A 114441-nucleotide genomic window follows, 5' to 3' on the forward strand; every position below is an offset into this window, starting at 1 on the left:
GCAACTGCGAGAGCTGATTGATCTCGGCCAGCAACAGACGCTGCTGGCCGCCATCCAGATCGATCCACTCGCTGACATCGGCGACCCGCGGCACCAGCACCAGCCACGGGAAGCGGCTGTCGTCCATCAGCCGCACCTGCGACAGCGGTCCGTCGGCGACGAACACGCTGTCTGCGGCCAGCCGCGCATCGAGCTGGAAGCCGCTCGCCCCGGACGTGCCGGCTGCAGTCCCGCTCATCCCAGATGCGCTTCGAAAAAGCCCAGGGTGCGCTCCAGTGCACGTTCGGCGCTGTCGGCGTCGTAATGCGTGGGGTCGATGCTGCGATTGAAGGCGTGGCCGGTCGGATACACGAAGGTTTCCATCTGCGGCAGCTTCTCGCGATGGGCCTGGATCGCCTCGGGCGGAATGCTGGTGTCCTGCTCGCCGAAGTGGAACATCACCGGCGCCTTCGGGGTTTCGTCCAGCAACTGGGTGTTGCGGCCGCCGTAGTAGCTCACCGAGGGCAGGCCCAGGCGGATCGCCGACAGCAGCGCCACCGAGCCGCCCCAGCAATAGCCCACGGTGCCGACCTTGCCGGCGCGGCCGAGCAGGGTGGCGGCGGATTTGACCACCTCCACCGCGCGCTCCAGGCCGACCGCATTGGCCAGTGCCAGGCCGCGCTGCAGGCTTTCCTGGTCGTAGGGCAGCTGCACGTCCTTCTCTTCCAGGTCGAAGAAGGCCGGCGCCAGCACTTCGTAGCCGCGTGCGGCGTAATCGTCGGCCACCGCGCGGATATGTTCGTTGACACCGAAGATCTCCTGGATCACCACCAGGCCGCCGCGCGGGCTGGAGGTCGGGGTGGCGTGCCAGGCGGCGACCTGGCCGTCGGGGGTGTCGAGCGTGGTCCAGTGACCCATGGGAACTCCTGCTGCGGTAGGGGGAAGGCGCGCATTATCGACCGGATCGGCGGCGCTGCAGGTGAGGGTCTCGCTAAGATGACCTTGCCTGCCTGCAGCGCGGTTCAGAGCGCTGCCCGCGCGCCGCTATAATTGCTCCACTCAGGCCCCAGGCCGCTCCGTTCCCAGGCTCCTGCTTCCATGTCCCAGCTGAACCCCAAAGTCGGCTTCGTCAGCCTTGGCTGCCCGAAGGCGCTCGTCGACTCCGAACGCATCCTCACCCAGTTGCGCGTGGAGGGCTACGACATCGTGCCCAGTTACGACGCTGCCGACGTGGTGGTGGTCAATACCTGCGGCTTCATCGACTCGGCGGTGACCGAGTCGCTGGATGCGATCGGCGAGGCGATGAACGCCAACGGCAAGGTGATCGTCACCGGCTGCCTGGGCAAGCGCCCGGAACAGATCCGCGAGGCCTACCCGCAGGTGCTGGCGGTGTCCGGCCCGCAGGACTACCAGAGCGTGATGGAGGCGGTGCACACCGCATTGCCACCGCGCCACGACCCGTTCGTGGATCTGGTGCCCGACTACGGCATCAAGCTGACCCCGCGCCATTACGCGTACCTGAAGATCTCCGAAGGCTGCAACCACCGTTGCAGCTTCTGCATCATTCCCTCGATGCGCGGCGATCTGGCCTCGCGTCCGGTCGATGAGGTGCTGCGCGAAGCCGAACGCCTGGTGCGTGGCGGGGTCAAGGAATTGCTGGTGGTCTCGCAGGACACCTCGGCCTACGGCGTGGACCTGAAATATGCCGAGCGCCCGTGGCGCGATCGCATGTACCAGACCCGCATGAAGGCGCTGTGCGAAGGCCTGTCGGAGCTGGGCGTGTGGACGCGGCTGCACTACGTGTATCCGTACCCGCACGTGGACGATGTGATTCCGCTGATGGCCGAAGGCAAGCTGCTGCCGTACCTGGACATCCCGTTCCAGCACGCCAGCCCGCGCATCCTCAAGCTGATGAAGCGGCCCGGCGCGGTGGAAAAAACCCTCGAGCGCGTGCAGCGCTGGAAGGCGATGTGCCCGGAGATCACGGTGCGCTCCACCTTCATCGTCGGCTTCCCCGGCGAGACCGATGCCGAATTCGAATCCATGCTCGACTTCCTGGATCAGGCCCAGCTCGATCGCGTCGGCGCGTTTGCCTATTCGCCGGTGGAAGGTGCCAGCGCCAACGCGTTGCCGGATCCGGTGCCGGAAGAGCTCAAGCAGGAGCGTCTGGCGCGCTTCATGGCCAGGCAGGCGGAGATCTCCGCCGCGCGGCTGGAGGCCAAGATCGGCAGCGTGCAGCAATGCTTGGTCGACCTGATCGAGGACGATATCGCGGTGGCGCGCTCACGCGCGGACGCACCGGAAATCGACGGCCTGGTGCATATCCAGAATGGCGGCGAGCGCGGCTTGAAGGTCGGCGACCTGGTCGATGTGGAAATCACCGACAGTGACGAGCACGATCTGTTCGGCGATGCATTGCCGGCCAATGTCGCAATCCAGCAGGGACGTCCGTTGAATCTGCAGATGGTGTAACTGGACGCTGGTCCTGGCACATCTATCCGTAGAAGCGCGCTTGCGCGCGATGAGGCCTTATCGATAACGCCCCATCGCGCACAAGTGCGCTCCTACACGCAGGTCAGCAGAGTGTGGTCACTCGCCTACTGGGTAGCGTAATCCACCGACACCACCACGAAGGTGTGCTTGCCCGACGGCAACTGTGCTTCGAACTCGTCGTCCACGCGTTTTTTCAGCAGCGCGCGCGCCAAGGGCGAGTCGATGCTGATCCAGCCACGTCCGGCGTCGGTTTCGTCCGGGCCGACGATGCGGTAGTGCAGCAGCTCGCCGCTGTCGGCGTCCTCCAGTTCGACCTGTGCCCCGAAGAACACCGCGCGCGGATCGGTCGGTGCGGTATCCACCACACGTAGCGCTTCCAGCCGTTTGCTCAGATAACGCACGCGGCGGTCGATCTCGCCCAGCTGCTTCTTGCGATAGGTGTACTCCGCGTTCTCCGAGCGGTCGCCCTCTGCCGCTGCGGCGGCCAGCGCACGCACCACCTCCGGCCGACGCACGCGCCACAGTTCTTCGAGCTCGGCCTTGAGCCGGGCGTGGCCGTCGGGCGTGATCAGTGCGGTGCTTTTTTCGGCGGGCGGGCGCCAGCGGCTCATGGGCGGTGTATCGGACAGCGGGGCCGCGATGCTAGCGCGCATGGCCGGCTTGCGCATCTGCCGTCGCACGGCGAAGCTTTGCGCTCTCTCGGACACGGACGTTGTCATGTTGCTGATGCCGCTGCACAAACCCTGGTCGCGCCAGAACATTCCCTGGGTGACGCTGCTGCTGGTGTTGGCCAATGTGGTGGTGTACCTGGGCTATCAACGCAAGGACGATGCGCTGGTCGAAAACGCGGTGCGCTACTACGTCGAGTCGGGTCTCGGTGCAGTGGAGGCGCAAGCCCACGAGCGCTATCTGCAGCAGACCGACGACACCAAGTTGCGCGCTGCGCGCCAGGCCAGGCTGGACAGCGTGCCGGCGCGGCAACGCCTTGCCTATCTGGCGCAGCTGACGATGCACGACCTGGTCTTTACAGAGGCATTGCGCAGCGGTGCATTGTTCAAGGACGAGCAGCGTCTGCGCGAATGGCGCACATTGCGCGCGCCCTACGATGCGCGCCTGTCCAAGGTGTTCACGTTGCGGCATCTGCAGCGTAGCTCCGAGTGGTCACCTGCGAGGATGCTGACGGCCACCTTCCTGCATGGCAGCTTCGATCATTTGCTGGGCAACATGCTGTTTCTGCTGGCGCTGGGCACCTTGCTGGAAGGTGCGATCGGCAGCGGCTGGTTCCTGCTGCTGTATCTGCTCGGCGGGTTCGGTGCCAGCGCGGCCAGCCTGTGGTGGCGCTGGGGCGCGCCGGGCGGCGGCCTGGGCGCCTCCGGTGCGATCGCTGCCTTGATGGGCGCGTTCTGCGTGGTCTGGGGCAGGCGCAAGGTGCGCTTCTTCTACTGGTTCTTTGTGGTATTCGATTACGTCCGCGGGCCGGCGATCCTGCTGCTGCCGCTGTGGTTGGGCTGGGAGCTGTACAGCCTGCTATGGAGCGACGACGGCAGCGTCGCCTTCGAAGCTCACGCCGGTGGGCTGGTCAGTGGCGCCGTGCTCGGTGTCGTACTGGTGCTGTTGCGGCGCACGCGCCCGGCCTTCATGCAGGAGAGCGAGGCAGTGCTGGTGGACGATCGTTGGGAGCGCGCGCAGCGGCATCTGGGACGCATGGAGAACGTGGAAGCCGAGCGCCTGTTGGCGGAGCTGGCCAGCGAACAGCCGCATAACCTGGACGTGGCGCTGGCGCGCTACCGCACCGCGCGCAATGCCGGACGCAACCAGGACAGCGTGCAGCATGCGCAGACGCTGTTGCAGCTGCACACGCACCACGCCGAGCAGACGCGCATCCAGCTGACAGTCGCCGCCGAACTGAGCAAGGCCGGAATTGAGTACGCGCCATCGGCACGCATGGCGCTGATCGGCGCATGTCTGCGCACGGGATTGTTGGCCGATGCCGAACGTCTGTTGAAGGAAGGCGAGTCGGCGATGCCGCGCGCCGAGCTGGCGCACCACTGGTTCGTACTGGCCCTGCGGCACGGCGAGCTGCAGGACGGCGCGCAGCGTACGCGCTTGCTGCGTCAGCTGCTGGAGCAGTTTCCCGAGCAGGCACAGGCCAGCAAGGCACGCTTTTTGCTCAAGAACGGGTGAGTGGTTTCTGCTTGATCCGTGTTGCCAACGCAAGCGGTGAGGGCGCCGTACTCGACTCACCGGAGCTTTTGATCTGGCATTTGACTGCACTTGAAAGACATTGCTACGCGAGGTCCGGGTTGCTGTTGTTTCTTCTGCCTCGAGCAGAATTGTCTAGCGCGGATGGATCAATTGCAGAGCAGTCGATCTTCGACCTTGCTGCAGGGTCCTTACCCGCCCACCATCGCGGGACACGCCGCAAGTACGTCCTTGTAGGCTCTTACGCGGCATCCATGCCGCGTAAGGTCCCGCGACGGTGAGCGGGCAAGGACCAGTCGAGATGGTCGGTATGTAGGGTTGCGAGCAGTACGCGTCGCGCGACGGACCGATGGTGGAGCATCTGGTCTGCGCCTTAGAAAGTTTTGTTGGCTGCTCAAGCTGGTTGAATCGCCACCGCTTTCAGCGCGGCTTCCAGCTTCGCGCGCAGTGCATCGTCGTCGCATTGAGCCAGTGCGTCTTGCAGCACTGCGCGCGCCTGCTCATCGCGGCCGAACCGTTCGCCCAACAGCAAGCCGGCATCCAGCGACCAGGCCGGCATCATCCGATCGCGCGGCCATGCGGCGATTGCCGCAAGCAAGCCGTCGGTCGCCAGCTGGAATTGCCCGGCCATCTTTGCGCGCTCGGCCAGCAAGGTGGCGTGCTCTGGCGTCAGCGGGGTAAACGTGGAGTCGCCGTCCAGCGCTTCGCGCTGCAATGCGAGAGCGCGACGCTCCTGTTTTTCCTGCAGCAGGCGGTTGATGTACTGGCGGGTGTGCTCGCGCAGTTCGTCGTTGCGATGGTGTTGACGCAGCAGGCGCTGATACAGCTCGTGCACCGCCAGGCTTACCGCACGCGAACGTACCGCCCCGCGCAGGGCCTGGAACGCCTCGTCGGAATGTCCGTCGCGCAGGTACTGGTCGGCTTCGTCGAGCAGGCGTTGATCGGGGTCTTCGCGCTCGAACGCGGCGTCGCCGCTGGGCACGTAGCCGAGGTCTTCGTGGTACTGGTAGACCAGATACCCCATCAGGTGGAAGCTGGCGAACAGGCTCCAGATCGAGGCGATCACCATCGTCGCCTCGCGCACGATCGGCGGCAGATACTTCACCGCAATGAAGATCGCCGCAGTGGCGCTGCCCTGGATCACGTACAGCAAACCGTATGCAGCCAGGTACGGCCAGCCGATGCGCACTGCCATGTCGATCGACACGGCCGGATTGAGGGCGCGGCGTAGGCTGCCATCGATGGCCAGCGCAATCATCATGCCCGGCAGCAGCAGCTGGACTGCCAGATAGGCGATGGTCAGGCCAGGCTTGCCCGCCAGCACGCCAGCGGCACCAATGACGATGCCCAACGCAAGCGCCAGCAGGATCAGCCGCAGCACCGCGCTGTCGAAGCTGTTGTAGCCCAGCCGGGGCGCGTCGGCTTGCCCGTCGGCGGTATGGCGCAGGATGTCGAAGGCATAGGTGTAGGTCGCCATGCCCAGCACGCCGGCGACCACCAGTTTCAGAATGCCGGGCAGCACCAGCAGCGCGCTGCACAGCGTCAGCGCGATCAATGCGTACAGCGCCGAGCCGCGCAGCGGATAGGTGGCAATGGCGGGAATGCGGGTCCAGAACGGTGCCGGCGCGGCCTGCGCGGCAACCTTGCGTGCGCGAAAACGGTCTTCCATGACGCTCCCCAGGCGTGTGATGTGACCGGATTGTGCGGTGGTGCGTGCCGTCACGCAATTAGGGGAGGGACGCCGACTACTTTGAATCGCCAGCGACCGGGGACATGTCGCGGGCATGGTCCGGATACTGCTGGCCAGGCCGTGCATCAGTGCCGGCATTGCATCGAAGCTCGCTGTGTCCGATAGCATCGGACGCGCATCGACAGACCGCCGATGCGTTGCGTGCGTGATCTGTCCGACGCACCGGAGGAGGCGATAGGTAAAATAATGGCCCGCCGCAATCTTGCGGCCCATACGAGCGACCGGGCGCGCCGCGCCCCTGGCATTGCCGTCGCTCGCATCACAGGGAGTGTCGCTTGAATCCTTCTGTCACCGGCAACCCGCAGGTCCGCATTCGCAGCATCGATGTGCTCTCGGACAATTGGTATGTGCTGCGCAAGGTCACGTTCGATTTTCAGCGCAAGGACGGCCGCTGGCAGACCCTGTCACGCGAGGCCTACGATCGTGGCAATGGCGCCACCATCCTGCTGTATAGCCGCGCCAAGCAGACGGTGATGCTCACCCGCCAGTTCCGCCTGCCCACGCTGCTCAACGGCAATCCCGACGGCATGCTGATCGAAGCCTGCGCCGGCCTGCTCGACCAGGACGATGCGCTGACCTGCATTCGCAAGGAAACCGAAGAAGAAACCGGCTACCGCATCGACAACGTGCGCAAGGTGTTCGAGGCCTTCATGAGCCCTGGCTCGGTCACCGAACGCCTGTACTTCTTCGTCGGCGAATACTTCGACGGCGACAAGGTCAGCGAGGGCGGCGGACTCGAAGAAGACGGCGAAGAGATCGAGGTGCTCGAGCTGTCACTGGATGCAGCGCTAGCGATGATCGGCTCGGGCGAAATCGCCGATGCCAAGACCATCATGCTGTTGCAGTACGCCAAGTTGCATGGTGTGTTGGAGTCCGTCCACGCCAACACGCGGTAGCCCTTCAGGGGCGACGGTGTCATCGAGACGTGTCAGCGGCGGTCAAGCTGATCAACGCTTCCCACCAAAAATGCTGCCGAAGATGCCGCGCACGATCTGCTGGCCGATCTTGCTGCCGATGGTGCGCGAGGTCTGCTTTGCCATCGTTTCCAGCATGCCCTGACGGCGGCCGGTGCCGAACACGGCATCCTTGACGGCTTTTCCGAAACCGCTGTCCTGCGTTTCCTCGTCCTCGCGGGTGCGTGCCGGCGGTGCGGCGTTGTGTTTGGCGACCTGTTCGACGCGGCGCGCCAGCAGCTCGGCAGCCGATTCGCGGTTGATCGCGGTGTCGTAGCGGGTGCCGACCGGGCTGGCCGCGCGCACCTGCGCGCGTTCGGTCTCGCTGATGGCGCCCATGCGGCAGCGCGGCGGGGCGATGAGCGTTTGCTGCACCGGTGCCGGCACCCCCTTGCCTTGCAGCGGCGACACCAGCGCCTCGCCGGTGCCCAGGCTGGAGATCGCCGTGGCCACATCGAGCTTGGGATTGGCCACGAAGGTCTGCGCCGCAGTCTTGACCGCCTTCTGGTCGCGCGGGGTGAACGCACGCAGGGCATGCTGCACGCGGTTGCCGAGCTGGCCGAGGATGTTGTCCGGAATGTCGTCGGGAAACTGCGAGCAGAAATACACGCCCACGCCCTTGGAACGGATCAGCCGGACCACCTGCTCGATCCGCTGCACCAGCGCAGCCGGCGCATCGTCGAACAGCAGATGCGCTTCGTCGAACACGAACACCAGCTTGGGGTGTTCCAGGTCGCCCACCTCGGGCAGACGCTCGAACAGTTCCGACAGCAGCCACAGCAGGAAGGTGGAATACAGCTTCGGCTTGAGCACCAGTTGATTGGCCGCCAGGATGCCGATCACACCGCGGCCGTCCGCAGATACGCGCATCAGGTCGGCCAGCTCCAGCGCCGGCTCGCCGAAGAAGTGCTCGCCACCGTCCTGCGCCAGCCGCAGCAGGGCGCGCTGGATCGCGGCCACCGACTGGCTAGAGACCAGCCCGTAACTGGTGGACAGTTCCTTGCGTTCTTCCACCACCAATCCAAGCAGTGCGCGCAGGTCGTCCAGGTCCAGCAACAGCAGGCCGCGGTCGTCGGCCAGCTTGAAGACGATGTCGAGCACGCCGGACTGGGTGTCGTTGAGTTCCAGAATGCGCGCCAGCAGGGCAGGGCCCATCTCGCTGACGGTGGTGCGCACCGGGTGGCCGAGCTGGCCGTACAGATCCCAGAACACCACCGGGCTGGCGGCCGGCGCGTAGTCGGCGATGCCGATCTCCGTGGCGCGCTGCAGCACGCCGGCGGCGCCGTCGCCTGCCACTGCCAGGCCGGCGACATCGCCTTTCACGTCGGCCAGGAACACCGGTACACCCATGCGCGAGAAGCCTTCGGCCAGGGTCATCAAGGTCACGGTCTTGCCGGTACCGGTGGCGCCTGCCACCAGTCCGTGGCGATTGCCGAAGCGCCCTTCCAGCACGACCGGGATGTCGTCGGTGACGCCTTTGCCGAGCAGGAACGAGGCCATAGCGCAGATCCGGTGGGAAACGCCGGATTCTAGCGGGCAATCCGGCCGCGCAGACCGGGCGGGGCTTGACCCTGGATTTCGACCCCTGTCCGGCTGACGGCGGCCGACAGGCGGTGCAATGACGCAGCCGGTGTGCCAGCCGCTTGCCGACCTTCCCCAAGGCATTCCAGTCCCGTTGCGCAGCCGCCAAGCTAACGGCCCACTGACCCTGCCGGCCCCGCCGCCTTGCCCCGGTGTCGCCCCGGCGGCTACCCTGCCTGCCTTTCCGCTGCACTGCCTACGATGCCGCTCGCTCATTTTGGTTTGCGCCCATGGCCGGTTCTGGTCGTGGTGGCGCTGATGTCTGTCGTCCCCGCTGCCCACGCCATTTCCAAACGCGACACGGAGAAGGCCGCCGTGCTCGATGCCCGCATGGCCGCCGCCGAAAAGCGTTACCGCGATGCGCTGGTGCTGGTGAACAACTCCGACCCCAAGGGCACCGCCGAAGGCGATGCCGCGCTGGAGGACATGGAAGACGTCATCGACGCCTGCATCAAGCAGCGCGGCTGCCTGGTCGCCAATCAGCTGGCCACCTACAAGCGCCTGCTCAAGGCGCGCGCCGATGCCGAAGCGCCGGCTGCCGAAGATCCGCAGGACGACGACACCCTGCTGCAGGCCGACCCGGACCACCTCGGCCCGGCGGCGAACGGCGTGCCCGAGGCGGCGCGTGCCGCCACGCTGCTCAACGACCAGCGCCACGATTTCGACAAGATGGTGCAGTACAACCCTGCCGTGCAGGCCGGCATCCGCCGCTGGCTGACCGACATGCGCCCGGCGCTGCTGACAAGCTACGAGAACTACAGCAACCTGCGCGGGGTGATGTGGCCGGAATGGCAGAAGCGCGGCCTGCCCGAGGCACTGCTGTTCGGCATCATGGCCAAGGAATCCAACGGCAAGGTGCACGCCAGCTCGCGTGCCGGCGCGGCCGGGTTGATGCAGTTCATGCCGGCCACCGGGCGCCGTTTCGGGCTGGGCCCGGATGGCACCGGCTTCGACACGCGCTTCGATGCACGCAGCGCCGCCGAAGCCAGCGCTGCCTACCTCAACGAGCGCATGGCCGGGCTCAACCGCAACATCGAACTGGCGCTGGCCGCCTACAACGGCGGCGAAGGCCGTGCCGCGCGTGTGTTCTCGCAGAGCGGCGGGCGCGGGTTCTGGGAGCAGGATGTCTACAACCAGTTCCCGGCCGAAACCAAGGACTATGTGCCGATGGTGATAGCTGCGGCGTGGATCTTCCTGCACCCGCGCCAGTACGGTGTGGACTTCGCCAAGCTCGACGCGCAGCCGGCCACGCTGAAGCTGGCCAAGTCGACCACCATCTACGAACTCACCATCTGCCTGGGCAGCATGGGCACGCGCGACGGTTACATGCGTGCGTTGCGCAACCTCAACCCGCGCTATGAATCCGATGGCTGGATCCCGGCCGGCACCGTCATCAACGCCACCAACCGCATCGCCAGCCTGTACACGCGCTACTGCGTGAACGGCCCGCGCGCGGACCTGGCACGCACGCTGATCACCGCCGATCTCAACAGCGCGATCGTGCGCAGCAGCAACGCCCCCGAGTACGTGCCCAGTGTGGCGGTGGGCGATGTCAGCCCGATGGCCGGCGTGCCGACCACCGTGGCCACCGGCCAGCCGGCGATCGCCAAGCCCAAGGCCAAGCAGGCGCGCAGCTACACCATCGCCCGGGGCGACACGCTCGGCCGCGTCGCGCAGAAGTACCAGTGCGAGATCAAGGAGCTGGCCAAGGCCAATGGCCTGAAGGCACCGTCGTATGCGCTCAAGCCAGGGCAGAGCATCAAGCTGGCCGGCTGCGATCGCTGAGCAGCGCTTGCCGTACCGCGTGCGTTAGAGCATCGGCCAGCTGCTTCGGCAAGCTGCGCCGAGCCGCGCTCCGTTAGAAGCGGTAGGCCGCCCCGTAGGAGCGGACCTGGCCGCGACGAAGCAGTCCGGGTAGTCCCAGCACAGGCAAGGCGGCTCCAAATCGGGGGCTGGGCGTGCCAAAGGCGCAAGCCCCCAGCCTCACTGCGCATGCCACGTCGCGGTCGGGCCCGCTCCTACGCCCGCATCGTCTTGTTAGGAGCCGGAGTGGGCACCGGTCTTGTAGCGAGCGAGCCTGGCGGCAATGACACCGTCGCGGCGGCGTTTTCGTTGCAGACCCATGCTCCTGCATCGGAGTAGGCCATCGAACTGATCAGCGGAGATCGTCGGCCAGCGCAGGCAGGCGCACCGCATCGGGCCAACGCGCCGGGCTGCGCCGTGGTAGGAGCGGACCTGGCCGCGACGAACCAGTCCGGGTAGTTCCAACGTAGGCGAGACGCTCTGCATCGAAAGCTGGGAGGGCGACATGCGCCTGCGCATTGAACGTCGTCGAGGAGGCCTGTCGCGGTCAGGCCCGCTCCTACGAGGGCGTCGCTGTTGCATCACCGAAGCGAACATCGCAGGCGCGCGGCGGTGATCAGCCCGCCTGGCGACGGGCGAGCGCTTGCCCCAGGCGCACCGATGTCTCCGCGGCAAGTCCGCCATCGAGCTTTGCGACACCGGGCGGCAGCAGCACGATCACGGTCGAGCCGTAATTGAAGCGCGCCATCTCCGCAAACCGCTCCAGCACGATGCCCTTGCCGCGATAGTCCTTGCGCGTGATGCGGTCGCCGTAGCGCGGGATCTCCACGCCGCTCCACACCGTTTCCACGCCCGACACCAGTAACGCGCCCACCATCACCGAGACCATCGGGCCGAAGTCGGTGTCGAAGTGGCAGACCAGGCGCTCGTTGCGTGCGAACAGCCGCGGCACATTGCGCACCGCATCCGGGCCGACGCTGAACAGGCGGCCGGGTACGTGCACGGTCTCGCGCAGGGTGCCGGTCCACGGCATATGCACGCGGTGGTAGTCCTTGGGCGAGAGGTAGACGGTGGCGAACAGGCCGTCGTTGAACGGCAACGCCGCTTCGGCGTCGCCGAGCAATTCGGCGGCAGTGAACGACTGCCCCTTGGCCTGGAAAATGCGGCCGTTCTCGATCGGGCCGAGCTGGCTGATGCGCCCGTCGGCGGGCATCAGCAGCGCCGCAGGATCGGCGTCGGGCACGCGTGCGCCCGGCTTCAAGGCGCGGGTGAAGAATGCATTGAAGGTGGGATAGGCGCGCGGGTCCGGTTCCAGTGCCTCGCCCAGGTCCACGCCGAACTTGCGCGTGACCGTGTCGATCAACCACTGTTTGGTGGACGGCGTATCGGAATAGGCCAGCGCACGCGCCAGCGAGGACAGCAACCGGTGCGGCAGCACGTAGGTCAGGGAAGTGACGAGACTCACGGAGCGGTTACCTTGGTCAGTTGCTGGAGGTCGGCGGCGATCGCCTTGGGGTCGAGCGGGGGACGGATCAGGCCGGCCAGGCGGCCCTGCGGGTCGAGCACGGCGATGCCGGCCGAGTGATCCATGCTGTAGTCGTTGGGATTGTCCGCAAAGCCCTTGCCCGGCACTTTCTGGAACACGAAGCCCAGCGCGGTGGCGAAGCGCTGCAGTGCCGGCACCTCGGCGGTGGCGGCCAGGGTGTCCTTGTGGAAGGCATGCGCATATTCGCCCAGGCGCGCCGGCGGGTCGCGCTGCGGGTCCACCGACACGAACAGCACGCGCGGGCGCAGGCCATCGGGGATGCTTTCCCACTGCTGCTGCGCCACCGCCAGATCGGTCAGCGTGGTCGGGCAGACGTCCGGGCAGAAGGTGAAGCCCAGGAACACCAGCGTCCAATGTCCCTGCAGCTCACCGGGTACCAGCTGGGTGCCGTCGGACTGGCGCAGGCTGAATTGCGGCAGCGTGCGTGGCTGCGGATAAAAGGTGATGGTGCGGGTGGGCGGCCAGGGCGAGCTGGGCGCGGCGCCAAGAAACTTCTGGCCCAGCAACAGCCCCAGGCCGGCGGCCAGCGCCACCAGCAGCACGATGCCGGTATTGCGATTGAACATGGCGGTTTCCAGTGCAACGGACGCTCATGATACCGATCCGACCTCTATAATCGTGGGCCGATTCCTCTTTAGTTGTTGCCATGACTGCCGCCGCGGCCGACGAACTGCACACCATCATCGACCTGATCCGCTACGGCACCAGCCGTTTCAATGCAGCCGGTCTGACCTTCGGCCATAGCTACGACAATGCGCTGGACGAGGCCACTCAGCTGGTCCTGCACAGCCTGCATCTGCCGCACGATCTGGGCCCGGCCTATGGTCAGGCGCGCCTGCTGCGCTCGGAAAAGGAGCAGGTGCTGGGCCTGTTCGAGCGCCGCATCAACGAGCGCGTGCCGGCGGCGTACCTGACCGGCGAGGCCTGGTTCGCCGGGCTGAGCTTCAAGAGCGATGCGCGTGCGCTGGTGCCGCGGTCGCCGATCGCCGAGCTGATCGAGGCCGGCTTCGAACCCTGGCTGGGCGGCCGCGAAGTGACCCGCGCGCTGGACCTGTGCACCGGTTCGGGCTGCATCGCGATCGCCATGGGCCACTACAACCCGCAGTGGGACGTGGACGGCGTGGACATCAGCGACGACGCGCTGGCACTGGCCGCCGAAAACAAGGCGCGCCTGCATGCCGACAATGTCACCCTGCTCAAGTCGGACCTGTTCGCCGGGCTGGGTGGCCGCCAGTACGACCTGATCGTCACCAATCCGCCGTATGTCACCAACGACGAAACCGACGCGCTGCCGCAGGAGTATTCCTACGAGCCGGAGCTGGGTCTGCGTGCGGGCGACGACGGCCTGGATCTGGTGCTGAAGATCCTGCGCGATGCGCCGCAGCACCTCAGCGAAGATGGTCTGCTGATCTGCGAAGTGGGCGAGTCCGAGCAGCACCTGGTCAAGCTGCTGCCGGAAGTGGATCTGGCCTGGGTCGAGTTCAAGGTGGGGCAGATGGGCATCTTCGCGGTCGAATGCCGCGAGTTGATCGCGCACGGCGCCCGCATCGCCGAGCTGGCCAGTGCGCGCTGAGTCGTCCATCGCGCGGCCGCAGCTAAGCGATCTGCTGTTGCTGGTGCCGGTGTCCATCTTCGGCGTCGGCATTCCGCTCGGTTTGATCGACGTGGTGTACCGCCTGTTCGACCCGATGTACGGCGGTCCCTTGCCTCAGCGCTTGTTGAGGGCGGGGGCGGAGATCGGCTTCGGCCTGATGGCGTTTTTCGGCCTGGTGTCGGCGTGGATCGTGGTGGTCAGTTCGGATGCGGCCTTGCGTGCGCATCGGCGCCGCACGCTCATTGTGGCACTCGGCCTGCTGGTCGGAACTGGCGTTGCGCTGCACCTGCTCGCCGATTGGCTGCTGAGTGGGCGCATTAAGCTGGATGTCTTTGCGCTGGTGTTCAGCGGCCTGTTGGCGGTGGCACCGATGCTGGTGGCGGCACGTCACCTGCCGCGCATCCTGCGCGCCACGCCACCTGCTGCAATGTTGAGAGGATGCCGTCATGGGCAGTAACAGTTTCGGCCGCCTGTTGACGGTCACCACCTTCGGCGAGTCGCACGGGCCGGCGATCGGCTGCGTGGTCGACGGTTGCCCGCCGGGCCTGGAGATCGCGCCGGAAGAATTCACCCACGATCTGCAGCGGCGTGCATCCGGTAAGAGCCGGCATACCTCGGCGCGCCGCGAAGCCGACGAGATCGAGATCCTGTCCGGCGTCTACGAAGGCCGGACCACCGGCACGCCGATCGGCCTGCTGATCCGCAACACCGATCAGCGTAGCAAGGACTACAGCAACATCGCCCAGCAGTTCCGCCCCGGGCACGCCGACTACACCTATTGGCAGAAGTACGGCATCCGCGATCCGCGCGGCGGTGGGCGCTCGTCCGCGCGTGAGACCACCATGCGCGTGGCCGCCGGGGTGATCGCCAAGAAGTGGCTCAAGCAGCGCTACGGCGTGCTGGTGCGCGGCTTTCTATCGCAGCTGGGCGAGATCCGCCCGACCGGTTTCGACTGGAATGCGGTCGAGGACAACCCGTTTTTCTGGCCGCATGCCGAGCAGGTGCCGGAGCTGGAGACCTACATGGACGCGCTGCGCAAGTCCGGCGACTCGGTCGGTGCGCGCGTGGACGTGGTGGCCGGTGGCGTGCCGGCGGGCTGGGGCGAGCCGATCTACGGCAAGCTCGATGCCGAACTGGCCGCCGCCTTGATGAGCATCAATGCGGTCAAGGGCGTGGAAATCGGCGACGGCTTCGCCAGCGCCGCGCAGAAGGGCACCGAACACCGCGACCTGATCACCCCGGAAGGCTTTCTCAGCAATCATGCCGGCGGCATCCTGGGCGGCATTTCCACCGGCCAGGCGATCACCGCCTCGATGGTGCTCAAGCCGACCTCCAGCCTGCGCCTGCCCGGCGCGACCGTGGACGCGGACGGCGCGGTGGTCGATGTGATCACCACCGGCCGCCACGACCCCTGCGTCGGTATCCGCGCCACCCCGATCGCCGAGGCGATGATGGCGCTGGTGCTGATGGACCAGGCCTTGCGTCATCGCGCCCAGTGCGGCGATGTCGGCGAGGTGGCGCCACGCATTCCCGGTCAGGCCGATGTCTGAGTCGCCCCGCGCCAAGGTGTGGGTCAGCCAGCCGCTGTTCGACGATGTCGTCGCGCAGCTGGGCGAGCATTTCGAGCTGACCACCACCGCGCGCGTCACCGCGTATTCGCCGGCCGAGCTGGCTGCGCGGCTGGCATCGCTGGACGGTGCGCTGATCACCCTCAACGAGCGTATCGGCGCGGCGGAAATCGCCTCTGCACCGCAACTGCGCGCGATCGCCAACGTCGGCGTGGGCTACAACAACCTGGATCTGGATGCGCTCAGCGCAGCCGGCATCCTGGCCAGCAACACCCCGGATGTGTTGACCGAGACCACCGCCGATCTCGGCTTTGCCTTGCTGATGGCCACCGCGCGCCGCATCACCGAAGCCGAGCGCTGGCTGCGCGACGGGCAGTGGGGGCAGTGGTCGTTCAAGACCATGCTCGGTGCCGATCTCCACGGCAGCACGCTGGGCATCCTGGGCATGGGCCGGATCGGGCAGGGCATCGCCCGCCGCGGCGCGCATGGCTTCGGCATGCGCGTGCTGTACCACAACCGCAGCCAGCTGCCGGCCACCACCGAACAGGCGCTCGGCGCGCAGTACGTGGACCTCGACACGTTGCTGGCGCAGTCCGATCACCTGGTGCTGGTGCTGCCGTACACCAGGGACTCGCACCACATCATCGATGCCGCGGCGCTGGGCAAGATGCGTCCCACCGCCACGCTGGTGAATATCGCGCGCGGCGGCCTGGTCGATGAAATCGCGCTGGCCGATGCGCTTGCCAACGGGCGCCTGGCCGGTGCCGGCCTGGATGTCTACGAAGGCGAGCCGTCCGTCCGTCCCGAACTGCTGGCCCTGCGCAACATCGTGCTCACCCCGCATATTGGCAGCGCCAGCCTGGCCACGCGCCGCGCGATGGTGCAGCTGGCGGTGGACAACCTGATTGCCGCGCTGGGCAAAGGCGCCAATGCCGGCCATCCGCCGAGCGCGCTGAATGCCGATGCGGTGGCTGCTGCCAAACAGGGCGGCGCGCGCGCTGGCGAAGCGACCAGCACCGGCAAAACCATCACGACCAAACGATAGGGAACCTCCGCGGCCAGCTTTGGAGGTTCCCCGAACCCACTGCGCAAGCGTATTCCCCACTTTCCTTATTCGATAAAGACAATCTCATGAGCAACGAAAACCGTCGTTTCAACGTCGCGGTCGTGGGCGCCACCGGCGCTGTCGGCGAGACCATGCTGAGCATCCTGGCTGAGCGCAACTTCCCGGTCGCCACCCTGTACGCGCTGGCCTCGGCGCGCTCGGCCGGCGGGCAGGTGGAGTTCAATGGCGGCAAGGTCGATGTGCTGGACCTGGCCGACTTCGATCCCACCGGCGTGGACATTGCGCTGTTCTCCGCAGGCGGCAGCGTGTCCAAGGACTACGGCCCCAAGTTCGCCGCCGCCGGCGCGGTGGTGATCGATAATTCCTCCGCGTTCCGCTACGACGACGACGTGCCGCTGGTGGTGTCGGAGGTCAATCCCGAAGCGCTGAAGCAGCGCCCGCGCGGCATCGTCGCCAACCCCAATTGCTCGACCATGCAGATGCTGGTCGCGCTCGGCCCGATCCACCGCAAGTACGGCATCGAGCGCATCAATGTGGCGACCTACCAGTCGGTCTCCGGCGGCGGGCGTTCGGCGATGGAAGAGCTGGGCAAGCAGACCAGCGAGCTGCTGAGCTTCCAGCAGATCGACCCGCAGCGTTTCCCGGTGCAGATCGCCTTCAACCTGATTCCGCACATCGACGACTTCCAGGACAACGGCTACACCAAGGAAGAGATGAAGCTGGTCTGGGAGACGCGCAAGATCCTGGGCGACGACTCCATCCAGGTGAATCCCACCGCGGTGCGCGTGCCGGTGTTCTACGGTCACTCCGAAGCGGTAGCGATCGAAACCCGCGACAAGATCAGCGTCGAAGACGCGCGCGCGCTGCTGGCCGCATCGCCCGGCGTGGAAGTGGTGGACGAGCGCAAGCCTGGCGGCTACCCGACGCCGGTCACGCATGCCTCCGGCAAGGACGCGGTGTTCGTCGGCCGTATCCGTGAGGACCTGTCGCATCCGCGCGGCCTGAATCTGTGGATCGTCTCGGACAACATCCGTAAGGGCGCCGCGCTCAACGCCGTGCAGCTGGCCGAGCTGGTCGCACAGGAAGGCTGACGCGGTAGTTCCGTAGGAGCGCGCTGCGCGCGATGAAGCTCTCCCAGTGAAGCCTCATCGCGCGCAAGTGCGCTCCTACCAATGCGTTGCCGATGAGCTGCAGCATGCATGTCGCATCGCGGCATCGCGGCGGCATCTGCGCTCTGCGTCGGGTCGCCGACTTTTTCGCTCATGCAGCGGCTATATTGATGCCCATGAAACATAGGGGCGGGGGCGCGATGCGTCCGATACAAGGGATAGGTGCGCTGCTGCTGATGGCCTGCAGCGGCGCTGCCATGGCGTTGGGCTTGGGCGATATCCGGGTGCTGTCCAGGCCCGGGCAGCCGTTGGTGGCCGAGATTCCGGTCATCTCCAACGAGCCGGGCGAACTCGACAACGCACGTGTGGCGCTGGCATCGGCCACCACGTTTGCACGGGTCGGCCTGGAGCGCCCGCAGGGCCTGGTCAGCAACCTGCAGTTCCAGTTCGCGCAGGACGCGCGCGGGCGTGCGGTGATCCGTGTGACCAGCAGCCAGGCAGTGGAGCAGCCGGCGATCAACTTCCTGATCGAGGTGGAGTGGGGCCAGGGCCGGCTGGTGCGCGAGTATTCCGCACTGGTCGATGCGCCCAACACCGCCGCGGCGATCGCCGAGCCAGGCATCGAGGCGCCGCGCGCCGGGGCCAGCAACGCCATCGCACGCGCACCGGCCGCCGCGCCCGCAGCCGCCGCCGAGCGCGCCGGACAGGCCGCCGACGCGGCGGCGCCTGGCGCACGTTCCAGCACGCGCGCTGCCGCGCCGGTGCCGGCCGGCGATGCATTGCCGGCGGTGCGCTCGGGCCAGACCTTGTCGGAGATCGCTGCCGCGGTGGCCCGTTCCAGCGGGCATTCGCTCGACCAGACCATGCTGGCGCTGCTGCGTACCAACCCGGACGCCTTCATCGGCGGCAACATCAACCGATTGAAGCAGGGCGCAGTGCTGCGTACCCCGCAGGAGGATGCGCTGGCGCAGGTCGGCGCCGCCGAGGCGGCGGTGATGGTGCGCGAGCAGGCCGCGCAGTGGCGTCAGGCGCGCTCGGCGATGCCGCAGCCGGCCGAGGCCGGCGCTGCGGCCGCAACGCCCGCGCCTGCCGCAGCGGCGGCGTCGGCGGGTGCCGGCGCGCGGCTCGAGATCGCCCCTGCAGTGGCGAGTCAAACCAACACCGCCGGCGCCACGTCCGGCACCAGTGCCGAAGGCGAGGGCGACATGGCGGCCAACCAACAGTTGCAACAGGCCAGGGAAGACATCGCCACCCGCGATGCGGAATTGCAGGATCTGCGCACACGCGTCGCCGATCTGGAAAAGCTCAAGCAGCAACAGCAGGCCTTGATCGCCATGAAGGACACCGACCTGGCGGCCGCGCAGAAGCGGCTGTCGGAGACGCCGGCTGCGGCACAGCAGGGCAGCGGGTTCCCGCTGTGGCTGATCGGTGGCCTGGTGTTGATCGTCGCGGCGGTCGTCGCCTGGCTGGCGGCGCGCCGGCGCAAACCCTCGCCGCTGCCGCCTTTGCCGCGGCGTCAGTTCGATTTCGTGCCGGTCGGTGCCGCGGCAGACGCCGCCGAACCGCAGGACGATGCGCAGGCCACCGTGCCCAGCGAGCACGATGTGCTGCACGACCCCGAATTCGAACAAGCCGATCTACGCGAAGAAGAACGCGCCCAGCAGACGCAGCAACCGCTGTCCGATGTGCTGCGCCGCGAGCCGCTGCTGTCCGAGCCTGCCGCCGCGCCGCCGGTGGTCGCCAGCGATGACTGGCGCTCGCTGCGCGCAACGCCGCCAGCGCCTCCGGTAGAGCAGCCGGCGTTCGTCGCGCCCGAGGACGCGGTGCCGGAGCCGCCGAGGTCCGCGCACGCGCAGCCGGAAGACGGCCAGCCGCCATACGTAGACGTTGCGCATGCCAGCAGCGATCTGCCGCCGGGCGTGCCGTCCGCGTCGGTCGCCACGCAGGACCGCCTGGATATCGATCCGGCCCCCATCGCGCCGGCCGCTGCGCCCAGCGCGGTGAACAGCAGGGAGTTCGTCTCGGCAGGGCGCGATCGTCTGGAGCTGGCCGTGGCCTACATGGACCTTGGCGACACGGACACCGCACGCGGCCTGTTGCTGGAAGTCGCGGCAACCGGCGACGAGACCAGCCGCGCCGAGGCTGCCGAGCTACTGGAACGCCTGGCATGAGCCCGGCGCTGGACAGCATGGCCGCCGCACGCGAGCGCCGCATCGATTACGTGGAATTCGCCTCGCTCGATCTGGAGGCCAGCCGCGCCTTTTTCGAAGCCGTGTTCGGCTGGCAGTTTCAGGCCTATGGCCCGGATTATCTGGCCTTCAACGACGGTCGTCTGGACGGCGGTTTCTATCGCGCCACCGCGGTAGCGCCGGCAGACGCTGGCCCATTGGTCGTGCTGTATGCCGACGCGCTGGAGCCCATGGCCGAGCGCGTTCGCGCGGCCGGTGGCGAGATCGTCAAGCCGGTATTCGGCTTTCCCGGCGGCAGCCGCTTTCATTTTCGCGAGCCGGGCGGTAACACGCTGGCAGTGTGGTCCGAGCGCGCGTTCGGCTAGTCCGCGCGCTCCATCGATTCGATAACAGGCAGGTTCCGATGCGTTACGCGCTGGGCGTGGAGTACGACGGCAGCGAGTTTCAGGGCTGGCAGCAGTTGGGGGAACATGGCGGGCCGAGCGTACAGGCCAGCCTGCAGGCGGCGCTGTCCTCGGTGGCCGATGCCCCGGTGCAGGTGGTGTGCGCGGGCCGCACCGATGCCGGCGTGCACGGCGAATGCCAGGTGGTGCATTTCGACAGCGATGCGCGCCGCGAGCCGCGTGGCTGGATGCTGGGCACCACCGCGCGCCTGCCGCCCTCGATCGCGGTGCGCTGGTGCGTGCCGGCCGCCGCCGACTTCCATGCGCGGTTTTCCGCACGCGCACGCCGCTACCGGTATCGCCTGCTGAATCGGCAGATACGCCCGGCGCTGTATCGCCAGACCTTGAGCTGGGAACGGCGCCCGCTGGATGCCGATGCCATGCACGCAGCCGCGCAGGCCTTGTTGGGCGAGAACGACTTCAGCGCATTTCGCAGTGTGCAGTGCCAGGCCCTGCATGCACGCCGCAACCTGCAGGCCATCAGCGTGCAACGCATCGGCGAGGTGGTGGAGGTGCAGGTCCAGGCCAATGCATTCCTTCATCACATGGTGCGGAATATTGTTGGCTCGCTGATCCTGATCGGAACCGGGGAACAACCGGGCGACTGGATCGCGACGTTGCTGGCCGGCCGCGACCGCACGGTGGCCGGGCCGACAGCGCCGCCACAAGGCCTGGTCTTCGTCGGGCCGCTGTATCCCGCAGAGTGGCATCTGCCCGCTGAGGTAACCCAATGAATCGATCGCTGTACCGCACCCGTATCAAGTTCTGTGGCATGACTCGCGCCGGTGATATCCGACTGGCCGGCGAGCTGGGTGTGGACGCGGTAGGTTTCATCTTTGCGCATGGCAGCCCGCGCCGCGTGGCGCCGGCCGAGGCGCGCGCAATGCGCCAGGCCACTGCGCCGATGGTCGATGTGGTGGCGCTGTTCCGCAATAATTCCAAGGAAGAAGTACGCGAAGTGGTGCGCACCGTACGTCCGACCTTGCTGCAGTTCCATGGCGAGGAAGATGACGCGTTCTGCCGCAGCTTCAACCTGCCGTATCTGAAGGCGGTGCCGATGGGCAGCGGCGGGATGAATGGCGAGGACGCCAACGCGCGAACCTTGCAGCTCGCCTTTCCCAATACCGCCGGTTTCCTGTTCGACAGCCATGCGCCCGGTGCAGGCGGCGGCACCGGCAAGACCTTCGATTGGTCGCGCCTGCCGACCGGCCTGCATCGCCCATTTCTGCTGGCCGGTGGCATCACCGCCGACAATGTGTTCGACGCGATCGTGGCAACGCTGCCGTGGGGCGTGGATGTGTCCAGCGGCGTGGAGTTGGCGCCCGGGATCAAGGACGGCCACATGATGCGCAAGTTCGTCGAAGAAGTGCGCCGGGCCGATTGTCACGAGATGGGGTGAGTTGGGGATTCGGGAATCGGGATTGGGGAATCGGAGTAGGCAGTCTGCTTCGTTGTTTTGATTGCCCTAGATCTTTCGCTTCTCTGATGATCGATTGTTCGGTCGCTGTTTCGCCGATCACTGAGCGTTCCAATCAGACGCTTGCGGCATCCGTGGTGCGCTGCTGATCTTCTGAAAGCGCGCTACGCAACCAGCCGGCGAGCTGTTCGATGCGCGGGTCCGGGTTGCGCCTTGCGGCGCACAGCACCCAGCGGCCGCGGGTTGGCGTGAAGCCCCACGGCGCCAGCAGGCGTCCGGCGGCCAGGTCCGCGGCAACCAGCGGTTGCGGTGCGATCGCTACGCCCAGGCCGGCGGCGGCGGCTTCCAGCAGGTAGACCAGATGTTCGAATTCAGTGCCGAAGCGCAGCGCTTCGGCTGCCACGCCGTGGCTCTGCGCCCATTCCGGCCAGGCCTGCGGGCGCGAGCGGGTATGCAGCAAGGCGTGATCGAGCAGGGCGGCAGGCGCTCTGCCAGCGAGCTGTGTTGCAGATGCCAACTGCGGACTCAGCACCGGACCGATCCACTCCACCCCCAGCTCGTGCACCTGCCAGTCGCCCGGCCAGGGCGGGGTGTCCAGCAGCAGGGCCGCATCCAGGCCGTCCAGGTCCGGGCCGGGCGCCTGCTCGTTGGCCGACAGGTGCAGGCGCACCTGCGGCAGATCCCGCTGCAGCCGGCCCAGCCGCGGGATGACCCAGCGCGCCAGCAGACTGCCCGAGCAGCCCAGCACCAGCGGCGCCTCGCTGCTCGGGCGCCGCAACGCCGCCCAGGTGTCGCCGATCAGCGCAAAGCCCTCGCCGGTCGCATCACGCAGCCGGGCGCCGGCAGGCGTCAGCACCAGGCCACGACCCTGGCGGGTGAACAGCGCCGCGCCCAGCGCCTGTTCCAGCGAGCGCACGTGCCGGCTGATGGCGCCATGGGTCACGTGCAACTCCTGCGCGGCCCGGCTGACGCTCTGCAGACGCGCGGCGGATTCGAACGCGCGTAGCGCTGCCAACGGTGGAAGCAGGGTGCTCATATGTGAGTCCAGGTCACAGGTTGCGGCAATCTTATCGATTTATCGCGCACCGTGGCTGCGCTACAGTAATGCCTCTTGTATGACCGCATCGCTGCAGAGGATTCCCATGTCGGCCCAGCCCATCAGTGACTTTCACGCCTATCCGGACGCTGCCGGCCACTTCGGCAAGTTCGGCGGCCGGTTCGTCGCCGAGACCTTGATCGGCCCGTTGCAGGAACTGGCTGCCGCCTACGACCAGGCGCGCCAGGATCCGGCCTTCATCGCCGAGTACGACAAGGATCTCAAGCATTACGTCGGCCGGCCCAGCCCGATCTACCACGCCGAGCGCCTGAGCCGCGAGGTGGGCGGGGCGCAGATCCTGCTCAAGCGCGAGGACCTGAACCACACCGGCGCGCACAAGATCAACAACACTATCGGCCAGGCCCTGCTGGCCAGCCGCATGGGCAAGACCCGCATCATCGCCGAGACCGGCGCCGGCCAGCATGGCGTGGCCAGCGCCACGGTCGCCGCGCGGCTGGGCCTGGAGTGCGTGGTCTACATGGGTGCCACCGACATCGAGCGGCAGAAGATCAACGTCTACCGCATGAAACTGCTCGGTGCCACGGTGATCCCGGTGACCTCCGGCTCGGCCACGCTCAAGGACGCGCTCAACGAGGCGATGCGCGACTGGGTCACCAACGTGCAGGACACTTTCTACATCATCGGCACCGTGGCCGGCCCGGATCCGTATCCGCGCATGGTGCGTGACTTCAATGCAATTGTCGGCCGCGAAGCGCGCGTGCAGATGCTGGAAGACTTCGGCCGCCTGCCGGATGCGATCAGCGCCTGCGTCGGCGGCGGCAGCAATGCGATCGGCCTGTTCCATGCCTTCCTCAACGACCCGGGCGTCAAGATCTACGGTGCCGAAGCGGCCGGCGACGGCATCGCCAGCGGCCGTCATGCGGCGTCGATCGCGGCCGGGCGCCCCGGCGTGCTGCATGGCAACCGCACCTATGTGATCTGCGACGACGACGGTCAGATCACCGAAACCCATTCGATCTCCGCCGGGCTGGATTACCCGGGCGTGGGCCCGGAGCATTCGTTCCTGTCCGACAGCGGCCGCGCGGTCTACCAGGGCATCACTGACGACGAAGCGATGGCCGCCTTCCATCTGTTGGCGCATACCGAAGGCATCCTGGCCGCGCTCGAATCCAGCCACGCGGTGGCGCAGTCGATCAAGCTCGCGCGCGAGATGCCCAAGGACGCGTTGATCCTGTGCAACCTGTCCGGCCGCGGCGACAAGGACGTGCACACCATCGCGGCGCGCGAAGGCGTGCAGGTCTGATGCCACTGCGGCGCGTCACCGTGACCGCGCTGGCCGACCAACCGGGCGAGCAGGAACTGCTGTTCGCCTGGCTCGATCGCTGGGCGCCGCAGATCCGCAGCTGCTCGGAAAACAGCGGCTGCGGCTGCTGCCTGGACAGTTTCGACCTCGAGGTCGAGGCCCAGGCATTGGCCGAACTGCCGCCTGCCATGTACCAGGACATCCATTGAAGCGGTCGCACCGCCTCTAAACTTTTGCAAGGTCTTTCAATGCGTCGTATCGACGAAACCTTCCAGCGCCTGCGCGCCGATGGCCGCAAGGCGCTCATCCCCTTCATCACCGCCGGCGACCCGTCGCTGGAAGCCACCGTACCGGTCATGCACGCGCTGGTACGTGCCGGTGCCGACGTCATCGAGCTGGGCGTGCCGTTCTCCGACCCGATGGCCGACGGCCCCACCATCCAGCGCAGCTCCGAGCGCGCGCTGGGCCGTGGTGCCGGCCTTGCCTACGTGCTGGAGGCGGTGCACGAATTCCGCCGCGAAGACGCCGCCACGCCGGTGGTGTTGATGGGCTACCTCAACCCGATCGAGATCCACGGCACCCGGCGCTTCGCCGAAGCCGCCGTCGCTGCCGGTGTGGATGGCCTGCTCCTGGTCGATCTGCCGCCCGAAGAAGCGGCCGAGACCCGCACCATCTTCACCGAGGTCGGCCTGGCCCTGATCGCGCTGGCCTCGCCGACCACCAGCGAGCAGCGCCTGGACATGCTGTGCAGCAGCGCCCAGGGCTATCTGTACTACGTCAGCTTCGCCGGCGTCACCGGCGCCTCGAATCTGCTCGACACCCATGCCGCCAGCGACCGCCTGCGCCAGCTGCGCCGGCGTGCCGGCGCTCCGGTGGTGGCCGGCTTCGGCATCAAGGACGCCGCCAGCGCCGCCGCGATGGCCGTCGACGCCGAAGGTGTGGTGGTCGGCAGCGCCCTGGTCGCCGCGCTGGCCGAGGCCACCGACGTCCGCAGCGCCCGCGAACGCGCCGAAGCCTTCCTGGCCCCACTGCGCCAGGCGCTCGACCAGGCCTGAAGCCAACGCCGCTCTCTGCTCCGGGGGAGACGGCGCGGCCTGCGCTCCATCTGGCGCGCCTGCCTTCAAGCGCCGGCGCGGCAGGCGCTGGCCGGGCCATGCCGGCCCCGCATTTAGCCTCCGCGCTACCTCGGCTTTCTCCCGGCGCGTTAGACTGTCGCCCCTCTGCGGCCCACATGGCCGCCCTGCATGGATTGTCATACACGCATGAGCTGGCTCAGCAAATTGATGCCCTCCGGCATCCGCACCGAGAACACCCCGGCCAAGAAGCGCAGCGTCCCCGAGGGCCTGTGGGAGAAGTGCAGCAACTGCGGCAGCGCGCTGTACGGCCCCGAGCTCGAGGAAAACCTCGAGGTGTGTCCCAAGTGCGACCACCATATGGCGATCCGCGCGCGCGCGCGCCTGAACTCGCTGTTCGATCCCGACACCGCGACCACCGAGATCGCCGCCCAGCTGGGCCCGGTCGACGTGCTCAAGTTCAAGGACCAGAAGCGCTACGGCGAGCGCATCAAGGCCAGCCAGAAGAGCAGCGGCGAGTACGACGCACTGATCGCCATGCGCGGCACGCTCAAGGGCAATCCGCTGGTCGCCGCGGCCTTCGACTTCGCCTTCATGGGCGGCTCGATGGGCTCGGTGGTCGGCGAGCGCTTCGCACGCGCGGCCGAAGTGGCGCTGGAAGTCGGCTGCCCGTTCGTGTGCTTTTCCGCCAGCGGCGGGGCGCGCATGCAGGAGGGCCTGTTCTCGCTGATGCAGATGGCCAAGACCTCCGCCGCGCTCGGTCGCCTGCGCGAAGCCGGCCTGCCGTACATCTCGGTGCTGACCCATCCCACCACCGGTGGCGTGTCGGCCTCGTTCGCGATGCTGGGCGATATCAATATCGCCGAGCCGCATGCCCTGATCGGCTTCGCCGGCCCGCGCGTGATCGAGCAGACCGTGCGCGAGACCCTCCCGGAAGGCTTCCAGCGTTCGGAGTTCCTGCTCGACCACGGTGCCATCGACCAGATCTGCGACCGCCGCGACATGCGCGACCGCATCGCCGATCTGACCGCGATGATGATGCGCCAGCCGCATCCGCAGGACGCGGCCGCATGAGGCCAGTGGTTGCGCGCATGCGCGACACCGTCGCACGCGCCGCTGCGTGTGCGTCCACCCGTAGGCAGGAACACCGTAACGCATGAGCAGTCGCAAGTATTTTGGAACCGACGGCATCCGCGGTCGGGTCGGGCAGGGCGTGATCTCGGCCGATTTCGTGCTGCGACTGGGCAATGCGCTCGGTCGGGTGCTCACCCAGGGCCGCAGCAAGCGCCCGCTGGTGCTGATCGGCAAGGACACCCGGATCTCCGGCTACATGTTCGAAGCCGCGTTGGAAGCCGGCCTGGTCGCCGCCGGCGCCGACGTGCAGCTGATCGGCCCGATGCCGACCCCGGCCATCGCCTTCCTGACCAACACTCTGCGCGCCGATGCCGGCGTGGTGATCAGTGCCTCGCACAACCCGCATTACGACAACGGCATCAAGTTCTTTTCCGCCGAAGGCGAGAAGCTCGACGACGCCACCGAAGCGGCGATCGAGGCCGCGCTGGACGAGTCGTTCCACACCGTGGAATCGGAGCGCCTGGGCAAGGCGATCCGCACCCGCGATGCGATCGGCCGTTACATCGAATTCTGCAAGGCCAGCGTGGCGCGCGGGTTCACCCTGCACGGCCTGAAGATGGTGCTGGACTGCGCGCATGGCGCGACCTATCACATCGCGCCGATGCTGTTCCGCGAGCTGGGTGCGGACGTGGTCGTCATCGGTGCCGCACCGGACGGTCTAAATATCAACGCCGGTGTCGGCTCCACCCATATCGACAACCTCGCTGCCAAGGTGCGCGAGAGCGGTGCGCAGCTCGGCATCGCCTTCGATGGCGATGGCGACCGCGTGCTGATGGCCGACGACCAGGGCAACCCGGTCGATGGCGACGATCTGCTCTACGTGCTCTCGCGCTCCTGGCAGGCCAGCGGCCGGCTCACCGGCACCGTGGTCGGCACCTTGATGACCAACTACGGTCTGGAACAGGCGCTGGCCGCATTGCACATCCCGTTCCAGCGCGCCAAGGTCGGCGACCGCTACGTGCACCAGGCCCTGGTCGAGGGCGGCGGCACGCTGGGCGGCGAAACCTCCGGCCATCTGCTGTGCCTGGATCGCGCCACCACCGGCGATGGCATCGTCAGTGCGCTACAGGTGCTCGAGGCACTGGGGCGCGACGGGCAGAGCCTGCGCGAGGCCCTGGGCAGCCTGAGCAAGGTGCCGCAGAAGACCGTCAATGTGCGGCTGGGAGGCGGGGCGGCCAAGGCGATCGTGGAGGCCGCCGGCGTGCAGCAGGCGCTGCAGCAGGCGCAGGCCGCCGTGCAGGGCCGTGGGCGCGCGTTCCTGCGTCCGTCCGGCACCGAGCCGGTGGTGCGCGTGACCGTGGAAGCCGACGACGCCGGCCTGATGCAGGACACGCTCGACCGTCTTTCCGGAGCCGTGCGTGACGCGGCGTGAGTCGCTGATCATTGGTGTGTGCGTGGTCTTTGCCAAGGCCGCGACGTTCTACCTGTTGTATCGCCTGCTGTCCTGAGCGGCAGGCCTTCCTTTCGACTTCCGACTTCAACTGCAGATATCCGTATGAGCGCCCGCATCCCGACCCTGGACATCACCCGTTTCGACAGCGACCGCGACGCCTTCGTCGCCGAGCTCGGCGCGGCCTATCGGCAGTGGGGCTTTGCCGGCATCCGCAACCACGGCATCGCGCAGGCCGACATCGACGCGGCGTATGACGTGTTCAAGGCGTTCTTCGCCCTGCCCGAAGAGGTCAAGCGTCGCTATCACGTGGAAGGCAGCGGCGGTGCGCGCGGTTACACCGCGTTCGGCGTGGAGACCGCCAAGGATTCCAAGCATTTCGATCTGAAGGAGTTCTGGCATATCGGTCGCGAGATCGCGGACGATTCGCCGTACCGCGCGGTGATGGCGCCGAACCTGTGGCCCGAAGAAGTCCCCGGCTTCCGTGAGCGCGGCTATCGCCTGTACCAGCAGCTGGACCACCTGGGCTCGCGCGTGCTGTCGGCATTGGCGCTGCATATCGGCCTGCCGCAGGACTATTTTGTCGACAAGACCAACAACGGCAACTCGATCCTGCGGCCGATCCACTATCCGCCGATCACCAGCGACGACATCCCCAATGTGCGCGCCGGTGCGCACGGCGACATCAATTTCATCACCCTGCTGGTCGGCGCCAGCGCGGCCGGGCTGGAAGTGCGCTCCAACGATGGCGAGTGGGTGCCGTTTACTGCCGACGCCGACACCATCGTGGTCAACATCGGCGACATGCTGCAGCGCCTGACCAACCACGTGTATCCGTCCACCATCCATCGCGTGGTCAATCCGCCGGGCGAACAGGCGCGCAAGCCGCGCTATTCGGTGCCGTTCTTCCTGCACCCCAATCCGGATTTCCTGATCGACGTGCTGCCTTCGTGCATCACCGTCGACAATCCGAGCCGTTATCCCGAGCCGATTACCGCGCACGGTTTTCTGGAAGAGCGTCTGCGCGAGATCAAGCTGAAGTAATCCGTTCGCAGCCGCGACAGCGCAGCCAACGGCTGCGCTCGCAGCATCGGCAATGACCTCCGCCACAGTTTGATTCATAAAATTCTGCTGGCGGCCGGTTAAAGCTTGCATTCACCTCAGCCGATAACCCAGTCTGATCGCTAGCGCGACGTCGGATTCGCCTGGCGTGCGCTGCCGATTGCACTAGGCTTGGGGGGCGCATGCGGACGCAGTGGTTCAAACGGATCGGCCCGGTTTTGGGGTTGCTGGCGTATTGCGCCGCAAGCTGTGTATGGGCGACGCCTCTCAGCGTGACCGTTGTCGATGCCAACGGCATGTTGGTCGATGCGGTGGTGAGTCTGGAGCCGGCACGTCCGGTGGCCGCCAGCGGGACGCCCAGAACCGTCGAGATGGACCAGGTCAACTCGCAGTTCGTGCCTGCGGTGCTGGCGGTGCGCACCGGCACCCTGGTGCGGTTTCCCAACAACGACCAGATTCGCCATCAGGTCTATTCGTTCTCTGCCGCAAAGCGGTTCGAGTTGCCACTGTTCCAGGGCAGCACTGCCGCGCCGGTGCGCTTTGACCAGGCTGGGCTGGTGACGGTGGGCTGCAATATCCACGACTGGATGCTGGGCTATATCGTGGTGGTGGACACGCCGTATTTCGGCAAGACCGGCAGCGACGGTCGCGTGCAGCTGGATGCGCCGGCAGGCAACTACACCTTGCGGGTCTGGCATCCGCGCATCAAGGGCGCCGCGCTCGCCGAGCCGGTGGCGCTTGCGCGCGAGGCCGTGCAACGGCGCGTGACCTTGCAGACCAGCGGCCCCGCACCAGCGGTGGCACCTCCGGATGCGCGCGTGCGCGCGCTGCAGGACAAGTTCCGCCGCGCCGACCCGCAGAAGCCCAAGCCATGAAGGCCATGCGCCTGCATACCCGCATCGCGGCGTTTCTGGTGCTGGTCGTGCTCGCCACGCAGGCGTTGACCTTCATCGCGGTGCAGGTCGCCACCGAGCGCAGCGTCAAGGCGCAGCTCGGCGAAGAGCTGCAGATCGGCGAGCGCGTCTGGCAACGCATCAATCTGCGCCGCGACGAACAACTGCTGCAGTCGGCCTCGGTGCTGGCCGACGACTTCGGTTTCCGCGCGGCCGTGGCCAGCGGCGATGTGCCGACCATGCAATCGGCATTGCGCAACCACGCCGCGCGCATGTCGGCGCAGACCGCGCTGCTGCTGGCGCCGGATGGCGAATTTTTGACCGGGCTTGCCGATCTGCCGCAAGCCGAACAGCTGCGCGCGGTGCAGACCCTGCTGCGGCAGGCGCAGCGCGATGGGCGTGCGGTTGGCGTGGTCGCGCTGGACCAACGCATCGTGCGGCTGGCGGTGGTGCAGGTACTGGCACCGAGCCGGGTGGGCTGGATCGCGATCGGCAACGAATCCGGCGACGGTCTCGCGCAGGATTTCCGTTCCACCACCGGGCTGGATGCGACCTTCTTCACCGATGGTCCGCCGGTGCGGGTGCTGGCGTCCACGCTGGAGCCGGCCGCGCGCGCCGAGTTCGCGCAGCAGTTGCCGACCGCCGAACGCGCGCAGGGCGCGGCGGTCGCGTTGACGCTGGCCGAGTCGCGTTACCTGGTCAAGCTGCAGTCGATCCAGGGCGACAGCCATGTGCGGGTCGCGCTGCAGGCCTCGCTGGATCGCGCGGTGGCGCCGTACCGCGTGCTCAAGTTGCGCATCCTGCTGCTGGCGGGCCTGGCCACGGCTGCGGCGCTGGGTGTGGCGATCTTCCTGGCGCGCAGCGTCAGCAGGCCGGTCGCGCAGCTGGTACAGGCAGCGCGGCGCATCCAGCGCGGCGACTACCACACCGCGGTCGAGGTGCCATCCGGGCGCGAACTGGCCGAGTTGGCCGACAGCTTCGGTCGCATGCAGCAGCAGATCGCCAGTCGCGAGCAGCACATCCTGCATCAGGCGCGCCACGATGCCTTAACCGGTCTGCCCAATCGCATCTGGTTGCTGGAGCGGCTGAAGGATGTGGTGGAGCAGACCGTGGCCTCCGGCGGCACGGCCGCGGTGCTGATCCTGGATCTTGAGCGCTTCAAGGAACTCAACGACAGCCTGGGCCACGATTTTGCCGACCAGGTCCTGGTCGAAGCAGGCCGCCGCCTTGCCGACGTGGTCCAGGAACCCAATCTCGTCGGGCGGCTGGGCAGCGACGAATTCATGGTGGTGGTGGCGCAGACCGATGTCACCACTGTGCAGCAGGATGCACAGCGCTTGCTGCTGCAGTTGCGCCGCCCGCTGGCGCTGCCACAGGCGCGCATCCAGCTGGAAGCCAGTATCGGCATCGCCCTGATTCCCGAACACGGCGCCGATCCGGACACCTTGTTGCGGCGCGCGGACATCGCCCGGCGCCAGGGCGGCAACGTCACCACCGTCGGCGCCAGCGTGTATCGCCTGGGCCAGGACGAGCAGCATCTGCGCCGGCTGCGCCTGACCGGTGATCTGCGCCAGGCCATCGGCGGCAACGAGCTGACCCTGCGCTTCCAGCCCAAGATCTGCCTGCGCAACGATCGCGTCGAACAGGTGGAGGTGCTGGTGCGCTGGCAGCATCCGGTGCTCGGGGCGATCGGCCCGGACGAATTCATTCCGCTGGCCGAGCACTCCGGCGTGATCCATCCCTTGACCCGCTTCGTGCTGGACGAGGCGCTGCGCTGCCAGGCGCAATGGCGCAGGCAGGGGCTGGAACTGGGCATGGCGATCAATCTCTCCGCACTGGATCTGTCCGACCCCGGCCTGCCCGATTACGTGCGTGGCCGTCTGGAACATCACGCGGTGCCGGCGCAGTCGGTGACGCTGGAACTGACCGAAAGCGCGCTGATGCGCGATGTCGAATCGGCGCTGCACATGTTGCATCAGCTGCGCAGCGTCGGCGTGCGCCTGTCCATCGACGACTTCGGCACCGGCTATTCCTCGTTGGCGCAACTCAAGCGCATGCCGGTGAACGAATTGAAGATCGACAAGAGCTTCGTCATGCAACTGGCCGAGGGCACCGACGATGCGTTCATCGTGCGCAGCACGATCGATCTCGGGCACAACCTGGGCTTGAGCGTGATCGCCGAAGGCGTGGAGAACGCCACCGCGCTGGGGCTGCTGCGCGGTTATGGCTGCGACATGGTGCAGGGCTATCTGTATTCGCCGCCACTGGAAGAAGTGCCGCTGGTCGCCTGGTGCATGCGGCAACTCGATCTGGCGCCGGCGGCGCAGGCAGGAGTGCATCGATGAGCAAATGGCGGGGCGCGCTGCTGTCTGCAGCGCTGGCCGGGCTGGCCAGCGCACCCGCGTCGGCGATCGCCGGCGACGGGCGCCTGCTCGCCACCGGTGGCGTGTCGATGATCGAAGGCAGCAGCGGTGGCGGCATCGTGCCGTGGGCCACGTTGTCGGGCTACGGCACCCGCGACGAACTCGGCAGCGTGCTGTTTGCCACGCATGTGGACAGCGGCGATTACCGGCTCGACGTGCAGGGTGCCGCGCTGACGGTCGGCAACCGGCTGGAACTTTCGCTGGCGCGGCAACGGCTGGATCTGGGCACCCTGCAGGATCGGCTGGGCCTGCCATGGAATGCGCTTGGCCAGGACGTGTTCGGCGCCAAGCTGCGGGTCTACGGCGATCTGGTCTACGGACATGCGCCGCAGGTCAGCGTGGGCGTGCAGTACAAACGCCTGCGCAATGGCACGCTGCCGCTGGCGATCGGCGCGCGCGACGATCACGGCACCGATGTGTATGTCAGTGCCAGCCGGTTGTTCCTGCAGGCCGCGGGCGGCTATCAACTGCTGCTCAACGGCACCTTGCGCGCGACCCGCGCCAATCAGACCGGCTTGCTCGGTTTCGGCGGCGATCGCCGCAACGCCTATCGGCTGGTTGGCGAAGCCGGCGCCGCCGTCGTGCTGTCGCCGGCGTGGGTGGTCGGCGTGGAATATCGCGACAAGCCCGATAATCTCGGCTTCGCCCGCGAGCAGGCCTGGGCGGATGCATTCGTGGCCTGGTTTCCCAGCAAGCATGTGTCCCTGACCGCGGCCTGGGCCGAGCTTGGCGACATCGCCACGCTCACCGACCAAGGCGGTCCCTATCTTTCCCTGCAGGTGGCGTTCTGATGAATCGACGGCTGCGCTGGCCCTTGCTGTGCATGCTGGCGCTGATGAGTGCCTGCGCCACCACGCAACCGCGCCCCACGCTCTATGACGAACTCGGCGGGCAGGCCGGGATCGAAGCGCTGGTGGAAACCATGCTGTCGCGCATCGCCGACGACCAACGCATCGTCGACAAGTTCGCGCGCGTCAACATCGTGATGCTCAACGAGCGCCTGGTGCAGAAGTTCTGTCATGTCGCCGACGGCCCGTGCCCGGATACCGCCAAGTCGATGCAGCAGGCGCACGCGCACCTGGCCATTCGCGAAGGCGACTTCAATGCGCTGGTGGAGGATCTGAACTGGGCGATGGATCAGCGCAAGATTCCGCGCCGCACGCAGAACCGTCTGCTGGCGCGGCTGGCGGCCATGCATGGCGAAATCGTCAATCACTGAGGGTGTCGCATCGCTGCCGCGCGCAGTGATGGACGCGCGTGGTCGCTGCTCGTAACACCATGTTTCCAGCCACGGACTTGGGGCTCTGGGCGGGGCCGTTCATGGCATCCAGAGTCCGCTCGCGACGTATTGTCAGTCGCCCTGCGCCGCAGACAGGAGCGAGGCCGCTGCCGGTATCGGTCTTGGCTATACGGACAAGCTGGCTACTGCAAGCGGCGCGCGGTCACGGGTATGTGGCTGCGCAGGCAAGACGCTGCAGGCAGCCGATGCGCCGCCGCCTCTCACTGCAACGGACGCACCCGCTGCGATCCGCGCGCCATCAGGCGCAGTGCGAGCGCATGCGGCATCACGCGCAAGGCCGCATTGACCAGGCGATAGCGCCAGCCCGGCACGGCCAGCACCTGGCCGCGTTCCAGCGCGGCAATGCCGTACTCGGCCACGTCGTCGGCCTGCAGCCACGCCCAGCGGGGCAGGGTGGACATCGCCGCGCGGGTGCCGGTGACATCGTGAAACTCCGACCAGGCAAAGCCGGGACACAGCGCGCAGACCTTGACCGCGCAGTCGGCGTTCTCCAGTGCCAGTGATTCGCTGAAGCGCAGCAGGAAGCTCTTGCTGGCTGCGTACAGCGTCTGCCCGTCGGCACTCGGCGACAGTGCGGCGAACGAGGCCACATTGAGGATGCGGCCCTGGCCGCTGGCGCGAATCATCGGCAAGAGCCGCCAGGTCAGTTCGCACACCGCGCCCACCATCACCTGCAGAAAGCGTGCATGCGTGGCCCAGTCGTTGTGCAGATAGCGGCCCGGCACGCCGTAGCCGGCGTTGTTGACCAGGGTGCCCACCGTCCAGCCATTGCGCTGGATCTGCGCAACCAATGCTTCGACCGCGGCGGGATCGCCCAGATCGGCCGGCACCACTTCCACCCGTACCAACGGCCGCAACTCCTCGGCCAGCGCCTGCAGCCGGTCGACCCGGCGCGCGGTCAGGATCAGCGGCACGCCACGCCTTGCGTAGGCACGCGCAATCTCGCGGCCGATGCCGCTGGAGGCGCCGGTGACCAGCGCGAAGACAGGCAAAACGGACATGGCAGGTTCCTGGTGGAGGAGGGGGAGGACAGGCAACGGACAGAAGTGTGCCGGCTGCCGACAGGGCATGGGCTATTCTGTCGCCTGTCTTCCACTCAGGAACCTGCGCCTGATGCGTCGAAAGATCGTTGCCGGAAATTGGAAGCTGCATGGCAGCCGCGCCTTCGCCACCGAACTGGTGGCCCAGATCGCCGCACACATGCCCCTGGAGGGTGTCGATGTCGTCATCCTGCCGCCACTGCCTTACCTGGGCGACCTGATCGAGGATTTCGAGGAACACCATCTGTGTTTCGGTGCCCAGGACGTCAGCAGTAACGAGAAGGGCGCCTACACCGGGGAAGTCTCGGCCACGATGCTGGTCGATGTCGGCGCCGAGTACGGGCTGGTCGGCCACTCCGAGCGGCGCCAGTATCATCGAGAGAGCAGTGAGCTGGTGGCGCATAAGTTCGCCGCCGCCATGCATGCCGGGCTGATTCCGGTGCTGTGCGTGGGCGAGTCGCTGGAGCAGCGCGAGGCCGACCAGACCGAGGCGGTGCTGCGCGCCCAACTCGCGCCGGTGCTGGCGCTGGTGGGCAGCGCGGGCTTTGCCCGCGCCGTGCTCGCCTACGAGCCGATCTGGGCCATTGGTACCGGCCGCACCGCCAGCCCGGAGCAGGCGCAGGCGGTGCACGCGTTCCTGCGTGGCGAAGTCGCGAAGGCGGATGCTAGAATCGCCGATTCTCTGCCCATCCTGTACGGGGGCAGTGTCAAGCCCGATAACGCCAGCGAGCTGTTTGCCCAGCCCGACGTCGATGGCGGGCTGGTCGGAGGCGCCTCGCTGGTCGCCGAGGATTTCCTGGCCATCGCGCGTGCGGCGGCCGCTTGTTAACCCATTAAGTTTTGTCCGGGGACGGATTTCGAAATGCTGATGTTGATCCTCAATGTGGTCTACGTGCTGGTCGCGCTGGCGATGATTGCGCTGATCCTGATGCAGCGTGGTGCGGGTGCGGCAGCCGGTTCCGGCTTCGGCGCCGGCGCGTCGGGCACCGTGTTCGGCTCGCAGGGCGCGTCGAACTTCCTGTCCAAGTCGACCAAGTGGCTGGCGGTGGTGTTCTTCAGCATCAGCCTGTTCATGGCGTGGTACGCCACCCACGGCGCACGTCCGACCGACCAGAACCTGGGCGTGATGTCGCAGTCGGCCACCCCGGCGCCCGCCGCCGCGGGCGAGCTGACTCAGCCGTTACCGCAGGTGCCGGCCGCCGGCGCAGTCCCGACCGCGCCTTCGCAGCCAGTGCCCGCCGCAACTCCGGCTGCAACGCCGGCGCAATCCGCACCGGTGCAGCAGGCGCCCGCGGCACGCGAAGAAAACGCTTCAGAACCAGCACAAAAACGCTGAAGCCGGTTACAATACGCTGCGCACTGGGATGCCCAGCGGCGCAACGTATGCCCAGGTGGCGGAATTGGTAGACGCACTACCTTGAGGTGGTAGCGACTTAGGTCGTAGGGGTTCGAGTCCCCTCTTGGGCACCATTGTTTGGCTGCAGTTCCTGCGCATCGCTGGTCGCGCGCGGGGTCTGCCTATACCCCATGCCGGCACGCGGCGCGTGCGGGCAGAGGCAAGAGAGAATCGCTGTGCTGGCCGAATATTTGCCGAGTCTGCTGTTTCTGATCGTCGCCACCGGTGTCGGCATCGTGCTGATGCTGGTCGGTCGATTCCTCGGTCCGCGTAGTCCGGACCCGCGCAAGCTCTCGCCTTACGAGTGTGGCTTCGAAGCCTTCGAAGACGCGCGCATGAAGTTCGACGTGCGCTACTACCTGATCGCGATCCAGTTCATCGTGTTCGATCTGGAAATCATCTTCATCGTGCCGTGGACGCAGGTGTTCATGGAGATCGGCGCACGTTCGCTGGTCACCATGGGCCTGTTCGTCGGCATGTTGTTCCTCGGCTTTATCTACGTGTGGAAGAAGGGAGCGCTGGAATGGGAGTGATTCAGACCCTGGATCGTCTGATGACCAACCCGATGCCGGAAGGCCGGGTGGAAGACATCCTGCGCCCGGAAGGCGAAAACCCGCTGCTCGAGAAGGGCTACGTGACCACCAGCGTCGATGCGCTGCTGAACTGGGCGCGCACCGGCTCGATGTGGCCGATGACCTTCGGCCTGGCCTGCTGCGCGGTCGAGATGATGCATGCCGGCGCCGCGCGTCTGGATCTGGACCGCTACGGCGTGGTGTTCCGCCCGTCGCCGCGCCAGTCCGACGTGATGATCGTGGCCGGCACACTGGTCAACAAGATGGCCCCGGCGCTGCGCAAGGTCTATGACCAGATGCCGGACCCGAAGTGGGTCATCTCGATGGGTAGCTGCGCCAATGGCGGCGGCTACTATCATTATTCGTATTCGGTGGTGCGCGGTTGCGATCGCATCGTGCCGGTGGACATCTACGTCCCCGGTTGCCCGCCGACCGCCGAGGCGCTGGTATACGGCATCCTGCAGCTGCAGAAGAAGATCTGGCGTACCCAGACCATCGCGCGCTGACACCCGTCTTCTTCTACTGAGAGCAGCCAAGCCCCCATGGCAGAGCAAGCATCTTCCTTCACTGACCGACTTGCGGCACGTTTCGCCGGTGCGCAGATCGCCGTGGCATTGCCGCGCGGCGAAGTGACGCTGGAAGTCGCTGCGGCCGATTGGCACGCCACCTGTCTGGCCCTGCGCGACGAGCTCGGTTTCGAGCAGCTCAGCGACCTGTGCGGCGTCGATTACCTGGGCTACGGCAGCGACGAGTGGGATACCGCCGACGTGTCGTCGCAGGGCTTCAGCCGCGGCGTCGAGGGCAAGGCCGTCGGTCGTTTCGCCTGGGGCGAATTTCCCAGCCAGGAAAGCTCCGACGGCGCCCATCCGCAGCACATGCCCAAGCAGCGTTTTGCGGTGGTCGCGCAGCTGATCTCCTACCAGCACAACCAGCGTCTGCGCGTGCGTTGCTACGCACCGGACGAGCAGGTACCGATGGTGGCCTCGTTGACCGATATCTGGCCCGGCGTGAACTGGTTCGAACGCGAAGCCTTCGACCTGTTCGGCATCGTCTTCGATGGCCATCCGGACCTGCGCCGCATCCTGACCGACTACGGATTTGTCGGCCATCCGTTCCGCAAGGATTTCCCGCTGATCGGCAACGTCGAAGTGCGTTACGACGATGAGCGCAAGCGTGTCGTGTACGAGCCGGTGACCTCGGTCGAGCCGCGCGTTGGTGTGCCGCGCGTGATCCGCGACGACGCCCGTTATGAGACTGCCGCTGGTGAAGTGGGCAAGTCGGAGACCGCCAAGTGAGTGAGTTCCGCCAGGCAACCGATGCCTTCGCGAGCAATCCTGTCGAAAGCAAGCAGGAAATCCGCAATTACACGATGAACTTCGGCCCGCAGCATCCTGCGGCGCACGGCGTGCTGCGCCTGATCCTGGAAATGGACGGCGAGACCGTGGTGCGTGCCGATCCGCATATCGGCCTGCTGCACCGTGGCACCGAGAAGCTGGCCGAATCCAAGCCGTTCAACCAGTCGGTTCCATACATGGACCGCCTGGATTACGTGTCGATGATGTGCAACGAGCACGCCTACGTGCGCGCGATCGAGTCCCTGATGGGCATCGAAGTGCCCGAGCGTGCGCACTACATCCGCACCATGTTCGACGAGATCACCCGCATCAAGAACCACCTGATGTGGGTTGGTTCCAACGCGCTCGACCTGGGCGCGATGGCGGTGATGCTGTACGCGTTCCGCGAGCGCGAAGAATTGATGGACGTCTACGAGGCGGTCAGTGGTGCGCGCATGCACGCTGCCTACTACCGTCCCGGCGGCGTGTATCGCGATCTGCCCGATCGCATGCCCAAGTACAAGGAATCCCGCTGGCACAAGGGCGGGGCACTGAAGAAGCTCAATGCAGCGCGCGAAGGCTCGATGCTGGACTTCCTCGAGGATTTCACCAATACGTTCCCGTCGCGTGTGGACGAGTACGAGACGCTGCTGACCGATAACCGTATCTGGAAGCAGCGTACTGTCGACGTCGGCATCATCAGCCCGGATCTGGCGCGTGCCTGGGGCATGACCGGCCCGATGCTGCGTGGCTCGGGCATCGAATGGGACCTGCGTAAGAAGCAGCCGTACGCCAAGTACGACGCGGTGCAGTTTGACGTGCCGGTCGGCACCAATGGCGATTGCTACGACCGCTATCTGGTGCGCGTGGCCGAGATGCGCGAGTCCAACCGCATCATCAAGCAATGCGTGAAGTGGCTGAAGGCCAACCCCGGCCCGGTCATGGTCACCAATTTCAAGGTCGCTCCGCCAAGCCGCGAAGGCATGAAGGACGACATGGAAGCGCTGATCCATCACTTCAAGCTGTTCAGTGAAGGCTACTGCGTACCGGCTGGCGAAACCTATTGCGCGGTCGAAGCGCCCAAGGGCGAATTCGGCTGCTATCTGATGTCCGATGGCGCCAACAAGCCGTTCCGCGTGCATCTGCGCGCGCCGGGCTTTGCGCATCTGTCGTCGATGGACGCAGTGGTGCGTGGCTATCTGCTGGCCGACGTCGTGGCGATGATCGGTACTTACGATTTGGTTTTCGGTGAGGTTGACCGATGAAGGCGACGGGTAATTTCGAAGCGGCGCGCGACGTCGATCCGCAGGTGGTGCTGAGCGACAAGACGCGCGCGCACATCGATCACTGGTTGAGCAAGTTTCCGCCCGATCGCAAGCGTTCGGCCGTGCTGCAAGGCCTGCACGCTGCGCAGGAGCAGAACCAGGGCTGGCTGACCGACGAGCTGATTGTCGGCGTGGCCAAGTATCTGGACCTGCCGCCGGTGTGGGCCTACGAGGTCGCCAGCTTCTACTCGATGTTCGAGACCGAGAAGGTCGGCCGCCACAACGTGGCGTTCTGCACCAACATCAGCTGCTGGCTCAACGGCGCCGAAGATCTGCTGGCGCACGCGGAAAAGAAACTGGGTTGCAAGCTGGGGCAGTCGACGGCTGATGGCCGCGTCTACCTCAAGCGCGAAGAAGAGTGCCTGGCGGCCTGCTCTGCAGCGCCGATGATGGTCATCAACGGCCATTACCACGAGCACCTGACGAAAGAGAAGGTCGACGCGCTGCTGGACGGGCTGGAGTAAGACATGGCACATCATCACGCACCCTCAGGCCCGGTCGGTCCGGCGCCGTTGCCGCATCAGGTCGTCTACACGACGCTGCATTACGACACCCCGTGGTCGTATGAGAGCTATCTGAAAACCGGTGGCTACGCCGCGCTGCGCAAGATCCTCGAAGAGAAGATCGCGCCGGCCGACGTCATCGAGATGGTCAAGGCGTCCAACCTGCGCGGCCGTGGCGGCGCAGGCTTCCCGACTGGCCTGAAGTGGTCGTTCATGCCCAAGGGCACGATGCAGAAGTACATCCTGTGCAACTCGGACGAATCCGAGCCGGGCACCTGCAAGGACCGCGACATCCTGCGTTACAACCCGCACTCGGTGGTGGAGGGCATGGCGATCGCCTGCTACGCCACTGGCTCGACGGTGGGTTACAACTATCTGCGTGGCGAGTTCCACCACGAGCCGTTCGAGAACTTCGAGCTGGCGCTGGCCGATGCCTATGCCAACGGCTGGCTGGGCAAGAACATCCTCGGCAGCGGCGTGGATATCGATATCTACGGTGCGCTGGGTGCCGGTGCCTACATCTGCGGCGAAGAAACCGCGCTGATGGAATCGCTGGAAGGCAAAAAGGGCCAGCCGCGCTACAAGCCGCCGTTCCCGGCCAACTTCGGCCTGTACGGCAAGCCGACCACCATCAACAACACCGAGACCTATGCGTCGGTGCCGGCGATCATTCGCAACGGCCCGGAATGGTTCCTGGGGCTGAGCAAGACCAAGAACGGCGGCCCCAAGATCTTCTCGGTGTCCGGCTGCGTGCAGAAGGGCGGCAATTTCGAAGTGCCGCTCGGCACCACCTTCGACGAACTGCTGGAAATGGCCGGTGGCCTGCGTCCGGGCCGCAAGCTCAAGGGCGTGGTGCCTGGCGGCGTGTCGATGCCGGTGCTGAAGGCCGACCAGGTTGCCGGGCTGCAGATGGACTACGACACCTTGCGTGCGCTCGGCACCGGCCTGGGGTCGGGTGCGATCGTGGTGCTGGATGACAGCGTGTGCTGCGTGCGCTTCGCCTGCCGCATCTCGCAGTTCTTCCACAAGGAATCCTGCGGCCAGTGCACCCCGTGCCGCGAGGGCACCGGCTGGATGCACCGCGTGCTGGAGCGCATCGTTGCCGGCAAGGCGACGATGGAAGACCTGCATCAGCTGCGCACCGTTGCCGGCCAGATCGAAGGACACACCATCTGTGCCTTCGGCGAGGCGGCGGCGTGGCCGATCCAAGGCTTCCTGCGCCAGTTCTGGGACGAGTTCGAGTACTACATCGTCAACGGTCGTTCGATCGTCGACACGCACGTCGGAGTGGCCGCATGAGCGCCCAACCAGTGAACCCCAACGTGCCACCGGACCATGTCACCGTCGAGATCGACGGGCAGTCCCTGGTGGTGCCGAAGGGTTCGATGATCATCCAGGCGGCCGACAAGGCCGGCATCCCGATCCCGCGCTTCTGCTACCACGAGAAGCTGCCGATCGCGGCCAACTGCCGCATGTGCCTGGTGGACGTCGAGAAATCCCCGAAGCCGTCGCCCGCCTGCGCCACGCCGGTGATGGACGGCATGAAGGTCACCACGCGTAGCGAAAAGGCGCTGAAGTACCAGCGCAGCGTGATGGAATTCCTGCTGATCAACCATCCGCTGGACTGCCCGATCTGCGATCAGGGCGGCGAGTGCGAACTGCAGGACGTGTCGCTCGGTTATGGCCGTTCGGTCAGCCGCTTCAACGAACGCAAGCGCGTGGTGCCGGACGAGGACATCGGTCCGCTGGTCGCCACCGAAATGACCCGCTGCATCCAGTGCACCCGCTGCGTGCGTTTCACCGCAGACATCGCCGGCACCTACGAGCTGGGTGGCATGTATCGCGGCGAGAACCTGCAGATCGGCACCTACGACGGCAAGCCGCTGACCACCGAAATCTCCGGCAACGTCATCGACGTCTGCCCGGTGGGCGCGCTGACCAACAAGGTGTTCCAGTTCCGTGCGCGTCCGTGGGAGCTGATGGCGCGCGAGTCGCTTGGCTACCACGATGCGATGGGCTCGAACCTGTTCCTGCACGTGCGTCGCGGCGAAGTGCTGCGCACCGTGCCGCGCGAGAACGAGGCGGTCAACGAGTGCTGGCTGTCCGACCGTGATCGTTATTCGCATCAGGGCCTGTATGCGGAAGACCGTGCGGTCAAGCCGCTGAAGAAGGTCAACGGGCAGTGGACCGAGGTGAGCTGGGCCGAAGGTCTGGCCGCCGCGACGCAGATCCTGCGTGACAACGCCGGCGATCAGCTCGGTGTGCTGGTGCATCCGTCCACCTCCAACGAAGAGGGCGCCTTGCTCGCACGTCTGGCCGAAGGCCTGAACAGCGGCAATCTGGATCACCGCCTGCTCAACCGCGATTTCTCCGATGCTGCGGTGGCCGAAGCGTTCGCCACGCCGCTGGCAGAGATCGAGCGCGCCGATGTGGTGGTGCTGTTCGGCACCAACGTACGTCACGAGCTGCCGTTGCTGCATGCCCGCCTGCGCAAGGCCAGCATCCAGAACGGGACGCAGATCCATTCGGTCAACCCGGTCGATTTCGACTTTGCCTTCACCCAGGCAAGCCGCACGGTCGTTGCGCCGTCGCAGCTGGCCGGTGCTCTGGACGATGCGGCGTTGCGCGATGCGGTCAAGGGCGCCACGCGCGCCGTGATCGTGGTCGGTGCACTGGCTGAAAACCACCCGCAGGCTGCTGCATTGCGTGCCGCTGCACGCGACTTTGCCGCTGCAACCGGCGCCTCGCTGTGCCGCATCCCGCAGGGTGCGAACGCGGTCGGTCTGGTGTCGCAGGGTGTGCTGCCGACCGCACGCGATGTCGCCGGCATGCTGGCGCAGCCGCGCCAGGCCTACGTGCTGTATGGCATCGAGCCGGGTCTGGATTTCGCCGATGCCGCCGCCGCACGCAGCGCCCTGGCGGGTGCCAAGGTGGTCGCGTTCAGTCAGTTCGCCTGCGCCTCGACGCGCGACGTGGCCGATGTGATCCTGCCGATCGGTGCGCTGCCGGAAATCGACGCATCGCTGACCAATCTGGATGGCCGCGTGCAGACCGCACGTGCCGCCGGTCGCCTGCCGGTCGAAGCCCGCGAGGGCTGGCGCGTACTGCGTGCACTTGGTGGCGAGCTGGGTCTGGGCGGTTTCGAATTCATCGATTTGGTCGGCCTGCGTGCCGGCATGCAGAACCGTTCCGTCAGCCCTGTCGCCTCGGCGCAGCCGGCTGCGGCCAGCGACGGGCTGGAAGTTGCCGCCACCGCTGCGATCTATCGCACCGATGCGGTGGTGCGTCGCGCCGCCGCGCTGCAGTCGCATCCGCTCAATATCGCGCCGTGTGTGGCGATGCATCCGGAGCAGGCCGCGCAGTTGCAGGTCGGCGCTGGTCAGATGGTCAAGGTCGGTACCGACGCCGGTAAGGCGACGTTGCCGGTAGTGCTGGACAAGCGCGTCGCACCGGGCACGGTGTGGATCGAATCCGGCCATGGCGCAACCGCGCCGCTCGGTGCCGGTCGTGTAACGGTGGTGGCTGCATGAACGAATTGCTGTTGAACCTGGTCGATCCCCTGCACCAATGGTTTGTCGGTCTGGGCGATGGCGGCGTGGTGCTGTGGACCGTGCTGAAGATCCTGCTGATCACCGTGCCGGTGATCGTGTCGGTGGCCTTCTACGTGGTCTGGGAGCGCAAGCTGATCGGCTGGATGCACGTGCGTCACGGGCCGATGTACGTGGGCATGGGCATCTTCCAGGCCTTCGCCGACGTGTTCAAACTCCTGTTCAAGGAGATCGTGCAACCGAGCAGCTCGCACAAGGCGATGTTCATCATCGCGCCGCTGCTGACGCTGGCGCCTGCCTTCGCGGCCTGGTCGGTGGTGCCGTTCGACGCGCAGCTGGTGCTGTCCAACGCCAACGTCGGTTTGCTGTATCTGCTGGCGATGACCTCGCTGGGCGTGTACGGCATCATCCTGGCCGGCTGGGCGTCCAACTCCAAGTACGCGTTCCTGGGTGCGATGCGCTCGGCCGCGCAGGTGGTCAGCTACGAAATCGCGATGGGCTTTGCGCTGGTCGGCGTGATGATCGCCTCCGGCAGCGTCAACTTGAGCCAGATCGTGTTCGCGCAGGCGGGCAGCTCGGGCTTCTTCGACTGGTTCCTGATTCCGCTGTTCCCGTTGTTCATCGTGTACTGGGTGTCCGGCGTCGCCGAAACCAACCGCGCGCCGTTCGACGTGGTGGAAGGCGAATCGGAAATCGTCGCCGGCCACATGGTGGAGTACTCGGGCGGTGCGTTCGCGCTGTTCTTCCTTGCCGAATACGCCAACATGATCCTGGTCAGCTTCCTGATCTCGATCTTCTTCCTCGGCGGCTGGTTGAGCCCGATCCAGGGTTGGGTCAATGCGGATATCTCGCCGTGGATCGACTGGTTGTGGAAGGGCGGTTGGCCGTGGCTGCTGATGAAGGTGTTCTTCTTCGCCAGCGCTTACATCTGGTTCCGTGCCAGCTTCCCGCGCTACCGCTATGACCAGATCATGCGTCTGGGCTGGAAGGTGTTCATTCCGCTCACGATCGTGTGGATCGCAGTGACGGCGTTGATGGTGTTTTACGGCGTGATCCAGAAGGGCGTGTAACTGATGAACAAGATCACCCATTACTTCAAGAGCCTGCTTCTGCTCGAACTGCTAGGCGGCCTGTGGCTGACGTTGAAATACACGTTCAAGCCAAAGTACACCGTGCTGTACCCGATGGAGAAGTTCCCGCAGTCGCCGCGTTTCCGTGGCCTGCACGCATTGCGTCGCTATCCCAACGGTGAAGAGCGCTGCATCGCCTGCAAGCTGTGCGAAGCGGTGTGCCCTGCGCTGGCGATCACCATCGACTCGGCCAAGCGCGAGGACGGCTCGCGCCGTACCACGCGCTACGACATCGATCTGTTCAAGTGCATCTTCTGCGGCTTCTGCGAAGAAAGCTGCCCGGTGGACTCGATCGTCGAGACGCACATCCTCGAGTACCACTTCGAGAGGCGTGGCGAGAACATTGTCAACAAGCCGCAGCTGCTGGCGATCGGAGACCGGTTTGAAACCGAGATCGCCGAGCGTCGCGCTGCCGATGCCGCCTTCCGTTGAGGTCATGATGGACTGGGTCACTATTGCTTTTTACGCCTTCTCCGCCGTCGCGGTCGTGTCCGCCGGTGCGGTGATCAGCGTGCGCAACCCGGTGTACGCCGTGTTGTGCCTGATCCTCACCTTCTTCTCGATGGCATGCATCTGGTTGCTGGTCGGCGCCGAGTTCCTCGGCGTGACGCTGGTGCTGGTCTACGTCGGCGCGGTGATGGTGCTGTTCCTGTTCGTGGTGATGATGCTGGACATCGACACCAGCCGCCTGCGCGAAGGGTGGGTCAAGTACATGCCGGTCGGTGTCATCGTGGCGGTTGCCATGCTGGCGCAGATGGTCACCCTGATCGGGGTCAAGGCGCGCAGTGCCGCACCGTTCCCGGCCGATAACGCCGCTGCGCAGGCCGCCGACGTGTCGAACCTGACCTGGCTAGCCAAGACCCTTTACACCCAGTTCCTGCTGCCGTTCGAGTTCGCCGCGGTGATCCTGACCGTGGCCGTGGTGGCCGCGGTGATGCTGACCCTGCGCAAGCGCACCGGCATCAAGCACCAGAATGCGGGCGAGCAGTCGCGAGTGAAGGCGGGCGATCGTCTGCGCATGGTCAAAATGGCGGTTGAAAAGCCGGTACAGGTCGCGCCGAAGCTGGATGCGACCGACGGACAGGAGGCGAAGTCTTGATTACCTTGGGCCACCTGCTGGGACTGGGCGCGGTGCTGTTCTGCATCTCCCTGGCCGGCATCTTCCTCAACCGCAAGAACGTCATCGTGCTGCTGATGTCGATCGAACTGATGCTGCTGTCGGTCAACGTCAACTTCATTGCGTTCTCGCGCGAGCTTGGCGACCCCGCCGGTCAGCTGTTCGTGTTCTTCATCCTGACCGTTGCCGCCGCGGAGGCTGCGATCGGCCTTGCGATCCTGGTGACTCTGTTCCGCACGCGCCGCACGATCAATGTGGCCGAAGTCGATACGTTGAAGGGCTGACCTGTAGATGGAAATCACTCTCTCCAAGAGTCTGTTGATCGCGGTGGTGCTTGCACCGCTGGTCGGCAGCATCATCGCCGGCCTGTTCGGTCGCCAGGTAGGGCGCAAGGGCGCGCAATACGTCACCATCCTGGGCGTGGCGGTCAGCTGCGTGCTGTCGTGCCTGACGCTGTATCAACTGGTGGAGCAGGGCGCCAGCCCGTTCAACCAGAACCTGTACACCTTCTTCGATGTCGGTAACTACTCGGCGCATGTCGGCTTCATGGTCGATCGCCTGACCGCGATGATGATGGTGGTAGTGACCTTCGTGTCGCTGCTGGTGCACATCTACACCATCGGCTACATGGAAGAAGACCCGGGCTACCAGCGCTTCTTCAGCTACATCTCGTTGTTCACCTTCTCCATGCTCACGCTGGTGATGAGCAACAACTTCCTGCAGCTGTTCTTCGGCTGGGAAGCAGTGGGTCTGGTGTCCTACCTGTTGATCGGTTTCTGGTTCAAGCGCCCGACCGCCGTGTTCGCCAACATGAAGGCGTTCCTGGTCAATCGCGTCGGCGACTTCGGCTTCATTCTCGGTATCGCCGGTGTGCTGCTGTGGTTCGGCTCGCTGGATTACTCCACCGTGTTCGCCAACGCGACCACCATGGCCGGTGCCAAGGTGCAGCTGTTCGCGGGGCATGAGTGGAGCGTGATGACGCTGATCTGCATCTGCCTGTTCATCGGCGCGATGGGCAAGTCGGCGCAGGTGCCGTTGCACGTGTGGCTGCCGGACTCGATGGAAGGCCCGACCCCGATTTCGGCACTGATCCATGCCGCGACGATGGTGACCGCCGGCATCTTCATGGTCGCGCGCATGTCGCCGCTGTTCGAGCTGTCGGAAACCGCGTTGAACTTCATCCTGTTCATCGGTGCGACCACGGCCTTCTTCACCGGCCTGATCGGCATCGTGCAGAACGACATCAAGCGCGTGGTTGCGTACTCCACACTGTCGCAGCTGGGCTACATGACCGTGGCGCTGGGCGTGTCGGCGTATTCGGCCGCCGTGTTCCACCTGATGACGCATGCCTTCTTCAAGGCGCTGCTGTTCCTGGCGGCCGGTTCGGTCATCATCGGCATGCACCACGAGCAGGACATGCGCAAGATGGGTGGCCTGCGCAAGTACATGAAGGTGACCTACTGGACCAGCGTGATCGGTACCTTGGCACTGGTCGGTACGCCGTTCTTCTCCGGCTTCTACTCCAAGGACACCATCATCGAGGCAGCCGCACACCATGCCCATGAGTCGCATAGCTGGATCGCGACCTATGGCTACTGGGCAGTGCTCGGCGGCGTGCTGGTGACCAGCTTCTACAGCTTCCGCCTTCTGTTCCTGACCTTCCACGGCAAGGAGCGCTTCCGCGATGCCCATGCGCACGATGCGCATGCACATCACGACAGCGCGCACACCGATGCCGAGGCGCAGGTCCACGCGCACGACAGTCATGCGCACGACGCACATGCACACGATACGCACGGCCACGACGACCACGGTCATGGCCACCATGGTGCCCACGAGCCGCATGAATCCAAGTGGGTGGTGACGCTGCCGTTGATCCTGCTGGCGATCCCGTCGGTGGCGATCGGTTTCTTCACCATCGGTCCGATGCTGTTCGGCACCGACTGGCAGGGCCACCACGCCGCGCATGCGCTCAAGGGGCAGGCAGTGTCGTTCTTCACCGGCATCGTCGATTTCTACGATCCGGCGCGTGACACCGTCGGCGTACTGGCCGAAGAGTTCCATGGCCCGGTCGCCTTCGCGCTGCATGGCATGATGGCGGCGCCGTTCTTCCTGACGGTCGCCGGCCTGCTGCTGGCTGCGCTGTTCTATCTGTGGAAGCCGGAACTGGCTACCAAGTCGCGCAAGGCGTTCGCGCCGGTGGTGTGGCTGCTGGAAAACAAGTACGGCTTCGACAAGCTCTGGATCAATGGCTTCGCCGGTGGCGGCGTGGTCCTTGGCAAGGCGTCACGTGCCATCGATACCCATGTGGTCGACGGTGTCGTCGTCAATGGTTCTGCCCGACTGATCGACCTGGCTGCAAATCTGCTGCGTCGCACGCAATCCGGTTTCCTCTATCACTACGCCTTCGCAATGATCATCGGTTTGATCGCCTTGTTGGCGGTACTGATGCATTTCTGGCGTTGACCTGTACGGAATAAGAAAACGTGTCGAACTGGCCTTTACTGTCTATCTTGATCTGGCTGCCGATTATCGGTGGCGCCTTGATCCTTGCGTTGCGCAACGCCGAGACTGCCCGCTGGGCATCGTTGGCGGTGGCGGTGGCGACCTTTGTGCTGAGTCTGCCGCTGCTGGGCTACGACACCGCCAATGACGCCATGCAGTTCATCGAACTGCATGCCTGGATCCCGGCCTACAACATCGGCTACAACCTGGGCGTGGACGGCATCGCGGTCGCGTTGATCGTGCTCACCACGCTGGTGACGGTGCTGGCCCTGATTGGCGCCTGGCGCTCGATCGACAAGCGCGTCAATCAGTACGTCGCCGCCTTCCTGATCCTGGAAGGCGTCACGGTCGGCATCTTTGCCGCGACCGACGCGATGCTGTTCTATGTCTTCTTCGAAGCCATGCTGATCCCGATGTTCCTGATCATCGGCGTCTGGGGCGGTCCGCGGCGCATCTACGCGGCGATGAAGTTCTTCCTGTACACCTTCCTCGGCTCGGTGCTGATGCTGGTGGGCCTGGTCTACCTGTACCTGAAGGGCGGCAGCTTCCAGCTGGCCGATCTCTACGCGCTGCAGCTGACCGCCAAGGAGCAGACCTGGATCTTCTTCGCCTTCCTGATCGCGTTCGCGGTCAAGGTGCCGATGTTCCCGGTGCACACCTGGCTGCCGGATGCGCACGTCGAAGCGCCGACCGCCGGCTCGGTGATTCTGGCCGCGATCGCGTTGAAGATCGGCGGCTACGGCTTCCTGCGCTTCAACCTGCCGATCGTGCCGGATGCAAGCCACGAGTTCGCCTGGCTGGTGATCACGCTGTCGCTGATCGCGGTGATCTACGTCGGTCTGGTGGCCCTGGTGCAGGACGACATGAAGAAGCTGGTGGCGTATTCGTCCATCGCGCACATGGGCTTCGTCACCCTTGGCACCTTCATCGCCTTCACCCTGGTCCGTGAGTACGGCAGCACCGATGCCGCCCGCCTGGGCCTGCAGGGTGCGATGGTGCAGATGATTTCGCACGGCTTCGTGTCCGGTGCGATGTTCTCCTGCATCGGCGTGCTGTACGACCGCATGCATACCCGCCGCATCGCCGATTACGGCGGCGTGGTCAACGTGATGCCGTGGTTCGCGACGTTCTCCATGCTGTTCTTCATGGCCAATGCCGGCCTGCCGGGTACCAGTGGCTTCGTCGGCGAGTTCATGGTGATCCTGGCCAGCTTCCAGAAGCATCCGCTGGTTGCCTTCGCTGCCGCCACCACGCTGGTGATCACCGCCGCGTATACGCTGTGGCTCTACAAGCGCGTGTTCTTCGGCGAAGTGGCCAATGCCCATGTGGCCGAGCTGAAGGACATCAATGGCCGTGAGGCGTTCGTGCTGGGGGTGTTCGCCGTTGGCGTGCTGGCCCTGGGCCTGTATCCGAAGCCGCTGACCGATCTGATGGAACCATCGATCGCCAGGCTGGCTACCCAGATTGCCGCGTCCAAGCTGTAACAGCTTGCCGTACGTTTTGATTTCCAGGATTTGATGATGACCACGCCAACGCTCGCGCCGTTGACCACCGCTGACCTGGCTCCGCTTGTTCCGGAGCTGGTGCTGATCGGCGGCGCCTTTGCACTGCTGATGCTCGACCTGTTCGTGAGCCAGCGGAACAAGGTCTGGACCCACCTGTTCTCCGTCGCCGTGCTCGCGGTGGTGTTCGCGCTATTGGCGACCGGTACGGGCGGGCAGGGCGAGATCTTCCACGGCATGTTCGTGCGCGACACCGCGGCCGACGTGATGAAGACGGTGATCGTGCTGGTCAGTGGCCTGAGCCTGGTCTACGGCTGGACCTACCTGCGCGAACGTAATCTCTATCAGGGCGAGATCCCGGTGCTGGTGTTGTTCGCCACCGCCGGCATGATGCTGCTGACCTCGGCCGGCAGCCTGTTGATGGTGTACCTGGGCCTGGAACTGCTCGCGCTGTGCTCATACGCATTGGTCGCCTCCAATCGCGACAACGGCCTGGCCACCGAAGCGGCGATGAAGTACTTCGTGCTCGGTTCGCTGGCCTCGGGCCTGCTGCTGTACGGCATGTCGCTGGTCTACGGCGCCACCGGGACGCTGAGCTTGAGCGGCATCCACGACGCGATCGAAGGCTCCAATGAGCGCACGTTGCTGCTGACCGGCACCATCTTCATGATCGCCGGCGTGGCCTTCAAGCTCGGTGCTGCCCCGTTCCACATGTGGTTGCCTGACGTGTACCAGGGTGCGCCGGCGCCGATCGCCTTGTTCATCAGCTCTGCACCCAAGCTCGCTGCCTTCGGTATGGCGTATCGCCTGCTCGAGGTCGGCATGGGTCCGCTGTCGCCGCAGTGGCATCTGTTGATCGGCGGCCTGTCTGCAGTGTCGCTGGTGATCGGCAACCTGATGGCGATTGCGCAGAGCAACCTCAAGCGCATGCTGGCGTACTCGACCGTCTCGCACATCGGCTTTCTGTTGATGGGCGTGGCCGGCGGTGGCGAGGAAGGCTATGCCGCGGCGATGTTCTACGCGGTGAGCTACACCATCATGTCGACCGCCGCGTTCGGCGCGATCATCGCGTTGTCGCGCAATGGCTTCGAAGCCGAGAACATCGACGACTTCAAGGGACTCAACGCACGCAATCCGTGGATGGCCGGCCTGGTGCTGTGCATCATGGCCTCGCTTGCGGGTATCCCGCCGTTCCTGGGCTTCTGGACCAAGCTGGCGGTGCTCAGCGCCGCGGTAAATGGCGACATGCTGTGGCTGGCCCTGGTCGGTGTGCTCTGCGCGGTGATCGGCGCCTTCTACTATCTGCGTGTCATCAAGGTCATGTACTTCGATGAGCCGGTGGGCGAGCCGCTGCCGGCCAACAACGACCGTGTGCTGGGTACCGTGCTCGGTGTCAACGCGCTTGCGTTGCTTGCGCTTGGCCTGGCCTGGAGCCCGATCATGGTGTGGTGCCAGCGTGCATTTGCAGGCCTTGCCTGAGTTACAGTCGTGGCATGACCTCGCGGCACATGTGCACACGCACTGTTGATGGGCCGACTGAAATAAAGTCGTGATTGCTGTTTCGTTTTTGTTGCAATGCGGTTATCATTTGCCGCGACGTTGAAGACCCCCCGGGGTTTTCAATCGATGAAAAACTAGGGCTTGCAATTGCCGCTCAAGTTCTTCATAATTCCGCTTCTGCTGCGGGGTGGAGCAGTCTGGCAGCTCGTCGGGCTCATAACCCGAAGGTCGCAGGTTCAAATCCTGCCCCCGCTACCAAGTTTTGAAGTACTGCTTTAATGCAATGCCTTAGGGCAGTCCTTCAACTTCTTGGATCGCAAAGACGCATGTTCCCGTCTTTGCGCCGACCCTGAGAGGTCGGGCTTTTTTCACGCAAGGGGCCCATCGGGCCCCTTGTTTTTTCCGGAACCGGAAAGTTTGCTGCCGGTTGCCGGGGTTCTACTGGCAATCATCTGATCAGGGCAGTCTGTGAGCGAAAAAGCGACCGAAATCGCGAATCTGCTGAGTCCAACGGTTGAGTCCTTGGGCTTGGAACTGCTGGGTGTGGAATATCTTCCCGCTCCAGGTGGCGCCACATTGCGCCTGTACATCGATGTGCCGCTGGCCGAACAGCCCGAGCGTGTCATCAACGTCGACGACTGCGAGCGTGTGAGCCGCGAAGTCTCGGCCCAGCTCGACGTCGAAGACCCCATCACCGGCAACTACACGCTCGAGGTGTCCTCGCCGGGTGTGGACCGTCCGTTGTTCACGCTGGAGCAGTTCGGCCGTCACGTTGGCGAGTCCGCCAAGATCGTGCTGAAGCTGGCGCAGGATGGCCGGCGCCGCTTCCAGGGCCAGATCGTGCGGATCGACTCCGAGACGGATGCGGTGGTGTTCGCCGTCGACGGCAAGGATGTGCAGATCGGCTTCGACAACATCGACAAGGCGCGCATCCTGCCGGATTGGGTCGCCCTGGGCCTGGCCCCGCAAAAACCGAACAAGCCCGGCCCGAAAAAACCCGGGCACGACAAGAAGAAACCATCCAACGAGTCGGCGGCTGGCAAGCCGCGCGCGGAGTGACGAAATGAGCAAGGAACTTTTGCTGGTAGTGGATGCGGTGGCCAACGAAAAGGGCGTGCCGCGCGAAGTGATCTTCGATGCGATCGAGGCCGCGCTGGCTTCCGCAGCGAAGAAGCGCTATCCCGACCAGGACGTGCTGACGCGCGTGACCATCGACCACAAGGACGGTAACTACGAAACCTATCGTCGTTGGGAAGTGGTTGCCGACGATGTCGTGATGGAATCCCCGGATCGCCAGGTGCGTCTGATGGATGCCGTCGACGAAGCCGACGGCGTCGAGGTGGGAGACTACATCGAAGAACAGATCGAAAACCCGGACTTCGGCCGTATCGCCGCGCAGGCTGCCAAGCAGGTGATCGTGCAGCGTGTGCGCGAGGCCGAGCGTCAGCAGGTGGTCGATGCCTGGAAGGATCGCGTCGGCGAGTTGATCACCGGTGTGGTCAAGCGCGCCGAGCGCGGCAACATCTTTGTCGATCTGGGCGGCAATGCCGAAGCCTTCATTCCCAAGGACAAGGGCATTCCGCGTGACGTGCTGCGCCCCGGCGACCGCGTGCGCGGCTATCTGGCCGAAGTGCGTTCCGAGCCGCGTGGCCCGCAGCTGTTCATCAGCCGCGCCGCGCCGGAGTTCATGATCGAGCTGTTCAAGCTCGAAGTGCCGGAAGTGGGCCAGGGCCTGGTCGAGATCAAGGCCTGCGCACGCGATCCGGGCGACCGCGCCAAGATCGCGGTGATCGCGCACGACACCCGCACCGATCCGATCGGCGCGTGCATCGGTATGCGTGGTTCGCGCGTGCAGGCGGTATCCAACGAGCTCAATGGCGAGCGCGTGGACATCGTGCTGTGGAACGAGAACCCGGCCAACTTCGTCATCAATGCGATGGCGCCGGCCGAAGTGCAGTCGATCATCGTCGATGAAGACAAGCACTCGATGGATCTGGCCGTGGCGGAAGATCGCCTGGCCCAGGCGATCGGCAAGGGCGGCCAGAACGTGCGTCTGGCCAGCCGCCTGACCGGTTGGCAGCTTAATGTGATGACCGCCGACCAGGTGGCCGCCAAGTCCGAAGCCGAGCAGACCTCCGCGCGCCAGTTGTTCATGGATCGCCTGGAAGTGGACGAAGAAATCGCAGCGATCCTGGTGACTGAAGGCTTCAATACGGTCGAAGAAATCGCCTACGTGCCGGTCGGCGAGTTGCTGGCGGTGGAAGGCTTCGACGAAGACATCGTCGAAGAGTTGCGCGCCCGCGCCCGCGATGCGTTGCTCAACGCTGCGCTGGCAGAAGAAGAAGGCCTGGAAGGAACTCAGCCCACCGAGGACCTGCTGGCGCTGGAGGGGATGGACGAGGAAACGGCCTTTGCTCTGGCCGAGCACGGCGTGCGCACCAGCGAGGACTTGTCCGACCTGGCAGCGGACGAGATCGTCGACTTCGGCATCGAGGGTCTGACCCAGGAGCGCGCCGCGGCGCTGATCCTGGCGGCCCGCGCCGAGGAGATCGCCCGTTTGGAGCGCGGCGAATGAGCCGGCAATGAACCGCGCCCTGACCCCATCAGGGCTTAGAATCAGCGTTTCCCTTGCTCTGGGCGAGGGGGCGCCAACCAGATCATAGGATCCGAATGTCGCAGCAAACCACCATCCGCAAGCTTGCCGAACTGGTCAATACGCCGGTCGATAAACTGCTGGTTCAACTGGCCGAGGCCGGAATGAAGTTCAGCGGTCCCGACCAGGTCGTGACCAGCACCGAGAAGATGAAACTGCTTGGCTTCCTGCGTCGCACGCATGGCAAGGCCGAGACGCCTGCCGAAGCGGCGAGCGAAGCAGCCAAGAAGATCACCCTCAACCGGCGCAAGCTGCAGGAAGTCACGGTCAGCGCCGGCCGCACCAAGACCACGGTCAACGTGGAAGTGCGGCAGAAGCGCACCTATGTGAAGTCCGAAAACGAAGGCGGCGGCCGTCCTGCGCCGATGACGCCGGACGAAGAGCGCGCCGACATCCTGGCCAAGCTCGCCGCTTCGCGTCAGCGCAATCTCGACGAGCAGCAGGCACTGGCCGAAAGCGACCGCCTGCGTGACGAAGCGATCCAGCGCAAGCGCGAAGAGGAACAGGCTGCGCGCGACCGCGCCGAAGCCGAGCGCAAGGCTGCCGAGGAAGCCGCTGCGGCTGCCAGTGCGCCGGCGCCGGTGGCTGCTGCGCCCGCGCCGTCTGCAGCGCCTGCCGCACGCGCGCCGTCGTCGCCGTCTGCGCCGCGTCCGGCCCGTCCGGCTGGCGCATCGCCGGCATCGCGCCCGGCCACGCCGGCGCGTCCGGACGACCGTTCCAATGCGGCCAAGCACAAGACGCGCGGTTCGCACGTCATGGTGGCCGGTGTCGAGGACGACGATGCGACCAAGCGTTTTGCCGGGCAGTTGCACCTGTCCGCGGCAGATCGCGCGCGCCGTTCCAACGTGCGCGGCAAGCCGACCGGTCGTCCGGGCTCGTCGTCCTCGCGTCGTGGCAACGACAATGGCCGTGGTGGCAACCAAGGCAACAGCGGTCCGCACGGATTCGAACGTCCGACCGCACCGGTGGTGCGCGAAGTGGCGATCGGCGAGACCATCACCGTGGCCGATCTGGCGCAGAAGCTCGCGCTCAAGGGCGGCGACGTGGTCAAGGCGCTGTTCAAGATGGGCGTCATGGCGACCATCACCCAGAGCATCGACCATGACACCGCCGCGCTGGTGACCGAAGAACTCGGCCACAAGGCCGTGCGTGCCGACAATGCCGACTTCGAGGATGCGCTGCTGGCACATGCCGAGGATGCGCAGGGCGATGCCACGCCGCGTCCGCCGGTGGTGACCATCATGGGTCACGTCGATCACGGCAAGACCTCGCTGCTGGATTACATCCGTCGCACCAAGATCGCCTCCGGCGAAGCCGGCGGCATCACCCAGCACATCGGTGCGTACCACGTTGAAACCGCCCGTGGCGTCATCAGCTTCCTGGATACGCCCGGCCATGCCGCGTTTACCTCGATGCGTGCCCGTGGCGCCAAGATCACCGACATCGTGGTGCTGGTGGTTGCAGCCGATGACGGCGTGATGCCGCAGACCAAGGAAGCGGTGGCGCATGCCAAGGCGGCAGGCGTCCCGTTGATCGTGGCGGTGAACAAGATCGACAAGGCCGGCGCCGATCCGCTGCGGGTCAAGAACGAATTGCTGGCCGAAAACGTGGTGGCCGAAGAGTTCGGCGGCGATACCCAGTTCATCGAAGTGTCGGCCAAGGTCGGTACCGGTGTGGACACGCTGCTGGACGCGATTTCGCTGCAGGCCGAAGTACTCGAGCTCAAGGCAGTGGCCGAGGGCCGCGCCAGCGGCACCGTGATCGAATCCTCGCTGGACAAGGGCCGCGGCCCGGTGGCCACGGTGCTGGTGCAGCAGGGCGCGCTGAAGCGTGGCGATTACCTGGTGTGCGGCATCCAGTACGGCCGCGTGCGTGCGCTATTCGACGAGACCGGCCACCAGCCGGCCTCGGCCGGCCCGTCGATCCCGGTGCAGGTGCTCGGCCTGTCCGGCGTGCCGGAAGCCGGCGACGACTTCGTGGTCGTCGACGACGAGCGTCTGGCCAAGGACGTGGCGCAGCAGCGCGAAACCAAGCGTCGCGAGTCGCGTCTGGTGGCCTCGGCCAGCAACCGCATGGAAGACATCCTGGCCCAGATGGGCAAGGGTGAAGGCCAGCAGGTGCTGAACCTGGTGATCAAGGCCGACGTGCAGGGCTCGGTGGAAGCGCTCAAGCAATCGCTGGTGGCGTTGTCCAACGACGACATCCGCATCAACGTGATCCACTCCGGCGTGGGCGGCATCACCGAATCCGATGCGAATTCGGCAGCGGCCTCCAAGGCCACGGTGATCGGTTTCAACGTGCGTGCCGATGCCTCGGCCCGCAAGATCGTCGAGTCCAACGGCATCGATCTGCGTTACTTCTCGATCATCTATGACGTGATCGACCAGGTGAAGCAGGTGGCCTCCGGTCTGCTCGGCGTGGAAATCCGCGAAGAGATCATCGGTATCGCGCAGGTCCGCGACGTGTTCCGCAGCTCCAAGTTCGGCGCGGTTGCAGGCTGCATGATCATCGAAGGTGTGGTGAAGCGCAGCAAGCCGATCCGCGTGCTCCGCGACAGCGTCGTGGTGTTCGAGGGCGAGCTGGAATCGCTGCGTCGCTTCAAGGAAAACGTCGAGGAAGTGCGTAACGGTACCGAGTGCGGTATCGGCGTGAAGGCTTACAACGACGTCAAGGCCGGCGATCAGATCGAGTGCTTCGAGCGTATCGAAGTCGCCCGTACGCTGTAACGGCTGCCGGGGCCTGCGGGCCCGGACTCCGCCAGGCGGAGTTGCAAGGCAAGTTCTGCAAGGCGAGGGCGGCATGGCCGCCCGCGTCCGTTTTTGGCTTCGGTGCCAATTGGCCCTCCGAATCAACCAGGTCCATGACCATGCCAACCAAATCATTCCATCGCACCGACCGCGTTTCGGCGCAGGTGCGTCGCGACCTCGGCACGATCGTGCACGCGGCCGTGCGCGACCACGGCCTGCCGTCGGTCAGCGTTTCCGACGTCGAAATCAGCCGCGACCTGGCGCATGCCAAGGTGTTCGTCACCGCGCTGCAGCAGGAACGCTCGGCCGAAGCGGTCAAGGGGCTCAAGGAAATCGCCGGTCAGTTGCGTACGCAGCTGGCGCGCGCGATGAAGCTGCGCCACGTGCCCGAGCTGCATTTCCATTACGACGATTCGGTCGACCGCGGCGAGCGTATCGACAACCTGCTGCGTGACCTGGACGATGTCGGCCCCGAGGCCGCATCCAGCGACGAGGACGCCGAGCAGCGCTGAGCGCTGCCGGCCCGCCGCCTGTCGATCAGCGGCCCCGATTTCAACGGGCACGCACAGTGCCCGCTTCGAGCACCGATCTGTTGAAACCCCGTATCGTCTATCGCCCGTTGCACGGCATCCTGTTGCTCGACAAGCCGGCTGGAGTCAGCTCCAACACGGCCTTGCAGTCCGCGCGCCGTTTGTTGCGTGCCGAAAAGGGCGGCCACACCGGCAGCCTGGATCCGCTGGCCACCGGCTTGCTGCCGCTGTGTCTGGGCGAGGCCACCAAGATTGCCGGCCTGCTGCTCGGTTCGGCCAAGGCCTACGACGCCGAGATCGTGCTGGGTGTCACCACCGATACCGACGATGCCGATGGTCAGGTGTTGCGCGAGCGTGCGGTGCCGGCACTGGGCGAAGACGCGCTGCGTGCAGCGCTGACGCCCTTTATCGGGCGCATCCGCCAACAGGCGCCGATCTATTCTGCGCTCAAGCAGGGTGGCGAGCCGCTGTACGCCAAGGCTCGCCGTGGCGAGGTGATCGAGGCGCCGGTGCGCGAGGTCGATGTGCATGCGATCGATGTGCTCGGTTACGCCGCGCCGCGGCTGCAGCTGCGTGTGACCTGCGGCTCGGGCACCTATATCCGCAGCCTGGCGCGCGATCTGGGCGAGGTGCTTGGCTGCGGTGCGCATATCGCCTCGCTGCGCCGGCTCTGGGTGGAGCCGTTTCGCGCGCCGCAGATGATCACGCTGGAAGCGCTGTCGGCAGCCCTGGAAGCGGGCACCGACGCGCAGGAGCTATTACTGCCGATCGAGGCCGGACTGGCCGATTTTGCGCGGATCGTGCTCGATGCGTCGCATGCGGCGCGTTTTCGCATGGGCCAGCGTCTGCGCGATCCTGCTTTCCCGACCGGCCAGGTGGCGGTGTTCGGACCCGACGGGATCCCCTCAGGGCTAGGCCTGGTGGACGCGGAGGGGCGTTTGTCGCCGCAGCGATTGTTCAATGGACTGAACGAAGCAGGGGCTTGTTAAGGTTTAGTCAACTTGTTCCCGGGCCCGCACGACGTTACAATTTTGCGGCCCCGATCGGGGCACCTCCAGCGCCAAGCGCGCTCATCCCTAGCAAACGGCGAGTCCGGCGGTGCGTCATGCACGTTCCTGCCGACCACGCATCTATCGAGTAAACATCATGTCCGTCGACACCCAGAAAGTTATTGAAGACAACAAGCGCAGCGCCCAGGACACCGGTTCGCCGGAAGTGCAGGTCGCCCTGCTGACCGCGCGCATCGAGCTGCTGACTGGTCACTTCAAGACCCACAAGAAGGATCACCACAGCCGTCGTGGCCTGCTGCAGATGGTCAACCGTCGCCGCAGCCTGCTCGACTACCTGAAGAAGAAGGACAACGAGCGTTACAAGTCCTTGATCGAGAAGCTCGGCCTGCGCCGCTAATCGAGTCACACCGCCGCGGCGCAGCGATGCGCCGCGGCTTTGTTTTGGTCATTCGCATCACGTTATCTGCAGCATGCAGTTCATGGGCCGGAGCCTCCCGGCCGCCCGTTCTCGGCATGGGTCGACGACGGTCCAACGAAGACAGCAACACCTAAGGGAAAAAACCTCCGTGGCAAAAATCACCAAAACCTTCCAGTACGGCAAGCACACCGTCACCCTGGAGACGGGCGAAATCGCTCGCCAGGCAGGCGGCGCCGTCATCGTCAAGTTCGACGACACCGTACTGCTGGTCACCGCCGTCGCCGCCAAGAGCGCGCGCGAAGGGCAGGACTTCTTTCCTCTGACGGTTGATTATCAGGAGAAGTTCTACGCCGGCGGCCGCATCCCGGGCGGCTTCTTCAAGCGCGAAGGACGTGCGACCGAGAAGGAAACGTTGATCTCGCGCCTGATCGATCGCCCGATCCGTCCGCTGTTCCCGGAGGACTACAAGAACGAAGTGCAGATCATCGCCACCGTGATGTCGATGAACCCGGACATCGACGGCGATATCGCCGCGCTGATCGGCGCATCGGCCGCGCTGTCGCTGGCCGGCACCCCGTTCAACGGCCCGATCGCTGCGGCGAAGGTTGGTTACAAGAATGGCGAATACATCCTCAACCCGACCGTGACCGAGCTGAAAGATTCGCAGCTGGAGCTGGTCGTGGCCGGTACCGCCAATGCGGTGCTGATGGTCGAGTCCGAAGCCGAGCTGCTGTCGGAAGAAGTGATGCTGGGCGCGGTGACGTTCGGCCATCGCGAGATGCAGAAGGTCATCAACATCATCAACGAGCTGACCGTCGAAGCCGGCACCAAGCCGTCCGACTGGGTGGCTCCGGCCAAGAACGACAGCATGATCGCTGCGCTGAAGGAAGCGGTGGGCGACCAGCTCGCGTCGGCGTTCCAGGTGCGTGACAAGCTGCAGCGCCGCGACGCGATTTCGGCGATCAAGAAGGACGTGCTGGGTGCGCTGGCACCGCGCGCCACGGTCGAAGGCTGGGCTGCCGGTGACCTGTCCAAGGAATTCGGCGAGCTGGAATACCAGACCATGCGCGGCTCGGTGCTGAGCACCAAGGTGCGCATCGACGGCCGTGCACTGGATACCGTGCGTCCGATCAGCGCCAAGGCCGGCGTGCTGCCGCGTACCCACGGTTCGGCGCTGTTCACCCGCGGCGAGACCCAGGCGATCGTGATCACCACGCTCGGCACCGCACGCGACGGTCAGGTCATCGACGCCGTCTCGGGCGAGTACAAAGAGAACTTCCTGTTCCATTACAACTTCCCTCCTTACTCGGTGGGCGAGTGCGGTCGTTTCGGCGCGCCGAAGCGTCGCGAGATCGGCCACGGTCGCCTGGCCAAGCGCGGCGTGCTGGCGGTGATGCCGAGCCTGGAAGAATTCCCGTACACCATCCGCGTGGTCTCGGAAATCACCGAGTCCAACGGTTCGTCCTCGATGGCATCGGTCTGCGGCAGCTCGCTGGCGCTGATGGACGCCGGTGTGCCGATCAAGGCGCCGGTCGCCGGTATCGCGATGGGCCTGGTCAAGGAAGGCAACGACTTCGTGGTGCTGTCGGACATCCTGGGTGACGAAGATCACCTCGGCGACATGGACTTCAAGGTGGCCGGCACTTCCGAAGGCGTGTCCGCGTTGCAGATGGACATCAAGATCGAAGGCATCACCGAAGAAATCATGAAGCAGGCATTGCAGCAGGCCAAGGCCGGCCGTCTGCACATCCTCGGCGAGATGGCGCATGCGCTGACCACCCCGCGTCAGGAATTGAGCGATTACGCGCCGCGCTTGCTGACCATCAAGATCCACCCGGACAAGATCCGCGAAGTGATTGGCAAGGGCGGCTCGACCATCCAGGCCATCACCAAGGAAACCGGTACCCAGATCGACATCCAGGACGACGGCACGATCATCATCGCCTCGGTCAATGCGATTGCCGCGCAAGCTGCGAAGTCGCGCATCGAGCAGATCACCTCGGACGTGGAGCCGGGCCGCATTTACGAAGGCAAGGTCGCCAAGATCATGGACTTCGGTGCGTTCGTCACCATCCTGCCGGGCAAGGACGGCCTGGTGCACGTCTCGCAGATCTCCAGCGAGCGCGTGGAAAAGGTCGGCGACAAGCTGAAGGAAGGCGATCTGGTCCGCGTCAAGGTGCTGGAAGTGGACAAGCAGGGCCGTATCCGTCTGTCGATCAAGGCAGTTGAAGAAGGCGAGGGCGTTCCGCCGTCGGCCGAGTAATCGCCGCTGGTTGATGCGTCACGAAAAAGCGGGCTTCGGCCCGCTTTTTTGTTGGGTGTTCGGCAAGGGCGCCTGACTTGATCCTTCTCCTGCGGGAGAAGGTGCCCCGCAGGGGCGGATAAGGTTACGCGCGAAGCCTCGCGCGGTTGAACCTTGGCCAGGGCTTCCGCCTTCGTGCCCTCACCCCAACCCCTCTCCGGATGGGAGAGGGGCTTTGAGCCTTGCTTACCCGGGCTGCTGTGTCGGCGCGGGCTGTGTTTCCGGACGCGGCGGCACCACGCGCGGGAAACCCGGTGGCATCGTGGTCGGTAAGGTGGTTGGCGAAGGCAGCGGTTCGACCGGTGGTGGCGCCGTCATCACCGCATCCGGGCGCAGCTTCAACAGAGCCGCCCAGTCGCGTCGATTGAAATCGCAGAGTTCTTCGTGTGCCGGCGTGCACTCGCTGGCGATGCCCATGCCGTCCTCGCTCTGGTCCTGGCTGCCGTCAGATTGGGGCGTCGGCAACACCACGCGGCCGGCGCGGTCCAGCGGCATCTTGCGCATCATCACCGTGTTGAACACATTGCCGCCGATCAGGTACAGGGTGCGATCGCCACCGACGTTGGCGGCGATCACCACGTCGCAATGCGATTGCCACGGCATCGGCGCGCTGCCGCCAAGCCCGGCCTTGAGGCCGGCGTAGCCGAGCGCAGCGCTGCGCCCGCGCAGCAGGCACAGCAGATCGCCGGGGGCGGGTTTTTCCACCGCCGGGTCGGTGAACTGGTACGGGCCGCTTGCGCCATCGTTGTAGGCGCTGCGGATGTAATCCAGATGGCGTGCAGAGCGGTGGAAACCGCTCAGTCCGGCCTGCGTCATCACCCAGGAGATGAAGGCGGCCGACCACGGGTTGTCGACCAGGAACGCGCGGCAATCGCTGGCGGTGTAGCGCGTGCCATCCAGTGCCGCGCAACTCGATGCGCCGGGGCGGCCGCCCATCGATGCCAGCGTGCCGCTGTCGCGCCAGTAGCCGGCCACGCGTTGCCAGGCGACCACGCCGTGGTCGGCCAGATAGCCCGATTCGGCCTCGGTCACGCCCAGGCTTGCCAGACGGCCCTTGGCATCGATAAACGGGTGCTGCCACAGGCGGTGCTCGTTGCAGGCACTGCGCACGATGGCGATTGCTGCAGGGCTGGTGCCGAAGCGCGGGGGCACATCGCAGACTTCCGCGGCGGCCGCGGTGCCGCCCCATGCGGCCAACACCAGACAGAGCCACGGCCAAGGTTTTACAGTCATCGCAGATCCTGCACAGAACAATCGCAGCAGGCTGACAGAGCCGGCTGCGGGCACGCGTGAAATCAGCGCGGCGGCGGGCCGAGTTTGAGCGACAGATCGACCGCCTGCACGTGCTTGGTGAGCCCGCCGATGGAGATGCAATCCACGCCATCGGCTGCAATGGCGGCAATGCCGGCCAGATCCACGCTGCCGGAGACTTCCAGCGGAATGCGTCGTTCGCGCGGCAGGGCGGCAACGATGCGCACCGCGTCGCGACGCATCACCGGGTCGAAATCGTCGATCAGGATGCGCGTGCAACCGACCTGCAAGGCCTCGTGCAGCTGCTCCAGCGTTTCCACCTCCACCACCAGCGGCAACTGCGGTTGCTGCGCACGTGCGGCATGCACGGCGGCGCTCAGCGAGCCGGCGGCGCGAATATGGTTTTCCTTGAGCATCACCGTGTCGAACAGGCCGATGCGGTGGTTGTCGCCACCGCCGCAGCGCACCGCGTATTTCTGCGCGACGCGCAGGCCCGGCAGCGTCTTGCGCGTGTCCAGGATGCGCGTGCCGGTGCCGGCCACGGCGGCCACGTATGCAGCGGTGGCGGTCGCGGTGGCCGACAGCGTCTGCATGAAATTGAGCGAGGTGCGCTCGGCGCTGACCAGGCTGCGGCTGCGTCCATGCAGCAGCGCCAGCACCGTGCCGGCGGCGACGTGCTGGCCTTCGTGCACCTGCCAGTCGATCCGCACCTGCGGATCGAGCGCGCGGTGCGTGGCGTCGAACCACGGCCGCCCGGCGATCACGGCGTCCTGCTTGCACAGCAGGTATGCGCTGTCTGGCTGATCGGGCAACAGCGCCGCGGTCACATCGCCGCTGCCGATGTCCTCGGCCAGCGCGCGCGCCACATCGGCCTCCACCAGCGCGGCCGGTGGCGCCTCCGGCACGGTGGTGCGAACGGAAGGATTCACTTTTCGGGGAAGTCGGCGATCTGTGCAGTGCCGATGGCTTCTTCGGCCAGCAGCACCGGAATGCCGTCGTCGACGCGGAAGATCTGCTTGCGGTCGCGCGTGATCAGCGCCTCGCGCAGTGGCTGTGTCTGCGCGGTGCCGTCGGCACGCTGCAGGGTTCCGCCGGCGATGGCGGTGTTGAGTGCCTCCAGGCCCTTGCCGTCGAGCAGCGAGAGCGGCTGGCGGGTGTCGGGCGAGCACAGCAGGTCGAGCAGTTTGCGATCCATCGAAGTCTTGTCTTGCGTGGAAGATGGCTAGAATACGTCTTTACCGCAGGGCAGGGCCATGACCTCCAACCACTCCGCGCCGCTGGTCGGCATCGTGATGGGTTCCCGTTCCGATTGGGAAACCATGCAACACGCAGCTCAGAAGCTCGATGCGCTGGGCGTGCCTTACGAAGTCAAGGTGGTCTCGGCGCACCGCACACCGGACGTGTTGTTCAGCTATGCCGAGCAGGCTGGCGCACGCGGTCTGCGCGCGATCATTGCCGGTGCCGGCGGTGCGGCGCATCTGCCGGGCATGCTGGCGGCCAAGACGGCGGTGCCGGTGCTCGGTGTGCCGGTACAGTCCAAGGCGCTCAACGGCATGGATTCGTTGCTGTCGATCGTGCAGATGCCGGCCGGGATTCCGGTGGCGACGTTTGCAATCGGCAATGCCGGCGCGGCCAATGCGGCCTTGTTCGCCGCTGCGATGCTGGCGCCGGAGCAGGCGCAGATCGGTCAGGCACTGGCGCAGTTCCGCGCCAGGCAGACCGACGATGTCATGGCCAGCGACGACCCGCGCCAATGACCACGGTCGGCATTCTGGGTGGCGGCCAGTTGGCCCGCATGCTGGTGTTGGCCGGCGCGCCGCTGGGCTTGCGGTTTGCGGTGTTCGACCCGGCCACCGATGCCTGCGCAGGGCAGGTGGCGCCGCTGCAGGCAGGCGCCTTCGACGACACCGCCGCGCTTGCCGCATTCGCCGCGCACGTGGATGTGATCACCTTCGATTTCGAAAACGTGCCGGCCGCCGGCGCGCAGCAGTTGGCTGCGCAGGTGCCGGTGTTTCCCAGCGCTGCCGCGTTGGCGGTGGCGCAGGACCGGCTCAGCGAAAAAACCCTGTTCCGCGAGCTCGGCATTCCGGTGCCCGAGTTCGCCGCCATCGACGACCGTGCAGGGCTCGACGCTGCATTGGCCCGTGTCGGCACGCCGTGCGTGCTCAAGACACGTCGCTTCGGCTACGACGGCAAGGGCCAGTTCCGCATCAAGACGCTGGCCGATGCCGATGCCGCGTGGGACGCGCTCGGCGCGCAGGCGGCGAAGGTCGGGCTGATCGTGGAGGCCTTCGTGCCGTTCGAGCGCGAGGTCAGCGTGGTGGCAGTGCGTGGGCGTGATGGCGAATTCCGCGCCTGGCCGCTGACCGAGAACTGGCATGTGGACGGCGTGCTCTCGGCCAGTCTTGCGCCGGCGCGTGTGGATGCCGGCTTGCAGGCTGCGGCAGAGACGCATGCGCGTGCGGTCGCCGAGCGGCTGGACTACGTCGGCGTGTTCGCGCTGGAACTGTTCGTACGCGATGGCCAGTTGCTCGCCAACGAGATGGCGCCGCGCGTGCACAACTCCGGGCATTGGACCATCGAGGGTGCCGAGACCTCACAGTTCGAAAATCATGTGCGCGCCGTGCTCGGTCTGCCGCTCGGCAGCACCGCGATGCGCGGGCATGCCTGCATGCTCAACTGGCTGGGCGCGATGCCGGACGCGACTGCATTTTTGGCGGTGCCCGGTGGGCATTGGCACGACTACGGCAAGCAATCGCGCGAGGGCCGCAAGGTCGGCCATGCCACACTGCGCGCCGAGACGCCGCAGCTGCTTGCTCAGGCCCTGAGCGACGCAGGCGCCGCGCTGCAGCGTGATGCGCAGGTGGAACCGGTGCTCGCGCGTTTGAGCGAAGGGTGATTCGCAGAGCCATCGGTGGCACTGCTGGCCTCGCCGATGCGCAGGTCCGTGGCGAAGATGCACGCAGTGCGCGATGCCGCCGGACGCTGTTGCAACAGGTCACCTGATCGTTGACCTGTTGCAACGGCGCAAGCGGCTAACCCAACCGGCTGGCCACGAACTCCCAGTTGATCAGCTTCCAGAACGCGTCCAGGTACTGCGCGCGGTCCTGCCGGTAATCCAGGTAATAGGCGTGCTCCCAGAGGTCGCAGGTGAGCAGCGGGGTGTCCGGCCCGGTGAGCGGCGTGGACGCATTCGGCGTGGCGACGATCGCCAGTGCGCCATCCGGGCGCTGCACCAGCCACACCCAGCCCGAGCCGAAGCTGCCCAGGGCGACGCGGTTGAATTCCTGCTTGAAATGCACGAAGTCGCCGAACGATTTGGCGATGCGGTCGGCCAGCCGGCCCAGCGGCTCACCGCCGCCGCGCGGGCGCAGGCACTGCCAATAGAAATTGTGGTTCCACACCTGCGCAGCCAGATGGAATAGCGTGCCCTGCGCCTGCGCGATGATGTCTTCCAGCGTCAGCTCGGCGAACTCGCTGCCTTCGATGCGCGCATTGAGCCGATCGACCTCGCTGCGGTGACAGACGCCGTGGTGCGCCTCCAATGTGGCGGCAGACAGATGCGGCTCCAGGGCGACGCGGGAGTAGGGCAGTGCAAGGTGTTCGATCGGCATGATGGCAAGGGCAGCGAAGGGAGTGCGGCGACAGGTCGCGCTGAAGGCTTACAATGCGCGCCTTTGCGGAAGTCTATCCGACCCGGCGGTCGGGCCTGCCGCTCCCAGTCAGGAGAGTCCAATGCCGGTGATGGAACGGATCCAGGCCGAAGTCGAACAACACCCGATCGTGCTGTTCATGAAAGGCACCCCGCAATTTCCGATGTGCGGTTTTTCCAGCCGCGCCGTGCAGGCCCTGGTGGCTGCCGGCGCCGATCAGTTGCGCACGGTCAATGTGCTGGAAGAGCCCGAAGTGCGCGCCAATCTGCCGCGCTATTCCAACTGGCCGACCTTCCCGCAGCTGTTCATCCACGGCGAGCTGATCGGCGGTTGCGACATCACGCTGGAACTGTTCGAAGCCGGCGAGCTCAAGCGCATCGTCAGCGAGGCCTACCAGCCGTGAGTCTGGCGCAGGCCCGGCCCGACGCGGCGGCACTTGCCGGCCGCGTGGTGCTGATCACCGGTGCAGCCGGCGGGCTGGGGAGCGCGGCGGCGCAGGCGTGCGCATCCGCCGGTGCGACCGTGGTGTTGCTCGGCCGCAAGCTGCGCCCGCTGGAGCGCCTCTACGACGCGGTCGCCACGCGGGGTCCGGAGCCGTTGCTGTATCCGCTGGATCTGGCCGGCGCCACGCCGGACGACTACGCCACGCTCGCGCAGCGGCTGCAGTCCGAGCTCGGTGGCCTGCACGGCCTGCTGCACTGCGCCGCCGATTTCGCCGGCTTGACCCCGGCCGAACTCGCGGCGCCTGCCGACTTCGCACGCAACCTCCATATCAACCTCACCGCGCGCGCCTGGTTGACCCAGGCCTGCCTGCCGCTGTTGCGGCAGCAAGGCGATGCGGCGGTGGTCTTCGTCGTCGATGACCCGGCACGTGTTGGCCAGGCGTACTGGGGTGCCTATGGCGCTGCCCAGCATGCACAGCGTGGCCTGCTCGCCAGCCTGCATCACGAAACCGTCGCCGGCCCGGTCCGCATCAGCGGATTGCAGCCCGGCCCGATGCGCACCGCCTTGCGCGCGCGCGCCTTCACCCATCAGGAAGACAGCGAAGCGCTGGACCCCACGCGCTATGCCGCCGCCTGCGTTACCTTGTTGTCAACGGCCGGTGGCGCGCACCGCGGCGCGATCTGGAGTCCTTCCGCATGACCATTCTGTCGGCGGCACTGCTGCTGTTTCTGATCCTCGACCCGCTGGGCAACATTCCGGTGTTTCTCAGTGTGCTCAAGCCGCTGCCGCCCAAGCGCCAGCGCTTCGTGCTCGCGCGCGAGTTGCTGATCGCCCTGTTCGTGCTGATGGCGTTCCTGTGGGGCGGCAAGTACGCGCTGGAGCTGATGCATCTGCGCCAGGAATCGGTGGCGATCGCCGGCGGCATCGTGCTGTTCCTGATCGGCATCCGCATGATCTTCCCGCGCCCGGAAGGCCTGATGGGCGAGATCCCCGACGGCGAGCCCTTCATCGTGCCGCTGGCGATCCCGCTGGTGGCCGGCCCGTCCGGCATGGCCGCAGTGATGCTGATGGGCAGCAATGAGCCCACCCGGTTATGGGATTGGAGCCTGGCGCTGATGATCGCCTGGATCGGTGCTTCCACCATCCTGGCCTCGGCCCCGCTGTTGTACAAACTGCTCGGTCATCGCGCACTGACCGCGATCGAGCGCCTGATGGGGATGTTGCTGGTGGCCATTTCGGTGCAGATGTTTCTGGACGGCCTTGGCACTTATTTCAAGCTGCCGGTGTCGATCTGAGTCGAGTTGGCGATGGGCGGGCAGGGTGCGTGGCATGGGGACGGCTTGTTGGATGCCTGGCGGGCTTTGAAGCCGCGTCGCCGACCCGTGGCATGAGCGGCTGGCGGTGTCTGGCGACCACAGCGCGGGATGGCTGCCGATAGCCAGCGCTGCGTTTTCAGGCCAAACGTTGCCGGTTTGCGACAGGCCAGCTCGATAGCGCGACGCCAGTCGCAAATGCCGCGCGACTTTGCGCAAGCTGGCGTTTAGGCCTTCACATGCGAAGTTCGTGTTGCACCGCGCGAACTTTGTCACGCCGCCGTCACAATCAGGCCTTAGCGTGTTAATCTGTTGTTAACCGTTGCGGCAGCAACCAGCCGCGCGGCAAGGGACCCCAGATCATCGGCAGCCCACCCCCGGGAACGGTTGGGCTGACTGCGCCTTTTTGTCACTGCCCAACCTGTATCGAGGCTACCGAAATGACCCACCCCCGCTGTCTCCGCATGTCCAAGCTGACGCTTGGCCTTGTTGCCGCACTCGCCGCCGCCCCCGTGTTCGCCCAGAGCACCTCTGCCGGCGTCGCTGGCCTGGTGACCAGCAGCGCCGGTCAACCGGTGCCGAATGCCGAAGTGACGATCACCCACGTCGAATCGGGCACGGTCAGCCGCGCCACCACCGATGCCAGCGGACGCTACAACGCGCGCGGCCTGCGTGTGGGTGGGCCGTACACGATCACCATTACCGCTTCCGGTGCGGGCAACACCACGCGTGAAGGCGTGTACTTGAACCTGGATAAGGTCAATCAGGTTGATGCAGCCCTGGGCGGCGATCTGGCCACGCTCGGTACCGTGCAGGCGATCGCAGGCAACTACGGCTCAGCGATCTTTAGCGCCAACAAGATGGGCACCGGCACCAACGTGACCCGCGAAGAAATCGAGTCGCTGCCGTCGATCAACCGCAACCTGCAGGACTACGTGCGTCTGGATCCGCGCGTCGCGCAGACCGACAAGGCGCGCAACGAAATCTCCATCGCCGGCCAGAACCCGCGCTACAACGCGATTCGCGTCGACGGCATCAGCACCAACGATGCTTTCGGACTGGAATCCAACAGCCTGCCGACTCCGCGCCAGCCGTTCTCGATGGACGTCATCGACGAAATCTCGGTGGACGTGGCCAATTACGATGTGGCCATCACCGGTGGCACCGGCGGCGTCATTAATGCCGTGACCAAGTCTGGTACCAACGAATTTCACGGTTCAGTTTATGGAACCTATCGTGAGAACGACTGGTCCGGAAAAAACCAAAACGGTATCCGCCCGCAGCTGTTCGACAATGAAGCCACTTATGGCCTGACCCTGGGGGGGCCGGTTGTCAAGGACAAGCTGTTTTTCTTCGCTAACTACGAAAAGTACAAGGGCAAAGGCGTATTCACCGGAGCATCCGGCTACGGTCCGACCGGCTCGGGCGCCAGCAATATCGTTGGCGTGAGCCAGGCACAGGTTGACGAGATCGTCGACATTTCGCGCAATGTCTATGGCTTCGACCCGGGAACACTGGCTCTGCCAGCACTTGATTCTGAGTCGGAAGAGAAGGGCATTAAGATCGACTGGAACATCAGCGACAAGCACCGCGCCTCGTTTCGTTACGGCAAGTCCGAACAGGAGACCGCTAACCTCAATGGCTTCAGCGCTACCGCCTTGTCATTGAACTCGTACCATTACACCCGCAATTTCGAGCTTGAAACCTACACCGCTCAATTGTTCAGTGACTGGACCGAGAAATTCTCTACCGAAGCCAAGGTTTCCTACCGCGATTATTCTGCAGTGCGTGACGCTGCCTCGCAATTGCCGGCTGTCGGTGTCCGGATCGGCAACAACTTCGTCAACTTCGGTACCGAGCAGAGTACACAGGCCAATGCACTGCGTACTGAAACGTGGAATGCGTTCTTTGCTGCCAATCTGTATCTGGATGATCACACCCTGAAGTTTGGTGGCGACTACGAAGACAACGACATCTTCAACCTGTTTGCTCAGCGTGTCTTTGGTTCGTACAACTTCAACTCGATTGCCGACTATCGCAACAATCGTCCGGCTAGCTACCGTTACTCTCAGTCCACCAGCGGAAATATCGACGATATTGCAGCGCAGTGGGGCATGAAGAATGTCGGCCTATTCTTGCAGGACACATGGGCTGTCAACAGCAACCTGACCTTGACCTTCGGTGTCCGTTACGACGAGCCGATGGTGAAGAACAAGCCGCAATATAATGCAGCTGCCTCGACCACGTTTGGTGTGCGTAACGACGAAACCATAGATGGCAACGGGCTGCTGCAGCCGCGCTTTGGGTTCAATTACACCTTCGATGCAGACCGTCCCACGCAGTTGCGTGGCGGTGTTGGCCTGTTCCAAGGCGCAGCGGCGTCGGTATGGCTGTCCAATCCTTACTCGAATACCGGTCTGGCTTACACCGATTACAACTTCTCAAGCGTAAATCTGGTCAATAGCAACGGCATCGCGTTTACGCCGGACATCAACAACCAGCCGCGTGGTAACGGGACGTTGAACGGCGCCACTCAGTCTGTCGACTTCGTTGACAAGGATCTGGGTCAACCTGCTGTGTGGAAGGCGAACTTGGCGTTCGATACCGAGTTGCCTTGGTACGGTGTAGTGGCGTCGGTCGAGGGCGTCGTTACGAAGGTCAAAGAAGCTATTTACTACCAACAGCTGAATCTCAGCCAGACCGGACCGACTGCGGTCGGTCAGGATGGCCGTCAGATCTATTGGAATCAGGCGGGCTTAAATCCCGCCAACTGGAATGTCAACGGAACTCAGCCGACTGGCATTTCGGTCGACCCGCGTGGCAATCGTTATCGCAGCTACAACGATGCGATCATTGCGCGCTCTACCAGCAAGGGTGGCAGCCAGAGCCTGACCGTTGGATTGAATAAGCCGTTCAACGATAGCGATTGGTCCTGGAGCCTGGCTTATACCTTCGCCAATGCCGACGAAGTGAGTGGCCTGACAAGCTCCACCTCCGGTTCGCAGCTGGGCAATACGGCGGTGTTCCAGGCCAACGAAGAGGTCAATGCGACGTCTGCTTATGAGATCCGCAATAGCTTCCTCGGAACGTTGCAGTGGAAGCACAACTTCTTCGGCGACTTTGCCACCAAGGTCGGCCTGATCTACCAGGGCCGTAGTGGCCGTCCCTACAGCTATACCTTTGACAACGATGCAAATGGCGACAGCCGCTTGAACGACCTGCTGTACATCCCCGCAGGTCCGGGTGATGTTCGCTTTGGCTCGGCAGCGGAAGAAGCTGCGTTTTGGAACTTCGTCAACAATGATGAATATTTGTCGTCCCATAAGGGACAGGTTGCGCAGCGCAATGCAGTGCGCAACTCGTGGGTAAACCAGTTCGACCTGCACATCGAGCAGGAGCTGCCTGGCTTCTTGGAAGGCAACAAGGCGCAGATCTGGCTTGACGTGATGAACGTCGGAAACCTGCTCAATAAGAAGTGGGGCCGTGTGGACGAGTACGCGTTCCCGGGTATGCGCGGCGTGGTTGAGTACGGCGGTATCGATGCGGCTACCGGTAAATACGTTTACCGCTTCAATACGCCTGATCCGTCAACCATCTACGACGACAAGGGCATCTCCCGCTGGGCACTGCAGCTGGGCTTCCGCTACCAGTTCTAAAGTTGGCTAGTGGCTCGAAGCTTGCAGAAACGGCCGGGTTCTCCCGGCCGTTTTCTTTTGTGCGGGTGAGTACGCTAAAGTTCTGAGATACGACAGGAGCAAGCTATGGAACTCAGCAGTACGGCAGCACGGGCGCTGCCGGTGGTGGATGCGCGGATCTACCCGCGCGGTGGCCTGGACGTGTTGTCCAAGGCGGAAGTTGCGCGTCTGCGCGATGCCTCCAGCGGTGGCATGCATGAGTTGTTGCGCCGCTGCGCGCTGGCCGTGCTGACCAGCGGCAGCGCGTCGGACGACCCGCGCGCCGCGCGTGACCTATATCCGGATTTCGATATCCAGGTGAATCAGCAGGATCGCGGCATCCGCATCGATCTAAGCAACGCACCGGCGATGGCCTTTGTGGATGGCGAGATCATCCGGGGTGTGGCCGAACTGCTGTTCGCCGTGGTGCGCGACCTGGCCTACATGGCGATCGAGCTGGAAGCCCAGCGCGGGGATCTGGATACCAGCGAAGGCATCACCAACGCGGTGTTCGGGCAGCTGCGCAATGCGCGCATCCTGCAGCCGTCGGACCCGAACCTAGTCGTGTGCTGGGGTGGGCATTCCATCTCGCGCGACGAATACCTCTACACCAAACAGGTGGGCTACGAGCTGGGCCTGCGTGGTCTGGACATCTGCACCGGCTGCGGACCGGGCGCCATGAAGGGCCCGATGAAGGGCGCCACCATCGCGCACGCCAAGCAGCGCAAGCATCACACGCGCTACATCGGTGTGACCGAGCCGGGCATCATCGCCGCCGAGTCGCCGAATCCGATCGTCAACCACCTGGTGATCATGCCGGACATCGAGAAGCGCCTGGAAGCCTTCGTCCGCATCGGCCACGGTATCCTGGTGTTTCCGGGCGGCGTCGGCACGGCAGAGGAAATCCTCTACCTGCTCGGCATCCTGCTGCGCGAAGAGAACGCCGACCTGCCGTTCCCGCTGATCCTGACTGGCCCGACCATTGCCGCGCCGTACTTTGAACAGATCGACCGCTTCATCCGGCTCACCCTGGGCGAAGCTGTCGCTTCCCGCTACGAGATCATCGTTGGCGACCCAGTTGCCGTGGCGCGTCGCATGGCCGAAGGCATCCACGAGGTGCGCGCGCACCGCAAGGAACAGAAGGATTCGTACTACTTCAACTGGTCGGTACACATCCCGCTCGAGTACCAGCAGCCGTTCGAACCCAGCCACGAGGCCATGGCCGCCCTCGACCTGCACCACGGCCGCCCAGCGCCTGCCCTGGCCGCCGACCTGCGGCGTGCCTTCTCCGGCATCGTCGCCGGCAACGTCAAGGAAGACGGCATGCGCCGCATCGAGGAATTCGGCCCCTTCGAAATCCACGGCGACCCGGACATCATGCAGGCCCTGGACGAACTGCTGCGCGGCTTCGTCGAGCAGCGCCGGATGAAGATTTCGGGAGACTACCGGCCTTGTTATCGGGTGGTGACTTGATTTAGCGAGTGGGGATCGCTGTAAGCGGGGCATGAAGGGCAGCCAGGAAATGGCTGCCCTCCTTTGTGGTGTGTAGTTCAATTCTGCTGTCGAGATCGTGCAAGCGGGCGCGGACGGCGGCCAGTCCCACTTGATATCCTGTATGGACTATTTTGCCATCGGGCGGGAGGGGATTGCTGATTTCGATCACAATCGCGTCCGATGTTTGGCGGAGTTCCACAATTATATGAGATGCCTCGGAACGAAGTTCCACGCCATGACGAATTGCATTCTCAACCAAGGGCTGGATGGAGAGAGACGGAACCATGAGATGGGGAATGGCATCGGGAATCTTCCAGACGATGCTCAAACGCTTTCCGAAGCGGAGTTGCTCGATATCTAGATAGTGCTTTGCGATATCGAGCTCCTTGGATAGGGTCACAAGTTCCGGCCCTGTCAGAGTCGCTCGAAACAGTTCTGCCAGATCCATCAGTAAGCGCTCGGCATTGGCAGGATTGAGGCGCACAAGTGCTGTTGCTGTATTGAGCGTGTTGAACAGGAAGTGCGGTTGAATTCTCGCCTTGAGCGCTTCGAGTTCGAATTGTTTCGCGCGAATTGCATACTGTCTGGCGCGCCAATGAGTGTGGAAGGCCCATATTCCCAGCAAGCCAACCGTTAGTGCGATGCCTTCGGTTTGCAACAACAGCTTCAACCATTGGCGTGTGCCCATCGACCATGCATTTCCAACTACGCCCATTGCGATAAACAGCACTAGTGCTGCTGCTAGGAGAAGGAGTGCAAGGGTGACATTGGCGACTGTGATCGGACGGGCACGCTTAAGTCGGCGGCGAAGTAGGTAAAGGCCCGCCAGGGTCAGCAAGGCCGTCCACTGCATTGCAAATGATGTGATTCCAAAACCGATCCAGCCGGTCTGCAGGCCGGGTGCCAGGCTCAAAAGCACGGCGATCGCTTCTGCCACGAGCAAAACGCACGCCAGGGTACGAGAGTCCCACAGGGTTTGCAGGAAGGATTCGCCGATTGCGGTTGTCATTAGGATGCGTACCCCGAAAAACTGCTGTACATCATGCCCTTGTCGCGATCTGATAGGTGGGGCGCCTTTCGTGCGCCCGCAGAGCCCGTTCGTCGCCCACCTTTCGCAGCCGGGTGAATGCTTGGGTATTGTACGCTCATGTATCTGGTTGCCTGGGGAGGCTGCCCTATGTCCTATATCCGGCGCCTGGCACCCCGGGCACAGCAAGGTTTTTCGCTGATTGAAATGATGGTGACGGTCATCGTCTTGGCAATCGTCATGGCCATCGCTTTCCCAAGTTTCACAGCGCTCATCAATAGTAATCGGCTGTCGGCTGCGGCAAACGAGTTATCGGCATCGCTCCAGCTCGCCCGTTCTGAAGCGGTGCGCAGCAACGCCAGTGTGACCTTGTGTAGATCCAATGACGGCGCAACATGCGCCAATGGCGGCACCTGGGCGCGCTGGATCGTATTGCGTGGTGCCGAAGTCCTGCGTGTGAGTGAAGTCAGGTCGCAGCTACAGGTAAGCGTAAGCCCGGCGATTTCTTCCTCCAGCGCGCGGATTGTTTTCCGACCCGATGGACTCGCGCGTGATTCCACTGGTGCGAGGTTGTTGGCAGGAGCCGTGTCAATCTGCATGACGACTACCCAGCCGCCGGAAAATCAACGCATCGTGGCAATTGCGGGAGGGAGTCGGGTAGCAATCACCCGCGGAACTGACCCGCAGTGTCAGGCGCCGTCCGATGCACCAGCCTTGATCTGAGGAAAAGACAGATGAGAACGTCAGCGGCAGGCAGTCGTCGAAGTCAGGTCGGTGTCAGCCTGATCGAGGTTTTAATTTCCGTTGTGATCCTGGGCATCGGCATGCTGGGCATTGCTGCAATGCAGGCACGTGCGCTACAGAACAACAGCAGTTCCCTTGAGCGTAGCCAGATGGTGGTTCAGTCGTATGCGATTCTGGACGCGATGCGAGCCAATCTGACTGCGGCGCGTGCGGGGGCCTACAACGCTGCGATGACATGTAACGTTCCCGCCGGTGGCAACCTTGCGGCCAATGATCGACGGGATTGGATCACTGCCCTGAAGTCCAGTATGGGATCGACCGCTTGTGGTTCCATCCAGTGCGAGGCAAATGGCGTGCGTTGCACTGTCTCAGTGCGCTGGGACGACAGTCGTGCGACTGCGATGGGTTCCAGCGATAATTCAGCGCAGCGCGAATTCAGCGTGGTCACCCGGTTATGAGCACGATATTTCCTCCGCGCAAGTCGGTGTTTGGTTTCACACTGATTGAACTATTGATTTCACTGGTGCTGGGATTGCTGGTGACACTGGGTGCGATCGGTCTGTTCCTGACCAGCCGTCGAACTGCGGCTGCTACCGATAGCCTAAGTCGTGTCCAGGAGAACGCGCGTGTTGCTTTCGAGTTGATGGCGCGGGATATCAGAGAAGCTGGCGGAAATCCGTGCAACAGCAGCAACAACATGGCGATGGTGAACGTGCTAAGCGCTCCGGCAACGCGCTGGTGGACCAACTGGAATGTCGGTACTGCGAATGGAACTCTGCAAGGCTATGACGGGTCAACGGCGATTCCGGGGATCGGTTTTGGCACAACAACCGCCGGTCAACGGATTGCTGGCACAGACGCGTTGTCGCTGCTGTCGTCCGGGGATGCAACAGCGGTAGTGACGGCGCATGCTCCGGCTGCTGCGACGTTTACCGTCAACACTGCATCACACGGCTTGATACCCGGCGACTTGTTGATGGTATGTGGCCCCAATGCCGAAACGGGCGGTGTGATGCGCTTGGGAGCCATCTTTCAGATGACAGGTGCGGCAGGTACTGTTTCCATTGCACATGGCACGGGTGGTTCGCCTGGAAATGCAACCAATCGCCTGGGATTGGGCGGCTCTCTGTTCACCTTCGGTCCCAATGCCACGATTACCCGTCTGAATGCGTCAGCTTGGTATATCGGCACCAACGGGCGTACTAGGGGGCTTTATCAATCCACCCTGATCAATACCGGAGGGGTTGCCAGTGTTCAAGCGCAAGAGGTTGCAGAAGGGGTGCAAAACATGGCATTGACTTATTTGGTTGACGGAACCACAAGTTATGGCAATGCAGCGAGTGTTGCCGGTCGTTGGAGCCAGGTGACTGCAATCAGGATCACCTTGACGTTGGCGGGAACTGATCGTGACGGCGTGGACAATGCGGCGTTAGCACGCACTGTGAGTCAGGTCATCGCTCTTCGGAATAGAGCCCCATGAGCGGATCTTGGTCAGTCTCCTATCCATTGCGTCAGCAAGGCGTTTCGCTGGTTGTGGTGCTCATCCTGCTGCTCATCATGACGTTGCTCGGACTGGCTGTCTTGCGAAGCACGGTTCTCGAAGAGCGCATGAGTGCGAATCTGGTGGATCGCAATCTCAGTTTTCAGGCAGCTGAAGCGGCCTTGCGTGAAGGCGAAGCACTTGCCGCCAGTCGCACTAACGCTGAGCACGCTGCGATCGCGGCGGCTGCAGCGGGGGGCGCCTGCGTCAATGGCATCTGCCCTAGGCCGGATGCGACAGCAGTGGAGCGCTGGAAAAACGCGAGCTTCGGCGGTTGGCGTGCAGCAACTACTAGTGTCGGCGCGATCGCCTCGGCTCCGCAGTTCTTTATCGAATACATGGGTACGTCGGAGACGTGGCTGGAATGTAATCTCGACCCTCGCTATACAGGCAGCGATATTTGCTTACGCCCGGTGTATCGCGTGACGGCGCGAAGTGAGGCGGCAGGCCGTGCCAGCGTTATTGTCCAATCCAATTTCATTGTTCCGTAGGGGAACGTCGCCATGACTCCTTCCAGTCCATCTTCGCATCGGCTGTCCCGTACAGCAGGGCAGGTGCGTTGCGCTTTCATGGCGCTGGCCGCAACTTTGCTCGCCGCCCCAGTTGCCGCTGTTAACTTGCCCGTAGAGCCCTTGCAGTCCAGCGGAAGAGTGCCTCCCAATATCCTATTCATCCTGGATGATTCGGGTTCGATGAGCTACTCATATATGCCGGATGATGTGCCTCCGCTAGACATTGTAAATCCGGATGATGCAAATGATTTTGCAAATTTGAAGGCGTACACCCGGAACAGTATTTATTACAATCCTTCAGTCTCTTATTTTCCGTGGACAAATCCGGATGGGACTTTGATGGTTGGTGGTACGAATTATAACTCGGTTTATGGTAATGCTTCCTTCCTCACCAATCCGATAAATCTGTCTAGTAGCACCCAGACGTTCTACGTTCCAAAAAGCGATCTCACAACGGAAGCTCAGCTGTCAAATGGTCTGAATTACTGGCGTTATCAAATTCACCGAGATGGTGTGGTGATCCGTAGTGAATTGATGAATAATACGAACGGTCGCGAAGGGCTCTCCGGGCGTGGTTGCAGCTCAAGCAGGGATGGGCGGCAGTGGAAGAATTGTCAGAATATTACTCCTACTGGCCGCACTGATGCAGCCGAGCGGCTTAACTTTGCGACTTGGTACTCCTACCATAGAACCCGAATGAAGGTTGCTAAGGCCAGTGCGGGTCAGGCTTTCAGTGAGCTGAATACTTCTGTACGGGTGGGGTTTCGTACCATTTGGCGGCGTGAAAAAAATGGTAATCCTATTACACATGCAAACCCAATACCGGTCTCGCGAAATGAGGGGTTGTTTGACAATCCTAATGGGTTAACTGGTGCAAACAACAATAGAGCGCTCTGGTACGACCGACTCTATGGTGCGGAGGGCTCGGATGCCACTCCTCTCCATAGCGCTTTAACCGATGCAGGTCAGTATTTCAGTAGCGCCTCATCTTCCGGCCCTTATGGACCTCAGGTTGGCGATGCGCAGTTTGCATGTCGGCAGAATTTTACGATTCTCACCACGGATGGATATTGGAACGGAAAGGCAAATTATACCGACGTTGCTAATGAGCAAGACAATGTTTCCGGGCAGGTGATTCCTAACCCCAGAGGCGACTCGTACAGATACGAGCCTGTAAATCCATATCGTGGGACCGCCTCCGACACGCTTGCAGATGTAGCGATGCGTTATTGGAAAAATGATCTGCGAGGAGATCTCGATAACGTCGTTCCTACGTCATCTAAGGATCCCGCGTTTTGGCAGCACATGGCGACTTATTCCATCTCTATTGGTGCTGCTGGAACGCTTAATCCTGCTACGGATCTTCCTAGGTTGACCAGCGGGGCAATCAATTGGCCCACTCCCGCCAGTAATCGTATACAAAATGTAGACGATTTGTGGCATGCCTCGATCAATGGCAGGGGTGATTTTATTGTTGCAAGCGATCCGGATGAATTCACCAAAGGGTTGAAATCGGCTCTTGCCTCAATTATTGAACGAGCGGGCGCTTTCTCTAATTTGACAGCAAATTCCACGCGGTTAGAGACATCTACGTTATCGTTTCAGGCAAGTTTTATTTCCGGCTTGTGGTCCGGTCAGTTGCGCGCCTTTCCGGTGACTGTCAGTGGAACGTCGGCTACGGCGACGTGGAATGCATCGGCTGGTATTCCAACATCTGGACGCAAGATTTTCACTTTCAACGGATCAACAGGTGCTGCCTTTCCAACTGCTGCCCAATTGGTGCCTTTGGCACGTAGTGCTGAGCCGGCAGTAAGCGGCGCGAGTAATGCTGCCTACATTGCAGGTGCTCGAGATCAGGAGCTTGCGAATGGGGGAGAGCTGCGTAATCGCACAACGGTGCTGGGTGATATTGTCGGCTCTTCGCCTGTCTACGATGCTCAAACAAATACCGTCTATGTGGGGGCCAACGACGGCATGCTGCATGCTTTTGACGCGGGTGACGGTACCGAGGAGTTTGCTTACGTTCCCGCAGCACTTGATTTTTCCGATCTGAGTACGCTGAGTCAGCCTGATTATGAGCATCGCTATTTCGTAGATGGCCCGGTTATTTTGTCGCGCCGCGATCAGACCCCCGATACGAGCATTCTTGTGGGTACGCTTGGGCGCGGGGGTAAAGGGCTGTACTCGCTCGATGTCACCAATCCCTCAACCTTCGCCGCCGCCCGTGTTAAGTGGGAGCGGACTGAGACACCGCTTAATAACATGGGGTTGATTCTTGGTCAGCCAATTATTGCTAAGCTCAATAATGGCGACATGGGACTGATCGTTCCGAATGGTGTTAACAGCACCAATAATCGCGCAGCCTTGCTGATCTATCGACTCAGTGATGGCACTCTCTTGGCCGAGATGGACACAGGGGTAGGCTCGGCCGCTGCTCCCAATGGGATGTCGGCTCCCACGATCCGGGACGTGGACGGGAATGGCACAGCCGACTTCGTTTACGCCGGCGACATGCTAGGGAATATGTGGAAGTTTGACATCAGTTCGGCAGCCCGCTCGGCATGGAGTAACGCCAGCAGCCGGGTCAGGATGTTCACTGCCACCAATCCGGCCGGCCAAGCTCAACCAATCACCTCGTCACCGGTGGTTGCCCGTGATCCGGCGACGTTCCAATTGTGGGTCTTCTTCGGTACTGGTCGATTTATGGAAACCGGCGATGTAGTGGATCGAAGTGTTCAGACTTTCTATGGATTAAAAGACGCGACTGCTGCGGTCGCAAAAAGTGCGTTGCAACAGCGCACGATCGCCGCAGTTGCGACAGATGAAGATACGGGACGTACCGTACGTGCCTTTGAAGTGCCCTCCGTTCTCCCCTCGGGGCGTAGCGGCTGGTACATCGATTTAGTTAGTCCGCCAACACCTCCCGGCACACCGGTTGGCGAACGTGTCGTCAGCGACCCTCAGGTGGTCAATGATGTATTGAACTTTTCAAGCATCATTCCCAGTAGCGATCCGTGTCTGCCAGGAGGCACCGGCTTTCAGAACGCGTTGAACGCTTTCACCGGAGCGAGCTTATCCGAGTCGTTCTTCGACCTAAATGGTAACGGTTCATTCGCAGACGAGACGGTGTCGGTAGGCGGTAGCACGGGGTCGCCAGGAACACCGGCGGCAACTGGATCTGTTGGGCTTGGAGGAATGGGCACGACAGGCAATATCCTGACTGGCGGTGGCGGTGGCGGTGGCGGTCCGGGACTTATCTGTACGAACCTTTCCAATGCAACCGTGGAGTGTCAGCGTATCCGTGAGGCGCGCCGGACTTCTCGTGTCTCTTGGCGCGAACTGTTGAAGGAGATGTGAGCATGAAAGCCGTTGGCAAAAAGCATGCTGCTGCGGGCTTTACACTGATCGAGCTGATGATCGTGGTTGCTGTGATTGCGGTCCTGGCAGGCATTGCGATGTATAACTACCAAGCGGCGGTAGTGCGCGCGAAGCGTTCAGCTGCAACGAGCTGCCTGCAGAGTGGTGCGCAGTACATGGAGCGTTACTACACGACGTATATGTCCTACAACAACACCAGTGCCCCACCAGCACTTCCTCAGTGCGATTCCGGTGTTGCCACTAGCTATACGTTAGCGCTTGCACCTTCAGCAGATGGAAGGACCTACACGATCACAGCAACGCCGATCAACCAACAAGCTAGAGCAGATACGAAATGCGCCACTCTGTCGATTCTGCAATCAGGTGAGCGCCGGGAGAGTGGTACGGCAACGTCTGTCAGCGATTGTTGGTGATTTTTTACGCATCTTCGTCGCATCATCAATGCCGGGCGTGAAGGGTGCGTAATCACTGAGCTGGCCTGTCTTTCGGCTGACCGAGCCGCTTGTGGATCAAACAGCAGGCGGTGCATTACTGCACCGCCTGCTGTTGTCATTTTCAGAGTGTGCCTTCGCAGACAGCAGCCTTTGGTTCTGAGCGTGAGTTGCGTTGCTGCGCAGTTGCGTCTGGTAGAACGTTTGGATGCAGCTCAGAAACAAAAAAACCCACGCCGTAGCGTGGGTTTTTAATTTGGCGCCCGAAGTTGGACTCGAACCAACGACCCCCTGATTAACAGTCAAGTGCTCTAACCGGCTGAGCTATTCGGGCGGGGAGGCAAATTATAGGGATGGCCGGCCGGCTGTGCAAGCCCCCAGTTACGTCCGCGCGTCAGGTTCTCATGAGGGGCATGGTTGTGGCTGCGGCCGTACAGAGCGGGTCCGCCCGGCAATGCTGACGATTACTTGGGCCTCAAGGCTCCCACCCTGGCAGATGTGGAAGGTCACATTGCTCCCTAGGGTGGTTCCCAATGAGCCGTACCGCACCTGCGTGCGGCCCGTGGTGGTAAGGATGCTGAGCTTTGAGCTGTGCGTCGGTTTTGCCGACGCGATGATGTCGCTGGCATCGTCCGGCCTGCGATTGCCGTCGGGATCCGCGTATATAAGCCAACCGCTGGTCCAGTCATGGCCAGTCATGCATTCGCTTAACGAGTTCCTCGGACATATCGCAACGGCACTTCCCCGCGCAATGGACGTTGACCTTGCTAAGGTCAGGTGTGCGACGAGTTCGAGCACGGTGGCAGTGACTTGGTGTGACCGGTGGAGTCTGCTGAGGGATGGCAGCGCGATCGAGACGGCGATTGCAAGGACCGCTACTGCAATCATTGCTTCCATCAGGTTGAATCCTGCCTGGCGTCGGATCTTATCCATCGTGGAGCCCTCCGCTGAGGAGCTCAAGCTTCGGGAATGAGCCTTGGCCTGACGATCAGGTCAAGGCTGAAATTAGAGTAGGGAAACAACAAACATGGCCATCATCTGCCGTCGGTATACTTAGCGGTCGATTGAGGGTGCCGCTTCATGACCGACCGTTTCCAGCTCGTATCCCCGTACTCCCCAGCCGGCGATCAGCCTGCTGCCATCGAGAAGCTGGTGGCCAGCTTCGAGGCCGGTCTGGCCAAGCAGACCTTGCTGGGCGTGACCGGCTCCGGCAAGACCTACACCATTGCCAACGTGATCCAGCAGGTGCAGAAGCCGACCCTGGTGATGGCGCCGAACAAGACGCTGGCGGCGCAGCTGTACGGTGAGTTCAAGTCGTTCTTTCCGCACAACGCGGTTGAGTACTTCGTCAGCTACTACGACTACTACCAGCCCGAGGCCTACGTGCCCTCGTCGGACACCTTCATCGAGAAGGACAGTTCGATCAACGAGCACATCGAGCAGATGCGTCTGTCGGCGACCAAGACCCTGCTATCGCGTCGTGATTCGCTGGTGGTGGCCACAGTGTCGGCGATCTACGGCCTGGGCGCGCCGGAAGACTATCTGTCGCTGCGCTTGATCCTGTCGGTGGGCGAGCACATCGATCAACGTCAGTTGATCCGCCATCTCACCGATCTGCAGTACACCCGCAACGAATTCGAGCTGACCCGCGGCGCGTTCCGCGTGCGCGGCGAAGTGCTGGACGTGTTCCCGGCCGAATCCGACACCGAGGCGTTGCGGATCGAGTTGTTCGATGGCGACATCGAGCGGCTGACGCTGTTCGATCCGTTGACCGGTGAAACGCTGCGCAAGCTGCAGCGCTACACCGTGTACCCCAAGACGCATTACGCGACCACGCGCGAGCGCACGTTGAGCGCGGTGGACACGATCAAGGACGAATTGAAGGAAAGGTTGGAGCAACTGTATTCGCAGAATAAGCTGGTCGAAGCGCAGCGCCTGGCGCAACGCACCCAGTTCGATCTGGAAATGATGGCCGAGGTCGGCTTCTGCAACGGCATCGAAAACTACTCGCGGCATCTCACCGGCAAGGCGCCCGGCGAGCCGCCGCCGACGCTGTTCGACTACTTGCCACCGGACGCGCTGCTGGTCATCGACGAGTCGCATGTGACCATTCCGCAGATCGGCGCGATGTACAAGGGCGACCGCTCGCGTAAGGAAACGCTGGTGGAGTTCGGTTTTCGGCTGCCATCGGCACTGGACAACCGGCCATTGCGTTTCGAGGAATGGGAGGCACGTTCGCCGCGTAGCATCTACGTGTCGGCCACACCGGGTCCCTACGAGTTGCGCGAGTCTGCGGGCGAAATCACTGAGTTGGTGGTGCGGCCAACTGGCCTGATCGATCCGGTGGTCGAGATTCGTCCTGTCGGAACGCAGGTGGACGACCTGATGTCCGAAATCCAGGAGCGCATCAAGCTTGGCGACCGCGTGTTGGTGACGACGCTGACCAAGCGCATGTCCGAGAACCTCACCGAGTACCTCGGCGAGCACGGTATCCGGGTGCGCTATCTGCATTCGGATATCGACACGGTGGAGCGCGTGGAGATCATCCGCGACCTGCGCCTGGGCAAGTTCGACGTGCTGGTCGGCATCAACCTGCTCCGTGAAGGCCTGGACATGCCGGAAGTGTCGCTGGTGGCGATCCTAGATGCGGACAAGGAGGGCTTCCTGCGTTCGACCGGCTCGCTGATTCAGACCATCGGCCGCGCGGCGCGCAACCTGCGCGGCAAGGCCATTCTGTACGCCGACAAGATCACGCGTTCGATGCAGGCAGCGATCGACGAGACCGACCGTCGCCGCGAGAAGCAGGTCGAGTACAACCTGGAGCATGGCATCACGCCCAAGTCGGTGGCGCGTCCGATCTCCGACATCATGGAAGGTGCGCGCGAGGATGCCGCCGAGAAGAAGGCCGGCAAGGGGCGCTCGAAGTCGCGCCAGGTGGCGGAGGAAATGCCCGATTACCGCGCGATGGGGCCTGCCCAGATCGCCGGCAAGCTCAAGAGCCTGGAGCAGCAGATGTACCAGCACGCCAAGGACCTGGAGTTCGAGGCGGCCGCGCAGATTCGCGACCAGATCCAGAAACTCAAAGCTGCCAGCCTGGCGTAGGGCAGGGCGACAGCACGAAAGTTAGAGCGCAGGGAGGGCTTGTGGTGATCCAAACCCTGCGCTAGAATGCGCGCCCTGCACAGCGCAATGCTGACGCAGGAAACGGGCGGTTAGCTCAGCGGTAGAGCACTACCTTGACATGGTAGGGGTCACAGGTTCGAACCCTGTACCGCCCACCACTCCAAGTCCGGACGGCACGGCGACTTGAGTGGCTTCAACATCGGCAGCGACTGCTGCCGCGGATCCGAAAGTGACTTACGCAGCAGCTCTTGCAGCTTCCGCGTCTCCTGTATTTGGTCTTCGACAATCGCTTTCACTTCCTTCTGTGCATTGACCAGGCGTGTTGGACGAATTTCGTGCACCAGTCGGGCATTGCTGGCGGCGGAGCGGTTGGCTAGCAAGCTGGGCACTCTTTCGCCCCTGCGGACGAGGCCCTGGTGTCAGGCCAAGCTTCCGCTCAGCGTGCCATTTCGTCGCAGCGCTGGTCACCCCTTTCCCGAAGCGGCGAGCAGGTTTTTTAGTGCCAGGCGCGTGTGTGGCTAAGAAAGCACATCAAGTGCTGACGGAATTCCGCCGGCGCTGACCCATTCCGATCCGCGCCTGGCGTCGAATGCGCGCGCGGTTGTGTCGGCTTCACCGAAACCGCTTTCTCCATCACACGTCTTGCTTTAGCATCGCCTCCGCGCTGACGAAAAGGAAGACTGGCGATGGACGAGTATCAGCACACCGTGCTGACCAGGGGCGGGTACCGTGTCGTGGCAATCACCCGGGAAGACACCTATGCGCCCGACGCTGTGGTGGCCTATGCCGTGGTGACGGATGCCGGAACCCGGATCACGCCGGATCTTTCCCTGGATCAAGCCAGAGTCTGGATTGACTCGCTCGTCGAGAGCGAGAGTGGTGGACGCAAGTCGGATCTGGTCGATCACAGACCCGTTGTCCGTCGCTGATTGCCGTTGAGAAGTAAGCCAAGGAGTAGGGGCGCGTGTCCAAAGCCAAATTAATTGCAATCGCCACCGTGGTGACATTGCTTGTTGGATATTTCCTGTCCGGATATCTGACGCTTCTGTTGTTGCGGCTCGATACCGGGCTGTACGCATGGGATACCTACTACCGCTACGTCAAGGCGCTGGGCCTGCCGGAAGTGGCGCCTTACGCAACCAAGATCAAGATGTCCGGCATTCTCGGCTTTGGCCTGCCCGGGATCATCTGGGCCATCACGGTCGTGCTCCTGGTCAAGCCGAAGGCGCGGGCGCTGCATGGCGACGCGCGCTTTGCCGGAGCGGCAGACCTTTCCAAGCACGGTTTGTTCAAGCCGAGCGGCAACGGCATCGTGGTGGGCAAGTTCAACGGCAAGCTTGTACGGCTGAGCGGGCAACAGTTCGTGATCCTGGCCGCGCCAACGCGCTCCGGCAAGGGCGTCGGCGTGGTCATTCCCAACCTGCTGGAGTACCAGGAATCGGTAGTGGTCCTGGACATCAAGCAGGAGAACTTCGACCTCACCAGCGGCTGGCGGGCCAGTCAGGGGCATGAGGTGTTCCTCTTCAATCCCTTCGCCGAAGACCGGCGCACCCATCGCTGGAATCCGCTGACCTACGTATCCAGCGACCCCGCCTTCCGCGTGTCCGATCTGATGAGCATCGCCGCGATGCTGTATCCGGACGGGTCGGATGACCAGAAGTTCTGGGTCAGTCAGGCACGTAACGCGTTCATGGCGTTCGCCCTGTATCTGTTCGAAAACCAGGACGAAGAGTTGTCGCTCGGCTTCCCGGGCGGGGCAGGGGCTCCCACGCTTGGCGGCATCTATCGACTCTCGTCCGGGGATGGCACAGACCTCAAGAAATACCTCAAGTCACTGTCCGAGCGCAGATTCCTCAGCAGCAATGCGCGCTCAGCGTTTGCCAACATGCTGTCACAGGCCGATGAGACCTTTGCGTCCATCATGGGAACCCTGAAGGAGCCGCTCAACGCGTGGATCAACCCGGTCCTGGATGCGGCAACAAGCGCGGACGACTTCTTGCTCACCGACCTGCGCAAGAAGAAGATGACGATCTACATCGGCATCCAGCCGAACAAGCTGGCCGAAAGCCGGCTCATCATCAACTTGCTCTTCAGTCAGATCATCAACCTCAATACCCGCGAGCTCCCGAAATCCAACCCGGAACTCAAGTATCAATGCTTGCTGTTGATGGACGAATTCACCTCGATCGGCAAAGTGGACATCATTGCCACCGCGGTAGCCTATATGGCGGGTTACAACCTTCGCCTGCTGCCGATCATTCAGAGCATGGCGCAGCTGGACGCCACCTATGGCAAGGATCTGTCGCGCACCATCATCACCAACCATGCGCTGCAAATCCTCTACGCGCCGCGCGAGCAGCAGGATGCGAACGACTACTCCGAGATGTTGGGCTACACCACCATCAAGAAGAAGAACGTCACCCGCGGCAGGGAAACCACCCGGAGTATTTCCGAGGAGCGGCGTGCGCTCATGTTGCCGCAGGAGCTGAAGGCGATGGGCAACGAGAAGGAGGTCTTCCTGTACGAAGGCATCCCGCATCCGGTGAAATGCGACAAAATCCGCTACTACGAAGACCGCTATTTCACCGCACGCCTGCTGCCCAAGACAGACGTGAAAACGCTTTCCATCAGGTTGTGATGGTCGTCGCACAACGGCTGCGAAGGGGCGCCGGTAATTCTTGACTCATGTGTTCGTTAAGGGCAAAGTTACCCAGAATTTGCGCGGTGTTGATTTTTTGTTAAGAGGGGCGGCGCCGGACGGGGTCGTACAGGAGTAAGGCTATGGATGGTTCTTCGGCGTATTCATTTTTATCGATTGCGTGGCGTGGTGCTGACCTGCCTATGTGTGCTGGGTCGGCCAGGCATGTCCGCTCAAGCGAGTCATCAAAGACAGATTCACTCCGCCGCCCCAGGGTGAGCGGAGCTGTTGTGCTGTCCGTCTTAAGCCCGAAATCTCATGAGTTGGAGAAGTCAGAGTGAATCCGATGTATGTGTCCAAGCTGTCGCTGGTCTTGGTGGTCGCTGCGTTGGTCGGTGCCTGCGCGACCAAGCCTGCTCCCGATTTTGGTGGACGTTGGAAGCACGTCAATCACTTTGACGAAGCCCCTACCGAAATTCCGCTCTACACCTCCTACACGTATCAGGCTACGCCGATGGACGGCACGTTGAAGACGATGCTGGAGCGGTGGGCCGCGGATTCCAACATGCAGCTTTCCTACAACCTGCCTTCGGACTACACCCTGATCGCCCCGGTTTCCAATATCAGCACCACCAGCGTGCAGCAAGCCGCCACCGAGCTGAGCGCGGTCTACGCAGCGCAAGGTGTCTCGGTCTCGGTCTCTGCCAACAAGCTGCTGGTACAGCCGGTGCCGGTATCGTCTGGAGCCAAGCTCTAAGAGCTGAACCGCTGATCCGATGCTAACGGCATTCGGTCGGTGACTGAGCTCAAGCCTCCCATGTGCCCGCGCTCGTCGCGGCGATAGTTTCAGGCCTGACAAGGCCTTACGGTGACGGATCTAGACATGTTGCGTAAGAAGGTCAGTGAAAAGGACGGATCTGCCCAAGTGGGTGCGGCCGTCCAGAAAGCGGTGAACTACGAGGTCAGCATCGCCGATCTCGCGCGCCGCAGCGAAAAGCGTGCATGGATGGTAGCGACCGTTTCCATGATCATTACCGTTATGACGGCCGGCGGCTATTACTACATGCTGCCGCTGAAAGAGAAGGTGCCGTACCTGGTGATGGCGGACGCCTACTCGGGAACCAGCACGATCGCAAAACTCGAGGCGAATTTTGGTGGTCGGACGATCAGTACCAGTGAGGCGCTAGCGCGCAGCAATATTGCCCGGTTCATTATTGCTCGCGAATCATTCGACCTTACCATCATCGGTCAGCGCGACTGGAATACTGTGTCGGCAATGGGCTCCACGAACGTTGTGAATGAGTATCGGGCGCTGCACTCCGCCAATAATCCGTTACGGCCCTTGAATACATACGGAAAGCTGCGTGCCATCCGTATCAATATTCTGAGTATTACCTTGATTGGCGGAAAAGGACAGCCCTACAAAGGGGCAACCGTACGTTTTCAACGGACTGTGTACGACAAGAATTCGACGGTCTCTACGTTGCTTGACAATAAGATTGCGACGATGGGATTTGTCTACCAAGATAATTTGGAGATGAATGACAGCCTGCGAGTCGAAAATCCTTTAGGCTTCCGAGTAACTGATTATCGGGTAGACAACGACTACTCCTCGTTGCCAGCTGCTCCTGCCGGTGGCGCCGTGATCAACCCCCAGCCTCAGCCAACGGCGCAGCAGGCTGGTACTGGCATGATCGATCCTAGCGCGGCAAACGCCTCTGGTGCAGTTCAGCAGGGGGGCGTCCCATTGCAGCAGGGAGTACTTCCGCAGGGTGGCGTGCCTCAACAGCAGGTGCAGCCTGCGTTTCCCGATCAAATGCAGCCGGCAGCTCAGCCCGCGGCGCAGCCCGCGATTCAACCCCAGGGGATGCAGAACAATGTCAATGGAGCGAGTGGTCGATGAAACTTTTTAATCGGTACAGCGCTGCGTTATTTTCAGCACTGCCACTTGCAATATGTGCTTTCTCGGCTGCCGCTCAAGTGGTTCAGGAGTATGAGTATGCTCCGGATCGCATCTACCAGGTACGCACCGGCCTTGGCATTACCACTCAGGTCGAGCTAAGCCCGAACGAAAAGATCCTGGATTACAGCACAGGCTTTACTGGTGGTTGGGAGCTGACGCGGCGCGAGAATGTTTTTTATCTCAAGCCCAAAAATGTCGATGTCGATACGAACATGATGATTCGTACGGCAACGCATTCCTACATTCTTGAGCTCAAAGTAGTTGCAACAGATTGGCAGCGCCTCGAGCAGGCGAAGCAGGCTGGAGTTCAATACAAGGTCGTGTTCACCTACCCGAAGGACACAAGCTTCAACAATGTCGAAGACGCGGATGCGGCAAAGAAAGGCCCGTTGTTGAATGCCAAGATTTTGAAGGATCGGCGTTATTACTACGACTACGACTATGCGACACGTGCCAAGAAGTCCTGGCTTATTCCAAGCCGCGTCTATGACGACGGCAAGTTCACCTATATCAATATGGATTTGACGCGGTTTCCGACCGGGAACTTCCCAGCAGTTTTTGCCCGCGAAAAGGAACACGCGGAGGATTTTCTCGTCAATACCACAGTGGAGGGCAACACCCTGATCGTGCACGGGACTTACCCTTTCTTGGTGGTTCGCCATGGCGATAACGTCGTCGGTCTGCGAAGGAACAAGCAAAAGTGAACTCGAATATTCCAAACAGCCCTGATGAGCGCTCCCCAAACAATGGCGGGGAAGAACTGCGCAACGGTGAGTACAACGAGCGCAACAATCCTTACTTTGCGCGTCAGCAGGCAGGTGCCGAGCCGGACCTCGACGCCAATGAACCAGTGTTGCGTTCCAGCGACATCAAGCGTCTGAATCGTAAGGCGCTGGTGTTTCTGGCTGCCATTGCGGCCTTGTTGATTCTCGTCATCTTCTGGCTGGCGACACAAAGCGGAAACGATTCTCCCCCGCCTAAACAGCGTACGGAGACGGTGGTTGCGCCAGCGTTGCCGCAGAACATGACTGCGCCGGTGGAGGAAGCGCCAGTTCCACTTGCCCAGCAACCCAGCTTGCCGCCCCTGCCGCCAATGCCGACTGACGACAGCGAAGAGGGCAGCTCAGCGCCGGAGCGTCAGCGCGGCCCGACCTTGCTGGAGCGCCGTATCCTTGCCGAATCTGCCGCAAACGGCGCCGGCATGCCCGGGCAAACGGGCGCTCAGCCCGCACCTGGCCAAGAAGAAAGTCCTGTTACGCTGGCTAAGCCGATCAGCAACCCGGATGGCCTGTTGGTACGTGGCACCTACATCCGTTGCATCCTGGAGACCCGGATCATTTCCGACTTCGGTGGCTACACCTCGTGCATCGTGACCGAGCCGGTGTACTCGATCAACGGTCATAACCTGCTCTTGCCGAAGGGTTCGAAGATGCTAGGCCAGTACGGCGCCGGAGAGCCGACGACCAGGCGCCTGCAGGTCGTTTGGGATCGCGTCACCACGCCGACCGGGCTGGATGTCACGCTGGTCGGCCCTGGTATCGACACGCTCGGCAGCGCCGGCCATCCGGGTGATTACAGCGCGCATTGGGGCAACAAGATTGCGTCGGCGCTGTTCATCAGCTTGTTGAGCGATGCATTCAAGTATGCAGCTGCTGAATATGGTCCAGAAACGACCACAATCGGTGTTGGCAGCGGAATCGTCACTCAGCAGCCCTTCGAGAGTAATACTGCTCGCAGCATCCAGCAGCTCGCCGAGCAGGCTGTGGAAAAGTCTGGGCGTCGTCCGGCAACCTTGACGATCAATCAGGGCACCGTATTGAACGTTTATGTTGCCAAGGACGTCGATTTCTCGGCGGTCCTGCCGAAGTGAATGAAAAGCCTGCCATGACGATCGATGATTCCCCGACGGCGCGCATTTCGAATGATTTCCTGGATTACCAGTACTCTGTGCTGGGCATCCTGGACTACCTGAATTCGCCTGACGTGACTGAAATCTGCATCAATCGGCCTGGCGAGCTGTATCTTGAAACGATCCATGGGTGGCAGCGGGTCGACGTGCCATCCTTGACATATGACCGCGCCCGCCAGTTCTGCACCGCGGTGGTGAACGAAAGCAACACCGGGCAGCGCATTACCGATGCGGATCCCGTGGTTTCGCTGACGTTTCCTACAGGGCAGCGTGCGCAGTTTGTCATGCCGCCCGCGTGCGATGCAGGCAAGGTGTCCATCACCATCCGGCTTCCGTCCAAGCACACCAAATCGCTCGAGCAATACAAGCACGACGGGTTCTTTGACGAGGTGCTTGAGCAATCGGCCGATGTCAGCGATCACGATCAAGAATTGCTGGAGTTGCGCCGCAAGCGCGATTACGCAGAATTCTTCAAAAAGTGCGTGCTCTATAAGAAGAACGTGGTCGTCGCCGGGGCGACAGGTAGCGGCAAGACCACCTTCATGAAGGCGCTCGTCAATCATATTCCGAGCGAAGAGCGCCTAGTGACGATCGAGGACGCTCGGGAACTGTTCATCAGTCAGCCCAATTCCGTGCACCTGCTGTACTCGAAGGGCGGGCAGAGCAGCAGTAACGTGACAGCTAAAAGCTGCATGGAAGCCTGTTTGCGCATGAAGCCGGATCGCATCATCCTGGCCGAGCTGCGTGGTGATGAGTCGTTCTACTTCATCCGTAACTGCGCATCCGGGCATCCGGGTTCTATTACCAGCTGCCACGCCGGAAGTGTCGAGCAGACGTGGGACCAGTTGGCGTTGATGGTGAAGGCATCGAGCGAAGGCTCCGGTCTGGAATTCGAGGTGATCAAGCGTTTGCTGAGAATGACCATCGATATCGTGGTTCATATCAAGGCACACGCGGGGCGCCGGTTCATCACGGGCATCGACTTCGATCCCTTGAGAACCCTGCGCGGTGGTTGAAAGGTCAATCCTTTGGTTGGGGCTGGTTCGGTTTTGCAAGGAGTAATGACATGTTGCCTGGCATGGAACTGATGGGGTGCACTGGACTTGCTGTTCCTGGCGAGGTGATGCAGCACGTTGTCCGTGTCGAGTCGTCGCGCAATCCGTATGCCATCGGTGTGGTTGGCGGGCGGTTGGTGCGTGAGCCGCGGGGGTTGGCCGAGGCAGTGGCCACTGCCAAGATGCTGGAGCAGAAGGGCTACAACTTCTCCCTCGGACTGGGCCAGGTCAATCGCTACAATCTGCAGAAGTACGGACTCACCAGTTATGAGATGGCATTCGATAAATGCCCCAATCTGGTGGCTGCTTCGAGGATTCTGGCGGAGTGCCATTCACGCTCCGGCGCCAATTGGGGCAAGTCGTTCAGCTGTTACTACTCCGGCAACTTCGAGACCGGCTTCAAGCATGGTTATGTCCAAAAGATCTATGCATCCATTCGTCAGTCGGTAGCATCCTCTGGAGCCGAGCCCATCGCGGTCGTGCCGACGCGCCAGGTGCAGTTACGGCCTGCCAATCCGCTCAAGCAGGCAGCCGCCGAATTGGCAGATGCGATCGTGGCGCGTCGTATTCAGGATCTAGCCGGAACGGGCAACACGGTGGCTTCACCGTCGGGGCCTATGCTATCGGCACCTTCAGCACCTTACTCTCTGCCAAGTCGCGCCACCCCCGTGGCCCCAGCGGCGGAGAACGAGTTGTATGTGATAAAGCCAACGGGCCAAGGGCGTGGGGTAGCGTTGCCCTCTGTCGCGCCGCAAGCCTCGACGCAGACCGAACAACCCATAAACCCCGTCTCCGTGCCGCGTGCACCACAGGCGGCTCCGCAAACAGATAGTGCATTTGTTTTTTAGGATGGAAGATCGCCAAGGATTATGGCTGCTGGACCCCCTCTGTTCCCAAGGAGTTAGACATGAAGTTTGAAATCGACAAGAAGACAGTTGCGGATGCCAAGATGGTCGGCACGCAGGCAGTGAAGGCGCTGCTGTTCACCTCGTTGTTGCTGGCGGCGGGCGGCGCTGGTGCGACGAATGAACTCGGCGGCACGGATACCCGCGTCTGCGGATTCCTGAACAATGTGACCAAGCTGCTGAACATGGGCTCGATCGCTGTCGTCACCATCGCCGTCATCGTGGCCGGCTACCAGATCGCATTTGCGCACAAGCGCATTTCCGAAGTTTCCCCGATCCTCATTGGTGGCGTACTGATTGGTGCGGCTGGGCAGATTGCGAATATGATCCTTCAGAATAAGGAGGGAGGCGCTCAGGAGTGCTCGACGCTCACCACTTCGCTTCTGCAGATCGCTCAGTACTATGCATAAAGACGTACTCTTCCGCGGCTGCACCCGTCCGGCGATGTTTCTGGGGGTGCCGTATATCCCTTTCTTCATCGGTGCGGGCGGTGGCTTGCTGCTGGGGATGTATATCAATCTTTGGTACCTGTTCACCATCCCCGTCATCATCTTTGGCATGCAGCAAATGGCAAAGAGGGACGAAATGATCTTCAGGTTGCTTGGATTGCGCTGGCTTTTCCGAATGCGCGTCCGAAACCTTCAGCGCTATTCCGGGATGTGGGTATTCACTCCCAACGAGTATCGCAAGGGGCCCCCGGGCACGCCGCGATGAGCACGTGAAAAGGTCAGCCAGCCCCATGCGCTCAATCCGCATGGGGTTGGTGTTTTAGCTGGTTCTTGGTGTGATGCTTTTCCTCTTACCTGGTAATGCCCATGTTCAGTCCAGACAGTCCGATCGGCGAATTTGTTTCCATCTCGACACATGTCGCTCCGTCCGTCGTCAAGACGACAGGTGGCGACTATCTGTTGATCTGGCATTTGGCTGGCTTGCCCTTCGTTGGGCGGGACGAATTTGAACTTGAGCAGCGGCACAATACGTTCAATCGGTTATTGCAAACCTTGCGTGCACCGGATTTCGCCAATATCGCGTTCTGGGTTCATGACGTTCGCCGTCGTCGCAAGATCGGTACCGGCGGGCGCTTCAAGCAATCGTTCAATCAGACGCTGTCCGACGAGTATTACGCGGCGCTATCCTCGCAAAAAATCATGCAGAACGAGTTGTACTTCAGCATGATCTATCGCCCGGTGGTGACGGGGCGGCGCCTGGTCGAAAAATCTGTAAATCCTGACAAAATCCGCGCCGAGGAAGAGCAGGCTATCTCCAAGATCGTCGAGTTAGCCACTAACGTCGAGGCGGTACTGAAGGATTATTCACCTTACCGGCTTGGCATGTATGAGGCCAAGAATGGTGTGGTGTTTTCCGAGACGCTTGAGTTTCTCGGCTACCTGCTCAACCGGATCGACGAGCCTGTTCCGGTGCTGCAAGCCCCAGTGCCAGCGTATCTGCCCGTCAGCAAGCACATGTTTGCCAACAAGACCGGCGATTTTGTCATTCGCACGCCGGACGGCATCAATCATTTCGGTGCGATCCTCAATGTCAAGGAGTATGCCGATGGAACCTATCCCGGCATTCTCAATGGTTTGAAGTATCTCGATTTTGAGTATGTGATGACGCATTCCTTCAGCCCGGTCGGTCGCCACGATGCACTAAAGGTGCTGGAACGCACCAAGGGCATGATGATTTCGTCGGGCGACAAATCCTCCAGTCAGATCCGCGACCTGGACCTGGCGATGGATGACGTGGCCTCCGGCAATTTTGTATTGGGCGAGTACCACTTCACCCTGGCGGTGTATGCCGACAGCCAGGAGAAGTTGGCAAGGCAGATCGCGACGACGCGAGCAGAGCTCTCCAATGCCGGTTTCGTCTCGGCCAAGGAGGATCTGGCGATCGCCTCGTCGTTCTATGCCCAGCTGCCGGGTAACTGGCGCTTCCGCACGCGTATCGCCAACCTGAGTTCGCTCAATTTCCTCGGTTTGTCGCCGTTGCACAACTTCGCCCAGGGCAAGCAGCACAACAATCCATGGGGTGATTGCGTCACGACGCTGCAGACCACTAACGGTCAGCCGTATTACTTCAACTTTCATGCCACGCACCCGGCCGAGAATTCTCTGGGCGAAAAGGCGATCGGCAACACGATGGTCATCGGCAAGTCTGGTACCGGCAAGACGGCATTGATCAACTTCCTGCTAAGCCAGGTGCAGAAGTTCGATCCAATCCCGACGATCTTCTTCTTCGACAAGGACCGCGGCGCGGAGATTTTCGTGCGTGCCTGTGGCGGGAACTACCTGGCGCTGGAGAACGGCTCCCCGACCGGCTTCAACCCGTTTCAGTGCGAGCGCAATGAGGCCAATACCCAATTCCTTGCTGAGCTGATCAAGGTGCTCGGTGGCAAGGCCGAGTACAGCGCCCGCGAGGAGGAAGACATCTACCGCGCGGTGGAAGGCATGCTGGACACGCCGATGCATCTGCGCAACATGAGCAACTTCCGCAAGAGCCTGCCCAATATGGGCGACGACGGGCTGTATGCGCGCCTGCGTCGTTGGACCGCCGGCAACTCGCTGGGCTGGGTATTCGACAACCCGGTCGATACCATCGACCTGACGCGCGCCTCGATCATCGGCTTCGACTACACCGACGTGATCGACAACGCCGAAGTGCGCGTGCCGGTGATCAATTATCTGCTGCACCGCCTGGAGGCGCTGATCGACGGCCGCCCGCTGATCTACGTGATGGACGAGTTCTGGAAGATCCTGGACGGCAAGGGCGGCCTGAAGGAGTTCGCCAAGAATAAGCAGAAGACCATCCGTAAGCAAAACGGCCTGGGCATCTTTGCCACGCAGAGCCCGGAAGACGCCCTAGCCAGCGACATCGCCGCGGCGCTGATCGAGCAGACCGCCACGATGGTGCTGCTGCCCAACCCCAACGCCAGTCGCGACGATTACATCGAAGGCCTCAAGCTGACCGATGCCGAGTACCAGGTGGTGGTCTCGCTCGACGAGCGCTCGCGCTGCTTCCTGGTCAAGCAAGGCCACGCCTCTGCGGTATGCCAGCTCAATCTGCGTGGTATGGACGACGCACTGTCGGTCATTTCGTCCTCGACCGACAACATCGAGATCATGCATGAAATCCTGGCCGGCAAGGCCAGCAAGTTGGGCGTCACCGTCGATCAGCTGACGCCGGAGCAGTGGCTGAGCGATTTCTATGCCAACCGCAAGGGCTCGGGTAAGCGCAAAGCCGTCAAAGACAAGGAGGCCGAGGATGCGTAGTCCTCATCATCGGCAGCACACTTTCCACGCATCAACTTCATCTGTGTCAGGAGGCAAAAACACCATGGCAACCAAGTTCAGACATTTTTCTCGCGTGTTCACGGGACTGGTGCTGCTCTGCATGGCCGGAGCCGCCAGTGCGCAGTGGGAAGTGGAAGACAAGAAGTTGAATGAGAAGGTGGAGCAGATTCGCAAGAACCAGACCATCAAAAATGGCGATGGTAAGGAATCCAGTGGCAAGGAAGTAGAGAAGCCGAAGGAAAAGATCGAGAAGATTCCCGATGACCAAGGTGTGGCGGCATGCGCGGCTTCAACGAAAGGAACGCCCGTGTCCGATTCGCAGAAGGAATCGTGCGAGTTGATTCAACGCACTCTCAATTCTCAATACAACTACATGGTCGCCATGTATGAGATCACCACCAAGCGTCTTGAACGTTTACGCACGATCGAGGATGAACGCAAGAAGATCGGCGACCAAAAGATCGGCGAATTGGAGAGCAATACCAACAAGCTGCTCGCGCTGAAAGCGATGATGGATATCGACCGCCAGCAGATGGAGTCGGCGATGTTTGCCTATGACAAGCGCATTGCCTACCTGACTGGGCAGCAGACAGCAGCGGCCAAGGCGGCAATGGCCGGCAAGGAACCACCAAAAAGCAATCGTTGGAGTTGGGTGCCGGATTGGGTGCCCGACGATGTGCTGAGTCTAGGTAAAACGCTTGCGGCCGGTGCAGTGATGAAGGGCGCGCTCGAGGCGATCAAGAGTGACAAGCCATCTGGCATGGAACCGCCGTTGGCAATCGATAAAGACTGACGATATGGCACGACCGGATCATGCAACGTAATCAACCCCGGGGCAGCGACTGCCCCACGGCGCAGCCGTCTAGTGGATGTGGTGACATATGGATTTTTTGACGAACATCGCCAACTACGAATTTTTTCGTCTGATCAACAACTACCTGCGCGATGAGATTGCGATTTTTCAGTGGGAGTTGTTGCAGCGCACAACGGCCTGGGTGGGTATGGTGTCCCTGACGGTGTTGACGCTTTGGATTTTTATCCAAGGTTATCGCATCGTGACCGGTCAGTCGCGCGAGGCGGCGATGGGCTTGGTGGTCACGGCGCTTCGCGCGGCGCTGATCATCGGATTGGCGACCAGCATGGCGCAAGGCTCTCCGCGTTTGTATTGGACGCTAACAGACGGGATCAGCTCGGCGATCACCCGGACAGTGACGGGCAGCTCAAAGAGTCCCTACGAGGCGATCGACAAGAATCTGATGCTGATGCAAGTGGCGATGTCGGCGTTGGATCAGATCAAGACGGGCGGTGACGAGGAGAGCAAAGACGAAAAAGACCGGGCTCGGTGGTTCACCGGCCTCGGAATGGCCGGTCCAGGGGTTGTCGCCGGCTCGATGTTGCTACTCAACAAACTGGCAATGGCGCTGGTAGTAGGATTTGGGCCTCTGTTCATCCTGTGTCTGCTGTTTCAGGCGACGAAGTCGTTGTTCAGCAAGTGGCTGCTATACGGATTGGGCACTGTGTTTTCGTTGTCGGTGTTGACCTTCACGGTGAGCTTGGCGACCAAGGTGGTCGGCGCAGTGGGCGCAGCCTTCGTCGCAAAGTGGGCAATGAACGGATTTACGGGTGAAGGCATCAGCAGCATGGCGCTGCAGCAGGGAGGATTAGGACTGGTGTTAACGACGTTGATCATCACGGCACCACCAATGGCAGCAGCCTTCTTCCAGGGCACGCTAGGCCAGTTCACGGCGTACTCGGCGCTGGGGCAGCTGGATCGGGCAGGTCAGTCTCCGGCAGCTGGGCGGCCTTATGAGCCTGGGGCGCCTGCTAAAGATTCAGGTCGCCCCGACAGTCATGCTAGAGGTGGCGCGGATAACATAGTTCGATCAGATACAGGAGTCCGTTCTGATTCTCCTCCTCCTCAGGAATCCGGGAACCGCGGTCTTGCACAGCGTTAGGCGCAACCTTAAGGGGTGCTGAATGAAATTTATCTATTTGGTATTATTCTTATTTTTAGCAGCGAGCGCTAGTCCAGTTCTCTCTCAGACGGCATGCCCTTCAGGAGTCGCTGCCGGTAGCCCGCAATGTGGGCCTGACTCTGGCACATCAAGAGGCGATCTCTCGATTCCTCCCCCTCGACCTACAGGAGAATGGCTTAAGACATGGGGGGCAATTGCTACATCTGAGTCGACCGGTGAGGCTGGCACAGCAGTCAATAAGTTTTCGGAAAAAGATGCTCGAAATTCCGCTATTAACCAATGCGCCTTGGGTGGCGCATCGGATTGTAAAGTCCATTTAGTCTACAGAAATCAGTGTGCTTCATTTGCAGCTTCTCATTCAGATACTTTCTTCCAAGCAGCTGAAAGTAAAGAGGTGGCGACCGAATTAGCGAAAAAGAATTGCGAAAAAAGTGGAACTGGCTCCTGTAAATTGATGTATTCCGATTGTACGGAGCCGGTATTTAAGAAATATTGATTTGAATTGGAAGGGTTTTACATGGTGGAGCGTACACTAGCAAGAGCGGTCCTGGGAGCGCTGTATTTAGCTTGTGTTATCTCGATTACAGCGTGCGGTCCTGGCAATACTCCGTCCGCAGAGGCTGACGGAGCGAAATTATCCGATCGAGATCAAACTGGCAAAAAGCCTGAATCCTCGACGCAAAAGGACTTGAAAATGCCATCTACTGTCAATGCCAAGCTCAACGATCAGGGCGAGATAAACGCAGATATCAGTGGCATTGCTGTTTCAATCAAGGCGCAGGGCTGTAGCGAAGATAGTCCAGGGATCATGCTATGTAACCGTTCGCCGGTCGTGGAGGTGACATTCCCCGGAGCCAAGCCGATTGCACTGGAGCCTGAGGCTTTGTACGTGGATAGTAATTCCACGTTCTATCATGGTCAGCTAGACGACACTTACAAGAAGAACCGCCACTCAGTCATTCTGACCGATATCAATGGCGATGGGCACGAAGATGTAGTGGTGTGGTCTGGCAAAGAGGGTAATTATGGTGGTCCCTCTTACAGTGTTTATCTTTTCGATGCTGCGCAGAAAAGCCTTGTTTTCAATCAGTCGCTATCCGATATTACGGTAATGGCCAACGGCCTATTCTCCTTGAAAGGGAATGTGTTGGCGTCTACTTCTGGCGATGGATGTTGTATCCACATCTTTGATACCTATGAGCTTAAAGATAACGAAGCAGTGCTGATAGAGCGGTTAACCGAAGATACGAATGATCCGGCTAATCCGAAGAAAAAGATCGAGCGGCTTCAAGACGGTGAAATGAAGGAGGTGTCCAACTAGGAAGTGATTGGTAATTGCTAGTGAGTACATGCAACGCATCTTCGGGTCTGCAATGCCGGTAGATGCAACAACAAATTCTAATGATATGCACGTACGGAGAATACTATGAGCGATGGACGTGGTCGGAGCACCGAAGGCTTTGGTGTGGATCGGGAGTCTTCTGTTAGGTTGATCGTCAAAACCGCTCTTGAGAACGGTGTGACAGATCCAAAGCAAATATCGTACATGTTGGCGACGGCTCAACATGAGACGCGTAATTTTCAGGCGCCTGAAGAAGATTTCGGACGCAGCCAAGCGCGCAAGCTTGGATATAGCGGCGGCGAGGAGTTCTATGGCCGTGGTTACGTACATCTTACCCACGACTACAACTATGCGAAGTTCGATAAGTTGCTAGGCCTTAACGGTGAAATGGTCCGCAACCCGGACATGGCCAAGCAACCGGAAATCGCTGCAAAGGTTCTAGTTGTAGGTATGCGTGACGGCTTATTTACAGGCAAGCCTCTTGATCGCTACATCGATAATGATAGCCACGACGTCTACAACGCGCGACGCGTCGTCAACGGAGTTACTCCTAGCAAACCCTGGAGCGTGAAGGCAGCCAAGGAATGCGAGGAGTATGCGGGCAATTGGGAACGTCGCGTTCCCGATTTGATAGAAAGCGTCAAGCGCGATGGTGTCGACCTTAAGCACAGCGTGACGTCTGGTTCGACATCCCATCAAGTTTCGAAGTCCAATGATGGCAAGCTCGAAGAAGGCGAGCGCGGCGAGCAAGTGAAGCAGTTGCAAGGCCAACTTGCGCAACTCGGTGCCGTTGGTCGCGATGGCAAACCCTTGAAACCTGACGGCGACTTCGGCGGCAACACCAAGCACGCGGTCGAGCAATTCCAGCGCGAGCACGGGTTGCAGATAGACGGCGTCGCAGGTCAACAGACTCAGGCCGCTTTGGCCAAGGTGTTGACCCAGGCGACACCCAAGCAAGCTGAGCACACTCCCGCTCCTGCTGCGCCGGCACAGGCAGCATCCAGCCCCTTGTTGTCTGACCCGCGCCATCCCGACAACGCGATGTACAACGGCGCAGTGAGCAAGCTCGAAGCGCTGGGTGAACGTGGCGGTTTTGCCAACCGTAAAGAACTCGAGCAGGCAGCCGGGCAAATCGTGTTCGAGTCCAAGGTCAGCGGTCTCCAGCGCATCGACCATGTGGTGCCCAATAAGAACGGCGACGGCTTCTTCGCAGTACAGGGCGAGATGACCGACCCGGCAATGCAGCGGATTTTTGTGGATCGCAACCAAGCGCAGAATCAATCGTTGGAAAACAGTAGCCGGCAAGCAGCCGAGGAAAGCCAGCGTCAGGCCACTCAGGTGCAGGCACAGGAAACTGCTTCACGTTCGATGTCCATGTAAATCGGGCGTGTTGGTCGTTGCGTTTCAGCGATCTGGTAAATCGCCAAGGCAGTCAGGAATGTCCGCCTTGGCTCTATTTCCTGCGACCTGCGCGACGAAATTTCCATCTTTCAATAGGAAGTTGTTGCAGCGCACGACCGCCTGCGTCGGTATGGTGTCATTGACGTACTGACGCTTCGGATCTTCATCCGTGGCTACCGCATCTTGATCGGCTAGTCGTGCGAAGCGGCGATGGGGTTGGTGGTGACGGCACTGCGGGCGGCGCTGATCATCGGATTAGCCACTAGCATGGCCAAAGGCTCTCCGCAGTTGTACTGGACGCTGACCGACGGGATCAGCTCGGTGATCACGCAGACGGTGACAGTGTCGGTGACTCTGAGAGTCCTTATGAGGCGATCCGTTTATTGTGGTTGGTGAACCATTACTTGGTTGTCCGTGTATATCGTTCAGCGTGCAGAATATGTCTATTTTCAGGCGCGCAGACGATTCTCCTATGCCGCATACGCCGCTTCATTAACTGCGTGACCTGGGCAAAAAGCCGCTGAGTCGTCGCACATGTGGCTGCTCATGAATACGTATGCACGAGCATGCTCTAGGTCTGTTACGCCGCTACGCTAACGCTCTTGGCTGGGTGCTCCTTCGTGTACCCGCATTGGCCCGGGAGGGGCGTACATGTCGCAGACACCATGGTGGCGCGGGGCCGTCATCTATCAGATCTATCCGCGTAGTTTTCTCGATTCCAACGGCGATGGGGTGGGCGATCTGCCGGGCATCATCGCCAAGCTCGACTACATCGCAGGGTTGGGCGTGGATGCGATCTGGATCTCGCCGTTCTTCAAGTCGCCGATGGCCGATTTCGGCTACGACATCGCGGACTACCGTGCGGTGGATCCGCTGTTCGGGACGCTGGATGACTTCGATCGGTTGCTCGACAAGGCGCATGGCCTTGGCTTGAAGGTGATGATCGATCAGGTGTTGAGCCACACCTCGATCGCACATGCCTGGTTTCAGGAAAGCCGCCAGGATCGGACCAATGCGAAGGCCGATTGGTATGTGTGGGCCGATCCGCGCGAGGATGGGACACCGCCGAACAACTGGTTGTCGTTGTTCGGTGGGGTGGCGTGGCAATGGGAGCCGCAGCGTGAACAGTATTACCTGCACAACTTCCTGGTGGATCAGCCGGACCTCAACTTTCACAACGCCGAGGTGCAGCAGGCGACGCTGGATAACGTACGCTTCTGGCTGGATCGCGGGGTGGATGGGTTCCGCCTGGATGCGATCAACTTCTGCTTCCACGATGCGCAGCTGCGTGACAATCCGGCCAAGCCGGCCGACAAGCGGGTGGGGCGCGGGTTCAGTGCCGACAACCCTTACGCGTATCAGTACCACTACTTCAACAACACGCAGCCGGAAAATCTAGCGTTCCTCGAGCGCTTGCGCGGGCTGTTGGATCTTTATCCGAATGCAGTGAGCCTTGGCGAGATCTCGTCGGAGGACTCGCTGGCGACCACTGCCGAGTACACCGCCCATGGCCGCCTGCATATGGGCTACAGCTTCGAGCTGCTGGTGCAGGACTACAGTGCTGCTTATATCCGCGAGACGGTGAGCCGGCTCGAAGCCACGATGTTGGAAGGTTGGCCATGTTGGGCCATTTCCAACCACGACGTGGTGCGCGCGGTGACACGCTGGGGCGGGGCCGATGCGTCGCTGGCGTTCGCGCGAATGGTGGTTGCAATGCTGTGTTCGCTGCGTGGCTCGATCTGCCTGTACCAGGGCGAGGAGCTGGGCCTGGGCGAGGCGGATGTGGCGTTCGAGGATCTGCGCGATCCGTATGGCATCACCTTCTGGCCAACCTTCAAGGGTCGCGATGGCTGCCGCACGCCGATGCCATGGACGGATGCGCCGTCGGCAGGGTTCAGCAGCGGCAAGCCGTGGTTGCCGCTGGCTGAGGAGCATCGTGCGGCTGCGGTGAGCGTGCAGCAGGACGATCCGTTGTCCGTGCTCAGTGCGGTGCGACAGTTCCTGGCTTGGCGCAGGGGCGAGCCTGCGTTACGCGAGGGCGCGATCACGTTCTACGAAACCGCCGAACCTGTGCTGATGTTCCGGCGCGAGCACGCCGGCCAGGTGATGTTGCTGGCATTCAATCTGTCGGCCGATGCAGCTGAGCTTGGGCTGCCGGCTGGCGCGTGGAAGCAGGTCGATGTGCCCGGCGTGGAGCGCGGAGCCATCGAACATGATCGCCTGCGCTTGGCCGGGCATGCAGTGGTTTGTGCGATCGAAGTTCGCTGACGGTGTGTCGCGCCAGCTAGCTGTCTGTGCGTGATTGTCTGGAACGCGGCGAGGCATTCCTTGGGGGAATGCCTCGCTTTTTTTTGTAGTGACGATTGCTTGGTTTGCCAAGCATTTATAGCGTTACGCCAGCTGTGCGGCTATTCCCAGTCGATCAGGTCCTTGCTCTCTGGATGAGGCAGGGTGTGCTGTTCTCCATGCCAGTCGGAGTGGTCTGACCAGAAGGCTGAACGTGGATGGCAATGGGCTGCGAGGACGTCAGCGTTGCCGGCGGCCCTGCAGCAACGGCTTGGATTCGTGTTGGTGCAGGCAGGCGCTGATGGTGTCGGGAGATTGGCCCCGTTCCGGTGCGACAGGCGAATGTTATGCGCAGGGAGGTGCTGATGCGCAGGTGGCGGTCGATCCTGTGCGCTTTGCGAAGGGCAATGCAAGCTTGGATTTTGAAAATCTTGGATCAAAAGAAAACCCGCCGGTGTCACATCGGCGGGTTTTCTTTGGTCGATGTTGTCGTTTTGATCAGGAGAGCATTCGGTTCTTCTAGTTAGAGGCGGCATCTTGAATGACGGCCCATGGAGCCCGACAGAGCAGAACTGGTACTACTTGATTGGCGCGCGTTGCGCTTGTGCCGAACCCTCACCCCAACCCCTCTCCCGGTGGGAGAGGGGCTTTGGTGTCCCGGTGGAGAGGGCTGGCACCGGGGCCGGCCAGCCAGGTGATGCGCCGGTTGTCACGTAGGTAGCGTAGCCGCAGTTAGCGATGTGGCCACAGCCAAAGATGTAGCCAATCAGCGCATCGTTTGCAGTTCACAGCTCATCAGAACTTGTAGTTGACGCCCAGCACGAAGGTGCGGCCCCATTCGATGTATTCCAGCGGACGGTCCTTGGTTTCGGCATAGGTGCGGTAGGGCGAGTTGCTGAGGTTGCTGGCCTGCAGCAGCAAGGTCAGGCCGGCAAGATCGCTGCTGTCGTTGAAGCTGTAGCTGATCTGCGCATCGGTGATGTTTTCGCCGACCACGTAGCGCAGCGTGCGGTTGCCGTTGAAGTTGCCGATCTCGCCGATGAAGTCCGAGCGGCGGCGCTGGCTGACGCGTGCTTCGAAGCCCTTGTGCTCGTAGTAGGCGGTGAGGTTGTAGACGCGTTCGGACAGGCCGGGCAGGCTGATTTCGCCATCACCGACACTGGAGGCGCTCTCCGGGTCGCGGATCTTGACGTCGCTGTCGTTGAAGGTGGCGCTGGCCTGGATACCGAAACCTTCCAACGGAGCGAAGACCAGATCCAGCGGCAGCGAAGCGGTGAGTTCGACGCCGCGCAGGGTGCCGCCCTTGCCGTTGAACGGAGCGCTGAAGGTGCCGGTGGTCAATACCGGCGCCGAGCCCGGTGGTGGCACATAGCCGGCCACCAACGCGGAGAAATCGTAGTTGTCGCGGCTCTGGGTGTAGATGTAGCTCTTGAGGTCCTTGTAGAAGAACGCGGCGGCCACGTAGGCGCGCTCGGCGAAATACTTTTCGTAGGAGAGGTCGATGGCGTTCGCGCGCCAGGGATCCAGCATCGGGTTACCGCCGCTGGCGCCGGGGCGGCCGGTGGAGGTGTCGACGCCGAATTCCAGCGAGGCGCGCAGCTGATCCACGCGTGGGCGTGCGACCTGCTTTGCCATCGCAAAGCGCAGTGTCTGTTCGTACGGGAACTGGAAGGCCAGATTCAGGCTGGGCAGCCAGTCGCGATAGGTCTTGCCGTCGTCGATCGGGCGCACTTCACTGCCTGCCGGCTGCGACGCGTCCCAATAATTTGCGTGCGAGGATTGGTCGGCGCTCTGCAGCTGCACGCCGATATTGCCGCGCACGCCCACATCGCCCCATTCGGTATCGAGATTGGCGCGCAGCCAGGCGGTGGTGATCTTTTCTTCCACGGTCCAGGCCTTGGACACCAGGAACGAGGCATCGTCGCTGGGATTGAACAGCATGTAACGCGAGACCACCGCCGGGACGTTCCAGGCGGGCAGGGTACCGATGCCGGCAAAGCCCAGGTTGACCGGCGCGTATTGCAGGTCCGGTGCGATGGTGGATTCGCCCTGCGCGCCAAGGGTGATGTTGCCTTCCGGCTGGGTTTTCTGTTTTTCGCGATTGGCGTAGTTGACGCCCACATCCAGATCCGAGAACCAGCTCAGCGCTTCGGGCATCGGGAAGCTGGCCTGCAGGCGTGCGCCCTTGAGCACATCTTCCACGCTCGGCACCTTGCCGTAGCCGGAGCCGTAGATGGTGTTGGTCAAAAACAGCTGATCGGGATTGGAGTAATCCATTCCGGGCGCAAGCTGGGAGAAACCGTTGCCGACAACCGTTACGCCGACGGTATCCAGCTGCGGCATGGGCGCACGCTGAAGATTATTCTCCAGGTTCAGTTCGTCGCGCGTGGCCTTGGAATAATTGAGATCGGCAGTGATCTTGACCGCACCGGCAGTGATCTCATTGTTCCAGCCGAATGCATCGATGGTGTCTTCGCGCTTGTTGTACATGCCGCGGACCAGCGGATAGACGCCACTGGCGTCGCCGCCGGTGAAGCTGTTGCTGTCGTTGACGCGCACGTTGCTGATGTTCAGGCCCGGCGTGTAGCCACCGTTGTAGTTGCTCAGGTTGAGCTCGAACTGGTTGGCGGTGTCGATCTGCTCGGCCTTGGTGTGGAAGGCGTCGAGCGTGCTGGTCCAGGCGTTGGACGGGCGGTATTGCAAGGTGGCCATGACGCCGTCGCGCTTCTGGTTGCCGGTGCGGCGCAATGCCTTGATGCCGTCGGAAAAATACACGCCGTCGGCCACGCCGGGGCGCGGGCGTTGTGCGTTGACCGGCTGCCATGGTTCGTACAAGCCGACCTGATTTTCCTGGATCGGCATGTCGGTGTGTGCGTAGCCGATGGTCAGGCCGATGGTGCGGTCGGCGAACTGGTCGATGTAGCTGACATTGAAGCGGTTGCCGTAAGGATCGACGTTGGCGGCCTTGCCCAGCGAATTGCGTTGGTAACGGCCACCGATGGCGATCACGCGCTCGTTGTAGCTGAGCGGGCGCGCAGTCTGCATGTCGACGGTGCCGGACAGGCCCTGGCCGACCAGGCCGGCGTCGGGCGTCTTGTAGACGGTGACACCGCTGACCAGTTCGGACGGGTACTGGTCGAATTCCACGCTGCGGTTATCGCCGGTGCTGACCACTTCGCGGCCGTTGAGCAGGGTGGTGGAGAAGTCCGGCGACAGCCCGCGCACGCTAATGACCTGTGCGCGACCGGCCACACGTTGCGCCGCCAGGCCAGGCAGGCGCGCGAGCGATTCGGCGATGCTGACGTCGGGCAGCCGGCCGATATCTTCGGCCGAAATGGCTTCCACGATCGAGGTCGAGTCCCGCTTGACCGAGATGGCACCTTCGATCGCGCGGCGCAGGCCGGTGACCTGGACCTTGTCCAAGTCCGTCACCGCGCCGGCGGTTTGTTCGGTGTCGGTTGCTTGCGCCGGTGTCGCCGATTGCGCGGCGGCCAACGTCGGTGCCATGGCAACGGCCAGGGCGATACTCAGCGCAGAGCGCTTGTGCTTCAACATTTTCCCCTCCCAGGTACATGTTGTTCTTTGATTTTTCGATCCGGCAGACGCCTGGATGCATCGCATCGCGCGCCACGACGGACGTTACGACTGCGACGTATGGTAGACACGGCACCTGGGTGCAAACGGGCACTGCATACGTATTCACTCCGGCTGATTGCGCTGGAATCGATTCCACGCCGGCTTTGCTGCGGCGCGGTACGCTCCTGGCCTGTCGTAAGGCAACGCCAATGCGCAATCTGCAGCGGTTGCGGTGCCGTTGCGTGATGCACTCGGTCGTGTTGAAGGTCTCTTCAGCCCGTTGCGACCAAATTAGCGCCTGCCATCCACCGGCACGAAGCGAATCGCCTGCCCACCACCTGGCGCAAGACGCAGTTCCAGCGTGTCGGCACTGCTGACCTGGCGTTGTTCGCTGACAAAGGCGAATGGGTTGCTGACATAGTCCGCACCGTCGCCGTCGCGATAGATCTGCGCGGTGTAGCGCATGCCCGGCTCAAGGAATCCGAGCGACACCTGCAGCAGCCGGCCATGCTCGTCGGTGATGCTGCCCAGGAACCAGTCGCGGCTATGCCGATCCTTGCGCGCGATGGTGACGTAGTCGCCGACTTCGCCATTCAAGGCGCGGGTCTGATCCCAATCCACCGCCACGTCCTCGATGAAGCGGAAGGCATCGCGGTGCTGCAGATAATGCTCGGGCAGATCGGCGGCCATCTGGATCGGGCTGTAAAGCGTCACGTACAGCGCCAGCTGGCGCGCAAGCGTGCTGGGAATCGCCTGGCCGTTGCGGCCTTTCAGGCTGAGGATGCCGGGCGTGTAATCCATCGGCCCGGCGAGCAGGCGGGTGAACACCAGGTTGACCTCGTGCTCGGGCGGATTCGGTGGCTGGCCCCAGGCGTTGTATTCCATGCCACGCGCGCCCTCGCGCGAGATCCAGTTGGGATAGGTGCGGCGCAGGCCAGTGTCCTTGATCGGTTCGTGCGCATTGACTGCAAGGTGGCGCGCGGCAGCTTCCTGCACCACGCGCAGATGATGGCGTGCCATCCATTGGCCGTCGTGCCATTCGCGCAGCGGTGTGCCGCCTGCCGGGTTACGACGTTCCACCTGGCCGTCGTCGCAGACATAGCCGGTCTTGACCGAGTCCACGCCGAACCGGGCGTACAGGTCCATCGCTTCGGCAATCTGGTCTTCGTAATGATCCACTGCGCACCCCGTTTCATGATGGCCGATCAGATGCACGCCCTTGCCGGCGGCGTATTTGCTCAGCGCGGGCAGGTCGAAATCCGGTGTCGGCCGGGTGAAATCGAAACTGCCGCCGTTGCCGAACCATTCGCCGTCCCAGCCCGGATTCCAGCCTTCCACCAACACGCCACGAAAGCCGTGTGCCGCAGCGAAGTCGATATAGCGCTTGGTGTTGGCAGTGGTGGCGCCGTGTGTCGGCCCGGTCGCCCAGGTTTGCTGGTTGAGATGCATGGACCACCACACCCCGACGTATTTAGACGGCTTGACCCAGCTCACATCGCCCAGGGCGTTGGGCGCGTTGAGGTTGAGGATCAGGTTGGACTCCACCAGCCCGGTGGCCTGGTCGGCGATCTGCAGCGTGCGCCACGGCGTATCGAACGGCAGCTTGCGCCGCACCTTCCAGCCTTCGGCGGCGGGCGACAGCTGCGCGCGCAGGCGCCGGCCTTCGGTACGGCGCAGCCACATGCCGGCGTAGTCGACCAGCGCCGCTTCATGCAGCGCGACATGCAGCCCGCTCTCGGTGCGCAAGGTGAGCGGCGTATGTGCCAGCGCGACCTGGTTCAACGGCGTGCGCTGATACAGGTATTCGTAGTGGATCGGCTCGCCTGCCGGAATCCACCATGCCTCGGAGGGTTGCGCGATGGCGAATTCGGTGACTTCCTCGTCGATGATGGCTTCGCGCAATCCCGCTTGCTCGGGAAAGTGATAGCGCAGGCCGATGCCATCGTCGTACACGCGCAAGATCACATCGAAGCGGCGTTGCGCGCCGCTGCTTTCGCCCAGGCTGACGCTTAGTTCGTTGTAGTGGTTGCGCACCAGGCGCGTCTCGCCCCAGGGTTGTTCCCAGGTATCGTCATGGGCTTGGCGTGCTTGCGAGAGGACGACCAGGCCGCGGTCCAGCCGGCCGTCGCGCAACTGGAAACCCAGGCGCGAGCGTTCCAGTACCGGCTGGCCCAGGCGTTGCACGCGGTAGTAGGGCGTGCCGCCGTCCACTTCCAGCGTGACCTGCAGGACGTTGCCAGGCGAATCGGCACTGATGGCGATGCGCTCGGCCTGCGCGATGCCCGCAAGACTGCCAAGCAACAGGACAAGCAGTGGCGCACTGCGTGCGGCGCGCGCTATCGAACGCACGCGATGTGAAACCAGCGGCATATCCCCTCCCAAGGCGGCCGTTGCGTCAGCGGCGACTATGCAGCGCTGTGGCGTGGATGAGCCATGCTGCACTGCGGCCATTGCCATGAATACGTATGCATTGATGCGGAACCGCTGAGCGCGCGTCTACCATGGCGTCACGGCACCTGGGAGGGTCCGCGCCCGTGGCACGCCAGTGCCGCGCACTACAACGCGTGCAACGAGGGAGGGAGGCCGACGGTGCAAGCCGTCTGGCCGCTTCGATGCTGAAGATGATCTGCATGGCTGCAACGCTCGGCGTTGCGGCAAGCTCGCCGGTGTTGGCCGATGAGCTGGAATTCCAGGGCCGCCGTGCGCAAGCGCAGGCGCTCGAAGACGGCGGTTTCGTGTTGCGCTGGCCGCAGGGCGAGCGCCGCATCGGGCCGCAGCCGATGCGTACCCATACCGCCAGTCCGTTGTTCGACGCCCTGTTCGCCATGGCGCAGCAGGAAATGGCCGACGACCGCGTCGAGGCGATCCGCGATCCGGCCTTCAACGACGGCAAGCCGGTGCCTTGCGCGTGTTTCGAAACCGGTGAGCGCTGGCCTTACGTATGGACGCGCGATGTCAGCTTCGCCGCCGATCTGGCGTTGGCGCGGCTGGAGCCGGAGCGCGCGCGCAACGCGCTGCGCTTCAAGCTGTCGGCGGCGCGCGACGGGCAGACGCCAGGGGTGTTTGTTGCGCAGGACACCGGCTCCGGTGGCAGCTGGCCGATCAGCAGCGACCGCGTGGTGTGGTTTCTTGCCGCGCGCGGCCTGCTGGATGACAAGGCGTTCGCTGAAGACGTCTGGGAAGCGTTGCAGGCCACGCTCGCGCAGGATCGTGACGCGGTCTTCGATGCGCAGATCGGCCTCTACCGCGGCGAAACCTCGTTTCTGGATTGGCGCGAGCAGACCTACCCGGAGTGGACGCGCCAGGATGTGCGCTTCATTGCCGAGTCCTTCGCCCTGTCCACCAACGTGTTGCACTACCAGGCCCTGCGCCTGGCCGAGCAGCTGGCGCGCCAGCATGGCGATGCGCGTGCGTCCAGGTACGCCCAGTGGGCCGATGCGCTGCGTCAGGCCATCGCCACGCGCTTCTGGGATGCGCCCAGCAATCAGTATGTGAGCTATCTGGGCAATGCGGCGCATCCGGTGCGCTATGCCAAGGTCGATCTGCTCGGTGTGTCGCTTGGCGTGCTGGCCGAGGTGTTTCCGAAGGAGCGTGCGCGTGCCGCGCTGCGCGGGTATCCGCTGGTTGCCGGCGGCAGCCCGGTGGTGTGGCCGCAGGACGCCGAACAGCCGATTTATCACAATCGCGCCGTCTGGCCCTTCGTCAGTGCGTACGCGCTACGCGCCGCACGCCAGCTGGACGACGCGCCGCGCATTGCGCTGGAGCTGCAGTCGTTGATGCGCGGCAGCGCGCTGGCTGGCTCCAACATGGAAAACTACGAGATGCAGAGCCTGGCGGTGCATGTGGAGGAGGGGCCCCGCAGTGGCCCGGTGGTGAATTCGCCGCGCCAGTTGTGGTCGGTTGCCGGCTATCTCTCCGCGGTGCTGGAAGGCGTGTTCGGCATTGGCGCCGATGGCAGTGTGACGCCGAAACTGCCGCGTACGTTGGTGCCGTTGTTGTTTGGCGATCGCCAGCAGATCGTGCTTGAACAGGGCGCCCGACGCTATGTGCTGCAGCGGCCGACGGCGAGTGCGGGTGAGTTGCTGGTGGCGGGGAAGGTCGAGCAACAAGGCCAGACCACGTTGGTGCATCTGATCGGTCGCAAGGCCGATACCACCGCCCCGCCGCAGCCAGGCCAGGTGTTCGCACCCAGCACGCCGGAGGCGCCCGTCGCGCAACGGCAGGGCGACGGCCACCGCATCGTGATTCCGGCTGGGACGACGCTGTACATGGATGGGCATGCGTTGGACGCCACGCAGCACTTAGACCTGCGCGAGGACGGCCGGCTGCACGTGCTCAGCCTGACCCGCCGCGCCGATGGCCTGGAGTCGCTGCACAGTCCCGCGTTGACGCTCGGCCCGTTGCAGGAGGTCGCGGGCAGCGAGGCCTGGGTTTGGACTGCCACGCGCGCGGGCCAGCATCGCGTATCGCTGCGTTATCGCAACCCCAACGGGCCGATCAATACCGGCGTCACTGCGGCGGTCAAGCGGCTGCTGCTGGAATGCCCGGGGCAGGCGACGCAGTCGCAGGTCGTGGTGATGCCGCATAGCGTGGGCGAGCAGCTGTCCACGCAGGTCAGCTTCACTGTGGTGGCCGGGCAGCAGTGCAGGTTCCGGCTGGAAGATGGCTTCAACATGAGCGCACTCGCGCATTTTGCGCAGTACAACGGCGGCCGCGGTGGTCGCGATGGCGTGGTCAACACCGCGCAGGTGAGCGCGCTGCTGGTCGGCCCCGCAGCGAGCACGGAGGCTGCGCAATGACCGCCAAGCCACGCCTGAGTTTCTGGCAGATCTGGAACATGTGTTTCGGCTTTCTCGGTATCCAGTTCGGCTTCGCGCTGCAGAACGCCAACGCCAGCCGCATCTTCCAGACCCTGGGGGCGCAGGTCGACGATGTGCCCGGTCTGTGGATCGCCGCACCGCTCACCGGTCTGATCGTGCAGCCCATCATCGGCTACCTGTCCGACCGCACCTGGACGCCATGCGGGCGCCGACGTCCGTATTTCATGGTCGGCGCGGTATTCACCACACTGGCCTTGCTGGTGATGCCCAACGCGCCGATGCTGTGGATTGCCGCCGGCACGTTGTGGGTGCTGGATGCATCGATCAACATCTCGATGGAGCCATTCCGCGCCCTGGTCGGCGATCAACTGCCACCGGCGCAGCGGCCCACCGGCTATGCGATGCAGAGCTTCTTCATCGGGGTCGGCGCGATTGTGGCGAGTTTCCTGCCGTGGTTGCTCACGCATTGGGGCGTGGCCAATACCGCGCCGCCGGGGCAGTTGCCCGACAGCGTGCGCTACGCCTTCTACCTCGGTGCCGCAGTGCTGTTCCTGTCGATCAGCTGGACGGTGCTGCGCACGCGCGAATACAGCCCGCAGCAGCTGGCCGGTTTCGACGATGCGCATCCGCCTGTAGCGGCTGCAGCGATCGCCGGCACCTTGCCGCCGCAACGTGCGAGTGCGCTCTGGTGCGGCATCGGTGTGCTGCTCGCCGCTGCGATCGCCTGGCAGCACGGCGACCGCATGCTCTACGTGCTGGCCGGCCTGTGCATCGCCTACGGTGCGCTGCTTGCGTTGGCGCGCGTGCTGCCATCGACCGGCATGCTGGTGGCGATCGTGCAGGACGTGCGCAGCATGCCGCTGACGATGCGACGCCTAGCCTGGGTGCAGTTCTTCTCCTGGTTCGCGCTGTTTGCGATGTGGATCTACACCACCGCCGCAGTCACCCAGGTGCACTTCGGTGCCAAGGACACCGCATCGGCAGCCTACAACGAAGGTGCGAACTGGGTGGGCGTGTTGTTTGGCGCCTACAACGGATTTGCGGCGTTGGCGGCATTGGTCATTCCACTGCTGGTGCGTGCGATCGGCCTGCGCTGGAGTCATCTGTGCAACCTGTGGCTGGGTGCGGCCGGGCTGTTGTCGATGCTGGTGATCCGCGACCCGCAGTGGCTGCTGCTGTCGATGCTGGGTGTCGGCTTTGCCTGGGCCTCGATCCTGTCGCTGCCCTATGCCTTGCTGTCCGACAGCGTGCCCGCCGCCAAGATGGGCGTGTACATGGGCATCTTCAATTTTTTCATCGTGATTCCGCAGCTGGTCGCGGCCAGCGCACTGGGCTTCGTGCTGCGCGTCTGGCTGGGCGGTCAGCCGATCCATGCGCTGGCCATCGGTGGCGCCAGTTTGCTCATTGCCGGTGTGTGCGTGGTGCGGGTTCCAATGGCCTCGGGAGGGCAGTGATGCGGCATGTGATGATGGCTGGATTGATCGTATCTGCAGGGGCGGCGAGCGCGGCGGCTGCACCCGGCGATTACTACGGCACGCTGGAACCGTTCGCTGCCGACGCGGTGTATTTCGTGGTGACCGACCGTTTCGTCAATGGCGACCCCGGCAACGACCAGCGTGACCAGGGCGGTGCGCATCGCACGTTCGATGTGCCGACGCCTTGCGCAGATGGAGTCGGCGACAACATCGGTTACCTGGGGGGCGACTTCAAGGGCATCGTCGAACATGCCGACTACATCCGCGACATGGGCTTTGGCGCGGTATGGATCACGCCGATTGTCGACAATCCGGATGAGGCCTTCACCGGCGGCAAGCCGATCAGCTGCGGCAGTACGCTCAGCGACCACGGCAAGACCGGCTATCACGGCTACTGGGGCGTGAATTTCTACAAGCTCGACGAGCATCTGCCCAGTCCGGGCCTGGACTTTGCCGGCTTCACCCGCGCCATGCATGCCAACCGCTTGAAGGTAGTGCTGGATATCGTGGGCAATCACGGCTCGCCGGCCTACAGCATGCCGGTGGCGCAGCCGGGCTTCGGCAAGCTGTACGACGCCGATGGCCGACTGGTCGCCGATCACCAGAATCTGCCACCGGCGCAGCTGGATCCGCAGCACGTTCCGCTGCACGCGTTCTACAACACCGGCGGCGGCCTGGCCGAGTTGTCCGATCTCAACGAAAACAATCCCGCCGTGCTCGATTATCTGGCTGGCGCGTATCTGCAGTGGATGGAGCAGGGCGCCGACGCGTTCCGTATCGACACCATCGGCTGGATGCCCGACCGTTTCTGGCATGCCTTCGTTGCGCGCATCCGCGAAAAGCGTCCGGGGTTCTTCATGTTCGGCGAAGCCTTCGATTACGACGCCAGCAAGATTGCCGGGCATACCTGGGCGCGCAATGCCGGCGTCAGCGTGCTGGATTTCCCATTGAAGCAGCAGCTGTCCGCTGTCTTCGGGCATGAGCAGGCCGGGTTCGAGAAGCTTGCCGCGCCGCTGTTTCTGCGTCAGGGGCCGTATGCCAATCCGTACGAGCTGATGAGCTTCTACGACAATCACGACATGGCGCGCCTGGATGCCAGCGACACCGGCTTCATCGACGCGCACAACTGGCTGTTTACCGCGCGCGGTATCCCGGTGATCTATTACGGCTCGGAGACCGGCTTCATGCGCGGGCGCGCCGAACATGCAGGCAACCGCAATTACTTCGGTGCCGAGCGCATCCGCACTGCACCGCACAGCCCGATTTTCGGCCCGTTGCAGCAGATCGCGCGGCTGCGTCGCGATACCCCGGCATTGCAACGCGGCGTGCAGGTGGATGTGCTGCTACGCGGGGAGCACGCGGCATTTTTGCGGGTCTATCAGCATGCGGGCGCCAGCCAGACGGCGTTGGTGCTGCTCAACAAGGGCGATGCGGCGGCGAACATCGAGGTGACGCGTTTTCTGCAGCCCGGCACCTGGCGCGACGCGATGAGTGGCGAGCAGGTGCCGGTGCAGCGTCGGCTGCTGGCGGCGGTGCCCGCGCATGGGGTGCGGGTGCTGCTGTCGGACGCGCCGATCACCGACCCGGCCTTGCGCAGGCAGCTCGACGCGCAGATGGCCGAGCAAGCCGCGCGCGACGCCCGCAACCGGTAGGAGCGCCCCCGGGCGCGACGGGCGTTGCCGGCAATGCCCCGTCGCGCCCGGGTGCGCTCCTACGAGGCATCAGATCGGGGACTTTCGCGCACGCTCCAACGAATCCCGAATCCCGAATCCCGAATCCCGAATCCGGCCGACGCTGATTTCGATCCTGGTCACGCTGCGGGCCGCGACAGCACGGGGCCGCCCGCAACAGGTAGGAGCGCACCCGGGCGCGATGGGCGTTGCCGGGAACGCCCCGTCGCGCCCGGGTGCGCTCCTACGAGGCGTCAATGGCTGCGGCTGACCCCGCGCAGCCCGTCACGTATGCTCTAACGATTCCCGATTCCCGATTCCCGAATCCCGATTCCCGATTCCCGACTCAACGCCTGACAGCCCCATCAGCGGCCCGGCCAAGCACCGCCTCGCCGGTCTCCGAGCCGGACGGTCTCCAGCCCAACGGTGGCTGCAGCCCACTGCTGCGCGAGGAATCACGCAGCGCCAGCTTCACTGGAATCGTGCGGCTCTGGGCCGCTTCACCGCGGATCAGCGCCACCAGGCTTTCCACCAGGAGCGTGCCGGCCTGCTTGGTGTCCTGCTGCACCGTCGACAGCGCCGGCGCCACCGACGCCGCCAATGCGATATCGTCGAAGCCGCTCACCGCCACATCCTGCGGCACTCGCAGGCCGCGCTCGCGCAAGGCGCGCATTGCGCCGATCGCAATCAGGTCGCTGGCCGCGCACACCGCATCGAATGCCTTGCCGCTGTCGAGCAGCGCCAGGCACGCGGCATGGCCGGACGACTCGGTGGTGATCGCGTCGAACTGCAGCGCGCGATCGGCCACCAAACCCTGCTGCTTCAGCGCAGCCACGTAGCCGCGGTAGCGCTCTTCGAACTCGGGATAGTGGTTGGACGCGTGGCCGAGAAAGGCGATGCGGCGGCAGCCCTGCGCCAGCAGATGCTCGGTGATATCCAGCCCGCCCTGGTAATTGTCGCTGCCGATCGAGATGCCCGGCTGCCCCGGCAGCGCCGCGCCCCAGCGCACGAAGTGGGTACCTTGTTCGACCAGCAACTGCAGCCGCTGGCGCGACTGCTGATAATCGCCGTAGCCGAGCAGGATGATGCCG

The 114441-nt window shown here is 63.2% G+C and carries 99 protein-coding genes, 4 tRNA genes and 1 pseudogene (2 of these 104 running past the window's edge); 84 read left to right on the top strand and 20 right to left on the bottom strand.

The window, feature by feature from the left end; genetic code table 11:
• Both AC1KVE_RS02605 and AC1KVE_RS02610 read right to left on the bottom strand, forming a co-directional pair.
• On the bottom strand, positions 1 to 238 hold the 5' portion of the coding sequence (locus tag AC1KVE_RS02605) for an HIT domain-containing protein (protein ID WP_024939538.1). The gene continues 200 nt to the left of window position 1, outside the view; the window shows 238 of its 438 coding nt (coding positions 1-238); its start codon is at positions 236 to 238; its stop codon lies off the left edge, out of view.
• Positions 235 to 897, bottom strand: coding sequence for a dienelactone hydrolase family protein (locus tag AC1KVE_RS02610; protein ID WP_016905084.1), 663 nt, complete (start codon positions 895 to 897; stop codon positions 235 to 237). Before AC1KVE_RS02610 ends, AC1KVE_RS02605 begins: the two co-directional genes overlap by 4 nt.
• Positions 898 to 1077: 180 nt before the next feature.
• Between AC1KVE_RS02610 and rimO the strand changes: the two genes are divergently transcribed.
• Positions 1078 to 2451, top strand: a complete 1374-nt coding sequence (gene rimO, locus AC1KVE_RS02615) for a 30S ribosomal protein S12 methylthiotransferase RimO (RefSeq protein WP_434981964.1) — start codon at positions 1078 to 1080, stop codon at positions 2449 to 2451.
• Between the two features lie 125 nt (positions 2452 to 2576).
• Here rimO and greB read toward each other — a convergent pair whose 3' ends face one another.
• Positions 2577 to 3083, bottom strand: coding sequence for a transcription elongation factor GreB (gene greB / locus AC1KVE_RS02620; protein WP_024939541.1), 507 nt, complete (start codon positions 3081 to 3083; stop codon positions 2577 to 2579).
• A gap of 106 nt (positions 3084 to 3189) precedes the next feature.
• On the opposite strand from greB, the gene AC1KVE_RS02625 reads away from it, so the two are divergent.
• On the top strand, positions 3190 to 4656 hold the full coding sequence (locus tag AC1KVE_RS02625; protein WP_481091945.1) for a rhomboid family intramembrane serine protease: 1467 nt from the start codon (positions 3190 to 3192) through the stop codon (positions 4654 to 4656).
• 412 nt (positions 4657 to 5068) lie between these two features.
• Here AC1KVE_RS02625 and AC1KVE_RS02630 read toward each other — a convergent pair whose 3' ends face one another.
• A complete protein-coding gene (locus AC1KVE_RS02630; protein WP_184456323.1) occupies positions 5069 to 6343 on the bottom strand; it encodes a hypothetical protein in 1275 nt (424 codons plus the stop codon).
• A 356-nt stretch (positions 6344 to 6699) separates the two neighbouring features.
• Here AC1KVE_RS02630 and nudK point away from each other — a divergent pair, with 356 nt between their 5' ends.
• A complete protein-coding gene (gene nudK, locus AC1KVE_RS02635; protein ID WP_154832272.1) occupies positions 6700 to 7320 on the top strand; it encodes a GDP-mannose pyrophosphatase NudK in 621 nt (206 codons plus the stop codon).
• Between the two features lie 51 nt (positions 7321 to 7371).
• Here the strand turns inward: nudK and AC1KVE_RS02640 are convergent, their stop codons facing one another.
• Positions 7372 to 8877, bottom strand: coding sequence for a helicase HerA-like domain-containing protein (locus AC1KVE_RS02640; RefSeq protein ID WP_184456321.1), 1506 nt, complete (start codon positions 8875 to 8877; stop codon positions 7372 to 7374).
• A gap of 282 nt (positions 8878 to 9159) precedes the next feature.
• Between AC1KVE_RS02640 and AC1KVE_RS02645 the strand changes: the two genes are divergently transcribed.
• Positions 9160 to 10743 (top strand): transglycosylase SLT domain-containing protein, encoded by a 1584-nt coding sequence (locus AC1KVE_RS02645; RefSeq protein ID WP_166764935.1) that lies wholly within the window; start codon positions 9160 to 9162, stop codon positions 10741 to 10743.
• A gap of 634 nt (positions 10744 to 11377) precedes the next feature.
• On the opposite strand, the gene asd is transcribed toward AC1KVE_RS02645, so the two are convergent.
• Together asd and AC1KVE_RS02655 are read right to left on the bottom strand one after the other, a co-directional pair.
• Complete coding sequence (gene asd, locus AC1KVE_RS02650; RefSeq protein WP_102584815.1) at positions 11378 to 12226, bottom strand: archaetidylserine decarboxylase; 849 nt, start codon at positions 12224 to 12226, stop codon at positions 11378 to 11380.
• Positions 12223 to 12873, bottom strand: a complete 651-nt coding sequence (locus tag AC1KVE_RS02655) for an SCO family protein (RefSeq protein ID WP_054592520.1) — start codon at positions 12871 to 12873, stop codon at positions 12223 to 12225. Before AC1KVE_RS02655 ends, asd begins: the two co-directional genes overlap by 4 nt.
• An 80-nt stretch (positions 12874 to 12953) precedes the next feature.
• Here AC1KVE_RS02655 and prmB point away from each other — a divergent pair, with 80 nt between their 5' ends.
• The 9 genes from prmB to AC1KVE_RS02700 all read left to right on the top strand — a co-directional run bounded on the left by prmB (position 12954) and on the right by AC1KVE_RS02700 (position 21675).
• Entirely contained in the window at positions 12954 to 13880 is a 927-nt protein-coding gene (prmB, locus tag AC1KVE_RS02660) for a 50S ribosomal protein L3 N(5)-glutamine methyltransferase (RefSeq protein WP_184456317.1), read from the top strand.
• Positions 13870 to 14358 carry a hypothetical protein gene (locus AC1KVE_RS02665; protein WP_046343364.1) on the top strand — a complete coding sequence of 163 codons (489 nt, stop codon included), beginning with the start codon at positions 13870 to 13872 and terminating at the stop codon, positions 14356 to 14358. Before prmB ends, AC1KVE_RS02665 begins: the two co-directional genes overlap by 11 nt.
• Positions 14348 to 15451, top strand: coding sequence for a chorismate synthase (gene aroC / locus AC1KVE_RS02670; protein ID WP_039522212.1), 1104 nt, complete (start codon positions 14348 to 14350; stop codon positions 15449 to 15451). Before AC1KVE_RS02665 ends, aroC begins: the two co-directional genes overlap by 11 nt.
• The gene (locus tag AC1KVE_RS02675; RefSeq protein WP_435012652.1) at positions 15444 to 16514 is read left to right on the top strand and encodes a 2-hydroxyacid dehydrogenase; all 1071 of its coding nucleotides are present in this window, start codon (positions 15444 to 15446) and stop codon (positions 16512 to 16514) included. The genes aroC and AC1KVE_RS02675 overlap by 8 nt, the downstream gene beginning before the upstream one ends.
• A gap of 86 nt (positions 16515 to 16600) precedes the next feature.
• Entirely contained in the window at positions 16601 to 17626 is a 1026-nt protein-coding gene (locus AC1KVE_RS02680) for an aspartate-semialdehyde dehydrogenase (RefSeq protein WP_481091944.1), read from the top strand.
• Between the two features lie 218 nt (positions 17627 to 17844).
• On the top strand, positions 17845 to 19815 hold the full coding sequence (locus AC1KVE_RS02685; protein ID WP_481091943.1) for a motility hub landmark protein FimV: 1971 nt from the start codon (positions 17845 to 17847) through the stop codon (positions 19813 to 19815).
• Positions 19812 to 20198: a VOC family protein gene (locus AC1KVE_RS02690; RefSeq protein ID WP_184456311.1), complete on the top strand. Its 387-nt coding sequence runs from the start codon at positions 19812 to 19814 to the stop codon at positions 20196 to 20198. Before AC1KVE_RS02685 ends, AC1KVE_RS02690 begins: the two co-directional genes overlap by 4 nt.
• 38 nt (positions 20199 to 20236) lie before the next feature.
• Entirely contained in the window at positions 20237 to 21010 is a 774-nt protein-coding gene (gene truA, locus AC1KVE_RS02695) for a tRNA pseudouridine(38-40) synthase TruA (protein WP_016903694.1), read from the top strand.
• Entirely contained in the window at positions 21007 to 21675 is a 669-nt protein-coding gene (locus AC1KVE_RS02700) for a phosphoribosylanthranilate isomerase (RefSeq protein ID WP_016903693.1), read from the top strand. The genes truA and AC1KVE_RS02700 overlap by 4 nt, the downstream gene beginning before the upstream one ends.
• Before the next feature lie 133 nt (positions 21676 to 21808).
• Here the strand turns inward: AC1KVE_RS02700 and AC1KVE_RS02705 are convergent, their stop codons facing one another.
• A complete protein-coding gene (locus AC1KVE_RS02705; protein WP_154832266.1) occupies positions 21809 to 22729 on the bottom strand; it encodes a LysR family transcriptional regulator in 921 nt (306 codons plus the stop codon).
• A 106-nt stretch (positions 22730 to 22835) separates the two neighbouring features.
• Here AC1KVE_RS02705 and trpB point away from each other — a divergent pair, with 106 nt between their 5' ends.
• The 10 genes from trpB (at position 22836) to AC1KVE_RS02755 (ending at position 33247) form a co-directional block, all read left to right on the top strand.
• Positions 22836 to 24053, top strand: a complete 1218-nt coding sequence (gene trpB, locus AC1KVE_RS02710) for a tryptophan synthase subunit beta (protein ID WP_039522203.1) — start codon at positions 22836 to 22838, stop codon at positions 24051 to 24053.
• Complete coding sequence (locus AC1KVE_RS02715) at positions 24053 to 24262, top strand: hypothetical protein (protein WP_039816394.1); 210 nt, start codon at positions 24053 to 24055, stop codon at positions 24260 to 24262. The genes trpB and AC1KVE_RS02715 overlap by 1 nt, the downstream gene beginning before the upstream one ends.
• A gap of 39 nt (positions 24263 to 24301) precedes the next feature.
• Positions 24302 to 25108 (top strand): tryptophan synthase subunit alpha, encoded by an 807-nt coding sequence (gene trpA, locus AC1KVE_RS02720; protein ID WP_046343351.1) that lies wholly within the window; start codon positions 24302 to 24304, stop codon positions 25106 to 25108.
• A 207-nt stretch (positions 25109 to 25315) separates the two neighbouring features.
• A complete protein-coding gene (gene accD / locus AC1KVE_RS02725; RefSeq protein ID WP_046343350.1) occupies positions 25316 to 26200 on the top strand; it encodes an acetyl-CoA carboxylase, carboxyltransferase subunit beta in 885 nt (294 codons plus the stop codon).
• Between the two features lie 82 nt (positions 26201 to 26282).
• Positions 26283 to 27632: a phosphoglucosamine mutase gene (gene glmM, locus AC1KVE_RS02730; protein ID WP_481091942.1), complete on the top strand. Its 1350-nt coding sequence runs from the start codon at positions 26283 to 26285 to the stop codon at positions 27630 to 27632.
• Between the two features lie 123 nt (positions 27633 to 27755).
• Positions 27756 to 28694, top strand: coding sequence for an isopenicillin N synthase family dioxygenase (locus AC1KVE_RS02735; RefSeq protein ID WP_481091941.1), 939 nt, complete (start codon positions 27756 to 27758; stop codon positions 28692 to 28694).
• A gap of 200 nt (positions 28695 to 28894) precedes the next feature.
• Complete coding sequence (locus AC1KVE_RS02740; protein ID WP_481091940.1) at positions 28895 to 29587, top strand: methylamine utilization protein; 693 nt, start codon at positions 28895 to 28897, stop codon at positions 29585 to 29587.
• Positions 29584 to 31950 (top strand): putative bifunctional diguanylate cyclase/phosphodiesterase, encoded by a 2367-nt coding sequence (locus AC1KVE_RS02745; protein WP_104594381.1) that lies wholly within the window; start codon positions 29584 to 29586, stop codon positions 31948 to 31950. The genes AC1KVE_RS02740 and AC1KVE_RS02745 overlap by 4 nt, the downstream gene beginning before the upstream one ends.
• The gene (locus tag AC1KVE_RS02750; protein WP_481091939.1) at positions 31947 to 32819 is read left to right on the top strand and encodes a DUF3034 family protein; all 873 of its coding nucleotides are present in this window, start codon (positions 31947 to 31949) and stop codon (positions 32817 to 32819) included. Before AC1KVE_RS02745 ends, AC1KVE_RS02750 begins: the two co-directional genes overlap by 4 nt.
• Complete coding sequence (locus AC1KVE_RS02755; protein WP_016902989.1) at positions 32819 to 33247, top strand: group I truncated hemoglobin; 429 nt, start codon at positions 32819 to 32821, stop codon at positions 33245 to 33247. The genes AC1KVE_RS02750 and AC1KVE_RS02755 overlap by 1 nt, the downstream gene beginning before the upstream one ends.
• A 281-nt stretch (positions 33248 to 33528) precedes the next feature.
• Here the strand turns inward: AC1KVE_RS02755 and AC1KVE_RS02760 are convergent, their stop codons facing one another.
• A complete protein-coding gene (locus AC1KVE_RS02760; protein ID WP_481091938.1) occupies positions 33529 to 34329 on the bottom strand; it encodes an SDR family NAD(P)-dependent oxidoreductase in 801 nt (266 codons plus the stop codon).
• Between the two features lie 112 nt (positions 34330 to 34441).
• On the opposite strand from AC1KVE_RS02760, the gene tpiA reads away from it, so the two are divergent.
• The 25 genes from tpiA to pnp all read left to right on the top strand — a co-directional run bounded on the left by tpiA (position 34442) and on the right by pnp (position 60421).
• Positions 34442 to 35197 (top strand): triose-phosphate isomerase, encoded by a 756-nt coding sequence (gene tpiA, locus AC1KVE_RS02765; RefSeq protein ID WP_024937982.1) that lies wholly within the window; start codon positions 34442 to 34444, stop codon positions 35195 to 35197.
• 33 nt (positions 35198 to 35230) lie between these two features.
• On the top strand, positions 35231 to 35704 hold the full coding sequence (secG, locus tag AC1KVE_RS02770) for a preprotein translocase subunit SecG (RefSeq protein WP_184456301.1): 474 nt from the start codon (positions 35231 to 35233) through the stop codon (positions 35702 to 35704).
• A 49-nt stretch (positions 35705 to 35753) separates the two neighbouring features.
• Positions 35754 to 35838: transfer RNA gene (locus AC1KVE_RS02775), tRNA-Leu, on the top strand.
• Positions 35839 to 35940: 102 nt separating this feature from the next.
• Positions 35941 to 36297: an NADH-quinone oxidoreductase subunit A gene (locus AC1KVE_RS02780; RefSeq protein WP_039512172.1), complete on the top strand. Its 357-nt coding sequence runs from the start codon at positions 35941 to 35943 to the stop codon at positions 36295 to 36297.
• On the top strand, positions 36288 to 36842 hold the full coding sequence (locus AC1KVE_RS02785; RefSeq protein ID WP_016944318.1) for a NuoB/complex I 20 kDa subunit family protein: 555 nt from the start codon (positions 36288 to 36290) through the stop codon (positions 36840 to 36842). Before AC1KVE_RS02780 ends, AC1KVE_RS02785 begins: the two co-directional genes overlap by 10 nt.
• Positions 36843 to 36878: 36 nt before the next feature.
• Entirely contained in the window at positions 36879 to 37631 is a 753-nt protein-coding gene (locus tag AC1KVE_RS02790; protein ID WP_016902994.1) for an NADH-quinone oxidoreductase subunit C, read from the top strand.
• On the top strand, positions 37628 to 38935 hold the full coding sequence (locus AC1KVE_RS02795; protein WP_481091937.1) for an NADH-quinone oxidoreductase subunit D: 1308 nt from the start codon (positions 37628 to 37630) through the stop codon (positions 38933 to 38935). The genes AC1KVE_RS02790 and AC1KVE_RS02795 overlap by 4 nt, the downstream gene beginning before the upstream one ends.
• Positions 38932 to 39459 carry an NADH-quinone oxidoreductase subunit NuoE gene (gene nuoE / locus AC1KVE_RS02800; protein WP_016902996.1) on the top strand — a complete coding sequence of 176 codons (528 nt, stop codon included), beginning with the start codon at positions 38932 to 38934 and terminating at the stop codon, positions 39457 to 39459. Before AC1KVE_RS02795 ends, nuoE begins: the two co-directional genes overlap by 4 nt.
• Before the next feature lie 3 nt (positions 39460 to 39462).
• Positions 39463 to 40797: an NADH-quinone oxidoreductase subunit NuoF gene (gene nuoF / locus AC1KVE_RS02805; RefSeq protein WP_024937978.1), complete on the top strand. Its 1335-nt coding sequence runs from the start codon at positions 39463 to 39465 to the stop codon at positions 40795 to 40797.
• On the top strand, positions 40794 to 43028 hold the full coding sequence (nuoG, locus tag AC1KVE_RS02810) for an NADH-quinone oxidoreductase subunit NuoG (protein ID WP_481091936.1): 2235 nt from the start codon (positions 40794 to 40796) through the stop codon (positions 43026 to 43028). The genes nuoF and nuoG overlap by 4 nt, the downstream gene beginning before the upstream one ends.
• Positions 43025 to 44116 (top strand): NADH-quinone oxidoreductase subunit NuoH, encoded by a 1092-nt coding sequence (gene nuoH, locus AC1KVE_RS02815; protein WP_039522183.1) that lies wholly within the window; start codon positions 43025 to 43027, stop codon positions 44114 to 44116. The genes nuoG and nuoH overlap by 4 nt, the downstream gene beginning before the upstream one ends.
• 3 nt (positions 44117 to 44119) lie before the next feature.
• Positions 44120 to 44608: an NADH-quinone oxidoreductase subunit NuoI gene (gene nuoI / locus AC1KVE_RS02820; RefSeq protein ID WP_481091935.1), complete on the top strand. Its 489-nt coding sequence runs from the start codon at positions 44120 to 44122 to the stop codon at positions 44606 to 44608.
• Positions 44609 to 44612: 4 nt separating this feature from the next.
• A complete protein-coding gene (locus tag AC1KVE_RS02825) occupies positions 44613 to 45275 on the top strand; it encodes an NADH-quinone oxidoreductase subunit J (protein WP_180968694.1) in 663 nt (220 codons plus the stop codon).
• On the top strand, positions 45272 to 45577 hold the full coding sequence (gene nuoK, locus AC1KVE_RS02830) for an NADH-quinone oxidoreductase subunit NuoK (protein WP_006450557.1): 306 nt from the start codon (positions 45272 to 45274) through the stop codon (positions 45575 to 45577). The genes AC1KVE_RS02825 and nuoK overlap by 4 nt, the downstream gene beginning before the upstream one ends.
• A gap of 7 nt (positions 45578 to 45584) precedes the next feature.
• Positions 45585 to 47759 carry an NADH-quinone oxidoreductase subunit L gene (gene nuoL, locus AC1KVE_RS02835; RefSeq protein ID WP_184456297.1) on the top strand — a complete coding sequence of 725 codons (2175 nt, stop codon included), beginning with the start codon at positions 45585 to 45587 and terminating at the stop codon, positions 47757 to 47759.
• 20 nt (positions 47760 to 47779) lie between these two features.
• Positions 47780 to 49282 (top strand): NADH-quinone oxidoreductase subunit M, encoded by a 1503-nt coding sequence (locus AC1KVE_RS02840; protein WP_481091934.1) that lies wholly within the window; start codon positions 47780 to 47782, stop codon positions 49280 to 49282.
• Positions 49283 to 49318: 36 nt separating this feature from the next.
• Positions 49319 to 50779 carry an NADH-quinone oxidoreductase subunit NuoN gene (gene nuoN / locus AC1KVE_RS02845; protein ID WP_024937972.1) on the top strand — a complete coding sequence of 487 codons (1461 nt, stop codon included), beginning with the start codon at positions 49319 to 49321 and terminating at the stop codon, positions 50777 to 50779.
• Between the two features lie 202 nt (positions 50780 to 50981).
• Positions 50982 to 51058, top strand: a tRNA-Met gene (locus tag AC1KVE_RS02850).
• A gap of 210 nt (positions 51059 to 51268) precedes the next feature.
• Positions 51269 to 51859, top strand: coding sequence for a ribosome maturation factor RimP (gene rimP, locus AC1KVE_RS02855; protein WP_046343329.1), 591 nt, complete (start codon positions 51269 to 51271; stop codon positions 51857 to 51859).
• A 4-nt stretch (positions 51860 to 51863) separates the two neighbouring features.
• Positions 51864 to 53375, top strand: coding sequence for a transcription termination factor NusA (nusA, locus tag AC1KVE_RS02860; protein ID WP_024937970.1), 1512 nt, complete (start codon positions 51864 to 51866; stop codon positions 53373 to 53375).
• A 95-nt stretch (positions 53376 to 53470) separates the two neighbouring features.
• Positions 53471 to 56179: a translation initiation factor IF-2 gene (gene infB, locus AC1KVE_RS02865; RefSeq protein WP_481091933.1), complete on the top strand. Its 2709-nt coding sequence runs from the start codon at positions 53471 to 53473 to the stop codon at positions 56177 to 56179.
• Positions 56180 to 56319: 140 nt separating this feature from the next.
• Complete coding sequence (gene rbfA, locus AC1KVE_RS02870) at positions 56320 to 56712, top strand: 30S ribosome-binding factor RbfA (protein WP_024937968.1); 393 nt, start codon at positions 56320 to 56322, stop codon at positions 56710 to 56712.
• 80 nt (positions 56713 to 56792) lie between these two features.
• A complete protein-coding gene (gene truB, locus AC1KVE_RS02875; RefSeq protein WP_104576118.1) occupies positions 56793 to 57719 on the top strand; it encodes a tRNA pseudouridine(55) synthase TruB in 927 nt (308 codons plus the stop codon).
• A 157-nt stretch (positions 57720 to 57876) separates the two neighbouring features.
• Entirely contained in the window at positions 57877 to 58137 is a 261-nt protein-coding gene (gene rpsO / locus AC1KVE_RS02880; RefSeq protein ID WP_003485583.1) for a 30S ribosomal protein S15, read from the top strand.
• Positions 58138 to 58306: 169 nt separating this feature from the next.
• The gene (pnp, locus tag AC1KVE_RS02885; protein WP_054592535.1) at positions 58307 to 60421 is read left to right on the top strand and encodes a polyribonucleotide nucleotidyltransferase; all 2115 of its coding nucleotides are present in this window, start codon (positions 58307 to 58309) and stop codon (positions 60419 to 60421) included.
• Positions 60422 to 60646: 225 nt separating this feature from the next.
• Here the strand turns inward: pnp and AC1KVE_RS02890 are convergent, their stop codons facing one another.
• The 3 genes from AC1KVE_RS02890 to AC1KVE_RS02900 form a co-directional block, all read right to left on the bottom strand.
• Positions 60647 to 61693 carry a DUF2272 domain-containing protein gene (locus tag AC1KVE_RS02890; protein WP_104575955.1) on the bottom strand — a complete coding sequence of 349 codons (1047 nt, stop codon included), beginning with the start codon at positions 61691 to 61693 and terminating at the stop codon, positions 60647 to 60649.
• A 62-nt stretch (positions 61694 to 61755) separates the two neighbouring features.
• Positions 61756 to 62640 carry a carboxylating nicotinate-nucleotide diphosphorylase gene (gene nadC, locus AC1KVE_RS02895; protein WP_184456295.1) on the bottom strand — a complete coding sequence of 295 codons (885 nt, stop codon included), beginning with the start codon at positions 62638 to 62640 and terminating at the stop codon, positions 61756 to 61758.
• Positions 62637 to 62906 (bottom strand): Trm112 family protein, encoded by a 270-nt coding sequence (locus tag AC1KVE_RS02900; RefSeq protein WP_024937963.1) that lies wholly within the window; start codon positions 62904 to 62906, stop codon positions 62637 to 62639. Before AC1KVE_RS02900 ends, nadC begins: the two co-directional genes overlap by 4 nt.
• Before the next feature lie 58 nt (positions 62907 to 62964).
• Between AC1KVE_RS02900 and purE the strand changes: the two genes are divergently transcribed.
• Together purE and AC1KVE_RS02910 are read left to right on the top strand one after the other, a co-directional pair.
• Positions 62965 to 63468, top strand: a complete 504-nt coding sequence (purE, locus tag AC1KVE_RS02905; RefSeq protein ID WP_039510673.1) for a 5-(carboxyamino)imidazole ribonucleotide mutase — start codon at positions 62965 to 62967, stop codon at positions 63466 to 63468.
• The gene (locus AC1KVE_RS02910; RefSeq protein ID WP_102256526.1) at positions 63465 to 64610 is read left to right on the top strand and encodes a 5-(carboxyamino)imidazole ribonucleotide synthase; all 1146 of its coding nucleotides are present in this window, start codon (positions 63465 to 63467) and stop codon (positions 64608 to 64610) included. Before purE ends, AC1KVE_RS02910 begins: the two co-directional genes overlap by 4 nt.
• A 136-nt stretch (positions 64611 to 64746) precedes the next feature.
• Here the strand turns inward: AC1KVE_RS02910 and AC1KVE_RS02915 are convergent, their stop codons facing one another.
• Positions 64747 to 65325 (bottom strand): superoxide dismutase, encoded by a 579-nt coding sequence (locus tag AC1KVE_RS02915; RefSeq protein WP_126965975.1) that lies wholly within the window; start codon positions 65323 to 65325, stop codon positions 64747 to 64749.
• 121 nt (positions 65326 to 65446) lie between these two features.
• On the opposite strand from AC1KVE_RS02915, the gene grxD reads away from it, so the two are divergent.
• The 5 genes from grxD (at position 65447) to ppnN (ending at position 72268) form a co-directional block, all read left to right on the top strand.
• Positions 65447 to 65767 (top strand): Grx4 family monothiol glutaredoxin, encoded by a 321-nt coding sequence (gene grxD / locus AC1KVE_RS02920; RefSeq protein WP_006450539.1) that lies wholly within the window; start codon positions 65447 to 65449, stop codon positions 65765 to 65767.
• Positions 65764 to 66507: an SDR family NAD(P)-dependent oxidoreductase gene (locus tag AC1KVE_RS02925; RefSeq protein WP_167764024.1), complete on the top strand. Its 744-nt coding sequence runs from the start codon at positions 65764 to 65766 to the stop codon at positions 66505 to 66507. Before grxD ends, AC1KVE_RS02925 begins: the two co-directional genes overlap by 4 nt.
• Positions 66504 to 67103 (top strand): YhgN family NAAT transporter, encoded by a 600-nt coding sequence (locus tag AC1KVE_RS02930; protein WP_006450537.1) that lies wholly within the window; start codon positions 66504 to 66506, stop codon positions 67101 to 67103. Before AC1KVE_RS02925 ends, AC1KVE_RS02930 begins: the two co-directional genes overlap by 4 nt.
• A 458-nt stretch (positions 67104 to 67561) precedes the next feature.
• Positions 67562 to 70777 (top strand): TonB-dependent receptor, encoded by a 3216-nt coding sequence (locus tag AC1KVE_RS02935; protein ID WP_024937958.1) that lies wholly within the window; start codon positions 67562 to 67564, stop codon positions 70775 to 70777.
• A 105-nt stretch (positions 70778 to 70882) separates the two neighbouring features.
• A complete protein-coding gene (gene ppnN / locus AC1KVE_RS02940) occupies positions 70883 to 72268 on the top strand; it encodes a nucleotide 5'-monophosphate nucleosidase PpnN (protein WP_024937957.1) in 1386 nt (461 codons plus the stop codon).
• A gap of 1 nt (position 72269) precedes the next feature.
• Here ppnN and AC1KVE_RS02945 read toward each other — a convergent pair whose 3' ends face one another.
• A complete protein-coding gene (locus AC1KVE_RS02945) occupies positions 72270 to 73298 on the bottom strand; it encodes a sensor histidine kinase (protein WP_184456293.1) in 1029 nt (342 codons plus the stop codon).
• A gap of 168 nt (positions 73299 to 73466) precedes the next feature.
• Between AC1KVE_RS02945 and AC1KVE_RS02950 the strand changes: the two genes are divergently transcribed.
• The 6 genes from AC1KVE_RS02950 to AC1KVE_RS02975 are packed head-to-tail and all read left to right on the top strand — an operon-like array spanning position 73467 to position 79903.
• The gene (locus AC1KVE_RS02950; protein WP_102581433.1) at positions 73467 to 74039 is read left to right on the top strand and encodes a GspH/FimT family pseudopilin; all 573 of its coding nucleotides are present in this window, start codon (positions 73467 to 73469) and stop codon (positions 74037 to 74039) included.
• Positions 74040 to 74050: 11 nt separating this feature from the next.
• On the top strand, positions 74051 to 74518 hold the full coding sequence (gene pilV, locus AC1KVE_RS02955; protein WP_102581434.1) for a type IV pilus modification protein PilV: 468 nt from the start codon (positions 74051 to 74053) through the stop codon (positions 74516 to 74518).
• Positions 74515 to 75540 carry a PilW family protein gene (locus AC1KVE_RS02960; RefSeq protein WP_184456291.1) on the top strand — a complete coding sequence of 342 codons (1026 nt, stop codon included), beginning with the start codon at positions 74515 to 74517 and terminating at the stop codon, positions 75538 to 75540. Before pilV ends, AC1KVE_RS02960 begins: the two co-directional genes overlap by 4 nt.
• Positions 75537 to 76091: a pilus assembly PilX family protein gene (locus AC1KVE_RS02965; RefSeq protein WP_166770829.1), complete on the top strand. Its 555-nt coding sequence runs from the start codon at positions 75537 to 75539 to the stop codon at positions 76089 to 76091. The genes AC1KVE_RS02960 and AC1KVE_RS02965 overlap by 4 nt, the downstream gene beginning before the upstream one ends.
• A gap of 12 nt (positions 76092 to 76103) precedes the next feature.
• Positions 76104 to 79469, top strand: a complete 3366-nt coding sequence (locus AC1KVE_RS02970; protein WP_481091932.1) for a pilus assembly protein — start codon at positions 76104 to 76106, stop codon at positions 79467 to 79469.
• A 2-nt stretch (positions 79470 to 79471) separates the two neighbouring features.
• Complete coding sequence (locus tag AC1KVE_RS02975; RefSeq protein WP_104589994.1) at positions 79472 to 79903, top strand: type IV pilin protein; 432 nt, start codon at positions 79472 to 79474, stop codon at positions 79901 to 79903.
• A 275-nt stretch (positions 79904 to 80178) separates the two neighbouring features.
• Here the strand turns inward: AC1KVE_RS02975 and AC1KVE_RS02980 are convergent.
• Together AC1KVE_RS02980 and AC1KVE_RS02985 are read right to left on the bottom strand one after the other, a co-directional pair.
• A tRNA-Asn gene (locus tag AC1KVE_RS02980) sits at positions 80179 to 80255 on the bottom strand.
• A gap of 68 nt (positions 80256 to 80323) precedes the next feature.
• Positions 80324 to 80854: a GspH/FimT family pseudopilin gene (locus AC1KVE_RS02985; RefSeq protein ID WP_184456287.1), complete on the bottom strand. Its 531-nt coding sequence runs from the start codon at positions 80852 to 80854 to the stop codon at positions 80324 to 80326.
• Positions 80855 to 81001: 147 nt separating this feature from the next.
• Between AC1KVE_RS02985 and uvrB the strand changes: the two genes are divergently transcribed.
• Both uvrB and AC1KVE_RS02995 read left to right on the top strand, forming a co-directional pair.
• Complete coding sequence (uvrB, locus tag AC1KVE_RS02990; protein WP_065031749.1) at positions 81002 to 83023, top strand: excinuclease ABC subunit UvrB; 2022 nt, start codon at positions 81002 to 81004, stop codon at positions 83021 to 83023.
• A gap of 104 nt (positions 83024 to 83127) precedes the next feature.
• Positions 83128 to 83202, top strand: a tRNA-Val gene (locus AC1KVE_RS02995).
• Here the strand turns inward: AC1KVE_RS02995 and AC1KVE_RS03000 are convergent.
• Positions 83173 to 83424 carry a hypothetical protein gene (locus tag AC1KVE_RS03000; RefSeq protein ID WP_184456285.1) on the bottom strand — a complete coding sequence of 84 codons (252 nt, stop codon included), beginning with the start codon at positions 83422 to 83424 and terminating at the stop codon, positions 83173 to 83175. The two genes, AC1KVE_RS02995 and AC1KVE_RS03000, sit on opposite strands and share 30 nt — an antisense overlap.
• Before the next feature lie 306 nt (positions 83425 to 83730).
• Here AC1KVE_RS03000 and AC1KVE_RS03005 point away from each other — a divergent pair, with 306 nt between their 5' ends.
• The 18 genes and pseudogenes from AC1KVE_RS03005 (at position 83731) to AC1KVE_RS03090 (ending at position 101791) form a co-directional block, all read left to right on the top strand.
• The gene (locus tag AC1KVE_RS03005) at positions 83731 to 83973 is read left to right on the top strand and encodes a hypothetical protein (RefSeq protein WP_047130696.1); all 243 of its coding nucleotides are present in this window, start codon (positions 83731 to 83733) and stop codon (positions 83971 to 83973) included.
• A gap of 35 nt (positions 83974 to 84008) precedes the next feature.
• A complete protein-coding gene (locus AC1KVE_RS03010) occupies positions 84009 to 85682 on the top strand; it encodes a type IV secretory system conjugative DNA transfer family protein (protein ID WP_184456283.1) in 1674 nt (557 codons plus the stop codon).
• A 346-nt stretch (positions 85683 to 86028) separates the two neighbouring features.
• The gene (locus AC1KVE_RS03015; protein ID WP_024937947.1) at positions 86029 to 86439 is read left to right on the top strand and encodes a TcpQ domain-containing protein; all 411 of its coding nucleotides are present in this window, start codon (positions 86029 to 86031) and stop codon (positions 86437 to 86439) included.
• Between the two features lie 126 nt (positions 86440 to 86565).
• A complete protein-coding gene (locus AC1KVE_RS03020) occupies positions 86566 to 87585 on the top strand; it encodes a VirB8 family type IV secretion system protein (RefSeq protein WP_046343299.1) in 1020 nt (339 codons plus the stop codon).
• Positions 87582 to 88349 (top strand): TrbG/VirB9 family P-type conjugative transfer protein, encoded by a 768-nt coding sequence (locus AC1KVE_RS03025; protein ID WP_154832247.1) that lies wholly within the window; start codon positions 87582 to 87584, stop codon positions 88347 to 88349. Before AC1KVE_RS03020 ends, AC1KVE_RS03025 begins: the two co-directional genes overlap by 4 nt.
• On the top strand, positions 88346 to 89515 hold the full coding sequence (locus AC1KVE_RS03030; RefSeq protein WP_046343296.1) for a TraB/TrbI/VirB10 family type IV secretion system protein: 1170 nt from the start codon (positions 88346 to 88348) through the stop codon (positions 89513 to 89515). The genes AC1KVE_RS03025 and AC1KVE_RS03030 overlap by 4 nt, the downstream gene beginning before the upstream one ends.
• Before the next feature lie 14 nt (positions 89516 to 89529).
• Entirely contained in the window at positions 89530 to 90570 is a 1041-nt protein-coding gene (gene virB11 / locus AC1KVE_RS03035; protein WP_166770836.1) for a P-type DNA transfer ATPase VirB11, read from the top strand.
• A gap of 62 nt (positions 90571 to 90632) precedes the next feature.
• Positions 90633 to 91457, top strand: coding sequence for a lytic transglycosylase domain-containing protein (locus AC1KVE_RS03040; protein WP_166770973.1), 825 nt, complete (start codon positions 90633 to 90635; stop codon positions 91455 to 91457).
• 59 nt (positions 91458 to 91516) lie between these two features.
• The gene (locus tag AC1KVE_RS03045) at positions 91517 to 91924 is read left to right on the top strand and encodes a TrbC/VirB2 family protein (RefSeq protein ID WP_166770837.1); all 408 of its coding nucleotides are present in this window, start codon (positions 91517 to 91519) and stop codon (positions 91922 to 91924) included.
• On the top strand, positions 91917 to 92228 hold the full coding sequence (locus AC1KVE_RS03050; protein ID WP_166770838.1) for a VirB3 family type IV secretion system protein: 312 nt from the start codon (positions 91917 to 91919) through the stop codon (positions 92226 to 92228). Before AC1KVE_RS03045 ends, AC1KVE_RS03050 begins: the two co-directional genes overlap by 8 nt.
• A gap of 101 nt (positions 92229 to 92329) precedes the next feature.
• Entirely contained in the window at positions 92330 to 94783 is a 2454-nt protein-coding gene (locus AC1KVE_RS03055) for a VirB4 family type IV secretion/conjugal transfer ATPase (RefSeq protein WP_184456281.1), read from the top strand.
• Positions 94784 to 94847: 64 nt separating this feature from the next.
• Positions 94848 to 95597 (top strand): hypothetical protein, encoded by a 750-nt coding sequence (locus tag AC1KVE_RS03060; RefSeq protein ID WP_104600356.1) that lies wholly within the window; start codon positions 94848 to 94850, stop codon positions 95595 to 95597.
• A gap of 88 nt (positions 95598 to 95685) precedes the next feature.
• Positions 95686 to 96759: a TrbL/VirB6 family protein gene (locus AC1KVE_RS03065; RefSeq protein WP_184456279.1), complete on the top strand. Its 1074-nt coding sequence runs from the start codon at positions 95686 to 95688 to the stop codon at positions 96757 to 96759.
• 22 nt (positions 96760 to 96781) lie between these two features.
• Positions 96782 to 97276 carry a DUF4189 domain-containing protein gene (locus AC1KVE_RS03070; RefSeq protein ID WP_166770841.1) on the top strand — a complete coding sequence of 165 codons (495 nt, stop codon included), beginning with the start codon at positions 96782 to 96784 and terminating at the stop codon, positions 97274 to 97276.
• Between the two features lie 21 nt (positions 97277 to 97297).
• Positions 97298 to 98101: an XAC2610-related protein gene (locus tag AC1KVE_RS03075; protein WP_456362928.1), complete on the top strand. Its 804-nt coding sequence runs from the start codon at positions 97298 to 97300 to the stop codon at positions 98099 to 98101.
• A 105-nt stretch (positions 98102 to 98206) separates the two neighbouring features.
• Positions 98207 to 99502, top strand: a complete 1296-nt coding sequence (locus AC1KVE_RS03080; RefSeq protein ID WP_184456277.1) for an XVIPCD domain-containing protein — start codon at positions 98207 to 98209, stop codon at positions 99500 to 99502.
• A gap of 39 nt (positions 99503 to 99541) precedes the next feature.
• Positions 99542 to 99900: pseudogene (locus AC1KVE_RS03085) on the top strand (hypothetical protein); the annotation flags it as partial.
• A 274-nt stretch (positions 99901 to 100174) separates the two neighbouring features.
• Positions 100175 to 101791: an alpha-glucosidase gene (locus AC1KVE_RS03090; RefSeq protein WP_481091931.1), complete on the top strand. Its 1617-nt coding sequence runs from the start codon at positions 100175 to 100177 to the stop codon at positions 101789 to 101791.
• Positions 101792 to 102604: 813 nt separating this feature from the next.
• Here the strand turns inward: AC1KVE_RS03090 and AC1KVE_RS03095 are convergent.
• Complete coding sequence (locus tag AC1KVE_RS03095; protein ID WP_184456273.1) at positions 102605 to 105364, bottom strand: TonB-dependent receptor; 2760 nt, start codon at positions 105362 to 105364, stop codon at positions 102605 to 102607.
• A gap of 312 nt (positions 105365 to 105676) precedes the next feature.
• Complete coding sequence (locus tag AC1KVE_RS03100; RefSeq protein WP_184456270.1) at positions 105677 to 107755, bottom strand: glycoside hydrolase family 97 protein; 2079 nt, start codon at positions 107753 to 107755, stop codon at positions 105677 to 105679.
• 242 nt (positions 107756 to 107997) lie between these two features.
• Between AC1KVE_RS03100 and AC1KVE_RS03105 the strand changes: the two genes are divergently transcribed.
• Genes AC1KVE_RS03105 through AC1KVE_RS03115 form a run of 3 tightly spaced genes read left to right on the top strand, consistent with a single transcriptional unit; the run spans position 107998 to position 113332 of the window.
• The gene (locus tag AC1KVE_RS03105; RefSeq protein ID WP_184456268.1) at positions 107998 to 110184 is read left to right on the top strand and encodes an alpha-L-rhamnosidase-related protein; all 2187 of its coding nucleotides are present in this window, start codon (positions 107998 to 108000) and stop codon (positions 110182 to 110184) included.
• A complete protein-coding gene (locus AC1KVE_RS03110; protein WP_184456266.1) occupies positions 110181 to 111659 on the top strand; it encodes an MFS transporter in 1479 nt (492 codons plus the stop codon). The genes AC1KVE_RS03105 and AC1KVE_RS03110 overlap by 4 nt, the downstream gene beginning before the upstream one ends.
• 14 nt (positions 111660 to 111673) lie before the next feature.
• Entirely contained in the window at positions 111674 to 113332 is a 1659-nt protein-coding gene (locus AC1KVE_RS03115; protein WP_481091930.1) for an alpha-amylase family glycosyl hydrolase, read from the top strand.
• Positions 113333 to 113696: 364 nt separating this feature from the next.
• On the opposite strand, the gene AC1KVE_RS03120 is transcribed toward AC1KVE_RS03115, so the two are convergent.
• Positions 113697 to 114441, bottom strand: the 3' portion of a protein-coding gene (locus AC1KVE_RS03120) for a LacI family DNA-binding transcriptional regulator (protein WP_065031740.1). The gene runs 377 nt beyond the window's last position; only the last 745 of its 1122 coding nucleotides appear in the window; its start codon lies beyond the right edge, outside the window — the gene reads right to left on this strand; its stop codon occupies positions 113697 to 113699.

The organism is Xanthomonas sp. NCPPB 2864 (assembly GCF_056675615.1).

What these genes read in the sequence shown, in the direction of transcription:
- AC1KVE_RS02610 (WP_016905084.1), bottom strand. Translation starts at nt 897, where the DNA reads ATGGGTCACTGGACCACGCTCGACACCCCCGACGGCCAGGTCGCCGCC.
- rimO (WP_434981964.1), top strand. Translation starts at nt 1,078, where the DNA reads ATGTCCCAGCTGAACCCCAAAGTCGGCTTCGTCAGCCTTGGCTGCCCG.
- greB (WP_024939541.1), bottom strand. Translation starts at nt 3,083, where the DNA reads ATGAGCCGCTGGCGCCCGCCCGCCGAAAAAAGCACCGCACTGATCACG.
- AC1KVE_RS02625 (WP_481091945.1), top strand. Translation starts at nt 3,190, where the DNA reads ATGTTGCTGATGCCGCTGCACAAACCCTGGTCGCGCCAGAACATTCCC.
- AC1KVE_RS02630 (WP_184456323.1), bottom strand. Translation starts at nt 6,343, where the DNA reads ATGGAAGACCGTTTTCGCGCACGCAAGGTTGCCGCGCAGGCCGCGCCG.
- AC1KVE_RS02640 (WP_184456321.1), bottom strand. Translation starts at nt 8,877, where the DNA reads ATGGCCTCGTTCCTGCTCGGCAAAGGCGTCACCGACGACATCCCGGTC.
- AC1KVE_RS02645 (WP_166764935.1), top strand. Translation starts at nt 9,160, where the DNA reads ATGCCGCTCGCTCATTTTGGTTTGCGCCCATGGCCGGTTCTGGTCGTG.
- AC1KVE_RS02655 (WP_054592520.1), bottom strand. Translation starts at nt 12,873, where the DNA reads ATGTTCAATCGCAATACCGGCATCGTGCTGCTGGTGGCGCTGGCCGCC.
- prmB (WP_184456317.1), top strand. Translation starts at nt 12,954, where the DNA reads ATGACTGCCGCCGCGGCCGACGAACTGCACACCATCATCGACCTGATC.
- aroC (WP_039522212.1), top strand. Translation starts at nt 14,348, where the DNA reads ATGGGCAGTAACAGTTTCGGCCGCCTGTTGACGGTCACCACCTTCGGC.
- AC1KVE_RS02675 (WP_435012652.1), top strand. Translation starts at nt 15,444, where the DNA reads ATGTCTGAGTCGCCCCGCGCCAAGGTGTGGGTCAGCCAGCCGCTGTTC.
- AC1KVE_RS02680 (WP_481091944.1), top strand. Translation starts at nt 16,601, where the DNA reads ATGAGCAACGAAAACCGTCGTTTCAACGTCGCGGTCGTGGGCGCCACC.
- AC1KVE_RS02685 (WP_481091943.1), top strand. Translation starts at nt 17,845, where the DNA reads ATGCGTCCGATACAAGGGATAGGTGCGCTGCTGCTGATGGCCTGCAGC.
- AC1KVE_RS02690 (WP_184456311.1), top strand. Translation starts at nt 19,812, where the DNA reads ATGAGCCCGGCGCTGGACAGCATGGCCGCCGCACGCGAGCGCCGCATC.
- truA (WP_016903694.1), top strand. Translation starts at nt 20,237, where the DNA reads ATGCGTTACGCGCTGGGCGTGGAGTACGACGGCAGCGAGTTTCAGGGC.
- AC1KVE_RS02700 (WP_016903693.1), top strand. Translation starts at nt 21,007, where the DNA reads ATGAATCGATCGCTGTACCGCACCCGTATCAAGTTCTGTGGCATGACT.
- AC1KVE_RS02705 (WP_154832266.1), bottom strand. Translation starts at nt 22,729, where the DNA reads ATGAGCACCCTGCTTCCACCGTTGGCAGCGCTACGCGCGTTCGAATCC.
- trpB (WP_039522203.1), top strand. Translation starts at nt 22,836, where the DNA reads ATGTCGGCCCAGCCCATCAGTGACTTTCACGCCTATCCGGACGCTGCC.
- AC1KVE_RS02715 (WP_039816394.1), top strand. Translation starts at nt 24,053, where the DNA reads ATGCCACTGCGGCGCGTCACCGTGACCGCGCTGGCCGACCAACCGGGC.
- trpA (WP_046343351.1), top strand. Translation starts at nt 24,302, where the DNA reads ATGCGTCGTATCGACGAAACCTTCCAGCGCCTGCGCGCCGATGGCCGC.
- accD (WP_046343350.1), top strand. Translation starts at nt 25,316, where the DNA reads ATGAGCTGGCTCAGCAAATTGATGCCCTCCGGCATCCGCACCGAGAAC.
- glmM (WP_481091942.1), top strand. Translation starts at nt 26,283, where the DNA reads ATGAGCAGTCGCAAGTATTTTGGAACCGACGGCATCCGCGGTCGGGTC.
- AC1KVE_RS02735 (WP_481091941.1), top strand. Translation starts at nt 27,756, where the DNA reads ATGAGCGCCCGCATCCCGACCCTGGACATCACCCGTTTCGACAGCGAC.
- AC1KVE_RS02740 (WP_481091940.1), top strand. Translation starts at nt 28,895, where the DNA reads ATGCGGACGCAGTGGTTCAAACGGATCGGCCCGGTTTTGGGGTTGCTG.
- AC1KVE_RS02745 (WP_104594381.1), top strand. Translation starts at nt 29,584, where the DNA reads ATGAAGGCCATGCGCCTGCATACCCGCATCGCGGCGTTTCTGGTGCTG.
- AC1KVE_RS02750 (WP_481091939.1), top strand. Translation starts at nt 31,947, where the DNA reads ATGAGCAAATGGCGGGGCGCGCTGCTGTCTGCAGCGCTGGCCGGGCTG.
- AC1KVE_RS02755 (WP_016902989.1), top strand. Translation starts at nt 32,819, where the DNA reads ATGAATCGACGGCTGCGCTGGCCCTTGCTGTGCATGCTGGCGCTGATG.
- AC1KVE_RS02760 (WP_481091938.1), bottom strand. Translation starts at nt 34,329, where the DNA reads ATGTCCGTTTTGCCTGTCTTCGCGCTGGTCACCGGCGCCTCCAGCGGC.
- tpiA (WP_024937982.1), top strand. Translation starts at nt 34,442, where the DNA reads ATGCGTCGAAAGATCGTTGCCGGAAATTGGAAGCTGCATGGCAGCCGC.
- secG (WP_184456301.1), top strand. Translation starts at nt 35,231, where the DNA reads ATGCTGATGTTGATCCTCAATGTGGTCTACGTGCTGGTCGCGCTGGCG.
- AC1KVE_RS02785 (WP_016944318.1), top strand. Translation starts at nt 36,288, where the DNA reads ATGGGAGTGATTCAGACCCTGGATCGTCTGATGACCAACCCGATGCCG.
- AC1KVE_RS02790 (WP_016902994.1), top strand. Translation starts at nt 36,879, where the DNA reads ATGGCAGAGCAAGCATCTTCCTTCACTGACCGACTTGCGGCACGTTTC.
- nuoE (WP_016902996.1), top strand. Translation starts at nt 38,932, where the DNA reads ATGAAGGCGACGGGTAATTTCGAAGCGGCGCGCGACGTCGATCCGCAG.
- nuoF (WP_024937978.1), top strand. Translation starts at nt 39,463, where the DNA reads ATGGCACATCATCACGCACCCTCAGGCCCGGTCGGTCCGGCGCCGTTG.
- nuoG (WP_481091936.1), top strand. Translation starts at nt 40,794, where the DNA reads ATGAGCGCCCAACCAGTGAACCCCAACGTGCCACCGGACCATGTCACC.
- nuoH (WP_039522183.1), top strand. Translation starts at nt 43,025, where the DNA reads ATGAACGAATTGCTGTTGAACCTGGTCGATCCCCTGCACCAATGGTTT.
- nuoI (WP_481091935.1), top strand. Translation starts at nt 44,120, where the DNA reads ATGAACAAGATCACCCATTACTTCAAGAGCCTGCTTCTGCTCGAACTG.
- AC1KVE_RS02825 (WP_180968694.1), top strand. Translation starts at nt 44,613, where the DNA reads ATGATGGACTGGGTCACTATTGCTTTTTACGCCTTCTCCGCCGTCGCG.
- nuoL (WP_184456297.1), top strand. Translation starts at nt 45,585, where the DNA reads ATGGAAATCACTCTCTCCAAGAGTCTGTTGATCGCGGTGGTGCTTGCA.
- nuoN (WP_024937972.1), top strand. Translation starts at nt 49,319, where the DNA reads ATGACCACGCCAACGCTCGCGCCGTTGACCACCGCTGACCTGGCTCCG.
- nusA (WP_024937970.1), top strand. Translation starts at nt 51,864, where the DNA reads ATGAGCAAGGAACTTTTGCTGGTAGTGGATGCGGTGGCCAACGAAAAG.
- infB (WP_481091933.1), top strand. Translation starts at nt 53,471, where the DNA reads ATGTCGCAGCAAACCACCATCCGCAAGCTTGCCGAACTGGTCAATACG.
- rbfA (WP_024937968.1), top strand. Translation starts at nt 56,320, where the DNA reads ATGCCAACCAAATCATTCCATCGCACCGACCGCGTTTCGGCGCAGGTG.
- rpsO (WP_003485583.1), top strand. Translation starts at nt 57,877, where the DNA reads ATGTCCGTCGACACCCAGAAAGTTATTGAAGACAACAAGCGCAGCGCC.
- AC1KVE_RS02890 (WP_104575955.1), bottom strand. Translation starts at nt 61,693, where the DNA reads ATGACTGTAAAACCTTGGCCGTGGCTCTGTCTGGTGTTGGCCGCATGG.
- AC1KVE_RS02900 (WP_024937963.1), bottom strand. Translation starts at nt 62,906, where the DNA reads ATGGATCGCAAACTGCTCGACCTGCTGTGCTCGCCCGACACCCGCCAG.
- purE (WP_039510673.1), top strand. Translation starts at nt 62,965, where the DNA reads ATGACCTCCAACCACTCCGCGCCGCTGGTCGGCATCGTGATGGGTTCC.
- AC1KVE_RS02910 (WP_102256526.1), top strand. Translation starts at nt 63,465, where the DNA reads ATGACCACGGTCGGCATTCTGGGTGGCGGCCAGTTGGCCCGCATGCTG.
- AC1KVE_RS02915 (WP_126965975.1), bottom strand. Translation starts at nt 65,325, where the DNA reads ATGCCGATCGAACACCTTGCACTGCCCTACTCCCGCGTCGCCCTGGAG.
- grxD (WP_006450539.1), top strand. Translation starts at nt 65,447, where the DNA reads ATGCCGGTGATGGAACGGATCCAGGCCGAAGTCGAACAACACCCGATC.
- AC1KVE_RS02930 (WP_006450537.1), top strand. Translation starts at nt 66,504, where the DNA reads ATGACCATTCTGTCGGCGGCACTGCTGCTGTTTCTGATCCTCGACCCG.
- AC1KVE_RS02935 (WP_024937958.1), top strand. Translation starts at nt 67,562, where the DNA reads ATGACCCACCCCCGCTGTCTCCGCATGTCCAAGCTGACGCTTGGCCTT.
- ppnN (WP_024937957.1), top strand. Translation starts at nt 70,883, where the DNA reads ATGGAACTCAGCAGTACGGCAGCACGGGCGCTGCCGGTGGTGGATGCG.
- AC1KVE_RS02945 (WP_184456293.1), bottom strand. Translation starts at nt 73,298, where the DNA reads ATGACAACCGCAATCGGCGAATCCTTCCTGCAAACCCTGTGGGACTCT.
- AC1KVE_RS02950 (WP_102581433.1), top strand. Translation starts at nt 73,467, where the DNA reads ATGTCCTATATCCGGCGCCTGGCACCCCGGGCACAGCAAGGTTTTTCG.
- pilV (WP_102581434.1), top strand. Translation starts at nt 74,051, where the DNA reads ATGAGAACGTCAGCGGCAGGCAGTCGTCGAAGTCAGGTCGGTGTCAGC.
- AC1KVE_RS02960 (WP_184456291.1), top strand. Translation starts at nt 74,515, where the DNA reads ATGAGCACGATATTTCCTCCGCGCAAGTCGGTGTTTGGTTTCACACTG.
- AC1KVE_RS02965 (WP_166770829.1), top strand. Translation starts at nt 75,537, where the DNA reads ATGAGCGGATCTTGGTCAGTCTCCTATCCATTGCGTCAGCAAGGCGTT.
- AC1KVE_RS02970 (WP_481091932.1), top strand. Translation starts at nt 76,104, where the DNA reads ATGACTCCTTCCAGTCCATCTTCGCATCGGCTGTCCCGTACAGCAGGG.
- AC1KVE_RS02975 (WP_104589994.1), top strand. Translation starts at nt 79,472, where the DNA reads ATGAAAGCCGTTGGCAAAAAGCATGCTGCTGCGGGCTTTACACTGATC.
- AC1KVE_RS02985 (WP_184456287.1), bottom strand. Translation starts at nt 80,854, where the DNA reads ATGGATAAGATCCGACGCCAGGCAGGATTCAACCTGATGGAAGCAATG.
- uvrB (WP_065031749.1), top strand. Translation starts at nt 81,002, where the DNA reads ATGACCGACCGTTTCCAGCTCGTATCCCCGTACTCCCCAGCCGGCGAT.
- AC1KVE_RS03005 (WP_047130696.1), top strand. Translation starts at nt 83,731, where the DNA reads ATGGACGAGTATCAGCACACCGTGCTGACCAGGGGCGGGTACCGTGTC.
- AC1KVE_RS03015 (WP_024937947.1), top strand. Translation starts at nt 86,029, where the DNA reads ATGTATGTGTCCAAGCTGTCGCTGGTCTTGGTGGTCGCTGCGTTGGTC.
- AC1KVE_RS03020 (WP_046343299.1), top strand. Translation starts at nt 86,566, where the DNA reads ATGTTGCGTAAGAAGGTCAGTGAAAAGGACGGATCTGCCCAAGTGGGT.
- AC1KVE_RS03025 (WP_154832247.1), top strand. Translation starts at nt 87,582, where the DNA reads ATGAAACTTTTTAATCGGTACAGCGCTGCGTTATTTTCAGCACTGCCA.
- virB11 (WP_166770836.1), top strand. Translation starts at nt 89,530, where the DNA reads ATGACGATCGATGATTCCCCGACGGCGCGCATTTCGAATGATTTCCTG.
- AC1KVE_RS03040 (WP_166770973.1), top strand. Translation starts at nt 90,633, where the DNA reads ATGGAACTGATGGGGTGCACTGGACTTGCTGTTCCTGGCGAGGTGATG.
- AC1KVE_RS03045 (WP_166770837.1), top strand. Translation starts at nt 91,517, where the DNA reads ATGAAGTTTGAAATCGACAAGAAGACAGTTGCGGATGCCAAGATGGTC.
- AC1KVE_RS03050 (WP_166770838.1), top strand. Translation starts at nt 91,917, where the DNA reads ATGCATAAAGACGTACTCTTCCGCGGCTGCACCCGTCCGGCGATGTTT.
- AC1KVE_RS03055 (WP_184456281.1), top strand. Translation starts at nt 92,330, where the DNA reads ATGTTCAGTCCAGACAGTCCGATCGGCGAATTTGTTTCCATCTCGACA.
- AC1KVE_RS03060 (WP_104600356.1), top strand. Translation starts at nt 94,848, where the DNA reads ATGGCAACCAAGTTCAGACATTTTTCTCGCGTGTTCACGGGACTGGTG.
- AC1KVE_RS03065 (WP_184456279.1), top strand. Translation starts at nt 95,686, where the DNA reads ATGGATTTTTTGACGAACATCGCCAACTACGAATTTTTTCGTCTGATC.
- AC1KVE_RS03070 (WP_166770841.1), top strand. Translation starts at nt 96,782, where the DNA reads ATGAAATTTATCTATTTGGTATTATTCTTATTTTTAGCAGCGAGCGCT.
- AC1KVE_RS03075 (WP_456362928.1), top strand. Translation starts at nt 97,298, where the DNA reads ATGGTGGAGCGTACACTAGCAAGAGCGGTCCTGGGAGCGCTGTATTTA.
- AC1KVE_RS03080 (WP_184456277.1), top strand. Translation starts at nt 98,207, where the DNA reads ATGAGCGATGGACGTGGTCGGAGCACCGAAGGCTTTGGTGTGGATCGG.
- AC1KVE_RS03090 (WP_481091931.1), top strand. Translation starts at nt 100,175, where the DNA reads ATGTCGCAGACACCATGGTGGCGCGGGGCCGTCATCTATCAGATCTAT.
- AC1KVE_RS03095 (WP_184456273.1), bottom strand. Translation starts at nt 105,364, where the DNA reads ATGTTGAAGCACAAGCGCTCTGCGCTGAGTATCGCCCTGGCCGTTGCC.
- AC1KVE_RS03100 (WP_184456270.1), bottom strand. Translation starts at nt 107,755, where the DNA reads ATGCCGCTGGTTTCACATCGCGTGCGTTCGATAGCGCGCGCCGCACGC.
- AC1KVE_RS03105 (WP_184456268.1), top strand. Translation starts at nt 107,998, where the DNA reads ATGCTGAAGATGATCTGCATGGCTGCAACGCTCGGCGTTGCGGCAAGC.
- AC1KVE_RS03110 (WP_184456266.1), top strand. Translation starts at nt 110,181, where the DNA reads ATGACCGCCAAGCCACGCCTGAGTTTCTGGCAGATCTGGAACATGTGT.
- AC1KVE_RS03115 (WP_481091930.1), top strand. Translation starts at nt 111,674, where the DNA reads ATGGCTGGATTGATCGTATCTGCAGGGGCGGCGAGCGCGGCGGCTGCA.